Annotated in this window: 108 protein-coding genes and 6 pseudogenes (1 of these 114 running past the window's edge); 58 read left to right on the forward strand and 56 right to left on the reverse strand. The window is 49.6% G+C overall.

Features of this window, described 5'->3' with window-relative positions:
- Positions 1–416 carry the 5' portion of a YchO/YchP family invasin gene (locus BZK41_RS05175; RefSeq protein WP_079937411.1) on the reverse strand. Its footprint begins 970 nt before the window's first position, so 416 of the gene's 1,386 nt are visible here — the first part of the coding sequence; it begins with the start codon at positions 414–416; its stop codon lies off the left edge, out of view.
- Positions 417–635: 219 nt separating this feature from the next.
- On the opposite strand from BZK41_RS05175, the gene BZK41_RS05180 reads away from it, so the two are divergent.
- The gene (locus BZK41_RS05180) at positions 636–989 is read left to right on the forward strand and encodes a DsrE/DsrF/TusD sulfur relay family protein (RefSeq protein WP_047410733.1); all 354 of its coding nucleotides are present in this window, start codon (positions 636–638) and stop codon (positions 987–989) included.
- Positions 990–1,251: 262 nt separating this feature from the next.
- Complete coding sequence (locus tag BZK41_RS05185; protein WP_003020763.1) at positions 1,252–1,497, forward strand: DUF1883 domain-containing protein; 246 nt, start codon at positions 1,252–1,254, stop codon at positions 1,495–1,497.
- 54 nt (positions 1,498–1,551) lie between these two features.
- Here BZK41_RS05185 and BZK41_RS05190 read toward each other — a convergent pair whose 3' ends face one another.
- Both BZK41_RS05190 and chaB read right to left on the reverse strand, forming a co-directional pair.
- On the reverse strand, positions 1,552–2,247 hold the full coding sequence (locus BZK41_RS05190) for a gamma-glutamylcyclotransferase (protein WP_079937412.1): 696 nt from the start codon (positions 2,245–2,247) through the stop codon (positions 1,552–1,554).
- Positions 2,248–2,443: 196 nt separating this feature from the next.
- Positions 2,444–2,674 (reverse strand): putative cation transport regulator ChaB, encoded by a 231-nt coding sequence (gene chaB / locus BZK41_RS05195; protein ID WP_079937413.1) that lies wholly within the window; start codon positions 2,672–2,674, stop codon positions 2,444–2,446.
- Positions 2,675–2,950: 276 nt separating this feature from the next.
- On the opposite strand from chaB, the gene chaA reads away from it, so the two are divergent.
- A complete protein-coding gene (chaA, locus tag BZK41_RS05200) occupies positions 2,951–4,051 on the forward strand; it encodes a sodium-potassium/proton antiporter ChaA (RefSeq protein ID WP_079937414.1) in 1,101 nt (366 codons plus the stop codon).
- A gap of 200 nt (positions 4,052–4,251) precedes the next feature.
- Here the strand turns inward: chaA and BZK41_RS05205 are convergent, their stop codons facing one another.
- Positions 4,252–4,842 carry a TetR/AcrR family transcriptional regulator gene (locus BZK41_RS05205; RefSeq protein WP_079937415.1) on the reverse strand — a complete coding sequence of 197 codons (591 nt, stop codon included), beginning with the start codon at positions 4,840–4,842 and terminating at the stop codon, positions 4,252–4,254.
- 72 nt (positions 4,843–4,914) lie between these two features.
- On the opposite strand from BZK41_RS05205, the gene bdcA reads away from it, so the two are divergent.
- Positions 4,915–5,628, forward strand: coding sequence for an SDR family oxidoreductase (gene bdcA / locus BZK41_RS05210; protein ID WP_079937416.1), 714 nt, complete (start codon positions 4,915–4,917; stop codon positions 5,626–5,628).
- A gap of 66 nt (positions 5,629–5,694) precedes the next feature.
- Here the strand turns inward: bdcA and kdsA are convergent, their stop codons facing one another.
- The 6 genes from kdsA to hemA are packed head-to-tail and all read right to left on the reverse strand — an operon-like array spanning position 5,695 to position 10,998.
- Complete coding sequence (gene kdsA / locus BZK41_RS05215) at positions 5,695–6,549, reverse strand: 3-deoxy-8-phosphooctulonate synthase (protein ID WP_003020772.1); 855 nt, start codon at positions 6,547–6,549, stop codon at positions 5,695–5,697.
- Positions 6,550–6,584: 35 nt separating this feature from the next.
- Positions 6,585–7,394, reverse strand: coding sequence for an invasion regulator SirB1 (gene sirB1 / locus BZK41_RS05220; RefSeq protein ID WP_079937417.1), 810 nt, complete (start codon positions 7,392–7,394; stop codon positions 6,585–6,587).
- Positions 7,395–7,396: 2 nt separating this feature from the next.
- Positions 7,397–7,789, reverse strand: a complete 393-nt coding sequence (gene sirB2, locus BZK41_RS05225; protein WP_079937418.1) for an invasion regulator SirB2 — start codon at positions 7,787–7,789, stop codon at positions 7,397–7,399.
- The gene (prmC, locus tag BZK41_RS05230; protein WP_079937419.1) at positions 7,789–8,619 is read right to left on the reverse strand and encodes a peptide chain release factor N(5)-glutamine methyltransferase; all 831 of its coding nucleotides are present in this window, start codon (positions 8,617–8,619) and stop codon (positions 7,789–7,791) included. The genes sirB2 and prmC overlap by 1 nt, the downstream gene beginning before the upstream one ends.
- On the reverse strand, positions 8,619–9,701 hold the full coding sequence (gene prfA, locus BZK41_RS05235; protein WP_003020786.1) for a peptide chain release factor 1: 1,083 nt from the start codon (positions 9,699–9,701) through the stop codon (positions 8,619–8,621). The genes prmC and prfA overlap by 1 nt, the downstream gene beginning before the upstream one ends.
- Before the next feature lie 40 nt (positions 9,702–9,741).
- Positions 9,742–10,998, reverse strand: coding sequence for a glutamyl-tRNA reductase (gene hemA, locus BZK41_RS05240; RefSeq protein WP_003833420.1), 1,257 nt, complete (start codon positions 10,996–10,998; stop codon positions 9,742–9,744).
- A gap of 211 nt (positions 10,999–11,209) precedes the next feature.
- On the opposite strand from hemA, the gene lolB reads away from it, so the two are divergent.
- The 4 genes from lolB (at position 11,210) to dauA (ending at position 15,705) form a co-directional block, all read left to right on the forward strand.
- Complete coding sequence (gene lolB / locus BZK41_RS05245) at positions 11,210–11,833, forward strand: lipoprotein insertase outer membrane protein LolB (RefSeq protein ID WP_079937420.1); 624 nt, start codon at positions 11,210–11,212, stop codon at positions 11,831–11,833.
- Positions 11,830–12,681, forward strand: a complete 852-nt coding sequence (ispE, locus tag BZK41_RS05250) for a 4-(cytidine 5'-diphospho)-2-C-methyl-D-erythritol kinase (protein WP_079937421.1) — start codon at positions 11,830–11,832, stop codon at positions 12,679–12,681. The genes lolB and ispE overlap by 4 nt, the downstream gene beginning before the upstream one ends.
- A gap of 269 nt (positions 12,682–12,950) precedes the next feature.
- The gene (gene prs / locus BZK41_RS05255) at positions 12,951–13,898 is read left to right on the forward strand and encodes a ribose-phosphate diphosphokinase (RefSeq protein ID WP_001518537.1); all 948 of its coding nucleotides are present in this window, start codon (positions 12,951–12,953) and stop codon (positions 13,896–13,898) included.
- A 124-nt stretch (positions 13,899–14,022) separates the two neighbouring features.
- Positions 14,023–15,705 (forward strand): C4-dicarboxylic acid transporter DauA, encoded by a 1,683-nt coding sequence (gene dauA / locus BZK41_RS05260; protein WP_079937422.1) that lies wholly within the window; start codon positions 14,023–14,025, stop codon positions 15,703–15,705.
- A gap of 98 nt (positions 15,706–15,803) precedes the next feature.
- On the opposite strand, the gene BZK41_RS05265 is transcribed toward dauA, so the two are convergent.
- The gene (locus BZK41_RS05265) at positions 15,804–17,267 is read right to left on the reverse strand and encodes an aspartate aminotransferase family protein (RefSeq protein WP_079937423.1); all 1,464 of its coding nucleotides are present in this window, start codon (positions 17,265–17,267) and stop codon (positions 15,804–15,806) included.
- Positions 17,268–17,282: 15 nt separating this feature from the next.
- Positions 17,283–18,668 carry a diaminobutyrate--2-oxoglutarate transaminase gene (locus BZK41_RS05270; protein ID WP_079937424.1) on the reverse strand — a complete coding sequence of 462 codons (1,386 nt, stop codon included), beginning with the start codon at positions 18,666–18,668 and terminating at the stop codon, positions 17,283–17,285.
- A 607-nt stretch (positions 18,669–19,275) separates the two neighbouring features.
- Between BZK41_RS05270 and lysC the strand changes: the two genes are divergently transcribed.
- On the forward strand, positions 19,276–20,637 hold the full coding sequence (lysC, locus tag BZK41_RS05275; protein WP_079937425.1) for a lysine-sensitive aspartokinase 3: 1,362 nt from the start codon (positions 19,276–19,278) through the stop codon (positions 20,635–20,637).
- 123 nt (positions 20,638–20,760) lie between these two features.
- Here lysC and ychH read toward each other — a convergent pair whose 3' ends face one another.
- Positions 20,761–21,042: a stress-induced protein YchH gene (gene ychH / locus BZK41_RS05280; protein WP_079937426.1), complete on the reverse strand. Its 282-nt coding sequence runs from the start codon at positions 21,040–21,042 to the stop codon at positions 20,761–20,763.
- A gap of 274 nt (positions 21,043–21,316) precedes the next feature.
- Here ychH and pth point away from each other — a divergent pair, with 274 nt between their 5' ends.
- From pth to BZK41_RS05300, 4 genes are all read left to right on the forward strand, one after another.
- Complete coding sequence (gene pth, locus BZK41_RS05285) at positions 21,317–21,901, forward strand: aminoacyl-tRNA hydrolase (protein ID WP_003020814.1); 585 nt, start codon at positions 21,317–21,319, stop codon at positions 21,899–21,901.
- Positions 21,902–22,016: 115 nt separating this feature from the next.
- Positions 22,017–23,111 carry a redox-regulated ATPase YchF gene (gene ychF / locus BZK41_RS05290; RefSeq protein ID WP_003020818.1) on the forward strand — a complete coding sequence of 365 codons (1,095 nt, stop codon included), beginning with the start codon at positions 22,017–22,019 and terminating at the stop codon, positions 23,109–23,111.
- 214 nt (positions 23,112–23,325) lie between these two features.
- Positions 23,326–24,501 carry an integrase arm-type DNA-binding domain-containing protein gene (locus BZK41_RS05295; RefSeq protein ID WP_079937427.1) on the forward strand — a complete coding sequence of 392 codons (1,176 nt, stop codon included), beginning with the start codon at positions 23,326–23,328 and terminating at the stop codon, positions 24,499–24,501.
- Between the two features lie 208 nt (positions 24,502–24,709).
- Entirely contained in the window at positions 24,710–25,690 is a 981-nt protein-coding gene (locus BZK41_RS05300; protein ID WP_216350671.1) for a DUF559 domain-containing protein, read from the forward strand.
- Between the two features lie 850 nt (positions 25,691–26,540).
- On the opposite strand, the gene BZK41_RS05305 is transcribed toward BZK41_RS05300, so the two are convergent.
- From BZK41_RS05305 to BZK41_RS05335, 7 genes are all read right to left on the reverse strand, one after another.
- Positions 26,541–28,046, reverse strand: a complete 1,506-nt coding sequence (locus tag BZK41_RS05305; RefSeq protein WP_079937428.1) for a hypothetical protein — start codon at positions 28,044–28,046, stop codon at positions 26,541–26,543.
- A gap of 367 nt (positions 28,047–28,413) precedes the next feature.
- Positions 28,414–30,153 (reverse strand): ATP-binding protein, encoded by a 1,740-nt coding sequence (locus BZK41_RS05310; protein ID WP_079937429.1) that lies wholly within the window; start codon positions 30,151–30,153, stop codon positions 28,414–28,416.
- 1 nt (position 30,154) lies between these two features.
- Complete coding sequence (locus tag BZK41_RS05315) at positions 30,155–31,240, reverse strand: SIR2 family protein (protein ID WP_079937430.1); 1,086 nt, start codon at positions 31,238–31,240, stop codon at positions 30,155–30,157.
- A gap of 433 nt (positions 31,241–31,673) precedes the next feature.
- Positions 31,674–32,381, reverse strand: coding sequence for a hypothetical protein (locus BZK41_RS05320; RefSeq protein WP_079937431.1), 708 nt, complete (start codon positions 32,379–32,381; stop codon positions 31,674–31,676).
- 245 nt (positions 32,382–32,626) lie between these two features.
- A complete protein-coding gene (locus tag BZK41_RS05325) occupies positions 32,627–34,099 on the reverse strand; it encodes a hypothetical protein (protein ID WP_079937432.1) in 1,473 nt (490 codons plus the stop codon).
- A gap of 661 nt (positions 34,100–34,760) precedes the next feature.
- Positions 34,761–35,981, reverse strand: a complete 1,221-nt coding sequence (locus tag BZK41_RS05330) for a hypothetical protein (RefSeq protein WP_079937433.1) — start codon at positions 35,979–35,981, stop codon at positions 34,761–34,763.
- 178 nt (positions 35,982–36,159) lie between these two features.
- Complete coding sequence (locus BZK41_RS05335; RefSeq protein ID WP_032160635.1) at positions 36,160–36,345, reverse strand: AlpA family transcriptional regulator; 186 nt, start codon at positions 36,343–36,345, stop codon at positions 36,160–36,162.
- Between the two features lie 215 nt (positions 36,346–36,560).
- Between BZK41_RS05335 and BZK41_RS05340 the strand changes: the two genes are divergently transcribed.
- Positions 36,561–37,061, forward strand: coding sequence for a hypothetical protein (locus tag BZK41_RS05340; RefSeq protein ID WP_139762572.1), 501 nt, complete (start codon positions 36,561–36,563; stop codon positions 37,059–37,061).
- A 46-nt stretch (positions 37,062–37,107) separates the two neighbouring features.
- Here BZK41_RS05340 and BZK41_RS05345 read toward each other — a convergent pair whose 3' ends face one another.
- The 7 genes from BZK41_RS05345 to BZK41_RS27480 form a co-directional block, all read right to left on the reverse strand.
- Positions 37,108–38,037 (reverse strand): site-specific integrase, encoded by a 930-nt coding sequence (locus tag BZK41_RS05345; protein ID WP_079937435.1) that lies wholly within the window; start codon positions 38,035–38,037, stop codon positions 37,108–37,110.
- A 46-nt stretch (positions 38,038–38,083) separates the two neighbouring features.
- Positions 38,084–38,536, reverse strand: a complete 453-nt coding sequence (gene radC / locus BZK41_RS05350; RefSeq protein ID WP_079937436.1) for a DNA repair protein RadC — start codon at positions 38,534–38,536, stop codon at positions 38,084–38,086.
- A 1-nt stretch (position 38,537) separates the two neighbouring features.
- Positions 38,538–38,999 (reverse strand): hypothetical protein, encoded by a 462-nt coding sequence (locus BZK41_RS05355; RefSeq protein ID WP_079937527.1) that lies wholly within the window; start codon positions 38,997–38,999, stop codon positions 38,538–38,540.
- Between the two features lie 120 nt (positions 39,000–39,119).
- Positions 39,120–39,512: a DUF2787 family protein gene (locus BZK41_RS05360; RefSeq protein WP_079937528.1), complete on the reverse strand. Its 393-nt coding sequence runs from the start codon at positions 39,510–39,512 to the stop codon at positions 39,120–39,122.
- Positions 39,513–39,538: 26 nt separating this feature from the next.
- On the reverse strand, positions 39,539–39,787 hold the full coding sequence (locus BZK41_RS27720; protein ID WP_079937437.1) for a TA system toxin CbtA family protein: 249 nt from the start codon (positions 39,785–39,787) through the stop codon (positions 39,539–39,541).
- A gap of 330 nt (positions 39,788–40,117) precedes the next feature.
- Positions 40,118–40,606, reverse strand: a complete 489-nt coding sequence (locus BZK41_RS05370; protein ID WP_172313089.1) for a hypothetical protein — start codon at positions 40,604–40,606, stop codon at positions 40,118–40,120.
- 113 nt (positions 40,607–40,719) lie between these two features.
- Positions 40,720–40,872, reverse strand: coding sequence for a hypothetical protein (locus BZK41_RS27480; RefSeq protein ID WP_006324787.1), 153 nt, complete (start codon positions 40,870–40,872; stop codon positions 40,720–40,722).
- Between BZK41_RS27480 and BZK41_RS05375 the strand changes: the two genes are divergently transcribed.
- The 4 genes from BZK41_RS05375 to BZK41_RS05390 are packed head-to-tail and all read left to right on the forward strand — an operon-like array spanning position 40,800 to position 42,276.
- The gene (locus BZK41_RS05375; RefSeq protein WP_240034390.1) at positions 40,800–40,997 is read left to right on the forward strand and encodes a helix-turn-helix domain-containing protein; all 198 of its coding nucleotides are present in this window, start codon (positions 40,800–40,802) and stop codon (positions 40,995–40,997) included. The two genes, BZK41_RS27480 and BZK41_RS05375, sit on opposite strands and share 73 nt — an antisense overlap.
- 11 nt (positions 40,998–41,008) lie before the next feature.
- On the forward strand, positions 41,009–41,536 hold the full coding sequence (locus BZK41_RS05380; protein ID WP_079937439.1) for a hypothetical protein: 528 nt from the start codon (positions 41,009–41,011) through the stop codon (positions 41,534–41,536).
- 14 nt (positions 41,537–41,550) lie between these two features.
- Positions 41,551–41,910, forward strand: coding sequence for an acyl-CoA dehydrogenase (locus tag BZK41_RS05385; RefSeq protein ID WP_079937440.1), 360 nt, complete (start codon positions 41,551–41,553; stop codon positions 41,908–41,910).
- Between the two features lie 30 nt (positions 41,911–41,940).
- Complete coding sequence (locus BZK41_RS05390; RefSeq protein ID WP_079937441.1) at positions 41,941–42,276, forward strand: hypothetical protein; 336 nt, start codon at positions 41,941–41,943, stop codon at positions 42,274–42,276.
- Positions 42,277–42,744: 468 nt separating this feature from the next.
- Here the strand turns inward: BZK41_RS05390 and BZK41_RS05395 are convergent, their stop codons facing one another.
- The 3 genes and pseudogenes from BZK41_RS05395 to BZK41_RS05405 all read right to left on the reverse strand — a co-directional run.
- On the reverse strand, positions 42,745–44,493 hold the full coding sequence (locus BZK41_RS05395) for a patatin-like phospholipase family protein (protein ID WP_079937442.1): 1,749 nt from the start codon (positions 44,491–44,493) through the stop codon (positions 42,745–42,747).
- Positions 44,494–44,788: 295 nt separating this feature from the next.
- Positions 44,789–44,971: pseudogene (locus BZK41_RS05400) on the reverse strand (substrate-binding domain-containing protein); the annotation flags it as partial.
- Between the two features lie 7 nt (positions 44,972–44,978).
- Positions 44,979–45,384, reverse strand: a pseudogene (locus tag BZK41_RS05405) (transposase); the annotation flags it as partial.
- 442 nt (positions 45,385–45,826) lie between these two features.
- Between BZK41_RS05405 and BZK41_RS27725 the strand changes: the two are divergent.
- The 4 genes and pseudogenes from BZK41_RS27725 to BZK41_RS05420 all read left to right on the forward strand — a co-directional run.
- Positions 45,827–45,874, forward strand: a pseudogene (locus BZK41_RS27725) (hypothetical protein); the annotation flags it as partial.
- Between the two features lie 36 nt (positions 45,875–45,910).
- A pseudogene (locus BZK41_RS27485) lies at positions 45,911–46,160 on the forward strand (IS3 family transposase); the annotation flags it as partial.
- A 203-nt stretch (positions 46,161–46,363) separates the two neighbouring features.
- Entirely contained in the window at positions 46,364–47,278 is a 915-nt protein-coding gene (locus tag BZK41_RS05415; RefSeq protein WP_123915254.1) for a hypothetical protein, read from the forward strand.
- 80 nt (positions 47,279–47,358) lie between these two features.
- On the forward strand, positions 47,359–48,618 hold the full coding sequence (locus BZK41_RS05420; protein WP_192897715.1) for a hypothetical protein: 1,260 nt from the start codon (positions 47,359–47,361) through the stop codon (positions 48,616–48,618).
- Between the two features lie 539 nt (positions 48,619–49,157).
- Here BZK41_RS05420 and BZK41_RS05425 read toward each other — a convergent pair.
- The 5 genes and pseudogenes from BZK41_RS05425 to BZK41_RS05445 form a co-directional block, all read right to left on the reverse strand.
- Positions 49,158–50,216 (reverse strand): annotated as a pseudogene (locus BZK41_RS05425) (IS3 family transposase).
- A gap of 338 nt (positions 50,217–50,554) precedes the next feature.
- Positions 50,555–50,821 carry a YkgJ family cysteine cluster protein gene (locus BZK41_RS05430; RefSeq protein ID WP_079937447.1) on the reverse strand — a complete coding sequence of 89 codons (267 nt, stop codon included), beginning with the start codon at positions 50,819–50,821 and terminating at the stop codon, positions 50,555–50,557.
- Positions 50,818–52,389: a cobalamin adenosyltransferase gene (locus tag BZK41_RS05435; protein WP_079937448.1), complete on the reverse strand. Its 1,572-nt coding sequence runs from the start codon at positions 52,387–52,389 to the stop codon at positions 50,818–50,820. Before BZK41_RS05435 ends, BZK41_RS05430 begins: the two co-directional genes overlap by 4 nt.
- A 46-nt stretch (positions 52,390–52,435) precedes the next feature.
- Positions 52,436–53,533 carry a chemotaxis protein gene (locus BZK41_RS05440; protein WP_079937449.1) on the reverse strand — a complete coding sequence of 366 codons (1,098 nt, stop codon included), beginning with the start codon at positions 53,531–53,533 and terminating at the stop codon, positions 52,436–52,438.
- Between the two features lie 38 nt (positions 53,534–53,571).
- Positions 53,572–54,492 (reverse strand): WYL domain-containing protein, encoded by a 921-nt coding sequence (locus tag BZK41_RS05445; RefSeq protein ID WP_079937450.1) that lies wholly within the window; start codon positions 54,490–54,492, stop codon positions 53,572–53,574.
- Between the two features lie 556 nt (positions 54,493–55,048).
- Between BZK41_RS05445 and BZK41_RS05450 the strand changes: the two genes are divergently transcribed.
- On the forward strand, positions 55,049–55,660 hold the full coding sequence (locus tag BZK41_RS05450; protein WP_079937451.1) for a GntR family transcriptional regulator: 612 nt from the start codon (positions 55,049–55,051) through the stop codon (positions 55,658–55,660).
- Between the two features lie 53 nt (positions 55,661–55,713).
- On the opposite strand, the gene fucO is transcribed toward BZK41_RS05450, so the two are convergent.
- From fucO to BZK41_RS05480, 6 genes are all read right to left on the reverse strand, one after another.
- Complete coding sequence (gene fucO / locus BZK41_RS05455) at positions 55,714–56,865, reverse strand: lactaldehyde reductase (protein WP_079937452.1); 1,152 nt, start codon at positions 56,863–56,865, stop codon at positions 55,714–55,716.
- Positions 56,866–56,944: 79 nt separating this feature from the next.
- Positions 56,945–57,841: a dihydrodipicolinate synthase family protein gene (locus tag BZK41_RS05460; protein WP_079937453.1), complete on the reverse strand. Its 897-nt coding sequence runs from the start codon at positions 57,839–57,841 to the stop codon at positions 56,945–56,947.
- Positions 57,842–57,870: 29 nt separating this feature from the next.
- On the reverse strand, positions 57,871–58,971 hold the full coding sequence (locus BZK41_RS05465) for a mandelate racemase/muconate lactonizing enzyme family protein (RefSeq protein WP_079937454.1): 1,101 nt from the start codon (positions 58,969–58,971) through the stop codon (positions 57,871–57,873).
- 48 nt (positions 58,972–59,019) lie between these two features.
- Positions 59,020–60,015 (reverse strand): aldo/keto reductase, encoded by a 996-nt coding sequence (locus tag BZK41_RS05470; RefSeq protein ID WP_079937455.1) that lies wholly within the window; start codon positions 60,013–60,015, stop codon positions 59,020–59,022.
- A gap of 28 nt (positions 60,016–60,043) precedes the next feature.
- On the reverse strand, positions 60,044–61,423 hold the full coding sequence (locus tag BZK41_RS05475) for a PTS transporter subunit IIC (protein WP_079937456.1): 1,380 nt from the start codon (positions 61,421–61,423) through the stop codon (positions 60,044–60,046).
- A 13-nt stretch (positions 61,424–61,436) separates the two neighbouring features.
- A complete protein-coding gene (locus tag BZK41_RS05480) occupies positions 61,437–62,291 on the reverse strand; it encodes an amidohydrolase family protein (protein WP_079937457.1) in 855 nt (284 codons plus the stop codon).
- A 663-nt stretch (positions 62,292–62,954) separates the two neighbouring features.
- On the opposite strand from BZK41_RS05480, the gene BZK41_RS05485 reads away from it, so the two are divergent.
- The 4 genes from BZK41_RS05485 (at position 62,955) to BZK41_RS05500 (ending at position 67,286) form a co-directional block, all read left to right on the forward strand.
- Positions 62,955–63,998 carry a TRAP transporter substrate-binding protein gene (locus BZK41_RS05485; protein WP_079937458.1) on the forward strand — a complete coding sequence of 348 codons (1,044 nt, stop codon included), beginning with the start codon at positions 62,955–62,957 and terminating at the stop codon, positions 63,996–63,998.
- A 73-nt stretch (positions 63,999–64,071) separates the two neighbouring features.
- Positions 64,072–65,946: a TRAP transporter large permease subunit gene (locus BZK41_RS05490; protein ID WP_079937459.1), complete on the forward strand. Its 1,875-nt coding sequence runs from the start codon at positions 64,072–64,074 to the stop codon at positions 65,944–65,946.
- Between the two features lie 109 nt (positions 65,947–66,055).
- Positions 66,056–66,820, forward strand: coding sequence for an SDR family NAD(P)-dependent oxidoreductase (locus BZK41_RS05495; RefSeq protein ID WP_079937460.1), 765 nt, complete (start codon positions 66,056–66,058; stop codon positions 66,818–66,820).
- A 46-nt stretch (positions 66,821–66,866) separates the two neighbouring features.
- Positions 66,867–67,286, forward strand: a complete 420-nt coding sequence (locus tag BZK41_RS05500; protein ID WP_079937461.1) for an RbsD/FucU family protein — start codon at positions 66,867–66,869, stop codon at positions 67,284–67,286.
- 40 nt (positions 67,287–67,326) lie between these two features.
- Here BZK41_RS05500 and BZK41_RS05505 read toward each other — a convergent pair whose 3' ends face one another.
- Both BZK41_RS05505 and BZK41_RS05510 read right to left on the reverse strand, forming a co-directional pair.
- A complete protein-coding gene (locus BZK41_RS05505) occupies positions 67,327–68,376 on the reverse strand; it encodes a LacI family DNA-binding transcriptional regulator (protein ID WP_366557243.1) in 1,050 nt (349 codons plus the stop codon).
- Between the two features lie 185 nt (positions 68,377–68,561).
- The gene (locus BZK41_RS05510; protein WP_079937463.1) at positions 68,562–69,557 is read right to left on the reverse strand and encodes a LacI family DNA-binding transcriptional regulator; all 996 of its coding nucleotides are present in this window, start codon (positions 69,555–69,557) and stop codon (positions 68,562–68,564) included.
- 174 nt (positions 69,558–69,731) lie between these two features.
- Here BZK41_RS05510 and BZK41_RS05515 point away from each other — a divergent pair, with 174 nt between their 5' ends.
- The 3 genes from BZK41_RS05515 to BZK41_RS05525 all read left to right on the forward strand — a co-directional run bounded on the left by BZK41_RS05515 (position 69,732) and on the right by BZK41_RS05525 (position 73,471).
- Entirely contained in the window at positions 69,732–71,168 is a 1,437-nt protein-coding gene (locus BZK41_RS05515; RefSeq protein WP_079937464.1) for a glycoside hydrolase family 32 protein, read from the forward strand.
- A 30-nt stretch (positions 71,169–71,198) separates the two neighbouring features.
- Positions 71,199–72,146: an aminoimidazole riboside kinase gene (locus tag BZK41_RS05520; protein WP_079937465.1), complete on the forward strand. Its 948-nt coding sequence runs from the start codon at positions 71,199–71,201 to the stop codon at positions 72,144–72,146.
- A 65-nt stretch (positions 72,147–72,211) separates the two neighbouring features.
- Positions 72,212–73,471 (forward strand): MFS transporter, encoded by a 1,260-nt coding sequence (locus tag BZK41_RS05525; protein ID WP_079937466.1) that lies wholly within the window; start codon positions 72,212–72,214, stop codon positions 73,469–73,471.
- Positions 73,472–73,548: 77 nt separating this feature from the next.
- On the opposite strand, the gene BZK41_RS05530 is transcribed toward BZK41_RS05525, so the two are convergent.
- The 4 genes from BZK41_RS05530 to ycgZ form a co-directional block, all read right to left on the reverse strand.
- A complete protein-coding gene (locus BZK41_RS05530; RefSeq protein ID WP_079937467.1) occupies positions 73,549–74,100 on the reverse strand; it encodes a LuxR C-terminal-related transcriptional regulator in 552 nt (183 codons plus the stop codon).
- Positions 74,101–74,233: 133 nt separating this feature from the next.
- On the reverse strand, positions 74,234–74,500 hold the full coding sequence (locus tag BZK41_RS05535) for a biofilm development regulator YmgB/AriR family protein (RefSeq protein WP_008784990.1): 267 nt from the start codon (positions 74,498–74,500) through the stop codon (positions 74,234–74,236).
- Positions 74,501–74,534: 34 nt separating this feature from the next.
- Positions 74,535–74,807, reverse strand: coding sequence for a hypothetical protein (locus BZK41_RS05540; RefSeq protein ID WP_079937468.1), 273 nt, complete (start codon positions 74,805–74,807; stop codon positions 74,535–74,537).
- Positions 74,808–74,848: 41 nt separating this feature from the next.
- Complete coding sequence (ycgZ, locus tag BZK41_RS05545) at positions 74,849–75,085, reverse strand: regulatory protein YcgZ (RefSeq protein WP_003833500.1); 237 nt, start codon at positions 75,083–75,085, stop codon at positions 74,849–74,851.
- Positions 75,086–75,403: 318 nt separating this feature from the next.
- Here ycgZ and BZK41_RS05550 point away from each other — a divergent pair, with 318 nt between their 5' ends.
- The 17 genes and pseudogenes from BZK41_RS05550 to BZK41_RS05630 all read left to right on the forward strand — a co-directional run bounded on the left by BZK41_RS05550 (position 75,404) and on the right by BZK41_RS05630 (position 96,070).
- Entirely contained in the window at positions 75,404–76,630 is a 1,227-nt protein-coding gene (locus BZK41_RS05550; protein ID WP_079937469.1) for a diguanylate phosphodiesterase, read from the forward strand.
- A 204-nt stretch (positions 76,631–76,834) separates the two neighbouring features.
- The gene (locus tag BZK41_RS05555; RefSeq protein WP_079937470.1) at positions 76,835–77,566 is read left to right on the forward strand and encodes a MerR family transcriptional regulator; all 732 of its coding nucleotides are present in this window, start codon (positions 76,835–76,837) and stop codon (positions 77,564–77,566) included.
- Between the two features lie 308 nt (positions 77,567–77,874).
- Complete coding sequence (locus tag BZK41_RS05560) at positions 77,875–78,405, forward strand: spore coat protein U domain-containing protein (RefSeq protein ID WP_079937471.1); 531 nt, start codon at positions 77,875–77,877, stop codon at positions 78,403–78,405.
- A gap of 14 nt (positions 78,406–78,419) precedes the next feature.
- Complete coding sequence (locus BZK41_RS05565) at positions 78,420–79,142, forward strand: molecular chaperone (protein WP_079937472.1); 723 nt, start codon at positions 78,420–78,422, stop codon at positions 79,140–79,142.
- A 55-nt stretch (positions 79,143–79,197) separates the two neighbouring features.
- On the forward strand, positions 79,198–81,483 hold the full coding sequence (locus BZK41_RS05570; RefSeq protein ID WP_079937473.1) for a fimbria/pilus outer membrane usher protein: 2,286 nt from the start codon (positions 79,198–79,200) through the stop codon (positions 81,481–81,483).
- 13 nt (positions 81,484–81,496) lie between these two features.
- Positions 81,497–82,465 carry a spore coat protein U domain-containing protein gene (locus BZK41_RS05575; RefSeq protein ID WP_079937474.1) on the forward strand — a complete coding sequence of 323 codons (969 nt, stop codon included), beginning with the start codon at positions 81,497–81,499 and terminating at the stop codon, positions 82,463–82,465.
- A 322-nt stretch (positions 82,466–82,787) separates the two neighbouring features.
- Entirely contained in the window at positions 82,788–84,062 is a 1,275-nt protein-coding gene (locus BZK41_RS05580; protein WP_079937475.1) for a Glu/Leu/Phe/Val dehydrogenase, read from the forward strand.
- Positions 84,063–84,387: 325 nt separating this feature from the next.
- Positions 84,388–85,458, forward strand: a complete 1,071-nt coding sequence (dhaK, locus tag BZK41_RS05585; RefSeq protein ID WP_079937476.1) for a dihydroxyacetone kinase subunit DhaK — start codon at positions 84,388–84,390, stop codon at positions 85,456–85,458.
- Positions 85,459–85,469: 11 nt separating this feature from the next.
- Positions 85,470–86,102, forward strand: a complete 633-nt coding sequence (dhaL, locus tag BZK41_RS05590) for a dihydroxyacetone kinase subunit DhaL (RefSeq protein ID WP_079937477.1) — start codon at positions 85,470–85,472, stop codon at positions 86,100–86,102.
- 10 nt (positions 86,103–86,112) lie between these two features.
- Entirely contained in the window at positions 86,113–87,543 is a 1,431-nt protein-coding gene (gene dhaM, locus BZK41_RS05595; protein WP_079937478.1) for a dihydroxyacetone kinase phosphoryl donor subunit DhaM, read from the forward strand.
- A 170-nt stretch (positions 87,544–87,713) separates the two neighbouring features.
- Positions 87,714–89,426, forward strand: coding sequence for an alpha,alpha-trehalase (locus tag BZK41_RS05600; RefSeq protein WP_079937479.1), 1,713 nt, complete (start codon positions 87,714–87,716; stop codon positions 89,424–89,426).
- Positions 89,427–89,633: 207 nt separating this feature from the next.
- Positions 89,634–90,656, forward strand: coding sequence for an ABC transporter substrate-binding protein (locus BZK41_RS05605; RefSeq protein WP_079937480.1), 1,023 nt, complete (start codon positions 89,634–89,636; stop codon positions 90,654–90,656).
- Complete coding sequence (locus BZK41_RS05610; RefSeq protein WP_079937481.1) at positions 90,656–91,642, forward strand: iron ABC transporter permease; 987 nt, start codon at positions 90,656–90,658, stop codon at positions 91,640–91,642. Before BZK41_RS05605 ends, BZK41_RS05610 begins: the two co-directional genes overlap by 1 nt.
- Positions 91,639–92,400, forward strand: coding sequence for an ABC transporter ATP-binding protein (locus BZK41_RS05615; protein WP_079937482.1), 762 nt, complete (start codon positions 91,639–91,641; stop codon positions 92,398–92,400). The genes BZK41_RS05610 and BZK41_RS05615 overlap by 4 nt, the downstream gene beginning before the upstream one ends.
- A 9-nt stretch (positions 92,401–92,409) precedes the next feature.
- A complete protein-coding gene (locus BZK41_RS05620; RefSeq protein WP_079937483.1) occupies positions 92,410–93,222 on the forward strand; it encodes a class I SAM-dependent methyltransferase in 813 nt (270 codons plus the stop codon).
- Positions 93,219–94,076 carry a ModD protein gene (modD, locus tag BZK41_RS05625; RefSeq protein ID WP_079937484.1) on the forward strand — a complete coding sequence of 286 codons (858 nt, stop codon included), beginning with the start codon at positions 93,219–93,221 and terminating at the stop codon, positions 94,074–94,076. Before BZK41_RS05620 ends, modD begins: the two co-directional genes overlap by 4 nt.
- A 23-nt stretch (positions 94,077–94,099) precedes the next feature.
- A pseudogene (locus BZK41_RS05630) lies at positions 94,100–96,070 on the forward strand (TonB-dependent receptor).
- A gap of 772 nt (positions 96,071–96,842) precedes the next feature.
- Here BZK41_RS05630 and BZK41_RS05645 read toward each other — a convergent pair.
- Positions 96,843–97,097: a GlsB/YeaQ/YmgE family stress response membrane protein gene (locus BZK41_RS05645; RefSeq protein WP_003020908.1), complete on the reverse strand. Its 255-nt coding sequence runs from the start codon at positions 97,095–97,097 to the stop codon at positions 96,843–96,845.
- Between the two features lie 201 nt (positions 97,098–97,298).
- On the opposite strand from BZK41_RS05645, the gene BZK41_RS05650 reads away from it, so the two are divergent.
- A complete protein-coding gene (locus BZK41_RS05650) occupies positions 97,299–98,033 on the forward strand; it encodes a flagellar brake protein (RefSeq protein ID WP_003020911.1) in 735 nt (244 codons plus the stop codon).
- An 11-nt stretch (positions 98,034–98,044) separates the two neighbouring features.
- On the opposite strand, the gene emtA is transcribed toward BZK41_RS05650, so the two are convergent.
- Positions 98,045–98,656 (reverse strand): membrane-bound lytic murein transglycosylase EmtA, encoded by a 612-nt coding sequence (gene emtA / locus BZK41_RS05655; RefSeq protein WP_079937485.1) that lies wholly within the window; start codon positions 98,654–98,656, stop codon positions 98,045–98,047.
- Positions 98,657–98,754: 98 nt separating this feature from the next.
- On the opposite strand from emtA, the gene ldcA reads away from it, so the two are divergent.
- Together ldcA and BZK41_RS05665 are read left to right on the forward strand one after the other, a co-directional pair.
- Positions 98,755–99,666: a muramoyltetrapeptide carboxypeptidase gene (gene ldcA / locus BZK41_RS05660; protein ID WP_079937486.1), complete on the forward strand. Its 912-nt coding sequence runs from the start codon at positions 98,755–98,757 to the stop codon at positions 99,664–99,666.
- A 100-nt stretch (positions 99,667–99,766) separates the two neighbouring features.
- Positions 99,767–101,500, forward strand: a complete 1,734-nt coding sequence (locus BZK41_RS05665) for a potassium/proton antiporter (RefSeq protein ID WP_079937487.1) — start codon at positions 99,767–99,769, stop codon at positions 101,498–101,500.
- Between the two features lie 106 nt (positions 101,501–101,606).
- Here the strand turns inward: BZK41_RS05665 and dadX are convergent, their stop codons facing one another.
- Positions 101,607–102,677 carry a catabolic alanine racemase DadX gene (gene dadX, locus BZK41_RS05670; protein ID WP_079937488.1) on the reverse strand — a complete coding sequence of 357 codons (1,071 nt, stop codon included), beginning with the start codon at positions 102,675–102,677 and terminating at the stop codon, positions 101,607–101,609.
- A gap of 12 nt (positions 102,678–102,689) precedes the next feature.
- Positions 102,690–103,988 (reverse strand): D-amino acid dehydrogenase, encoded by a 1,299-nt coding sequence (locus BZK41_RS05675; protein ID WP_003833553.1) that lies wholly within the window; start codon positions 103,986–103,988, stop codon positions 102,690–102,692.
- Between the two features lie 322 nt (positions 103,989–104,310).
- Here BZK41_RS05675 and BZK41_RS05680 point away from each other — a divergent pair, with 322 nt between their 5' ends.
- Positions 104,311–105,843, forward strand: coding sequence for a SpoVR family protein (locus BZK41_RS05680; protein ID WP_079937489.1), 1,533 nt, complete (start codon positions 104,311–104,313; stop codon positions 105,841–105,843).
- A gap of 102 nt (positions 105,844–105,945) precedes the next feature.
- Here BZK41_RS05680 and fadR read toward each other — a convergent pair whose 3' ends face one another.
- Positions 105,946–106,665 carry a fatty acid metabolism transcriptional regulator FadR gene (fadR, locus tag BZK41_RS05685; protein ID WP_079937490.1) on the reverse strand — a complete coding sequence of 240 codons (720 nt, stop codon included), beginning with the start codon at positions 106,663–106,665 and terminating at the stop codon, positions 105,946–105,948.
- Between the two features lie 236 nt (positions 106,666–106,901).
- On the opposite strand from fadR, the gene nhaB reads away from it, so the two are divergent.
- The 3 genes from nhaB to BZK41_RS05700 all read left to right on the forward strand — a co-directional run bounded on the left by nhaB (position 106,902) and on the right by BZK41_RS05700 (position 109,570).
- Positions 106,902–108,446, forward strand: a complete 1,545-nt coding sequence (gene nhaB / locus BZK41_RS05690) for a Na(+)/H(+) antiporter NhaB (RefSeq protein ID WP_079937491.1) — start codon at positions 106,902–106,904, stop codon at positions 108,444–108,446.
- A 141-nt stretch (positions 108,447–108,587) separates the two neighbouring features.
- The gene (dsbB, locus tag BZK41_RS05695; protein WP_003844060.1) at positions 108,588–109,118 is read left to right on the forward strand and encodes a disulfide bond formation protein DsbB; all 531 of its coding nucleotides are present in this window, start codon (positions 108,588–108,590) and stop codon (positions 109,116–109,118) included.
- A 110-nt stretch (positions 109,119–109,228) separates the two neighbouring features.
- Complete coding sequence (locus BZK41_RS05700; protein WP_003020940.1) at positions 109,229–109,570, forward strand: DUF1971 domain-containing protein; 342 nt, start codon at positions 109,229–109,231, stop codon at positions 109,568–109,570.
- Positions 109,571–109,599: 29 nt separating this feature from the next.
- Here BZK41_RS05700 and BZK41_RS05705 read toward each other — a convergent pair whose 3' ends face one another.
- The 3 genes from BZK41_RS05705 to BZK41_RS05715 form a co-directional block, all read right to left on the reverse strand.
- Positions 109,600–110,046: a YcgN family cysteine cluster protein gene (locus BZK41_RS05705; protein ID WP_003020944.1), complete on the reverse strand. Its 447-nt coding sequence runs from the start codon at positions 110,044–110,046 to the stop codon at positions 109,600–109,602.
- Between the two features lie 92 nt (positions 110,047–110,138).
- Entirely contained in the window at positions 110,139–110,798 is a 660-nt protein-coding gene (locus tag BZK41_RS05710; RefSeq protein ID WP_079937492.1) for a fumarylacetoacetate hydrolase family protein, read from the reverse strand.
- Positions 110,799–110,867: 69 nt separating this feature from the next.
- A complete protein-coding gene (locus BZK41_RS05715; protein WP_079937493.1) occupies positions 110,868–111,161 on the reverse strand; it encodes a YcgL domain-containing protein in 294 nt (97 codons plus the stop codon).
- A 126-nt stretch (positions 111,162–111,287) separates the two neighbouring features.
- Between BZK41_RS05715 and minC the strand changes: the two genes are divergently transcribed.
- From minC to minE, 3 genes are read left to right on the forward strand one after another with little or no spacing between them, the layout of a single operon-like run.
- Positions 111,288–111,995, forward strand: a complete 708-nt coding sequence (gene minC / locus BZK41_RS05720; protein ID WP_003833736.1) for a septum site-determining protein MinC — start codon at positions 111,288–111,290, stop codon at positions 111,993–111,995.
- A 23-nt stretch (positions 111,996–112,018) separates the two neighbouring features.
- Positions 112,019–112,831, forward strand: coding sequence for a septum site-determining protein MinD (gene minD / locus BZK41_RS05725; protein ID WP_003020956.1), 813 nt, complete (start codon positions 112,019–112,021; stop codon positions 112,829–112,831).
- Positions 112,832–112,834: 3 nt separating this feature from the next.
- A complete protein-coding gene (minE, locus tag BZK41_RS05730) occupies positions 112,835–113,101 on the forward strand; it encodes a cell division topological specificity factor MinE (protein ID WP_003833739.1) in 267 nt (88 codons plus the stop codon).
- Positions 113,102–113,188: 87 nt separating this feature from the next.
- Here the strand turns inward: minE and BZK41_RS05735 are convergent, their stop codons facing one another.
- Entirely contained in the window at positions 113,189–114,106 is a 918-nt protein-coding gene (locus BZK41_RS05735) for a LysR substrate-binding domain-containing protein (protein WP_079937494.1), read from the reverse strand.
- Positions 114,107–114,209: 103 nt separating this feature from the next.
- Here BZK41_RS05735 and dmlA point away from each other — a divergent pair, with 103 nt between their 5' ends.
- Positions 114,210–115,292 carry a multifunctional D-malate/3-isopropylmalate/tartarate dehydrogenase gene (gene dmlA / locus BZK41_RS05740; RefSeq protein ID WP_079937495.1) on the forward strand — a complete coding sequence of 361 codons (1,083 nt, stop codon included), beginning with the start codon at positions 114,210–114,212 and terminating at the stop codon, positions 115,290–115,292.
- Positions 115,293–115,343 lie beyond the last annotated feature (51 nt).

A 115,343-nucleotide genomic window follows, 5' to 3' on the forward strand; every position in this document is an offset into this window, starting at 1 on the left:
TGATTGTCCTGCCACGGGATAAACCAGCTTCCCCGACTTCCAGTAAAGCTGCCTTCGTTATCCACCTGCAATCCAACGCTGGCGTTTCCCCAGGGAGAGAGCCAGGATTCCAGTTGCTGATTCACCTGTTCGCTGACCGTGTCACGCACCTGACCAAATGCGAACTGCTTCGCCTGTTCACCCGTATCAAGCCCGTTATCGGTCATGCTGGCTTCACCAAAGGCTTTGACCATTTCGGCAAAGTGCTTTTCGCCTGCCCGCGACTCCGGCGCCATGCCGAGATCGGGCAAGCCATCACTATTGTTATCAAAAGGGTTTTCAGCCTGGTACACAAAAGACGGCTGCGCGCTGGCAATACCGCCTGCCAGCGGCAAGAGTGAGAATACAGCGAGAGAAAAATAAATATTACGGCTCAAATCGTCAGTTGTTTCTTACATCAATTAATTAGGCATACCTAAGTTAAACCATAACGTCTTCGGCTGTTAATTACAGCCTTTATCCCCGTTTTCGGGATTTTCCGACCCGGATAATAAGAGGTACCCACTTCTGCAATCATGCTTTCTTTTCTACTTAAGCCAACAGGGAGTAACATACACACCAGGCATTATCCCTTCCATCTGATAACAGGAGTAAAAATGCAAAAGATAGTGATCGTCGCGAACGGTGCAGCCTATGGAAGCGAATCGTTATTTAACAGCCTGCGTCTGGCCATTGCACTACGCGAACAAGAAGCGGATCTCGACCTGCGTCTGTTTTTAATGTCGGACGCGGTAACGGCGGGGTTACGCGGTCAAAAACCTGCGGAAGGATATAATATTCAGCAAATGCTGGAGATCCTGACGGCGCAAAATGTGCCAGTCAAACTGTGCAAAACCTGCACCGATGGCCGTGGCATAACCGAACTGCCGTTAATTGACGGAGTAGCCGTCGGCACGCTGGTAGAACTGGCTCAATGGACGCTGGCTGCAGATAAAGTGCTGACCTTCTGATACACCGCTTTCAGGCAAGCACACTGAAAGTGTCGATAATTTCCGGATTTAATCGTAGATGGGCGCGGTTTCGTTGAACGTTAGCACGCCCTTTCAATCCTTTTGAGGAATTTTGTCACTTTTGTTTAATCGTTATGCCATTTTTTGATCAAAATCAGCATCCTGTTGCTCCCCCTTTGGTGTTATGCAATGAGTGAAATGTGAACAACATCACGCAGCACTTTCGACAGAAAGTACGTTGTTTTCAAGAACGGGGTGAAAAATGGCATTAGTGAAGGCGAGTTTAAAGTTATTTGGTGGCGATACGGTGGTTGTGCGCTGTTCCGAGCGCTGTCACATCCATCTGATGAGCGAGAAAAATCACGTCAAAGACACGCAGTCCGACATCTTAAGCGTGCAGGATCGTGATAACGCATGGTTGACCGTACCGTATACCGGCATCTGGAATGTGCTGATCGACAGCCACAGCCAGTCGCTGGAGCATTCGATAAGTTATATTGCAGCCTAAGTGTTAAATGCCCGAAAAGAGCCTGGCTTTCGGGCATTCAGTTCCAGGCTAGATTCAGGCAAACCCTGGGCGCATAACACCTTCCGGCAGGTTCTCTCCTAACAATCGTTTGACCGTGATCACCAGATCGTTAAGACAATCATCCTGCATCCCCAACTTGACCAGCTCTTGCTCCAGTGAGAACAGATACTGGGCGTTGGTGCCTAAAGGTCCGCTCGCTGCGGCGATAAGCGGCGCAATCACCTGCGCGCGCGTGTCTGATTCAAACAGCGGATGACGCGGATCCATAATAAAGACCAGTGCGTTCACCATCCGACCATCATCAAGCGCCAACTGACACCAGGTCGGCAGATAACAGCCGGTAATCATTTCTCGCTTCCACAGCAGAGAAAGCTCTTGTTCCAGGGACGCGTCTGGCAAGCGGTAGGCCACACCGGTGGTGCGTCCGCCCTCTTTCAGGGCCAGCATACGTCCTGGCTGACACGCCGTTCCTCGCCCCGCCGTCAGGCGCAGACAAAAGGCACGGTGCCAGCCGACTAACGTCCCGGTACAGGACTCTTCAAACTCTAAGGCCGGGTTCCACATCAACGATCCATAACCGAAGATCCACACCGGTCCATCATCTGGTCGGCAAGCGAGCGTGGCTGCCAGTGAGGCTGCACGTTGTTCCGCTGACCAGAGTAGTGATTCTTCAATAGCACCAAATGCCGTCTTACAGTCAGCATTCAATAAAAAATCACGCGTTAACACCTTACACCTCCGCCACTGCTGCTTCCCTGCGACAACTTTTTTGACGCCTTCCGGGCTTTTTTACTGCTCATTTTGAAACCAATAGCTGGACAATAGGCAATTCACCGCTCGCTTGCAAGGCAGCAACGGCGCGGCGTAGCACGATTCGCTAACGCCTGATGCCGGCTAGTTTATAAAGGCATTATAATTGATATTGTTACGCCTTCTTATGCCATTTATCATCATCACCTTTTTGATAATCATTTTTGACCGCAGCCCACGCCACTTTGTGTGCCGTCTCTTCACGTGTGGCATCGTCACGGCGATCGGACTTATCTTTATACTGCTCCCAGGCGCTGTTGAAAGCTTCTTTGTAAATATCCTGAGCATGGGCTGGCAGAACATGCTGCACGCTGTCAGGCAGATCGCTTTTGGATTTATACGGCATTGTAAACTCCCCTTTTTAGGCTAAACCTTAAGTGTGGTTAACAATGCGGCGATGCGCCAACAATAGACATTTTTAGAAACCTTCTTCATCTAACCTTCTGTTAATTAAACAGTCTATAAACAAGAAATTTGTTTTTGACCGCTTTGAGAGGAAAAATAAGTGATGTAGTAAAATTTCGTAAAATGTCACCTACAAAACCAGGTTTTCTGTTATTTTTTACATTCTTTAATACTTTTTATAATTATAAATACCTGCAGAGATGGAGAAATCAATTCAATGACACAAGTACAAGAGGCGGTCAAAACCCGCCACAAGGAGACCTCTCTCGTCTTCCCGATTTTAGCGCTGGTAGTACTGTTCTTTTGGGGGAGCAGTCAGTCACTACCAGTGGTCATCGGCATTAATGCGCTGGCCCTTATTGGTATATTAAGCAGCGCATTCAGCGTTGTCCGTCATGCGGACGTATTAGCGCATCGACTTGGCGAACCCTACGGGTCGCTGATCCTCAGCTTGTCCGTTGTTATACTTGAAGTTAGCTTAATCTCCGCATTAATGGCGACCGGCGATGCCGCGCCTACGCTCATGCGCGACACGCTCTATTCAATCATTATGATCGTAACCGGTGGTCTGGTCGGTTTTTCATTACTGTTAGGTGGCCGTAAATTTGCTACTCAGTATATGAATCTGTTTGGTATTAAACAGTATTTAATCGCCCTGTTCCCACTGGCCATTATTGTACTGGTGTTCCCGATGGCTTTACCGGGAGCAAATTTCACCACCGCGCAGGCGCTGTTAGTGGCATTGATTTCTGCGGCGATGTACGGCGTATTTTTGCTAATTCAAACTAAAACGCATCAGAGCCTGTTCATTTATGAGCATGAAGACGAGGGTGACGACGACGACCCGCATCACGGTAAACCGTCAGCCCACAGCAATTTGTGGCATGCCGCCTGGCTTATCATTCATCTGATCGCTGTTATTGCCGTTACCAAAATGAACGCCAGCCCGCTGGAAACATTGCTGACTGAACTGAATGCCCCAGTGGCATTTACCGGTTTCCTGGTCGCATTGCTGATCCTCTCTCCTGAAGGCCTCGGCGCGCTGAAAGCGGTTCTGAGTAATCAGGTACAGCGGGCGATGAATTTATTCTTCGGTTCGGTGTTAGCCACCATTTCACTGACCGTTCCGGTAGTGACCCTGATCGCATGGGCAACCGGGAATGATTTGGTCTTTGCGCTGGGCGCGCCAGAGATGATTGTGATGGTTTCATCACTGGTACTGTGCCACATCTCTTTCTCCACCGGGCGCACCAACGTGCTTAACGGTGCGGCGCATCTGGCGCTGTTTATCGCCTATCTGATGACGATATTTGCCTGATTAATCTTTCTGGTAGAACCTACGGCCCTTCTCAGGGCCGTTTTCTTTTACCGCTCACTGCTCCGGATAAACCTGTTGACCATCGACAAACGTTAATAACGACTCCGTTTGGTGCAATTTGTCTGCCGGAATAGCCATAATATCCTGGTTAAGTTCCCATTTTCCCCATCATATTTATCCACCTTTTCATGTGATGATCATCAGGAAAGCTGATGCAGCACCGCTACGCTGGCGATTCGTGCGCTGGCTAGCAGACGTTCGAACGTATGCCCGCATCGCGCTTTTCCCGACAGGCCAAGCATTGTGGTACTGACGTAATCAGTCAGGCTGTCAGCCTCTTGGGGGTAGCGCTGTGCGATAAAGTCGTGAATTTTATGTTCGGCAGCCGAGTAGAAGTTCCGCGCGACCTTCCGCGCCTGCGGATCGTTACTGTGCGTGCCCTCCAGGACCAAACATCCCGGCGCATGCGGATCTGCGGCATAACGTCGCGCCGCCTCTTCAAGCAGATCGGTAAGACATGCAGAAACGGGTTTATCGGGGCGCAGAATGTCATCAAAAGGGATCGCCTCGGTCTGTACGTAGCGATCAAGAACACGTTTATAAAGACCGATTTTGTTCCCAAAAGCAGCATAGAAACTGGGGGGCTTGATCGACAACGCCGCGGTGACATCCGCCACGCTAACGGCATCATATCCATGTGCGTGAAACAAGGGCTGTACTTTGGCAACCGCCATTTCTGGATCAAAATTACGTGGTCGACCTGGTGCGCGAGTACATTTTGTAGTGCTCATTACAAATCCATTGACAGAAAACTATGCACCCATTATATATCGATCACTACATAATTGTTCAAGGAGTATCTTATGCCCTCATTTAACGGCAAGTCAGTTCTGGTTCTTGGCGGCAGTCGTGGGATTGGCGCAGCTATCGTGCGCCGTTTTGCCGCGGATGGCGCATCGGTTACCTTTACCTATTCAGGATCCCCTGACGCTGCCAAAGCGCTTGCTGATGAGACGGGTACCCAGGCTGCGCAAACCGATAGCGCCGATCGCAACGCCGTCATTAACCGTGTACGCGAAAGCGGCCCACTGGACGTGCTGGTAGTTAATGCAGGCATTATTCTGTTTGGTGATGCGCTGGAGCAGGATCCTGATGACGTTGAGCGCCTGTTCCGGATTAACATTCACTCCCCATACTATGCGGCCGTGGAAGCGGCACGGCAGATGCCTGACGGCGGACGCATTATCATTATTGGTTCTGTGAATGGCGACCGAATGCCTCTTGCCGGCCTGGCTTCTTACGCAGTGAGTAAATCAGCGCTGCAAGGGCTGGCCCGGGGGCTGGCACGTGATTTTGGCCCGCGCGGTATTACGGTAAACGTGGTTCAACCAGGTCCTATTGATACCGATGCCAACCCGGAAGATGGCCCACTGAAAGAGGTGATGCACAGTTTTATGGCGCTAAAACGACATGGTCGACCAGAAGAAGTTGCGGGAATGGTTGCCTGGCTTGCAGGCCCTGAGGCTGGGTTTGTGACGGGGGCAATGCATACAATTGACGGTGCGTTTGGCGCCTGACGGCCACCCTTAACACCTTTTCAAAAAGCAGTCCGAAGAGATATCTCTCCGGACTGCAACACTTTCTTAGTTCTCGGTATCCAGCTCGTCGAAGCTTTTCACCAGGTCATCAATTGCTTTAATCTGGGTCAGGAATTGTTCCAGTTTCGCCAGCGGCAGCGCGGATGGGCCATCGCATTTCGCATTGGCTGGATCCGGATGCGCTTCAATAAACAGACCTGCCAGACCTACCGCCATACCGGCGCGTGCCAGTTCGGTAACCTGCGCACGACGACCGCCGCTTGCTGCGCCAAACGGGTCACGGCATTGCAGAGCATGGGTAACGTCAAAAATCACCGGTGAGTTGCCGGAGACTTTCTTCATCACGCTGAAGCCCAGCATGTCCACAACCAGGTTGTCGTAACCAAAGTTCGCGCCACGGTCGCACAGAATAACCTTATCGTTACCGCCTTCATGGAATTTATCCACGATATTGCCCATCTGGCCCGGGCTTACGAATTGCGGTTTTTTCACGTTGATAACGGCACCGGTTTTCGCCATCGCCTCCACCAGATCGGTCTGACGAGCGAGGAAGGCCGGCAGCTGAATCACATCCACCACGTCAGCAACAGGCTGAGCCTGGCTGGCTTCGTGAACGTCGGTGATCACTTTTACGCCAAAAGTCTGCTTCAGTTCCTGGAAGATTTTCATCCCTTCTTCAAGGCCCGGCCCACGGTAAGAGTGGATGGAAGAACGGTTGGCTTTATCAAAGGAGGCTTTGAACACGTAAGGGATACCCAGCTTTTGAGTAACGGTTACGTAGTGCTCACAAATGCGCATCGCCAGATCGCGGGATTCCAGCACGTTCATTCCGCCAAACAGCACGAACGGCAGGTCATTTGCCACGTTGATGTCGCCAATGCTAACCACTTTTTGTTTCATAGGATCGCCTTAAACGGTAGGTAAAGTGTCATTAATCAATGCAATACAATTTGCTTGTGCGAAATAGTATTAATCTGCGCACGAATCATTTCGCTGATCGGGTCTTCCGGACACTGCTCAACGAAATAACTTAAATCTGTCAGCGCAACATGTTCACACTCCAGCTGCGCGTATATTAATCCACGATCGCGTATTTCATACGGATCTTCAGGATTAAACTGTAATAGTGCTTCGCTGGCACGCAGCGCCAGCTCCATTTGCCGCTCTTCCATCAGCGATGATTTCAGCGTGTCGAGCAGCTTGCGGATTACTTCTGCATTATCCGCCTCATCCAGGTCTTCGTTAAACAGTTCCGCGACCGGGCTGATATTCCCCTTCAGCCACACTTCCAGCGTGTGCTCATTTAACGTTTCGCCATTGAACGGATTGATTAGCCACATTTCGCCATCGAGCGATTCAATACGCAGGATGAGTTGTGTCGGGAAAATCACTGGTACCAGCGGCAGTTCCAGTCGGTTGGCAATCCATAATAAGATCGCACCCAGCGACACGGCGCTGCCCTGGCGATTTTTCAGTACCTGGTCAAGCCAGAGTGCATCAGAAAGACGATAGACGCCGCGGGTATCCGTAAACCCCCACTCGCCGTAAAAAATTGCCAGCAGTTTTTCCAGTTGCTCATCCTGAGACAGGAGCTGGCTAATTTCTTCTTGCGCCAGACTGACCAGACGTTCCAGTTCGTCATAGACAGTTTGTGTTGGAAAATCCAGACGGATAGACTCCGACGCCAGGATCATCCCATCACACAATGGCGCTTTATTAAATTCGAAATCAGCTAACGACCTCATGCTTACCCCAGTAACGGTATTTTTGTGGTGGCGAGTTTAATGATGATGTACAGCACCACCAGCGCCAGCGGAAATGCGACTAATCGCGCCTGCTGGCTGCGCGCCCGACGATAATCGAGCGCAATAAAACCCAAAACGATGTAAATGATAACCCCAAACAGCTTTTCAGTCAGCCATGTCCCGTGCTCAGTGAATGGCAGGATGTGCGCTTTAACCATTAATGCCACGCCGCTGAGTAATAAAACGGTATCGACAACCGGCGGCACGATGCGCGTCCAGCGCGCACTGGCAAGGCGCGAGTCGGTGTAACGCCACCAAAAACGCAGCGTCAGCAGGCCAACGGAAAGCGCAATGCTGATGAGATGAACGTTGAGTAACACACTGAAGGTACTCATTACGAGAGGCGCCCAAGCGTAATTCTTTCGTTGCCGCCGTAATCACGGCAGGTTTCAACCGCCAGATAACCCGCGTGAGTAAAGGCATCGCGCACGGCCTCACCTTGCTGCCAGCCATGTTCCAGCAACAGATAGCCGCCAGGCATTAACACGTTCTGAGACTGGTCGATGATATGCACGATATCCGCCAGCCCCTGCTCGCCCGCCACCAGCGCCGACAGCGGTTCGAAGCGAACGTCGCCTTGCGCCAGGTGCGGATCCTGTTCGTCGATATACGGCGGATTGCTGACAATCATGTCAAACTGCTGCCCCTGCAAAGCGCTAAACCAGTCGCTTTGCAGCACACGAACATTGTCGATAGCCAGGTGCTGCGTATTGCGCATAGCCAGCGCTACGGCATCCGGCATACGGTCGACCGCCGTCACCGCGCAATCCGGACGTTCAGTCGCCAGTGCCAGCGCAATGGCACCCGTGCCGGTTCCCAAATCAAGAATACGACACGCAGAAGCCGGCAGGCGAGCCAGTGCCTGCTCCACCAGACACTCGGTATCCGGACGCGGAATAAGCGTGGCTGGAGACACAAACAGCGGCAACGACCAGAACTCGCGCACACCGGTTAAGTGTGCCACCGGTTCACCCCGCTGGCGTCGCTCCAGTAACGTATCAAGCTGTTGACGCTGCGCCTCGGTTAACTCCGTTTCGCCGAAAGCCAGAATAAAGGTGCGCCCTTTGCCAGTAACGAACTCGAGTAAAATCTCGGCGTCACGGCGCGGGCTTTCGCTTGCCTGTAATTGGCTAATCGCTTCACGCAGCCAGTGCTGATAATCCATTAATCCTGCTCGGACAACGCCGCCAGTTGGTCGGCCTGGTATTCCTGGACAATCGGCTCAATCAGCATATCCAGTTTGCCTTCCATCGCTTCATCCAGACGGTAGAGCGTCAGGTTAATGCGGTGATCGGTCACACGACCCTGCGGGAAGTTATAGGTACGGTTACGATCGCTGCGATCGCCGCTGCCCAACAGGTTACGACGCTCAGAGGCCTCCGCCTGTTGACGTCTTGCCACTTCGGCGGCACGAATTCGCGCCCCCAGCACCGACATCGCTTTCGCTTTGTTTTTATGCTGTGAACGTTCGTCCTGGCATTCCACCACGATACCGGTCGGTAAGTGGGTAATACGAATTGCGGAGTCGGTGGTGTTAACGTGCTGACCGCCCGCGCCTGATGAACGGAAGGTATCAATACGCAGATCGGCCGGGTTAATGTCCGGCAGTTCGGCATCCGGCAGTTCCGGCATAACCGCGACCGTACAGGCAGAGGTATGAATACGCCCCTGTGATTCAGTCGCAGGTACGCGCTGCACACGATGGCCGCCGGACTCAAACTTCAGTCGCCCGTAAACGCCTTCGCCGCTAATCTTGGCAATGACTTCTTTAAATCCGCCATGCTCGCCTTCGCTGGCGCTCATGATCTCAACCCGCCAGCGACGCGATTCAGCGTAACGGCTGTACATGCGGAACAGATCGCCGGCAAACAGCGCCGCTTCATCACCACCGGTTCCCGCGCGCACTTCGAGGAAGGCGTTACGTTCGTCATCGGGATCTTTAGGTAACAGCAGGACCTGCAGATGCTGTTCCAGTTGCTCGCATTTCTCTTTTGCTTCGCGCAGTTCATCCTGCGCCATTTCACGCATTTCAGGATCGTCGAGCATCATCTGAGCCGTCTCGATATCTTCCTGAACCTGTTGCCAGTCCGTAAAACAGCGAGATACATCGCTTAATTGCGCATATTCGCGCGACAGCGCACGAAAGCGATCCTGGTCTGCGATAGTACCCGCATCACCGAGCAGCGCCTGAACTTCTTCATGGCGTTCATGCAGGGCTTCCAGTTTGGCAACGATAGAAGGCTTCATAGGCGTAAATGCACCCTGTAAAAATAAGATTGGTGTGCTGCTACTCCAGCCCGAGGCTGTCGCGCAGAATATTCAGGCGTTCACTATCCCCGTCACGGGCGGCCTGTTGAAGTGATTTGGTTGGTGCATGAATCAGGCGATTGGTCAGTTTCCAGGCCAGATCCTGCATAATGGCTTGCGCATCACCGCCCTGTTGAAGAGCGGCCAACGCTTTGGCGGTCAGTTCATCACGGATCTGTTCTGACTGACTGCGATACTCGCGGATAGTGTCGCTTGCGCCCTGGGCGCGTAACCAGGCCATAAACTCGCTGGCTTCCTGCTCCACTATCGTCTCGGCTTCCACCGCCGCCGCTTTGCGCTGGGCCAGGTTATGCGAAATGATGCTTTGCAGGTCATCAACGCTATACAGATAGGCGTTAGACAATTTACCCACTTCCGGCTCGACATCGCGCGGTACGGCGATATCCACCAGCAACATAGGCTGATTGCGGCGGTTTTTAAGCGCACGTTCCACCATTCCTTTGCCGATAATCGGCAGCGGACTGGCGGTAGAACTAATAATGATATCGGCATCCTGTAAACGCGCGTCGATATCACTCAGTGAAATCACCTCAGCGCCGACTTCATCCGCCAGCACCTGCGCACGCTCACGCGTACGGTTGGCGATGATCATCTTCTTCACTTTGTGCTCGCGCAGATGTCGCGCGACCAGCTCGATGGTTTCGCCCGCACCGACCAACAGCACGGTTACCGTGGAGAGCGATTCAAATATCTGCCGCGCCAGGGTACAGGCGGCAAACGCCACCGACACGGCACTGGCACCGATGTCAGTTTCTGTACGTACACGTTTAGCGACAGAGAATGATTTCTGGAACATGCGTTCAAGCGCACTGGCGTTCAGGTGACCTTTTTGCGAATCCGCAAACGCTTTTTTCACCTGCCCCAGAATTTGCGGTTCACCGAGCACCAGTGAATCCAGACCGCTGGCAACACGCATCAAATGACTGACTGCGTCGTTGTCCTGGTGCCAGTACAAGCTGTTGCGCAGATCTTCTTCATTGAGGTTATGGTATTCACACAGCCAGCGAACCAGCGCTTCTTGCAGGTTATCCTGCTCTTCAACGCTGAGATACAGCTCCGTGCGGTTACACGTCGACAGCACTACCCCGCCCTGCACCATTGGCTGCGCGAGCAGGCTGTCCAGCGCCTGATCGAGCGTATCCGGCGAAAACGTTACGCGTTCTCGCAGCGATACAGGTGCCGTTTTATGGTTAATACCAAGCGCTAAAAGGGTCATGTGTGCGGGAATAGTACCAGCGTTGATAAGGTTAGACTGGGTGCATCATACAGGATGCGTGCGGTCAATAAAAGAGACTGACCCCTTTTGGAGTAATAGCTTAGTGCACAAATTTGAGCGATTTAAGATAACTTGAACGTAGACGACGTCTGATGGCGGCGCTAGCATTAAGAGTTATAACTGCAACGTATCTCAAGGATTTGTCATCACTATGACCCTGCCTGATTTTCGCCTGATTCGCCTGCTGCCGCTGGCGGCCCTGGTTCTTACTGCCTGTACGCTCAACGCGCCGAAAGGTCCCGGTAAAAGCCCCGATTCCCCACAATGGCGCCAGCACCAGCAGGAAGTTCGCGCCCTGAACCAGTATCAGACGCGTGGTGCGTTTGCGTATATTTCCGATCAACAGAAAGTGTATGCCCGCTTTTTCTGGCAGCAAACCGGTCAGGATCGCTATCGTCTCCTGCTGACCAACCCACTGGGCAGCACTGAACTGGAACTCAATGCGCAGCCGGGCAACGTCGAACTGGTCGATAACAAAGGCAAGCATTATAACGCCGACGACGCCGAAGAGATGATTGGTAAACTGACCGGCATGCCTATTCCTTTGAACAGCCTGCGCCAGTGGATCCTTGGTCTGCCGGGTGACGCCACCGATTACAAGCTCGACGACCAATATCGCCTCAGTGAAGTGAACTACAGCAAAGACGGTAAAAACTGGAAAGTCGTCTATAGCGCCTACGACAGCAAAACCCAGCCCGCGATGCCAGCAAACATGGAGCTATCCGACGGCTCACAGCGTATTAAGCTCAAAATGGACAACTGGATTGTGAAATGATGACCCATTGGCCCTCTCCGGCGAAACTGAATCTGTTTTTATACATTACTGGACAGCGTGCGGACGGTTACCACACGCTGCAGACCTTATTTCAGTTTCTTGATTATGGCGACACGATAGATATTGCACCACGTAGCGACGGCGAAATTCACCTGTTAACCCCGGTTGAAGGCGTTGCGCATGAAGATAATCTGATCGTCCGCGCGGCACGTTTGCTGATGAAAGCGGCATCTGAAAGCAATCGCCTTACCAAAGGGAGCGGTGCGAACATCAGTATCGACAAACGCCTGCCGATGGGCGGCGGCCTTGGCGGAGGCTCGTCTAATGCGGCGACCGTTCTGGTGGCGCTGAACCATCTCTGGCAGTGCGGACTTTCGGTTGATGAACTGGCGGCACTCGGCTTAACGCTGGGGGCCGACGTTCCCGTGTTCGTGCGCGGCCATGCGGCCTTTGCCGAAGGCGTAGGAGAAATTCTGACACCGGTCGAGCCAGAGGAAAAATGGTATCTGGTTGCACACCCGGGAGTCAGTATTCCGACGCCGGTGATTTTTAACGATCCCGACCTCCCGCGCAACACGCCAAAAAGGTCAATAAAAACGTTACTAAAATGTGAATTCGGCAATGATTGCGAGGTTATCGCAAGAAAACGTTTTCGCGAGGTTGATGCGGCGCTTTCCTGGCTGTTAGAATACGCGCCGTCGCGCCTGACTGGTACAGGGGCTTGTGTCTTTGCTGAATTTGACACTGAGTCTCGTGCTCGCCAGGTGCTTGAGCAAGCCCCGGAATGGCTCAAAGGCTTTGTGGCGAAAGGCGTCAACCTCTCCCCATTGCACAGAGCGTTACTCTAAATCCTTCGGGTTTCAGGAAAATGGCGAAATGACGAATCGCCAGATGCATACAACTTCAGTATGTAGCTGGTGTGAGGAATTGATGCCAGCACAAATGAAACGCGAAAGATAACGAGTAAGCCGGGCAAGCTGAGTTGCGGTGACAACGTCACCCTGTTCCAGACGTTGCATCGCGCTCTTTAATACACCGCATGGAGAGGATACTGCCTGGCCCGCACAGTTTTCGGCAGATTCTTTCCACCAATGGACGCATGCCTGAGGTTCTTCTCGTGCCTGATATGAAGCTTTTTGCTGGTAACGCCACCCCGGAACTAGCACAACGTATTGCCAACCGCCTGTACACTTCACTCGGCGACGCCGCTGTAGGTCGCTTTAGCGACGGCGAAGTCAGCGTACAAATTAATGAAAATGTACGCGGTGGTGATATTTTCATCATCCAGTCCACTTGTGCCCCTACTAACGACAACCTGATGGAATTGGTCGTTATGGTTGATGCGCTGCGCCGTGCTTCCGCAGGCCGTATCACCGCCGTTATTCCTTACTTCGGCTATGCACGTCAGGATCGTCGCGTACGTTCCGCTCGTGTACCGATTACCGCTAAAGTCGTCGCTGATTTCCTGTCCAGCGTTGGCGTTGACCGCGTCCTCACCGTTGACCTGCATGCTGAACAGATCCAGGGCTTCTTCGACGTACCGGTTGATAACGTATTCGGTAGCCCGATCCTGTTAGAAGACATGCTGCAGCTGAACCTGGACAACCCGATTGTGGTTTCTCCGGACATCGGTGGCGTCGTGCGTGCCCGCGCTATCGCTAAACTGCTGAACGATACCGACATGGCTATCATCGACAAACGTCGCCCGCGTGCGAACGTTTCTCAGGTGATGCACATTATTGGTGACGTTGCAGGTCGTGACTGTGTTCTGGTTGATGACATGATCGATACCGGCGGTACGCTGTGCAAAGCAGCAGAAGCACTGAAAGAACGTGGTGCAAAACGCGTATTTGCTTACGCCACTCACCCGATCTTCTCAGGCAATGCGGCAAACAACCTGCGTAACTCAGTGATTGATGAAGTCGTTGTCTGTGACACTATTCCACTGACTGACGAAATCAAAGCGCTGCCAAACGTGCGTACATTGACCCTGTCGGGTATGCTGGCCGAAGCGATTCGTCGTATCAGCAACGAAGAATCCATCTCTGCTATGTTCGAGCATTAATCGAGCCCGGCTCAAAAACCCGCTGCGGCGGGTTTTTTTATCTGTAATACTTATTTGTATGACTTATGCCTCCTTCACCTGCCATTTAGTTGACAGATGATGCGCTCATGGATGAAACATTATTGTGAACAGATTATTTTCCTCACATGTGATGCCTTTCCGCGCCCTCATCGACGCTTGTTGGAAAGAAAAATATACTGCCTCTCGCTTTACCCGTGACCTGATCGCCGGGATAACCGTTGGGATCATCGCCATTCCGCTGGCGATGGCCCTGGCAATAGGCAGTGGCGTTGCGCCGCAGTACGGCCTGTATACCTCAGCCGTCGCTGGGATTGTCATCGCCCTTACCGGGGGATCGCGCTTTAGCGTATCTGGCCCAACCGCCGCCTTCGTGGTGATTCTGTATCCGGTGTCGCAACAGTTTGGGCTGGCAGGCCTGCTGGTTGCCACGCTCATGTCCGGGATATTCCTGATCCTTTTCGGCCTCGCTCGTTTTGGTCGCCTGATCGAATATATCCCCGTGTCGGTAACGTTAGGTTTTACATCAGGTATTGGTATCACCATCGGTACCATGCAGATAAAAGATTTTCTCGGTCTGCAAATGGCCCATGTCCCGGAGCACTATCTGCAGAAGGTCGGCGCGCTGTTTATGGCCCTGCCAACCATCAACGTTGGCGATGCCGCCATTGGCGTAGTGACGCTGGGGATCCTGATTTTCTGGCCGCGCCTGGGGATCCGACTGCCGGGCCACCTTCCCGCACTGCTGGCAGGCTGTGCGGTAATGGGTATCGTGAACCTGACCGGCGGCCATGTCGCCACCATTGGTTCTCAGTTCCACTACATTCTGGCTGACGGCTCACAGGGTAATGGTATCCCACAACTGCTGCCGCAGCTGGTTCTGCCGTGGAATATGCCGGAGTCAAACTTTACCCTGAGCTGGAGCTCGTTACAGGCGCTATTACCGGCAGCTTTCTCGATGGCGATGCTGGGGGCAATTGAATCTCTGCTGTGCGCCGTCGTACTCGATGGGATGACCGGCACCAAGCATAAAGCTAACAGCGAGTTGATTGGCCAGGGGCTGGGTAACATCGTGGCACCGTTCTTTGGCGGTATCACCGCCACTGCGGCAATTGCCCGCTCCGCAGCAAACGTCCGCGCCGGGGCGACTTCGCCAGTCTCTGCGGTTATCCATGCGATTCTGGTGATCCTCGCCCTGCTGGTACTTGCACCGCTGCTTTCCTGGTTACCGCTTTCCGCCATGGCCGCCCTGCTGCTGATGGTGGCATGGAACATGAGTGAAGCGCATAAAGTGGTGGATTTGCTGCGTCATGCGCCGAAAGACGACATTATCGTCATGCTGATGTGTATGTCGCTAACGGTGTTGTTCGACATGGTTATTGCCATCAGCGTCGGTATCGTTCTCGCCTCTCTGCTGTTTATGCGTCGTATTGCGCGCATGACGCGTCTGGCACCGGTCAACGTAGACGTACCGGACGATGTGCTGGTGCTGCGCGTTATTGGTCCGCTATTCTTTGCCGCGGCGGAAGGACTATTTACCGATCTCGAGTCGCGTATTGAAGGTAAACGCATCGTAGTCCTGAAGTGGGATGCGGTCCCGGTACTGGATGCCGGTGGTCTGGACGCTTTCCAGCGCTTTGTAAAACGTCTGCCGGAAGGTTGTGAATTACGCATCAGTAATCTGGAATTCCAGCCGCTACGTACCATGGCGCGCGCGGGTATTCAGCCGATTGCCGGGCGCCTAACGTTTTTCCCGAATAAAGACGCCGCGCTGGCGGATATCCGCTAACGTGTAGCCCAGTCAGGCGAAACGCCGGCGGATGACAAATGACAGACAAAAAAAATGGCTCCCGTACGTGGGAGCCATTTTTATAACAAGCTTATTGCTTACGCGTTCAGCAGTTGCTCAGCCGTTGCCTTCACGCTTGCCAGCAGGACTTTGACATCCTCCAGGCACACGGTCGGATTGAGCAGCGTCAGCTTCAGGCAGGTGACACCATCAGCTTCGGTCACACCGACGTTGGCGCTACCAGAAGCCAGCAGAACGTCGCCAATACGCTGGTTCAGCAGCGCAACAAACGCCATGTCGTCATTTTGCGGGCGGAAGCGGAACAGCACGCTTGCCAGCTGCGGCTCCATCACCAGCTCAAGATGCGGCTGGGTTTTGACAAACTCAGCAACATCGCGCGCCAGCGTTACGCCATTATCAATGATTTCGGCATACTGCTTTTTGCCCAGCGCTTCGAGGCCCATCCACAGCTTCAGCGCATCAAAACGACGCGTGGTCTGCAGCGACTTCGATACCAGGTTTGGTACGCCAGCCTCTTCATCGAAATCAGAGTTCAGGTACGCCGCCTGGTAACGCATCAGCTCGTAGTGGCGCGCATCTTTTAACAGGAACGCACCGCAGCTGATGGTCTGGAAGAACTGCTTGTGGAAATCCAGCGTCACGGAATCTGCCAGCTCAAGGCCGTTCAGGAAGTCACGGTACTTATCAGAAAGCAGTAACGCCCCGCCCCATGCTGCATCTACGTGCATCCAGATCTGATGTTCTGCCGCCAGCGCTGCAATATCCGCTAACGGATCGATTGCGCCCGCATCGGTAGTACCGGCAGTGGCGACGATTGCCATCACCTGCTCGCCGTTGGCTTTCGCCTGGGCCAGCTTGTCTTTCAGGTCAGTCAGATCCATGCGTGAAAACGCATCGGTCTTCACTTGGGTGACAGAACGGTAGCCCAGCCCCATCAGCGCCATGTTCTTCTGCACGGAGAAGTGCGCGCTTTCAGAGCAGAACACTTTGATTTTACTCAGATCACCGGTCAGACCATCCTGCTGAATGGAATGCCCCTGACGAGCAAAGAAGGCGTCGCGCGCCAGCATCAGGCCCATCAGGTTGCTCTGGGTGCCGCCGCTGGTGAATACGCCCGCATCGCCTGCCGCATAGCCCACCTGCTCACGCAGCCATTCGATCAGCTTGATCTCAATGATGGTGGCCGACGGGCTCTGGTCCCAGGAGTCCATACTCTGGTTGGTGGCGTTGATCAGCACTTCCGCCGCCTGGCTTATTACCAGACTCGGGCAGTGCAGATGCGCCACGCACTGCGCATGGTGAACCAACAAGCTGTCTTTGAGAAAGTATTCAACCGCACGCTCAATAGCGGCCTGGTTGCCCAGGCCCTGAGACGTAAAATTCAGGTTGATACGTTCACGCAGTTGCTCAACGGTTTTACCCTGATACATCTCAGGCTGCTTCAACCATTCAACGACCGCTTGCGTACTCTGCTCGATAGCGTCCTGATAGGCGGCGATGCTTTGCGCCGAGCCGGACAGAATCGGGTTTACGTCTGACATTCGATCCAACTCCGTTTAAACCGGCTTCACGCCAGCGCCCAGCAGGGCGTTTTCGAATTTATCGAGGAAGATTTCCAGCTCAGCGTTGGTGATCAGCAGTGACGGCAGCAGGCGCAGTACGCAACCGTTGCGGCCACCGCGCTCCAGAATCAGCCCGTTTTCGAAGCATTTTTTCTGCAGCAACGCGGACAGCTCGCCATCGGCCGGGTAGCAGCCCATGTGATCCTGCGCTTCGTTCGGCTTCACGATTTCCAGGCCGATCATCAGACCCAGACCGCGCACCTGGCCGATAACCGGGTAGCGTTTCTGCAGGTCAGCCAGTTTGCCTTTCAGCCACTCGCCCTGGGCAGCAACTTTATCGGCAATCTTGTCGCCTTTGAGGATCTTCAGCGTTGTCAGACCGGTCGCCATCGCCAGTTGGTTGCCGCGGAAAGTACCCGTGTGGTGGCCCGGAGCCCACGCATCGAACTGCTTTTTAATGCCCAGTACCGCCAGTGGCAGACCGCCGCCAACCGCTTTGGACATCACGATGATATCTGGCTCAATACCGGCGTGCTCGAAGGCGAACAGTTTACCGGTACGTGCAAAGCCAGCCTGAACTTCATCGATGATCAACAGAATGCCGTGTTCCTGCGTCACTTTACGAATGCGTTGCAGCCACTCGACCGGAGCCGGATTCACGCCACCTTCTCCCTGCACCGCTTCGAGGATCACGGCAGCCGGTTTACGCACGCCGCTTTCAACGTCGTTGATCAGGTTTTCGAAGTAGTAAGTTAATGCTTTGACGCCAGCTTCGCCGCCGATACCCAACGGACAACGGTACTGATGCGGATACGGCATAAACTGCACTTCCGCCATCATGTTGCTGACCGCTTCTTTCGGCGACAGGTTCCCGGTCACGGACAGCGCGCCGTGGGTCATCCCGTGGTAGCCGCCGGAGAAACTGATGATGCTGGAACGGCCGGTGACTTTCTTCGCCAGCTTCAGCGCGGCTTCAACAGCATCTGCGCCGGACGGACCGGTGAACTGCAGGCAATATTCTTTGCCCTGGCCCGGTAATAAAGAAAGTAAATATGATGAGAATTCATCTTTTAACGGCGTGGTAAGGTCAAGCGTATGTAACGGTAAGCCGCTTGTGATGACACTTTGAATGCTCTGCAGCACTTCAGGATGGTTATGGCCAAGCGCCAGGGTTCCGGCACCTGCCAGGCAATCAAGATATTGATTATTTTCTACATCAGTAATCCAGACGCCCTGCGCTTTAGCGATCGCTAATGGCAGTTTACGTGGATAGCTGCGGACATTAGATTCAAACTCAGCCTGTCTTGCTAAAAAGGTATCATTGCTCTGTGGTAATGAATTAGCACTTAAAGTATCAATACGGACTTTATCCGTCATCATATCACTCCTACAACCAGGTGTAGATTAACGCCTGATTGAATAAATGGTTATAAGGATTACCTGTAAAAAAGCGCGGCTAATATATGTTGTTTTAGCTTAGGACTCAATCATTTATTTTTCGGCATCAAAAATAACAACTTTTCCCTTTAAATTCAAAGCATAAGAATTATTCGCTATTACTAAATCCTAAAGAAATATAGCTATTTAATTAACAATATTGTAGCTAGTTGCAACGCCGACAATGTAATAAAAACCATGAAATTTTCGTGTTTTTATTATTTTTTTACACGTTTTTACCATTAATGATGCTCGTGATATCTTGTGACGACATGATTTTTCACTTATTTGTCGATAAATCGAATAAAAAAGTCGATCCCTAAATATAAATCACTTAGTATGGCGCGCTTATTTACAGGCTATGTAGATAAATTAATGCGCAGCACCCGGTAACGCGTACAGGCGACACTCGTTATCGACAACAGGTATTCCCTGGGTTGTCAGCAGAAATGTTCGCGGGCGGACATTTCGTAAGGTGAACTTCGTTCCCTTATGCCGAGAATGAAAATTTTCTAGCCATACTTTTATGGCGCCCTGATATGAGATTGTTATGACTCGCATTTATCCACCATCCGTCGTTGCCAAATTTGGCGGCACCAGCGTCGCTGATTTTGATGCGATGAACCGAAGCGCCAGCATTGTCCTTGCTGATCAAGATGTCCGTTTAGTCGTTTTGTCTGCTTCAGCAGGCGTGACAAACTTACTGGTTGAGCTTTCTGAAGGTCTGGAAACACATCAACAATCAGATAAGATTGAGACTTTACGCGCCATCCAATACAACATTATTTCCCGCCTGAAGCAGCCGTCCGTTATCAGCACGGAAATCGATAATCTTCTCAACAATATCCGTCGTCTTGCACAAACGGCGATGGTTTCACCGTCTGATGCGTTAAGCGATGAATTAGTCAGCCATGGCGAGCTGATGTCCTCGCTACTGTTTACTGAAGTCTTACGTGAACGGCATGCCGAGGCCGGGTGGTTTGACGCCCGCAGCGTGATGCGTACTAACTCGAACTTCGGCTGTGCCGAACCCGAGCTTGGCACACTGCACCACCAGGTGGAGACTCACCTGCGTCATCGTCTTGAGCAAGCGATTATGGTGACTCAGGGATTTATCGGGCGTGATGCCGCAGGACACACCACAACGCTTGGACGCGGCGGTAGTGATTACACGGCAACACTTCTCGGTGAGGCGCTTCACGCTACACGCGTTGACATCTGGACCGACGTCGCAGGGATCTACACCACCGATCCACGCATTGCGCCACGGGCCAAACGAATCGACCACATCTCGTTTTCCGAGGCCAGCGATATGGCCGCCTACGGTGCGAAGGTCCTCCACCCGGCGACACTGCTCCCGGCAATGCGTAAAAGCATTCCGGTCTTTGTTGGCTCAAGTAAGGATACTGCCGCCGGAGGTACGCTGGTGCACAACACCACCGATAATCCACCTCGCTATCGCGCGCTCGCCGTGCGTCGTAAACAGACGCTGTTGCGGTTACACAGTCTGGAGACGCAACCTTCCTGTTCTTTCCTGGCGCAGTCTTTCGCCATTTTAGCTCGCCACGCGGTCGCAGTGGATTTGGTTACAACCTCAGAGAATAGTATTGCGCTGGCGCTGGACGCCACTCATGCAACCTCAGGTGAAGACCATGTGCTGACCACCGCATTGTTTACCGCCTTGTCCTCCCACTGTCGCGTGGAAGTGGAAACCGGACTGGCGCTGGTCACTTTGGTGGGGAATCAACTCACACAGGCTGCGGGAGTTTGCAAAGACGTTTTTGCCTGGCTTGAAGAGCATACGGTACGAATGATTTGCCATGGGGCATCAAACGACAACCTGAGCATCCTGTTGCCCGCTGACAATGCAGACAGCGCGATCAAAGCGTTACATTATCGGTTATTCGAATAACGCTTCTTTGCATACCACCATGAGTAGACGTCGTTTTATGCAGGAATGACGAACAAACAGAGCCCTGGTTTTTCAACCAGGACTTTGTGTTCAAACAACTGCATTCCGAGTTGGGAGAATTATTTAGTTATGCCGATGATTGGTATCACCGCGACGGCAGCGTTTGTCATAATGGCGCACCCACCAGTAACGATCGCTGATTTGTTCGTGCCCCCCCACTCTGGCACCTGCCAACCAGAGGACACCACCAACAAAAATACTGAGCACGGCACCATGTGCGAAAAACTGTGGCAGATTAAATTGCGGCAGTTGGTTTAAAATAGAGTAACCAACACCACCCACCATCACCACCAACCCTAAACCCATGAGCACGTTACCGAGTAACGAAGCGTTTTTGCGTTTCATGTGTCACCTCCGGAACTTTGGGTTGTTACAGGGAATACCCCTAATCCTTATGTGTAAAGTATAGACAACACTGCCGTTCGCAAGTGCGGGAGCGATCACAATTACAAACACTCATGCAACATAACTTTACAAATAAGCCACTGAACATACTCATTTTCTAATAGTCCATTTGTGCAATTATTCAGCTTTTGGCGATAAGCACGCAGTTTTTTGTCAACAGCATCGTCAGACAGTAAACTACACGTCGTTTATCGAAACACTCAGGACAAAACACGTGGCGATTAAATTGATTGTCGGCCTGGCGAACCCCGGCGCAGAGTATGCGGCAACGCGACACAATGCAGGCGCATGGTATGTCGATCTGCTGGCAGAAAGATTACGCGCACCCCTGCGCGATGAGCCGAAATTCTTCGGCTACACCTCCAGAGTTACGCTTGAAGGTGAAGACGTCCGTCTGCTGGTGCCAACCACATTTATGAATCTGAGCGGCAAGGCTGTCGGTGCGATGGCCAGTTTTTATCGTATTAACCCCGATGAAATTTTGGTCGCACACGACGAATTAGACCTGCCACCTGGCGTGGCCAAATTTAAGCTTGGCGGCGGTCATGGCGGACATAATGGCCTGAAAGACATCATTAGCAAGTTAGGTAATAACCCCAACTTTCATCGTTTACGCGTTGGAATTGGCCATCCGGGCGATAAAAACAAAGTTGTCGGATTTGTTTTAGGCAAACCGCCTGTTTCAGAACAGAAGTTAATTGATGAAGCGATTGACGAAGCGGCACGTTGTACCGAGATTTTGTTCAAAGATGGCCTGACCAAAGCGACGAGCCGGTTACACACCTTTAAAGCGCAATAAGCAGCGATGTGCGGCATTTTTCTCGCGTGCTGTGTATAATAGGCAAAGTTATTTACATTTCTACAATCTGTTTTCCATAACAGGTTGAATATCAAAAGATTAAGGTGATTTAAACATGGGATTCAAATGCGGTATCGTCGGTTTGCCAAACGTAGGCAAATCCACCCTGTTCAACGCGCTCACAAAAGCGGGTATTGAAGCGGCAAACTTCCCGTTCTGTACTATTGAGCCGAACACCGGTGTTGTCCCGATGCCCGATCCGCGTCTGGATCAGCTGGCTGAAATCGTCAAACCGCAGCGTATCCTGCCAACAACGATGGAATTCGTCGACATTGCCGGTCTGGTAAAAGGTGCGTCCAAAGGTGAAGGTCTGGGTAACCAATTCCTGACCAACATTCGTGAAACCGAAGCTATCGGCCACGTGGTGCGTTGCTTTGAAAACGACAACATCATCCACGTTAATAACAAAGTGGATCCGGCTGACGACATTGAAGTTATCAATACCGAGCTGGCGTTGTCCGACCTCGATACCTGCGAGCGCGCTATCCATCGCGTGCAGAAGAAGGCTAAAGGCGGCGACAAAGACGCTAAAGCAGAACTGGCTGCGCTGGAAAAATGCCTGCCACAGCTGGAAAACGCTGGCATGCTGCGCGCACTGAAAACGCTGACTGACGAAGACAAAGCGGCCATCAAATACCTGAGCTTCCTGACGCTGAAGCCAACAATGTATATCGCCAACGTCAACGAAGACGGTTTTGAAAATAACCCGTACCTCGATAAAGTACGCGAAATCGCGGCAGCTGAAGGTTCTGTTGTAGTTGCCGTTTGCGCTGCCGTTGAAGCTGATATCGCAGAACTCGATGATGCTGATCGTGAAGAATTCATGGCTGAAATGGGTCTGGAAGAGCCGGGCCTGAACCGCGTTATCCGTGCTGGCTACGAATTGCTGAACCTGCAGACCTACTTCACCGCTGGCGTGAAAGAAGTCCGTGCATGGACCATTCCTGTCGGTGCCACGGCTCCGCAGGCAGCCGGTAAAATCCATACCGACTTCGAGAAAGGCTTTATCCGCGCACAAACCATCGCGTTTGAAGATTTCATCACCTATAAAGGTGAGCAAGGTGCGAAAGAAGCTGGGAAAATGCGTGCCGAAGGTAAGGACTATATCGTCAAAGATGGCGATATCATGAACTTCCTGTTCAACGTCTAAATAAAATTTGTTGTTTCATGGGGTTTTACTGAATCTCGTGAGAATTGCAAAAAACTATAAAATCCACGCAGTTGCGTGGATTTTTCATTTCACAATGTCTCAATTCATCTCGTAACAACGCTGTAAAAAATGAGTACATGGATGAGTACAACATTCTTCCATCTTCATTTTAAGTGAGTACAATAACGGTATAATAAATAAACAAGGCTCCGTTATGCTCACTGATACGCAATGCCGCACTGCCAAGCCGAAAGAAAAACTCTATCGACTCAATGATTTCAACGGTCTCTACCTCGAAGTGAAACCCAATGGCAAAAAGGCATGGCGCTATCGGTTTAAACTCAACGGTAAATCCAGCATGTTTGCGCTAGGTGAGTACCCCGGAGTCAAACTTGCCGAAGCTCGCGAAAAATGCGAGCAAGCGCGAAAGCAGGTCGCGGATGGAGTTAGCCCAACACAAGCTCGCCAGTTAGATAAGATTCGCAAGGTCAATGATGCCTCCAACACCTTTGAGCTAATCGCCAAAGAGTGGTTGCAGATGAAAGACTGGGCCGAAATCACCAAAACTCGCCGCCTCGATATGCTTGAGCGTGTAGTTTTCCCCGCTATCGGTAAGCTCCCTGTCAGAGAGATCACTCCACACCATATCCTTAAAATTCTTCAGGAAACAGCCAAACGAGGAGCACCGACAGTTGCCGCTGAAGCCCGTCGCACCATTTCATCAGTTTTTGAGTTGGCAGTCGCGACGCTTAGAGCTGATAGCGATCCCGTATGGCCTGTGCGTAAGGCCCTTCCGGCTAATAAGACACAGCACAAACAGGCACTAAATCCTCAGCAAATCGGAAAGTTACTAAGCTGTTTTGATAATAGTCGTGGCTCTTATCAGGTTAACTATTGCATGTGGCTTATGTGGTGGACATTGGCGCGTCCTGCAGAAGCCACCGAAGCAGAATGGAGAGAATTCGATCTTGATAACGCCCTATGGACCATTCCGGCAGAGCGAATGAAAGCCCGCAGAGAACACGTTATTCCCCTACCCTTCCAAGCTGTCAAAATGCTCAGAACACTAAAGGGATTAACCGGGCATCGGCAGCACCTTTTCCCGGGCAGAGATAATCCGCTAGGTCCAATGACATCGCACTCCCTGCGCCAGCTACTTAAAAGCCTCGGATGGAGTGGCATTTATAGTCCCCATGCTACCCGAACTACAGGAAGTACGCGTTTAAACGAGATGGGCTATCGACCTGATGCTATTGAGGCCCAACTTGCGCACACTGATACCAACAATGTTCGTCGCACATACAACCATGCAACTTATCTTGATGAGCGTAAAGTGATGATGCAGGAATGGGCGGATATGTTGGACAATTGGGTAGCAGGATTCGAGTAGAACTTACTGCACTTAGTGAACCACGAGGATAGAACTTATTCCTCAAGGTCCACTTTGTGACAAAAGCGGACATTAATACTTGTTCCTAAATTAATTAGGATCCACTGGGTAAAACACAAATCCTGATGAAGTCCTGTTATCACAAATCTCTTTTAAATTCATTATTAGTAATATACATTTATCCTGACGAATAATTTTAGGAAACAGAATGCACATGGAACCTAACATAGGTAGACCGATATCAGGTGAAGGCCCATCTTGGTATAGAAATAGACCTCCTTCCTATATTGAAGATGAATTTACAAAAGAACTAGGCGATTTTGCTGATTTAATTGAAAGTGAAACATGGTTTGGTGATAAAAGTAAGCATTTTCGTTACCGTGTTGATTTTATTTTTATGGATGCACGCTTGATAATTGAATTGGATGGGCATGATTATCACTCTAGTCCAGAACAACTTGACAAAGATTCTAAAAGACAGAGATATCTTACAAGAGCTGGGTTCACTTTAATTAGGTTTACTGGACGCCAAATTGTTAATGATTGTAATGCATGTGTTTTAGAGGTTAGGGACACATACATGGAGATCATGCAAAGAAAACCAGCAAAGTATCGTGTCATGTATATCGACTATCCTTTTATTTGCAGAGAAACTAGTAGCTTTTTGAGGCTACGTAAGCAGTTAAAAGAAGATGGAGATGTTCCCAACAGGAATGTTTCGCCTGTTAGCCTTGATGAGTTACTCCCTCATGCCGTTGAATGGCTTCATGAAAAATCGCATATATCTGCATTGGTTTTTTATCCTCCAGAATATGAAGATGAGATTAAACACTTAGACAAAACGACTAAAGAATATGATAAAGGTGAAATCAGCATTAACCTGATTAAAGATGAATTTTACTCTTTAATATTAGGCGAGCATATGGTGAATTTTTCTCATCTATTCGATGAGTTTATGTTGGTTGGGGACGACACTGTTTATATCGAACCTTTTCGCTCTGTTCTTCCTTCAACACTTACACTTGATAAAATTGGGAACCATGAATTTAAAAGCCTAAAAAATGGTAAGTTACTGCGACGTGGAAATGAAGATACATCATATGTTGGTAGCGAGCTTGTATATGTTCGGTGGCAAGATCTCTATTACATCATAGGTGCGTCAATGGGGTTGTGTAATCACGAAATGTAATATAAATAAGGTCCGTGAAAGATTTTACAGCGGATCTTATTTAAAATCCCCAAAATAAATGATTGTTAATTTTCCAATCAGAATACAACAATATGTTATGTATATCAGTTGCAGAGCATTTTCGAACTTCCGCTCTCCGCTCACAACTAACCTTTAGCTCCGTTAGCTCGTCCGCTCCGTGACAAAAGCGGAAGTAACGATTTTTTCTTGAAAGCAGAACCTTCTTCACAAGTATTAACTTCTTGGTTCAAAGAGAAATCATTTAAGCCCACGGGTCTTGGTACCAAATTAAGTTCTTATTTTTTAAAAAATATATCGACTTTTCACCATGAACAAAAACCATGACTGCTAACGCCTTGGCATTGATTTATACGATTGATTTTAATAGATTTATTTTAATCCCCTAGATTGCACAAACATAAACCTACAAAATCCTCCTCAGACAGATGCCATCTCATATGGACTGTTCGGTAAATGATGCAGGGCATTTGAAATAAACAACTACGATTTACCTTTTGAAATCGAGATTTGAGTGTCAAAAATCGCCCTACAAATGTTTGCCTACTCATGGGGATGGGAAGCCCCGCAAATACTTCCTACGTCGCACTGATATGTATTTTGTACACCATTCTGAAATTGCTGTGACTCTGTACATGACGGCGTCGGTTGCTCAGGAAGAAAATCGTTGGAATGGGAAATAAAATGAAAGAATCTTGTAGGTTTGCTTGGCGTATGATAGTTGAGATTTCTTTAGTACTCCGTACAGGACTAGCGTTGCTAGACTATTTTGCTCGTCATCATCTTTGACCTAGAACCCGTCTGACACAATTCAGGCGGGTTCTATCACTTTTCATAACACCGTTCCTCCATTGGTGGACACAAAAAGCGAAAGTTTTTCGTCTAAAAGGGCGGTATCTTGTGTATCTAAGATGCGCATGATGCTATTATTTATGCATCGATTAAATTTCAAACTAGCCTCGTAGGTGCGAGCCTGACCAATTATCGCATAGGAGAAGTATTCTAAACGTCCAGTCCAATATCGCGCGGAGCCTTCAGGAGAATTTAGGTTAATATGGTTGAAGGATACATTGTTTAAGAACTCTACTAGCCCACCAGAAATATTATGTTGTCCATACCAGTAAGGTCTGTATGGAGTGCTCTTGTGAAGTTCTGCCAGAACAAGTGCCATAGCAGAAATGGCTATTGTAAACTTTATTTCTTTCTGAACATTGGCATGGCTGAAAACTTTAAGGAGTTTTTCAAAAAGCGGAATGGATTCAAAGTATGTGTTGGTGACTATCTCTCGATTAAAAAGGTTGCAATAGAAAGGAATGAATATTCCTGCATAAGAGGTGAAGTCGTTTTTAAGCTTTTCAATACTACGGTGTAAATATTGCTCAGACTCGTTTTCAAAGCCAATATCATGCATTAAATTACCAATGTCTCTCCATGACTCGACAAATGGTAGTGGTGTGGTAGTAACTGCGTCGAAAACTTGAACGTTAGCCTCCACATGATGGTAAAACTCGAGCTGCATTAAATATATAAAAAAGCTCTCATCCAATGGTAATTGAACAGTTTCTCGCCCTTCAAATTTCAAGATATTTTCTGCACAAGTGGACATGTAATCAACAATCGCCAAAAATTTAATTTGGCTATTATCACACATAGATACTGCTTGCTGAATAAGCATATCTTCAATTCCATCCAGAACGCTACGTAATTGCCCGTATGTAGAAGTTATCGATTGTAAACGTTCACTCGGTATCTCAAAACTAAGATGTGATTTTAAATCTGATATAATCTCTACTTCCTCACACGCAGCTTCTATACCATATGCATCTCGAATTTCATATGAAGGCTTATGACTCTTTTGTGGGGGCGTAAGTAACGTAAATAGGGTCTTATATTCTCTCTGGAATCTGTAAAGAGTCTTCAGAACCTTAAGTGACTTAGATTTATTTTCTTCAAAAAAAACACAAAATTCCTTTCCCAGCAATTCACCAGTACGTTTCTTGATAGTTCTTAAAATATCATGAGCATCAGTGCAACTCTCATTATATATCTCCTTTTCTAGCACTGCGTATTTACAAAGTTCGGTTCGGATCTCTCTGCAATTCCCAAGGTCGAATGTACCAGGGAAAACTTTAATCCGCTCTTCATCTGTAAGAAGTTGGTGAACGATTGCGTACAACTGAGTTTTTCCTTCAGGTCCCCCTCCTAAAACCCTTCCACCTACACGATGCCTCCTGTACTTTCGAAGATGCACGTATTCATAAGTAGCGAATGAAGCATTTTCGCCGAACTCTTTCTTGATCTGCATTTCAAACATACGCCGAAATAGTTTCTTATCCATAAATCAGTCCATTTTAAAAGCAAGTATAGATACTACAACCATTGCTTAAGTAATTAAATATTACTTCGCAATTGACTATATAATCTACCAACTTTGTAAGGTTTTATTTGATTAAAATACCTTGCCTTTTGGCTTCTGAGAAAGACGTTTAGTCATCATAGCTCATTAAATATTAATATACTTCTTCAACGTTATATTCGATTTTCACTGTGAGTTCAATGGGTCGATGCAACGCTATCCTTAATCATGGGAGGGCTTGCCATAGTTTGTTATTTTTCAAAACACACTGAGGGATACAACACCATCCGAAGATAGACTTGAACAAACCTAGCCTGCTAAAGCCCCTCGCCCGAGGGGCAGTTTCGGGTTATAACTTTGTTCTATTTTGTCGACGCATGTTTTCTACTGCCAATGCAAAGTCTGTATTGGTAACGTTTTCCTGCCAACGAGACCAAAAATCTATTGTTGCACTTAACGGCTTTTCAGTTGGAGGATCAATTTTAATTCTGCTTGGCAGGAGCACTGAATCACCCACAACCATAGCTTCTCCAACATCCATGATAGGGAGTGCCTCTAAGAGGCTCTCCAAGCTTTCGGGTAGTAATTTACGCACTGTCGCTTGGTCATCCGCATTCGTTAAACGCAGAGAAATGATGTTGTTACACTGGCTGAGAATGGTGGCACTTACATCTGAAGGTCTCTGGCTTACAATCATCAACGCAACGCCATATTTACGTCCTTCTTTAGCGATTTTTTCAAATGCTTCAACCGCTCTGCGTTCAACTGGGTTACCTTCTTTTCTTGGTAGGTATAGATGCGCCTCATCACAGACAAAGGCAACTGGTCTGCGACTCTTTGGATCAGTCCAGAATTGAACCTGATAGATGATACGGGCAACCAACCCAATGATTACTGGCAGTATATCTGCCGGAACCTCTGAAAAGTCGATTACTTTTATGCTTTGCTTTTGCTCACCAAATTCCATCAGTTTTTCAGCAATCATGCTCAACGAATCGTATTGGTTGTATTTATCAGGACTATTAAAGAGGAAACCATAGCGTCGGTCGTTTAAGCGGCTTGCCATGCGAACTAGCAGCCTGGAGAATTCGCCGTTGAAAGGACCGTTTTTAGGACCTCTTGAGCCATCGACCTTTTCTTCATTTAAATATTTTAGTTTTTCAATGACATTATTTAGAGAATATGGAATTGGACTGTCGAGTGTAAAAGACTGCAACAGATCAGTTCTACCATTCGCTTGCAGGAAATATTTCTTTTGCTCGGTAATTGCATCTTGAACAACCACAACTTGGTTATGCGCACTGAATTCACTTCGATCAACGAATAATGACTGAATCTCTTCTGAATTGAGCAACCAATAGGGTAGGAAGAGTAGTGAATCATCATCTACGTTAACCTCATCTGGCCCTGGTATTCTCAATTGTTTCGCATAGGAAAGTTCTTTATATTCACCGTGTAAATCGAATACCACTAGGTTTGAAGATGGTAGTCGCGAGCTTCTTTCAAGAATCGAAGCAACAGTCCACGATTTACCTGAACCTGTGCTACCAAGTAGAGCAGCATGTCGCTGAAATAACTTATTGCCATCAACATAAGCGCGTGCATTTTCATTGAGCTTATAAGAACCCAATTCAAGCGAGTCCTCTCCATTGCCACATTCAGAAATCACGCGCATGAATTCTTCTAGGTGGGCGTCTTTAAGTATGTAACAGGTTGAGTCGATTTCAGGAACGTGATCTAGAGATCTTGAAAACTTATACTTTTGAGCAATTGCATCCCATCGGGCCCCGCCCATTAACGTAATCTTGACTGTGTTGACTACGCTATCTTCAAAAGCGTCTATCTCGTCAGCATCATCTTCTTGCACTTCTAGGGTAAGAGATTGAGTGACTACTGCTTTGATTACTTTATCAATCATGCCAATGAGCCAACATTCTGTTGCTCCGCTGAGCTGCACTGTTACAAGCTGCCCAACTCTGGCCTTACGCAGATCCTTATCACTATTTACCAAAATGGTTACTTTTCTGGTGTCAACTTCACGAATATTGCCAAGTATGTAGCTATCATCATTAAAAGTAAAAAGAGCCATGTTATCCCCCTAAGAACTCGTTAGTGAAAGCGTCAAAACGCCATAATTCCTTGTCGTCTATATGCAACCAGTTTTCAAATTTTGAATTGTAGATTCTGCTTTTATCTGAATTTGTCTGTTTGCAGATAAGCCACATATTTGGGCATTTATCTATCCACTCCTCGATTCTTGGATTTGAATCCCGAGTAATCACTAGCGCACGACACTGATCTTGTTCAAGTTTTTTCCTAAATGCGTTATTTACAAGTTGGGAATCGTTAAAGCCAAACCCTAAAAAAAGAAAACAGGTATGGTTTCCGACAGCGTTATCGTATTCAGCCAACTGGGCCCTGTCTTTGTGCAATCGCTGATATTTTGCTGTGCCAGGAGTGATCATAGCCCGCACAACGCCTTCAGGTTTGTTGAGAATCCAGCTATTACACTCTATAAGGTGAGATTCCCATTCAAACGTATTTAACGAGCCATGCGGTTTGTGTAATCGAACATGTTTGCATTCAACGATTCTTGGTGGTTGCCTCGGCTTGCCTAAACCTTTATGAATAGATTGAACTGACTTTTTCGCTTCATTCCAATCATAACGTTGAAGAAAGCCCCCGTAAAACCCCGTAATATATGGAATCTTGTGTCGAATAAAGGCGTACTCAGCTAATAAATCGTAATTGGGCGTTGCGACGTGAAGTTGTTTATCGGCCTGGGGCAGTGTCTCTACGAGCTTTTTCAGTAATGAACCAGCGGGCCAATCACGTAATCCTGAAATAATTTGATGGGCGTGAACGTTATCGTGATACGCAACAAAGTTGGCAGTTAGTTCAACTATTCGAGTAGTCAGAGGCTCGTCCTTGATGAAGTCCATAGAGGATTCAAAATCATGGCTACCCACATCGAGTGCAGATACAACTTGCTGCCATTGTTGTGTCTGAGCATCTGTCATGCCACTGTTCAGCTCGTCTCGAAGGTGACGCTCTAGTGCTGGCATCCCAAAATTTAGATCAAGTGCACATGACGTTCCTGTGCCAAATAAAACAAACGGCTTTTCAGTAAAAAACTCTGCAATCGCTTGATATGCAGATTCCTTTGTCAACTCCATGCCTTTCCCCACTTAAATCATGAAATATCAGTGGCTACCACCTAAAATCTGCAGCATTAGTACTTTACTCCCTTGCTTTAAGGCTTCACGTTTTTATTGCGGAGCAATTATCCATAACACTCATTTGTAGAACTATATCAAGTTTCTGCCAATTGGAAGTTATTCCTCCGCGTAAAACAGCTCTTAGAACGCCATAGAAGCAAGTGGATATTATCGCAGCAATAATGTCCCTTGTATTCATTTTTGAACAGTTTCCCGCTATCTGACGCACCAGTGTCTGAAAGATCCGCTCTTCGCTCACAGCGGACCTTCTGCTCAGTGACTGAGGCCGCTTCGTACCAACAGCGGTGCCCTGCCCCTCGCTTCTAGCAGAGCTTCCGCCCACTACGCTTGATCAATGGGCCGATAGCAGACAAGACTGTAGCACTTCATTTCAGAATGATGCCAAAGGGATATACGGATATGTCGCTGACTTGTTGCGGGTATCGTCGATCTCCTGATTGAAATCATCAATAGGTATCTTCTTGAAAGTCACACCAAGAAGAATCTCGTAATGATCAACTAGTTGAGTGAATGTACGAGCACCACCATGACGACCATCCTTGAGCGCTTTGTACAGAGTGGTATTTACTGATCTGATGTTTGACGTGCTGGGGGCATCTTTTGACGCTTTTATGAGCTTCTGTAGGACAGTCAATGTGGTTGATTCGCCTTTAATTTTCCTTTTCTCATCGTCCGTCAGAGAAATGAACGTCTGGAGTACCCTGATAAGACGTTTCATTCTTGGATCTGATTCAGCTTTCAGCGGTTTAGTAATCCCGCAGCCACTCTTTTTACTACCACCGGAGAACTCGCCCGTAAGGGGATTGTACGATGGAATTTCCTCAGGTCGCTGTCCGTTCAACTCGAACCACCCCTTTGCTGCGTACAAGCCACAGGTAAAATATCCTGTAAGCTTCGGATTCTCCCTGCTGGTAAACAGGAAAAGGTAATAATCCGTCGTTAGTAGTCCATCGTGATAAGCGGTTTTCTCCTGTCCCGGTAGTAGAACCGACCGGGTGATTGCTTCAACATAGTAGTGTTTATACGCCGCATCTCTTACCGCTTGAGTCGTCTTGCTGTACTCCTTTGGCCAATCCATTTAGCTCTCCAACTTGATGTTTTCAACGGTAACAAAAGTAACAATGTAACATGCAGTCATTTCAACGATCTCAGTGTTACCACCCATTTTGAGCAATCATATCAAAGTAACAAAAGGGGAATATTTTGTGGTTCATCGCTGAAAGCAGGCTAAGATCACCTGCCGGCTATGCATATCATGAAAGTGCTAAATGTCCCGTCTTGTTTATCAACCGGGATAAGCTGTAATTGACTGAGTGGCTCCCCTTAATGCTTTTTCTCAATCAACAGATATGGATGGGACCAGTCAGTGACCTCTTTATATGAAACAAACCCATCGTGCTCCAGTGCGCAAACGCCCTTATGACTGGCAACGTAATCGTAAACAGCCCGGCTTTCCAGTCCCTGTAACATGTGCGAAAGCAGCTTTCGGCGCATCACATCTGACTTCCTGCGTTTACGCGTAGCCACATCTTTGTAGGTAATGTTGAATGGCTGCCCTACCGCGTTGGTAACGCATTTGCCGTAATGATTGGTTTTTGCTATGCCTTCGTAATGATCCAGTAGTAAAGCCAGATCTCGCCTCAGGGGTTTCAGAAAGTGCTTCCAGCGTTTCAGTACTCGCTTTGCTTCTACCTTACCTAACTCACGGTTCAATAAGCGTCTGGTACTGGATTTTAGCGATAGTGTAACGAACCCGGCGTTGAATACGCTGGAAAACCTGAATTGCTTCACCAGTTCTTCAGCAATACGCAATACCCGGCAGATATAGCCCGTTTCCAGCACCTCCAGCGACTTTGCCGAAATACCAATACTCAACAGCTCATGGCGCAGTATCTCAAGCTGGCATCCCTTGATGTCATAGTTCACACCACGTGCCAGACACGCCCACTTCATTTTAGACGGTAGAGTCTGGAAGCCAGTGCCAACCTCAAAGGATCTTCCGCCAATGTACGCAGTTTTATAAGATTGCCTGTAGGACACTATCAACGGCGATTCCTTCACCAGCTCCACGCCTGTTTCAGCCAGTCGCGACAAGAAGTTGAAAATGAATATTTTGTTCTTCTTCGTGGGATGTTTGCGATGATAAGCAAGCAGTGCATCCAGATTGATTTCAAGCGGCTCAAGATTATTCCAGACCCCCACTACCAACTCCCTGAAGGCAGCGTTAGGGATATCGCGTTTAGACTGCTTATGTTTAGCATGCTGCCCACGGTCGATCGCAACCCCAATCAGAGCATCAAATGAGTAACTTTTACGCTTGGTGAAAATATCCGTCAGATAATGGTAGCGATCCTTACGACTAAGGTATGCCTCGCGGTCGTTGCCAAACAACTTACGCAGAACACGTTGAGAAACAGCATATTCCCGGCATAAATGATTAGTATTTGAATACCCGGTTAGTTTGATAATTCCCGCGCTTGCCAGTGCCTCGATTGCACGTTCATGCGTCGGCCCACTTTTCTTAAATACTCCGGGAAGTTTCTCTCTACCCAGCTCAAATGGTACTGGCACAGAATAAGACCATTTTTTATTCGCCTTAATCTTTGCTTTCTTTTTGTTCTTACGACTACAGGTAGCGACACAAATAACATGCTGAAGGAATACTGCTATATTACGATAAAAGGGACGCCGCAGACTTGGCACACCATTATAAGGAATACTGATAACAACTTCTTTGAAATACTCCAGTGTTGAACCTGTCACAAGAATATTGTTATGTGTAATGTATGGTTTCATAATTCACCTGTATATTGAGATCAAAGCACCATGCCCTGACCCCATTTATTTACAACTGAATTACTCAAATCATATGTGAACCCAACAAGGTTCAGATGCTGGGATAATGATCATAATACTGGAGGCTGGAGCCTCATGATAGCTGATACTGGATAATGGCTATAGTATGTAATGACATATATATGGTAATATAGAGATAGAGTGTATATAGAGCATAATAGACATAGCTATATACCTTGTAGACGTAAATAGCGATTAAATATCAGCTCAGCCAGAATGGGATTAGCGGATACGTAAAACGTTACCGGTTATTAAGCGGCACAACTTCCCCCCGGTAATATTCAATAGCGGTTGTAGACACATGTTGTTTTCTTGATTTTGATCTTTTGAAACCTCGAATTTGCTCAAAACCGCCGATCCTTGCAACTGTCAGAGTCAGGAAAAACCATCGGCGGTTTTCCCCTGGCATTGTACGAGGTGCAGATCTGACACTAAACAGCTGCGGTAGTTAGCCGGTCTACCACGCAAAAACTCAGCAACGTTGGGCGGTATTGAGGGAAGAATTCAGCGACACAAGTGACATGAAGAACCTCCTCACCGAGTATAAAAGCCAAAGATATGGCGGCCAAAAGACCGCCATCAATCTTGATTAATGCTGGAACTAAGGTTTTGAATGCTCCTGTTCCTGACGTTTTTGATGCCGTGTTTTGCGCTTCCGCTTGCGAGTATCCTCAACAAACTGGCTGACAGCCATCTCTTCCCCGGTCGCAAACTCTGGCTTTAATGTACCAATAACCTGCCCCAGCTTAGCCATACAGATAGGCCAAAAAGACCAGACGTCATTCTTGTCGAACAGCTCTACCTCATTAAGGCTCAGGAGTTTGGCGAATTTACGGGCCAGACGCCCCCCTGAATCACCACGCCTCAAGACATCTACCCATGCTTTGATACCATTAGTTTTGGGCCGGTCATTGGTAAAGACAGCGTTTATTAGTTCCTCCTTCAGCTTGCGCTTATACACCAACAGACGCTCAAAGGGATGTTCGAGCTTTGAGAGGTCCGACAGCATCAGCGCTTTCTGCCTGAATCCTCGCCTACCAGGACCAGTAGACTCAGGTTGTATACGCATTTCAACACGTAGAAACTTCGGATGTTCTTCCTTGTCAATTTCAAGGAAATACTCCCGTTTACGCCTCCCTTTTTCATTCACATATCCTGCTTGCTCAGGGAATGTGATCCTCTTAAATAGCGTGGCATCGATCTTGCCATAGATTAACACTGATAGTTTCGAGTCAAACGCCCCAAGGGATAACCCCGGCAACCCTTTATCATTATCGTAGTCTTTATAAATCGATGACTTTTTTAGGCCCCAAAGATAGTCATTCAACTTGCACCCATAGATATCCAGAGCGATATCAAGCCGGGTGACCCATGCCCGCGCCAGCAGGTGAGCAAAAGTTTCACCGAGACGGTCACTCAACCACTTAAGCAGTAGATCCATCCGTTTACCCGTCATGTGTTGGGGATGAAACTGGATACTGAACCCGCCAGTTCCTGGTGCTTTTGGCCCCCACATGAGATATGCCAGCATTGGTGCATCAGGTTCATTACGTGAAATGCACAAACCATACTTGTAAGGGTGACATGTCCCCGTTGCGTTCCGGGGAGATTTCTTCTGCACAACATAGTTTTTCCACTCCCGTTCCGGTAAAGACTGCAACTTCTGAACAAACTCAGATTTCTCCTCCTCACTGTGGAAGCGGGATACGATTGAAAGCCAGTCGATGCGCAGCTTCATCTCATGCCCCTCAAGGCTGTCACAAATCTTATCTAATGGACTAAATTCAACATTCTTCTTGTTAAGCAACTTATTCTTTTTCATTGGTGTTCCGTATCAGGACTAACCCGATTAAGGAACAGAGAGCATCAGCAACCCATCAGAAATCAGTAGTAACTGTGATGAATCGATTGTTTAGTTAAACCAGCGTCAGCATTGACTGATATGTTCTCTGTTCATGGTTATACGTGCGTGAATAACGTGCTGTTAGACGTTCATGCACTTACTGAACACGCTGGCGGTCAGCCAGCCACTGGTTAACTTCATGTTCGTAGAAACCTACCGAACGGATACCTATGCGGACCTGCCGGGGGAATTCATTACGCTGGAGCATTCTGTAGAGTGAAGCCCTGCTCATGGCACAACGTTCAAGAACTTCCGGGACTTTGATGATACGAATTGTGGTCATAACGCACCTGTTTAAGTTACGCATCGGCTGATGCGAACAGGCTTTTACAACCATCATTTCCACCCCTATTTTGGTCAAAAATGCCAAAAGCAACTGTTGCATAATCGAAAAATCAAATTTGCAACAGTTGCTTTAGTGAATTAGTTCAGGCTTAATCCTCAATAAAGCAACTGTTGCTTTTTCATGTGATGGTTGAATACAACATTGGGGGCTTAATGAAAAATCAGAAAACAAGCGATGCCGTGATTCGGGTTTTTGCCAGTAGGGAAAACCTTGAAGAGGAGATTGGAAGTGCTTTCTCGATCAATATGAATAAACAGGTGAAGGCGAGGTTGCGTGAGTTATGTGTGTTCTATGGTCACGAGGACATGCTCACAAGGAAATCAGGAACAGGCCGGCGTTTTAGCGATGTACTTGCCAGACTGATTGATGCTCATTACATTGCTTATGTATTCAAACCTCAAACTGATCCAGCCAAGAAGTTGATTAAAGCTTTCAAGCATGTTCATCTTTTGAAAATGAGGGGCAAGGATAATGAAACTATCAAGGAGTCCATGATCGACAAAGGATTTGATAAGCCTGGAGCTATTGCAGATGTCCTGACAGACCCAAAAATGGACCCTAAAGCATGGTCAGAGAAGGACGTAGAAAAGATGCTAAACCCGGAGAAAGTACTAAAGCTTTTGATGAAAATCGAAAGTAAACAAAAGGGGTGAAATTGCTCCTAGCGACATACTTTCACAACACAGGTAAATGATACCGTCACCAGCATTTGAGACGTCTGCTGGCGTTCACTTTCATAGTCTCACCACGATAGTCATAGCGCGTCGTCGTGGATATGTCGCTGTGGCCTGCCAATTGGCGTACGGTGTTGATATCCACGCCCTGCTCCAGTAAACGGGTGATGAAGGTGCGCCGCATATCATGGGGGGTAAAACGCGCTATGCCTGACGTTTGCTGTAACTCAGCCAGGATACCCGTTAGCCCGGTTGTTGTCAGAGGCTGACTGGCAACCTTACCGTTGCGCTGAATTCGGCTGAACAGTACGTTTTCAGCTTCGTTTGCGCTGACTTTAACCCATGCGCGGATGGCCTTATCCACTGCATCCGCCACATGAATTTCACGGTATTTACGCCCCTTCCCCTGTTTCACAGTCAGGATGCCGTTGTCATAGTCCCGGCGCTCAAGTTTGACCAGTTCCCCGGCCCGCAGGCCCGTTCCGCAAAGTGTCAGCACAATAGCGGCATCACGACAGCGCCGTGCCTGTTGCGGATGTTGTTTTGCTGCCTGAATCAGTGCTCTGATTTCCTGCTTGTCCAGCGCCCTTCCCTTGCGCTGGATATCGCCACTCACGCGCTTAACTGACCGGATACGGGCCAGCGTTTCGGCATCCATGCAGTTGAGGTTAAAGGCCGTCAGCGCCACGCCCCGGAGCGCTGACAACGCCATGTTGACCGATGACACGGCGTAACCGTCATCCAGCAGTGCCGCACGTACTTTAGCGACAGCGGCGTAGTTAAGTTGTTCCCACGGATAACTAGTTACATCCGTACCGCATTTAAGTATGCCAGCACTGCGGTTTAACAGGCTGGTGATGCCCCGCCGTCCCGATGGTGCAAGACCGCTAATATACGCATCGAACACGGTGGTTTGTACCACCGGCACGACCTGAAGCAACGCAGCCTGGCTCATGCGCGTAACCCGCAATAACGTACATTAAACCAGGTAACTTTCAGCATCACACTAGTCCTCGCTCAGCCATCGACACCGTTTCAGTTCCTGCCACGATAAAGTGATCAAGTAACCGCACATCCAGCATTTCCAGCAGCTCCTGAAGCTTTTTGGTCAACTGGATGTCACAACGGCTGGGTTCAGGCTCGCCGCTGGGGTGGTTGTGGACAAGGATGACTGCGGCGGCGTTATGTTTCAGCACACGCTTAATAACTTCACGGGGGTGAACGCTGACCGAGTTTAACGTACCCCTGAACATGATTTCCTTGTGCAGCAGCTGATTCTGATTATCGAGCAGGATGATGCCAAACTCTTCATGTTCAAGCGGTGCCAGCTCAACCATTACGCACCGTCGAACGTCATCAGGGGAACAGAGCTGAACCCCACGCTGGTAATACCGGCTGATAATGTCACGCGCCTGGTCAAGGATACGGGTTTCACGTTGGGTAAATAGGGTCATTTCAGAACTCCCGTTCAATGAAGTAAATGGCGTCAGGAAACAGCTGGCGGCGGGTTACGCCAGTACGCAGGGAGAATGTTTTGCGGGGCATGGTGGTTCGCCCGTTGCTGTCAAAGAAGCAGAGCGTTTCTTCATCTATTTTGACCAGAAGGGACCAGTGAAACTGGTCGCTGAGCATAATCAGGCGGGAGTGGTCAGTGACGTCAAGAAACCGCTGCATTTCCCTGAAAAGTCGCCCGTCCGATAACCCTCGCTTCCCTGCAAAGGGTCTGGTAATTTGAACTGGGAACTGGCGGCTGTAATACCCTTTCTGCAATACCTGAGCTATCAGCCAGTCTAAACGGTCTTCTTCAATCCCTTCAGTCAGCCATTCATGCAAGGGCCAACGCTGTTGAAAAGCCTGAATAAGCCGGTTCATTAACGGGCGTCGTTTCACCCTGCCGTCATACAGCCAGCTCAGCATATTAACCATGCAATAAGCACCGCAAAGACAGTCCAGTTCGCCCTGTTGAGACGCACGTATCCCTCTGTTATCAGTCACAGATAATTCTCCATGTCAGTAGTGATGATTAGTAAAGAGGGATTAGCTTTCCCACAGGACGGTAATGGTGTAGACGTTCATGGCGTGATACTGAATAAAGTTGGATTGCCAGAGTTCAAATAACTCCCTACCGGCGTTAACAGGCAGATCACCAACATGGGCAAGGAAGACATATTGCTGACTCCAGCTAATATCAATTTCCTTTTCCAGTTCGGGGTATACCGTCCCCATATAACCTAAGTCGGTGATGTAATCAAAATACCATTCATCATTGCGTGAAATAAGTCGTATTTCGATAGGATGGTAACCGCCCTTTTCAGCGCTATAACTCAGGTCTTTAAATAAAAGACTGACAGCGACTATTCTAGCTTTATGCGGTGGGGGATTTACCATCTCTTTAAATATGACGTTAATTAATTCCTGACTGACGGGCATAGTCAGCCCTTCCTGATGTATTTTATTCATTTTAATTCCATGTATTGGTTGACGGATAGTTCATTAACTTCACTCAATGGAGTGTCAACTGAATCAAGTCTGTGCAGATCATACTTATATGCCCATTCATTGACTGCCTGATAAGGACGCACACAATCAGTCCAGTATCTTTTCATATAACTTGCCTCACAAAAGGCAGTGTCGTTAATGTCTATGCCATAATACTTAATGAAGAGTTTATTAACTAATTCCTGCCATTGTAATAATGAATACACAATATCCCCTGTCAGATATAGTCATAATGGTGTTCTTTAAATACAGTCAACCCTCCAGTGAAGGATTAACAAGAATGAACGTTTAAAGAATATGATGATTTAAATGGCTGGCTGCAATTAATAACACTACCCAGCAATGAAATTATACCAAAAATATACTTTCATTGCAAATAATAACAATAGGAAACCAGTTCGCAATTCAGTACGGAAATAACTGAAAACAGATTTTTATTCATTAATAAGTAATGGCATACTTTACATTCCGCCATGTCAGACAGGCCAGGGTTCGGGGTGGTTCCTTCTGTCTGACATGGCGGAAAACTGACGCTATCACACCTTCCCGTTCAGCTTTTCAAAGAGGCGCTTACGCTCATCTTCGGGCAGCTTCATGATTTGTACCGCCAGTTCAGAAACATTGGGCCCCTGAGACATCAGATCGTCCTTTACCAGCCTGAGGGCCTGCTCCATCAGTTGCGCGCGCGAAGCTGGCGACATATTGCGATACAGCTGCACCCAGAGGCTTAGCTGGCGATCACTGTCGTTGAGAGTAAACGCTTCGCCCTTAGCCCTGTTTCTCTCATCATCAAGCGACATTGTGGCTGCGCTAATATGGTAAACAACGCCTTTCCCGGCAGTCCTTTTGCGACGTATTTCCGGGTGCAGAGATGCCAGCTTTTCCAGGCGCATCCTGGCGCCACGCGCAGTGCCCGGCATCCCCTCAATATGAGTGAATTCCTCTGCTGTCAGCCAGTCTTTAGCCTCTTCAATAGAAGCTTCAGGATGAGTAGGTATAGCCGAAACTGTTCTCTTACTGCTCATATAAATTTCACCAGATATCAATGCGTTAATATGAAAACCAATAAATGGATACCAAAAGAACTTGAAAGGTATCTTTTATTCGCATTTAATATCCATGTACTGATTCCATGGAGTTAATACTGTGCGTAACTCAACAGCATCGCAGAAAAAGCAGAGCAAAGGAAGTTCAGGGAACTGGCATCGTGCCGATATTGTGGCAGCACTTCACAAGCGAGGGTTAACGCTGGCGTCACTGTCACGCAGTCACGGCCTTGCGCCACGTACATTAAATAACGCCTTAGAGCGTCATTACCCCAGAGCTGAGCGCATTATTGCCGTGGCTCTGGATACGACACCGGAAACATTATGGCCGGAAAGGTATGCCCTTAAAAATGGACCTAATAACAGGTAAAGGATGCAACCATGGCAACCACCATCATTGAAATAACGGAATGCTTTGAGTATTTTTTTAGTTCTCTTTATCGCAGGGAGTTCGTCAAAACACTGCGTCTGAACGAATGTAACGAGCGGGAATTACTGCCTCTGGTACGTTGCTATTTGCTGGGTTGGTTTGCAGATAATGTCTCACCGGAAGTGAAAAGCAAGCTGCCAGGAACTGTATCCGGGCACGGTTACATTGATTTTGTCATTGATGATGTAGCCGTTGAGTTTGCAGTACGTCAACCAACTGCGGCACGTTCCAATGTCTCCGCGACCGTCAACAGTACTGAAGTAAAGAAATTGATGAAGCACGATGGCAAAGCCTTGCTTGTGCTGTTTGACTTCTCTGACACGCCCTACTCAGAAGAACAGATCGAATCTTTCCGCAACTGGCCCTCTCTTGGTCGAGGGAATCATCGCAAGTCCGCATTCAACGTCGTTTATTTCTTTGTGGAAAAATGCAGACCGCTGGCACTGGGGAAAATAGTCAAAAACATCCGTATCACTTAACAGGGAATTAATTAATGAACAGAAAACTGTTGGCTTTATTGATGGCAGCCATAACGCTACCTGTCGCAGCAGCGCAGTACGTGAAACCTGGAGCGATTCTAACCCTGAATCCGGGAGAAGGTAAGGCTGAATTCAGCATTAATGCCTCAACGGGGGATGGCTCGGGCATATGCAATATGGATGGTACGGCACAACAAATAGCTGCCGGAGAACGCCAGAAGCGTCGCTGGATCTGGAATGACAATACCAGCCAGTGTGTTGCAGTAATTAGTGAACTGAAAAACGGTAAGGCCAGCGTGATGACTAGTGCTTGCGAAGGATACTGCGGGGCTTCTGCGGCAGGCGCAATGGATGGTCTATTTAATAAGAAGTAAAAAGTGCCTTAATTAACGAAGGAATCTTAGATGAAAAGAACAATGCTTCTGGTATTAATAGCTGCTGGTTTGCTGGCTGGCTGTGGTGAGAAAACGCCAAAATGCAATAGTAATGATGCTAAAAATCTGGTCGTGGATATTGCAAGAAAGACAATCGAGAAGGGCATGACACTGGATAAGGATGTGCAGATTTCAGTAGAAAATGTCAGAACAATTAGTCATGAATCAGGGCTTGATGTTTATCAGTGTGCCGCTGATTTAACGTTCACAAAACCTGATCTTCAAAATTCTCTACCAATCACCTACCGGATTCAGAAAACTGATGAGGGTAAAGGCCAGTTTTATATAAACGTATCTGGATTATAATCAACTTAGCTAACATCAAGGTTCCTTCTGACTGAAGGTTTTGCAGTGCTTCGACGCTATATATTTGAGAAATGATGCATTGCTTCAACATCTGCATCCAGATGAGAGTCCAGTTCAGCGGTCATTCAGTTAACTGATTGTTTAATAGCGTTCTTTCCTGTTAATGTCTGACCGCTTAGAAAGCCGTAAGCGCTTTGTCGAAATCGAAGGAATGAGGCATGTGTCTGTGTCATTCCTTTTTTGACGTATATTACGGGAATGACACAGAATTTCTAACGCTTTTTGGAATAAAACTTTATGCCTAAAGCTCGCCGATGCAGCCCCCCTCCCTCCTTTACGACTCCGTCAGAGTTGCAATGTCATCGCCCCGACATTTAGGGTTTACGACCTCCGGCTCACAGACCTGCAGCATAGACACCATTTTGCAGCGACAGTGGCACAGGCAGACGGTATAAGAGAACTCAGCATTTACTGCATGTACACACGACCGTTCCAGCCATAATAAAACAACGTTTCATTCCATAACGATTCTCGCTGTTCCAATGTCAGAGGTTCTTCGAGGCGTGATGCCTTCCATTTTTGATTACTACTGTCAAGGATCCTGTCACCGATTACGTCATTATATTCCCTTAGACGCAACATTTGTGTTTTAGTGACTGATGTCGTTTCATCACATGAGTTACTCGCATCCTTGTAAAAGACATTCGTGTGCTGAACACCTCTAACAAGCATGTCACGCATATGCATTAAACACCTATTCTCTGGCCAAAAAAGAAGTTTCGTAAAAGCGGTAATATCTGCGACATCATCTTGTGGCAGCCCAAAGGTAGTTGGAATCAGTTTCAACCGCCTTTGAAGCGCCTTTACTTCATTGTGATGTTTTGTCCAATCAATAGGTGGGTAGTCACATCCTGAAGACTGGCCATTTTTATCAATTGATTCACAGAAATAGATGGGCGGCGGTGGCCCGGCTATTTCCTCACTTTCAAATGAAAGATGGACGAAAAATAGTTTCTGCTTAAGCAGTGTATTTATCTCATCCCAGTTCGCGCGCACTCCACCTGCACAAATGCTGTCAGGTAGCCCATCTTTGCGGCACTGCTCGCTATCGGCGGGCGGTACAAAAATTCGCGATTTGAACTCCGCCAGTGCCCGGGTCCTGCTTACAGCCAGAAGTGAATCAAAAGCAGTGAGTAACGTATTGGTATCAATAACCAACCCCAGCGGTGAGCTCATATACGGGGTATCATCCTTATGGTTACCCTGAATACCAAAGGCATCCACTGTTAACACAATCACCTGATCGCATTGTGTTAGTATCCGGTGAGAATCTTCGATGAGCGCTCTTTTCACCGCCAGCAACCCCAAGTTATCCGAAGCGCCACCGTCAATCAGATGAACATACTTTGGTATGCCGGCTTCCGTCTCATCAGTGCCTCGTTGAAAACGATTTAATACGACCGGCGACATCATGCCTGGGAAGGCTGCAGAGGCGGCGACAGCCCGGGAAATGGGTATGCTTCGATAATCAACACCGATAGAACCAAGATTCGTCTCCGCAAAAGTAAAAAGGCTACCGAATGGACGGGGGCGAAATGCGTCAGAATCATCCCGGGTGGCAATTGTTGAGTTAATGATGATTTGGGGTCGCGTGGGATTCATATCGCCCAACGTGAGCGTACGGCGTTCTCCTGGCACACTGAAAACATCTGAATCCAGAACGTCGAACAGAGCATCCGTCCGGGTTTGGTAACCAAAAATATAGCTGCCAAGAAATGTCGGGTTGGCTAACTTTGCAGCGGCGCTCAACCTCAGGTTAGCGTCAAGTCGTTCGCGTATCAGATCATCACTCCAAACCGGACGCCACGCCTCACCCTGCCCCGCATCTTCAGAGATTCCATAAAGCGCCGCCGCCAGCGAACCACCAGAAACAGAAGAGATCACATTGATATGATGAGCCAGACCATCGCCGTCAACATGTTCAAGTTCCGATAAGACTCGCGCACCGAAGATTGCCGAACGAGAACCACCGCCAGAGATCGTCATAAAAAACGCCGTGCGCTTCCCCGACCCGTCGACGGAACAAATAGGCTGTTGTACTAGGGGTAAATCACCTGAAATACGGGCGGCTGGCTTACCGGATATTGTTGGTCCACATCCCGTAAGAAAAATTGCGGATGCAAACAAAAATGCGAATAATGAAATAGAGACTTTCATGACCTTCCCTGGGCTAAGGTACAACGCATGGTCGTACTGGCAGACTGTAGACATTCCCCTTCCACGTAAGAAAAAGGATTATTTACGCATTACGCATTACGCATTACGCATTACGCATTACGCATACATATCGAAAAAAGATTTTACGATCAATTAGCTAATCAACATATCGCGATTTAACTCTTTCTTACTCGCCAATTTCAGGACCGCATATCCCGCCTCATAGTTTTTCTACCAGCATATTTAGCTGCGTGATTAACTGAGTATTCATATCACACTCTGACTTGCCATAGGACCAGGAGGACTGACGAATGACCAACCGCGTCGGCAGCAGCTCGTGTATGCGCATCTGAAGCGCGCCCATATGCTGGATAATCAGCTCCACGGCACGCCTAGCGAGCTTGTTAAAATCCTGCACTACAGTTTTAAGAGGCGGCTGGAAATAGACGCTGTACGTCGTGCCGTCATAACCGGTGATTCATTGGAGATAACTTTGCGTCAGCAGTCGGACGATGGACCTCATAATGAAAGGTTGAAGGGACAAACCTGCCAGACTACAGGCACGACGTTGCGACAGACCAGTCGTATCACACATCAACACCACGGCTTCCCGATTCTGGTCTGTCGTCAGTACTTTCGCCCAAGAGCCACCTGAAGCGCCTCCTTATCCAACATGGCTTCGGCAAGCAGCTTCTTGAGTCGTGCGTTCTCCTCTTCAAGCGACTTAAGTCGCTTCACCTCAGGAACTTCCATGCCACCAAACTTCTTGCGCCAGGTGTAGAAAGTGGCATCGAAAATGGCGTGCTTGCGGCAGAGCTCACAGGCAGAAACCCCGGCTTCAGCTTCGCGGAGGATACTGATGATCTGTTCGTCGGAAAAACGCTTCTTCATGGGGATGTCCTCATGTGGCTTATGAAGACATTACTAACATCGGGGTGTATAAATCAACGGGGAGCTGGTCAGTTAGACAGCTTTTAACACCAGAGACGGGTACTTGCTACGTGGCTTGATATGACGTTGGTCGTAGTTGCTTTCAGAAGTAAGTCACGCTTGAAATATTAGGCTGTCGCTTGCCAGGAACGCAGTCAGGTGTTCGCATTTTATGCGGCAGTGTCGACTTCCATATAAGCCGTCAGAAATATCGTCCAACGTTCGTTCAAGTTGGTGGAGTTAATCGGCTTAACTGAATCGCCACGGTTTAACAGACACCATAGAGTCATTTATGGACTGACCTCGCCCCGGTAGACGATCCTGTCCTATAGTTTGAGCATAGGAGGAGCATATGGGCACACTACGATTTACCTCTGAATTCTAGGGATAAGCCGCCCATCAGATAACGGAACGCGATTATTCCGTTGCCGAAGTATCCGACCGTCTGGGCGTTTCTGCGCACAGCCTCTACAAGTGGCTGCAGGCTAGCCAGTATGGCAGTGACGACTGGCAGCGCTTCTGCTGGGCCAATAACCTGGCCCCGAGCATAAGCCGACGTGGCAACTGCTGGGATAATGCGGTGGCCGAATCGTTCTTCAGTTCACTAAAAAAAGAACGCATCAGGAAGAGAATATACAAAACCCGAGATCTGGCCCGGGTCGATATCTGCGATTACATTGAAGTGTTCTATAAGCGGACCCGGTGTCAGTCCGGAGGCCTTCGAGCAGGCCTCGTAGTGAGGACAGGAAATGTCTACTGTCGTGGGGGCAGTCTATTTGGAAAATGCGCATGCGCGTTTTTCCGAATGGTGTATTTTTTCGAAAGCTGATAAGTTATTTGCATACAAATAGTATACTTTGCGCGCTTTCACTGGCCTAACGAGGTAAACACGCATGCGCACTCATAAACTGTTAGCAATCATAGGTGGGAACGAATAGTTATGACATTGTTGCAAAGTTGTCTTATCGATGTATTGAAGCCTAGAGAAGGTATTTTCCCTTATTATGATTCATTTTTATCTAGGTACTCATTAATTACAGTTACTGCAATCGTGTCTCAATGTAGTTTGTTACCTGAAACTTATGAAGGCATGACAAAAGCAGACATGGATAGAGATATTGATGGGATGGTTCAAGGTCTTCCTGCTGGTTCTGAAGAAAAGCGAAAAGCGTATCGATTTTTTTGTTTAGGTGCCCAAATTGATCCAGGAGAATCAGTTCAAGAGAATGAAAACAGGACTTTTGCATCAGAGTTATTTACTCAAGATGCAAAAAAACACTCACTCTCTAATAGAGAAATGATTTTAAGAGGTTTGAATTCATCAACCTTTTTAAACTACTTCTTTTTAATCGAAGATAGTTTAAAAAATATCTATATAGATTTGTTAAATCCTCACAATAAGTTCATAAAAGGCTCGGAAACAATCGAAGTGTGCTTAGTAAAAAGCATATATAAGGCTGATATTGCTCAGGAATTTCAAAAAGAGTTGTATGGTAGGAGTAAGATATTTTTCGATATTAGATCCCTAGAAATTATGTGGAGCCTTTTGAATCTAATAAGGAATCAAATAGCTCATACAAATGGGTTTTATGATGACAAAGCCAAACGCTCACTAAATCGTAGAATTGAGAGCCTAGCGCAACACTATAACGGTAATGATGATTGTTTGCTGTCGATTAACATGATTCTCAATGTTTTTGAAAATCATGAAACACAAGTCAAGAAGACTGGATACTTAGTCATTGATGATTCTCTTGAGAATATAATCAGAAATATTTCCATTTTTATTATGGAGTCATTGTACGCTTGTAATCGCGACAAGATTGCTAACAAGGCCTTAAAGTCGGATTCGTAACAGTTGGCTCGGTTTCGCTTCACATTTTAGCCAAAAATTACTCACCGCTTAAGGCGGCGTTAGGTTTCAAGGAGAAAACATTGAGCAGTAGTCAGCCTTGGTTGAAATCAATGGAAAATGGCGGTCTTGGTGAAGCCAGAGCAAAGGCATTTTTGCTAGAACGATTTTGGGTTTTAGAGCGCTCTGTTGACATTCAGGGTGCAGATTACTTGATCCAGAGAAAGATCACCTCCCAAAACTTTATGGACAAAGAACCGCCAAAACTTGGTGTTGTTCAAGTCAAATACATACAAGATGGTAATACTTATATCAGCATCAATAAAGACTACGTCATTAATAACTCAGGTGAAACGTATGGAGAATTCTTTTTGCTTGTATTTTCCGGTCAAGAAGATGAAGCAAAAAGCTTTTTGATGACTTCACAAGATGTTTCAGATAATTTCGAAGAAAATGAAGTTAAAGGTAAGACAATTCTAAAGCTTAGGGGGGAAAAGATACTCGATAATAATAACTTTGAAATATTAAACAAGAGTTTAGCACTTAATAAAATCGATCATGCTCTTAAGCAATCAGACTTTAAACGTAATCGTATGTTTCTAGGAGCAACCAATTATATAAAACTTGACCCAGAGCAAATAGAGCATGACTTTTTATTACCATTAGATAATGGGTATGCAGACCTGCATGATGAGTTCTTCAAAAACAAGAAGCGCCTGCAATCTACACTGTTTGATATTGAAGAGGTTATTGATGGGATGAATAACATCCTAAAAACTTCCGATCCTGAAGAAGCCTTTAGCATCTATGCAGATGTTATTAGTCAACATGAAGGGTCTTCCATGGGAAAATGTATAAGCTTCAGTGTAGATTTTTTTGATGACGAAGACTTCTTAGAAGCAGTTAAAAATCATAAGTCAAGATTATCTGCAATTCGTGATCTGGGGCTGGAAAGCAGTTATTTTTTTCTTCTAAAAACATTTGTGAAATCAGTCTCAGAGCAATCTGCCAAGCTGAAACTAAGTAAAGAAGAAAAAGTGGAAGTAACTATTAAATATGATGCGAAAACATTAGAAAACCCTTCTATTATTGTTTCTAAAACATCTTACAAGGGTGAGTGTCCATTTATTGAGCTCAGCGAACTGGGTTATCAAAAGATATATTTTTACCCATGGAACTGGTTTTCATGGGAGATTAGAGCTGGTAAAGAAACCTCCCCTAAAGACCCCAATGATATCGAACAACAATATATTAATTCCAGTTTTCTTTTTCGTAGGCCATTCCAAGTGGCATTAGAGAAACTCTTGATTGGAGAGGAACTAATCTCACCTTGGATGGAGTAAACCTAACAAGCTCCACCGGAAAAATACTCGCTGCGCTCGCATTTTTCCGGTGAGCTAGGCGTTAACCCATGAAAATTATAATCCGAAACTGACGAGTTAGAGCAAAGGGTCTATCACTCTTTTGTCCAATTGTGAGTTACGATATCAGCAGGCCGACTATAGGATTTAGTCGCTACTAACCAGTGAATGTGTAAGCTCGAGTATGAGTTATTACACATAAGGTGGATTCTTATGTCGCGTTTCTGGCGTACTTATTCGGGTGGTTTGTTACTTTTTCCGGGTTATGTCAGAAACGCACCCAAGCGATTTTGCGGAACGTTCAATTATACTGTACTAATATAACACCTTAACATTCAGGCTCTGCCCGTAACCATTTCTTCGACGTAAGGTAAGGCTACGGTTATGTGTAACCTGTCTTCCGGCTCTAATTTATCCCTACATCGACATAAATCATTCATAATGCCCCGACAGTTGGGGGATAGATGTCCAGAAACTATTTTCATCGCATTCATAGTAAACAGATTGTAAGCGCACCCGTTTTAGTTCCACACATTTTGTGAGGTTTTCAGCCATCAGCCGATATTCTTCCGGCGTCAGGTTATTCAGGGATCTATGAGGCCGCTAGCTGTTACATTCCGTCAGCCAGCGCTCTGTAATTTCCCGTGCTTCATTCAGTGTTCTGAACAGATAAAAATCCAGTATTTCTCTCCTGTATGTCCGGTTGAACCGTTCGATAAAGGCATTCTGCGTAGGCTTGCCGGGCCTGATATTCCAGCATCTCGCCATGCTCTTCTGCCCATTGTGCCAGCGCCAGCGAGACCAGTTCCGGGCCGTTGTCCATCCGCATCATCAGCGGATATCCACGGTTTGCCACGATCCTGTCCAGCACTCTCACGACCCGCTGCGCCGGGATATTCAAGTCAATTTCGATCACCAGTGCTCGCGGTTAAAATCATCCACCACGTTGAAGGTCCGGAAGCGTCTGCCGCACACCAGCGCATCGTGCATAAAATCGATGGACCAGCTCTGGTTCATCACTTCCGGTGTCGTCAGCGGAACCGGGTTGCGCACCGGTAGGCGCGGCTTTCCCTTACGGCGAAAATTCAGTTTCAGCAGGCAGTAAATACGGTGAACTCTTTTATGGTTCCAGATATTGCCCTGCCTGCGAAGTACCTGAAAAAGCTTTTTAAATCCATATCGCGGTTAGCGTTCAGCTGCCACGGTCAGCGCCATAATCACCGGCTCATCACGTTGCGTATCCGGCTGATAACGAAATACCGTCCTGCTAAGCGACAACGTCCTGCATGCCTGGCGTAAGCTCATGGCAAACTGCGCGGTCAGATAGCTGACCAGCTCACGCTTTATCGCTGGTTTTAAAGCTTTTTTTCAATCACATCTTTCAGTGCGCGGCACTCGAGACTCAGGTCCGTAAAAATCTGTTTAAGCCTGCGGTTTTAATCCTCGAGGTCTTTCATCTTTTGATATCAGAGGATTCCATACCGCCGAACTTTGCTTTCCAGTTGTAGTACGAGGCCTCAGGCGCGGCAGAGGTCTTTAACGGTGCGTCCGGCTTCGACGGACTTCAGAACGGCGATGATCTGGTGTTTGAAATAGTACTGATAATAAGAGCCGAGCCCACGACCTTCGCATTACGAATGTGAGCCAACTAGAAAATGAGTATAAACATGAGTACAAATAAATTTAAAATAAAATAAAACAATAAAAATCAATACTATAAAAATAAAATCACGGTTCAACGTCTAAATTAAATTTGTTGTCTCATGAGATTTCGCTGAATCTCATGAGAATCACAAAAAACCATAAAATCCACGCAATTGCGTGGATTTTTGTTTTCATAGTTTCTCAAGCCATCTCGTAGCAACGCAGCCCATAATGCGCACATATTGACTCTGATTCATTCGTGAGGCACACCGCCCTACAGTTTCTCCAGAATTAAACACGCTTCACGATTAAGTGTAATGAACTCCTGCCAGCTATAATGCTGTTGGTAGTTAAGCTGATACTGCTTCTCTACCTGGCAAATAAGCGGACGTGTTTCATAAATCGCGCACAGCTTTGTCTCCATCTGATAGTGCCGACAAATGCCGTCACCGCGATCGAGAAATTGCGTTTCACTGGCGCGATCGACGTGGCGACAACAAGCGCCGCACTGGTTACAAGGAAACGCGGGCGTTAGCGTCATAGCTTACTTAACCAGCTACGCACAGAGCGGGTATTACCAGCTTCAAACGGTAGCGCAATATTACGGCGCTCAACCTCTGCACGCAGCAACAAACCGCGCTCAATTTCACTATTCACCGCGTTAAGATGCAGCGAGAAACGCGATAACGCAGACGTATCAATAGCAAACTCTAACGCCGAAAGCTCCAGTAGATAACGATCGAGTTCAGCATTCACCTGCTGATAATACTCTAGTGCTTTCTGATACTTATCTTTAAACGTATCCAGAAACGCCCAGACCTTTTTCATCAATGCGCTGTGTTCAAGGAAGTAGTTCATTACCAGCGTCAGAATACCTGTCGCCAGCGCACCGCAGAAAGCGGCCAGTTCAGGACCAAAAGGAAATACGAGCATCCTGGCTAAAGCTTCGTTAACCACCACACCCGCAGCCACGGCCACACCCGCAGCCACCAGCTTGCTCACCGCTTTAGCTAGCTGCCCCGGCGCTAACCCCTCAGGGTTAAAGACCATAACTTTAAAGGCCTGTACCAAATTGTTCCACATCTCACGAATCAGGCGCACCATCATCTTCTTAGTCGTAAAGAAGATATTGAAGAGCGTCGTCGTAATGCTGGAGAGCACACCACCGATGGCACCGTCTTTAAAGGACGTCAGGAAAGTGCTGAATTTACCCTGCACTCGCTGCCAGACTGCGCGTAATGCCTCCGCCGCATCTTGCAGGAAGTCTCCGGCATCGAATGAACGACGATGCTTCTCAAACATCACGGGAATACGTTCGCGGAACTCAAACCAGGTCTCTGCCAGAACCAGCCCCAACATCTGCCGCGTTCCCATGCGAAATGCATTGTTCATTGTGGCGGTGGCGACATTCTTCGCAAACTTGCTGCTGGTGTAATATTCCTGATTGATTGTACTGTTGTATTTTGCCCGCGCCTTTTTGTCGGCCTCTTTCATCCGTTCAAAATCGGCGGCGGCTTTATTCTCCAGCTTATTCAGTTGTTTTTGCTCTTGCTCGGAAAGCGTTGGCTGGCTGCGTAAACGGGCAATTTCCTGCGTGGTCACAGCATGCTGTTCTTGTAGCGTTTGCACGAAGGCATCCATCGTTTTCGCCTTCTTCGCCTTATTCAGCGACTCATTCGTGAAGGTCAGATTTGATGAATCATTAGCCAGATCGGCACCATCGCATTCGGCAAGGATACGCCCTGGATCGTTGTGAATTTCATGGGCGGCAATAATATGGTCGAGGTTCTTTTTATCATTAGCCGCAAATTTCTCACCGGTGTAGGTATCAGTCAACGTACCGGCCTCGTGCGCCTTTTTTCCCGCCCGGTTGGTGGCAATGTAGTTTTTGTGGCTATGGTAATGATGAGAATCATATCCTTCACGTTGCTCGTACCGTTGACGCTCGGCATCGGTGGCATACACTCCCTCGCGAGCGTTATGAATGGTATTCACATCGCCGCCGTGTTTATCCTCCAGCAAGAGAAAATCCAACCCAAAAGAGGTGGTCAGACTCTTGACCACCGTCTGATGTAACTCTTCACCCCAGTCAAACCTGGCTGTGTTCATTGTGCTCGCCCATAGCAATGCCGGGCAGATTCGCCCGGCGAGTCGATTAAATACGAGAAGAAAATGCGTCAAACTCTGAAGCAGAAGCCGCCAGTTTTTCGTCCAGAATCTCTTTGTTCAGCAGGTTCATACCGTTGCTGTCGGTCTGCAGTTGGATCACGCCATCTTCGATAACGGCTTCACCGTTTTCCTGCGTCACCGGCTTGAACAGCGGCGTGGTGATCACGTCGGTCATGATGGCGGCTAATTCATAACCATGGTCGATAATCGCCATGATCTCTTCCGACTCACTAATCTCGGTAGTGATATTCTTCTCATGACGTTCAACAATGATGGCATGCATCGCTTTCAGCGGCTCAAAGTAGTGCTGGATAAAGACGCTATGCATACGGGTGATTGATTCATAAATGCTATTTACATACTGCTGCACCTTCGTCAGCTGCGCTTCAGCCGCATTCATTTTTTCCACCGCCGCAGTCACTTCACGGGAGCTTTGATAAGCATTGTTAAGCGCTTTTTCGGCATGGCTATCGTAAGCCCAGCCCGCAATAGCAATCAGCGGAGCCACCACCGCACCGCCAAGCACCATCGCGCCGCCAGCCATCCCCCAACCGCCTGCCGCCAAAGAGCCGCCACCAATCGCCGCCATTGTGGCGTTATACGCCGCCGCACCAGACAGAGCTGCAATCGGCGTACCGGTAGAAGCTGCTGCAAACGCCATCACACCGCTGTATACGGCGAAACCAGCAGCAGCACCAGACACCCCGGCACCGACGACCGTCGTCAGGTATTCCGTGGCGGAAATAGCCAGGTTCTGAATTTTATTGATGTTATGCTGTGGTACCTTCAGACGAAGATCTTTATGCCCATCTTTCGCCATACGCGCCAGCAGATCGTCGGCAATCGTTTTAAACTCATTGAAATCTTTACCGATCTTCAGCTCTTTTTCACCCAGCTCGGCCAGTTTTTTCGACGTTGTTTCATTCGCCTGATCAAAGCTCTCTTTATGCTTATCAAAGCGACGCTGTGCGCGATCTAATACATCATCAGCTTCCGATTTTTTCTGGTAGCCATCATAAGCTTTTTTGCCGCCAAACGCCGTTGCCGCTGCCGCGACGCCCAGAATAATGAAGGGTAATGCCATAGATAATAATCTCCTGTGCAATAAGTCGTTGTTACCCGCTACGCATCACATTCCTGAACAGGAACTGAGTCGCGATCGCCAGTGATGTAGTTATGCAGTAAGTTGATGACCGTTTTTTTCAACCATTCTGGTTCCAGAATTTCAATATTCGGTAACCAGAATAGAATGAGTGGAATAATTTGATTCTGATGTGCTGCCTTGCAAAGTAAAGTCACGCCATCATTCTCTTCCCGAACCAATTCTTGCTGGGGCAGTAAATCTCGTCTTGCGAAGTAGCCAGCAATACTGTGTTTAATACGCACCCGAACCTCAAACGTCTCTTCACTCACCCAAGGATCGCGATGCTCATCAATTAATGACAGTGTGGGTGTATCGACCGCAAAATGCTCTTTCCGGAGATCCAGCCACCGAATTTTACTTAACGAAAAAGACTTTAGCTTTCCGTCCTCAGTCGCCTGCAGATACCAAATATTTTTCTGGTTAACTAATTTATAAGGATGAACGGTGCGCGTTTTGTCTTTATATAAAATATGACAGACGCTGTTTTTCTGAATCGCTTTTTCTAATAAGTTAAAATACTTTCGCAAATCATTTCTGACTGAATGTTCAGGGCGACCAAACTGAACTCTAACATGCTGTTCTGCAGCTCGTTTTTCCAAGCTAAGCCAAAAATCCTCATCTCTGTCAGGAAAAACCGCGTCGGCGTCCAGCAGCTTTGCCAGTGGGTCATGAAGGGCATAGGCGCTATTATTCTGTGCTCGAATCGGTATCAATCGATACTCTCCGCCACCACACCCCTCAATAAAGGAAGAAAGCATATTAAGATCACGATAGACCGTTCGTTCAGTGATATTAAATTTCTTCATCAACTGATAGCGATTCACAACGCCACAAGTTTGTAGCTCTAATAGGATATCGACTAAACGTTCTGCTGAGCAACTCCTTGCTGAATCAGCCATAAGCACCTACTTTTCTGTTTTCCTGACATGAATTATATATAAAACGCTGACATATCCTGTCAGTGTATCGGCACGCTGATCATTTTTTTTAGAGAAATCGGCAAGTTATTTGACCGTTAGTCGCATTGGGCAATCTTTAGGGGCAAAAAGCTCCCCTCATGAAGAGTAAATACCAGAGACATGACAGCCAAAATACCGCCTGCATACATCCTCAACAAACTGGCTAACGGCTATCTCTTCTAGTAAACCAAATTGAACGTTGAGTAAAAAAACATCATCCGTAGTAAGGATGTGGCTGCGCTGACAACAGAAGATCGAAATGGAGGATTTTACACTTCAACAACCACTAATCGGTTTGCGAAACAGTCGCTGTGACGGGCTGTTAGTCTGCAAACCCACCTTAGCCGTCCGGAGGACTGATTCAGACAGTGCTGGCAGAGGCGTTGAAACACAAGCTAATTCGTTGTACAACCAGGCTTACCCATTGATTTCATAGTGACAAGGGGCTAATTTGTATCTCATTAAACATGATTATGACCCTCATTGAAGCCAGACTATGAACATCAGCGAAAAAACATATCATCAATTGAAGGCCAAAATCATCGCCAATGAGTTGGTGGGGGCTATCTCAGAAAATGAGCTATGTCAGGAACTTAATGTCAGTCGAACGCCGTTGCGTGAGGCTTTGTTTCGTCTGATGACTGAAGGCTGGATTGAGCCTTCCAAAAATAAAACGAAAACCATTAAACCCATTACACTCAGTGAAATACGCGATATTTTTCAGATCCGAAAAGACATTGAAATCATGGTGTTGAATTTGTCATGGGAGAACCAGGACCCGCAACGCTACCAGACAATTAAAGATAAAATTGAAGCCGGTTTTCATGATTCGAATGTGTCTTTATTACTCGAAGCTGATAACGAACTACATGAACAAATGCTATCCGATTGCCACAACGCTATTGTGACTAAAACGCTGACCTTCATGTATGACCGGTTACGCATGCTGCGTTCAGACAAAATGAAAAATGATTCAATCATTGATTCATCCAAAGAACATTTGAAAATATGCGCCGGTATTATTGCCCGTGATATTGAACAAACCCGCGAAGCCATTGCCCACCACGTCAACAACTCCTACAACCGCCTGTTCTCCAGCTTTAAATAGGCTATACAAATAACACGGCCGGAATTTCTCCCGGTCGTGTGGAAAGTTAAACATTAGTAGAGCTGTCGGTACAACGCCTTAATCTCTTCAACACAGGTATCTCGAGGGTTTCCACCGGTACAGACGTCCGCCATTGCCGCAACGGCCAATGCATCGATATCTTCATATTTCATGCCGATATCGCGCAGTCGGGCAGGAATATTTACGTCTCGGTTAAGCTGTGCCACAGCTTCAACGGCCGCCTGACGCGCCTCTTCGATCGGCATCACCATGGCCTGAGTATTGCCCAAAGCCTTCGCAATCTGGCGATATTTGTCTCCTGTAAACTCAGCATTGTAAGCCATGATATGCGGCAGTAGCACCGCATTGGCGACGCCATGCGGTGTACCATAGAATGCCCCCAGAGGATGGGCCATCCCATGTACCAGACCCAATCCGACATTAGAGAAGCCCATCCCGGCAATATATTGCCCCACCGCCATGCCTTCAGCGTCCTGAGCTATTCCCTGTATCGAACCGCGTAGCGAACGCCCTATCATCTCAATCGCCTTTAAATGAAGCGTATCGGTTAATTCCCATGCCCCTTTCGTAATATATCCTTCGATGGCATGAGTCAATGCATCAACCCCGGTTGCCGCTTTTAAACTGGGCGGCATGCTGGCCATCATGTCAGCATCAATAATGGCAACGACCGGAATAGCATGAGGATCGTAGCAAACGAACTTACGTCGGTTCTCTACATCGGTAATCACATAGTTAATAGTCACCTCAGCTGCCGTACCCGCGGTCGTTGGAATAGCAATCATCGGTACAGCGGCATTTTTAGTGTCAGCCCCACCTTCGAGGCTGCGAACATCGGCAAATTCAGGGTTGTTAATAATTATCCCTACCGCTTTACACGTATCCTGCGGAGAACCACCGCCAATGGCGACCAGGTAATCCGCACCCGCCTGACGAAATGCCTCAACACCTTGTTGCACGACGTCAATCGTAGGGTTAGGTATGACCTTATCAAAAATTTGATAAGGCAACCCTGCGTTATCAAGAATATTAAGGACCTTGGTCGCCACATTAAACTGGATAAGATCGTGGTCAGTAACTACCAGCGATTTTTTAAAACCCCGCTTTTTAACTTCATCAACGATAGCGTTAATTGAACCCACGCCAAAATATGAGGTTTCATTTAATATCATTCTATAAGACATATTCTACACCTTATAACAGAGAGGTATAACAGCAATACCGTATTGCCGTAGTACAATGTATGCTGTTATTGATTTTTGATTATTTGACACTGAACATTATGTCGATCTGTTGCGATTCCTGACGGGTTAGTTCCCCCGCGAAGTTTCTTGATTTTTCCCCAGAATACTGAAACTTATGAGCCACCGCAGTTTTAATTGTGGTAACAAAATCATTACCAATATTATAAATAGCAGAAAGTCTGCTTATCTCACGCTGTATGCCAGTAAGTCGGGTAAGATCATTTTCATCCCATGCTTTAATTGCCTGCACAAAAAGTTCGGGACAAATATTATTTAATCCTGAAATAACTCCCGCACCACCCGCAAGAAGATTTGGGATGAGATATTCATCATAACCAGACAGAACAACAAAATCGTCTCTAACGGACGCGACTGACTGAATGATGGCGCGAGTATGAGAGAGGCAATCAACAGTATCTTTAATACCCACAAAATTGGGATATTCTGCCGCTAATTGCGCCACCAGAGCCGCGTCCAGATCGCATCCAGTTCGCGCAGGAAAGTTGTATGCGAACCATTTTCCATTCAGGCGCTGCCCCAGATCGCGGTAGTATGCCAATAGTTGGGCCGGCGTTTGTTGAAAATAGTAGTGAGGTAGAATCATCACTGCTTGATACCCGCAATGCCAGGCCTCTTCTGCCAGACGTATCATATCCGCCATACAGGTAGCTGAGATATTTGCCACCAGCGGCAGCGATGACATTTTCCGTGCCTCGCGGATAAGCATCAGTCGTTCATCCAGCGTTAATGCGGTGAACTCCCCAATACTTCCCATTAGCAATACGACATGAGTCCCAGCCTCTTCCAACCGTCGCAAATGCTGCTGCAGTGCCGATAAATCAATATTTCCTTGTTGATCAAAAGGCGTAATTGATGGGCACCATGCACCGTGAAATTGAGCATGATTTTCAGACATAATATATTCCTGAGAAAATAAGAATTGGTTTATTCAATGACATGATAAACAACAGTATCAGCCTGTATTTTCGGCCAGTCCCACTGAATACCCAAACCGGGTTCTTCTGGCGGAAAAGCGTATCCCTCGCGAATATTCACCTTATTCAGAGTAACACTATCAAGCTGTGGTATATATTCCAACCAACGGCTATTTGTAATGGCGCAACATAATGATATATGCAATTCCATCAAGAAATGTGGACAGACAATTTTGTTAAAACATTCCGCCATATGTGCAACTTTAAGCCATGGCGTAATACCACCAATACGAGCCACATCAACTTGAATAATATCTGCGGCATTATTCTGTAAATACTCTTTGAAGTGCTGGATGGAATAAATGGACTCACCCACCGCAACAGGAATGGTGGTTGACTCACACAATTTCTGGTGAGAATCAACATCATGCGCCAGAAACGGCTCTTCAATCCATGAAAGATTAATATGCTCCAACAATGCTGCTCGCTGTTTGGCTTCCGAGAATTTAAACGCCTGGTTGCAATCAGTCATGATCACGTACTCATCCCCTACCGCTTCACGTACAGCAGTCAAACGCTCGATATCACGCACCGGACTTTCAGAACCAATTTTGATTTTAGAACCGCAGAACCCCTGGGCCTTAACGGCCAGCGCATCATCAACTAATTCCTGAGTAGTTAAATGCAGCCAGCCCCCTTCGGTGGTGTATAACTTCATGCGCGACTTCGCGCCACCTGCGACTTTATACAGCGGCAAATTCATGCGCTTACACTTCAAATCCCATAATGCGGTATCAATGGCTGCTAGTGCCAGAGACGTAATGGCGCCAACCGAGGTCGCATGAGTTGAGAACAGCAATGACTCCCAGATGCCCTCAATCATCGTCGCATCCTGGCCAATCAATTTCGGTAACAGGTGATCTCGTAACAGCGCAACCACAGATGAGCCGCCGGTGCCAATGGTGTAGGTATAACCTTCACCAATTTCTCCACTCGATGTTGTTAAACGAATAATCGGTGTCTCTTGTGATACAAAAGACTGAATCGCATCGACACGTTTCACTTTAGGTTTTAAATCAACCATAAAGATTTCGGCTTTAACTATTTTCATTACATCCTCAATATCTGTTTATTTTTTTCGCAAAGTTACAAATGATGCTTACTGAATACCAATACTGGCCAGTTCATCCCACAATCCCTGCGGAATATCCCAGTTAGCCCAGGCAAAATTAGTCAACGCTTGCTCCACGGATTGAACGCCGCAGGTTACGGTGACCACATTTTGGTTTCTTAATGGGAATTGCAGCGCCGCGGCGCCAATCGGCACGGCATGTTTTACACATAACGCTTCTATCGCATTTACTTTTTCAATAACCTGCGCTGGCGCGGAACCGTATTCATACAACGCCTTAGATTTATCTTTCGCGACTAAAACTCCGGTAGCGAAAGGTGCGGCAACAGCCACCGAAACATTGTTGCTTTCACATTTAGCAAAGAACGCCTGGCGGTCTGTTTCCAGCAGGTTGTAGCGGTTGGCGAGCATTAAGATATCCGGGGCAGCGTTATCCATCACCTCCATCAGGATTGCCTCTTCATTCGCGCCTGCGCCCCAGGCTTTGATATCGCCATTGCGCTTTAGCTCTTCTAATGCCTTCTGCCCTGACTCGCAGAAGGTTTTAAAATGTTGGCGTTCCAGTTCCGTATTGCCGTAGGTATAAGTGCCGAGATCGTGTACATAGAGAATATCGATATAACGGGTTCCCAGTCGCTGGATGGAGTTTTCGTATGAGCGCATGATGCCCTCATAGGAGTAATCAGCCTGGCGGTTAAACGGGTTCTCGTCATAGAAGAACTCCCCCGCCTCAAGACCAGGCTCTTGTTTCCGGGATTGCAGCAAACGGCCAACCTTGGTGGACAAAACATATTCGCTACGCTCCAGTCCGCGTAATCCCAGACCTAAACGCAACTCTGAAAGTCCGCTGCCATAATGTGGTGCAGTATCAAAGTAGCGCCAGCCAACCTGAATGGCCTTATCAACAATATCCATAACTTCGTTATTGCTCAGCGTTCTGAATAAATTAGCCAGACTGGCCGCACCGAAGGTTAAAGAAGGTACACGAAGCCCTACACTTTTAATTGTATTCTGAGTAATCATAATATTCCCCTGATGTTTATCAGTATTCTTAGTCAACTTTTTTTGCAGTTAAGGAGGGCGCTGTCGTTGATTTATTATTAATATTGAAAATCAACTTCAGAACATAAATAATAATCCCGGTCACTACGATAGAAAAAAGACACAAGAGTGCAGGATTCATTCCTTTTAACAGTTCGAACATTTTGTAGAAAATATAGGATATAGCATGTGAACCACCATCAATTGATGAAGCCATCATCTCTTTTGGCACATTCAGTTGCGCCTTTTCGGCCAAAGCCTGCGACACAACAGCGAGATCCGAACCAAACCATAGGATCCCACACACGATGACAATGCCATTAATTAATCCACGGAACATGTTTCCGTTGCATGCAACCGTGCCAAAGACAACAAATATCGGCAGATAAGGGATATCGGCGAATGGCATCATGGTATTAAAAGGCAAAACAGTACTGATCAGGATAGTGAGCGGCACCATCAAAATACCTACAGACAATACCGCAGGATTTTTAAAAGCAATTTCGCCGCTGATACCAAAATAAAGTGATTTTGTTGGAAAACGTTTCTTTACCCATTCAGAGGCAATTTCTGTAATTGGTACCAGACCACTGACCAGCACCCCCGCCATCGTCGGCAATAACACCATTACCGCCGCAAAATTCATCCCGCTCTTAATAATATCGCTGAACGGTAGCGCGCCAAGCATACCGATAATCACCCCCAGAATGGCTCCCATGGCTAACGGACTACCAAAAAAACCTAGTTTGGCTTCAATTTTGCTGAGATTAAGGTCAATTTTGTTAATCAACGGAATACGATCAATTACACGATCCATCAAAAATGCCAGCGGAGCCCAGGCGACAATCTCCGCCTGAGTAATAGTCACATTCGGCGTGTCACAGAATTTCTGCACATGTGGGGCAATGTAATCGGCAATTTTTAGCGTAATAATAAATGTGATCCAACTGGCGAAAATCCCCATCCAAAATGAACCCGTCACCTGTTCAACAATGATTCCTGCAAATACAAAGTGCCAATAATTCCAAAAATCAACGTTAAGGGTTTTGGTGGTGTTGGTTGAAATCATCAACAGGTTGGTGACAAAACATAACGCATACACAATCGGCAGAGAGAGCGCAGCCAGACTGAAGGCGCTAATGAGCGGCCAACCCAGATCCAACACTTCATAGTGAAGATTGAGGTTTTTTACCATCGCTTCTGTCGAGCTGCTGAGTGATGTCACCATAAAACCAATCAGCAACGAAAGACCGAGAAAACCAATACCTACCGTCATTGCATTTTTCGCCGCATCGGCAAGTTTTGCGCCAAAGAGCACGGCAAATAAAAACATAATCATTGGAATGACCACTGCCGGGCCAAATCCGAGAATATATTGAACGACTTCCATAAGTGCCCCCCTGTTACTTTAATGAGTAAACCTTCTCTGCCACGCGATAAAAAAAGTTATCGCTGGAAAAAGACGGGTGAGATTGCAGGTAGTTCTGGTAAAGCTCTAAAGTGTCGGCGTACGGTAATGCCAGTAGAGAAACTGGCCAGTCGGATCCATACATCACTCGCTCATGGCCAAATGCGGCAAAAACTGCGCTAAAATAAGGTTCAAGCTCCTGGCTCGCCTGCTCAGGTCCCGCCCAGCGGGCGTAATCCGCTTCCGTGACAAGGCCTGATAGTTTGCAAAAAACATTGTTGTAAGCCTCACCAATCAACATTAATTGTTCACGCCAGCGGGTAATTTCCCCGTCGCGAACTGCGGGTTTTGCCGCATGCTCGATAACAAAGGTCACCTCTGGACAAGCAGAGATAAGCTGACTAGCCGCCTCCAGCTGTTGGTGCGTAACCAGTAGTTCATACACCAACCCCAGCTCCCCAACACACCGAACCCCCTGAATAAATTGCGGGGTCACTAAATGACACTCTGGCAAGCCTTGAGACATATAGCGGATCCCTTTCAGGTAGCTGGATTTTCTCAGCAGTCTCTGCAAATCCTCTGCAATCTCAGCCCCGTGGTTTATATCCACCCATCCAATAACGCCTTTTACTTCATCGTGCTGCTCAGCTATATCAAGCAGCCATTCGGTCTCCTCAATTGAAGGGATGGCTTGTACTAAAATGGCGCCTTCGATACTGTTTTCAGCCAATACAGCCTGCAAATCGTCAATAAGAAAATCACGACGAATTGCCGCCAGATCGTCTGTAATCCAGGAAAAATGTTCCCCCTGGCACTGCCAAACATGGTTATGGGTATCAATCACTCTCATACTCACCTCCTGTATTCTAATTGTATACAATGAGAATACAATAAAAGTATGTGGTTAAAAGGCAACCACGGAATGCACTATCTGAGTACGGGATCACAATTTTCACGGTTTATCTGTAGGCTAAAAAAGGGACGTAAATGCCCATAACCGCCGTAGAATCCGATGTCACTGAGCTGAACTATTGCATGTGGTTAATGTGCCGGACGCTTGTCCCCCCACTGAAGTTACAGAAGCAGAATGAGCAGATAAAAGCGATGGATGGGTAGGTACGAACTGAAATGTGAGCGTTTCGTAAGTGACGATGTATTGGTACGTTCGCGTTAATAAATAACGGTTATTTTTTTGAAACCCTAAATTTCGGCGAGAGTTTAATACACGACCCAACTTCGAGCCTTGCGTGCTAAACAGTGACTAAACAGCACCCCCACGTTTCAGTTTTGTAAAATCCACCAGCAAATTAGCGATATCCACCACATAATTCACACATCCCTCCAGTTGATGAAAGGAAGCATATTGCATTTACGTAGTGAGTCGGATAGCGTCTGTAACGTTACACTAAAACGTTACAGAAAACAGAATCAGCAATTTTTTCGTTAAACAAGCTGGCGAAGCCCCCTGCCAGATGGCGTTATCACGACCTCTATACTGTGAGAAAGGATAATCATGATGAAAACAACACCGTTTTGTTCAGCCAGACGTTTTCTGGCGCTCGCTTGCCTTAGTAGCGCCCTGATAGCAGGCAGTGTGCTGAGCGCTTCAGCCCAAGCGGCAATCAACTTTCGTGTTTACTCATCTCTTCCGGGAGATGAGTCTTCTGCGCACTATATCTGGTTCAACCGTTTCCAGGAAAATCTGAATAAAAACGAGAAGTTAAAAGGCCAGATTAAACTTAATTATTTCGCCAACGCAATGCTGGGAAAAGAAGCCGATGCCACTCAGCAGGTCCGTATCGGTGCAATTAACATGATGATTTCAGGTACTTCAATCTGGGCTACGCTAGTTCCTGAAGTGGGTGTACTGGATCTGGGATATCTGTTCAAAGACTACGACCAGGTCGGGAAAGCACTGGATGGTAAAGCGGGCGAGCAGCTTTCTAAGCTGATGATGGATAAAGCGAACGTGATGGTGCTGGGCTATGGCTATAACCTCGGCGCGCGCAACGTGTACACCAAAAAAGCAATTGAAAAACCGGAGGATTTAAAGAATCTGAAAATCCGCGTACTGCCGGTACCTAACTTTATCGCCACGCTGAATCACATGGGTGCTGTAGCCATTCCAATGCCGGGCGGGGAAGTCTATTCCAGCCTGCAAATGGGCGTGATCGATGGCGTAGAGCATGATGCACCTACCATCTACGCCAGCAAATACTATGAAATCATCAAGAATGGCACGCTGACCCGGCACAGCTTTAACCCGCTGATGATTGCCATGAATAAGAAGAGCTTTGAGCAGATCCCAGAGTCATTACGTGCCGACGTGCTGGCAGCTGCGAAAGAAGCGACGGAATATGAGCGTAAGCAAGCTAGTCAGAAAGAGCAGGAAGCGATTAAAAACCTCGAAGCCAAAGGCGTCACTTTCGGGGAAACCGATCGCGTGTTCTTCGCGCAGGCCGTACAACCTGTCTGGAAAACTTTCCTTGATAAATACCCGCTTCTGAAACCGATGGTGGACGAAATCAGCGCTGTCGCGCCGAGCGAGAATCCATAAGCCATACATCGTCGACCTGTGCAGTTCCGCCGGTCGGCGATGTTGCCCAAACAAACCATGAAAGGAATTCACCATGGCAGATATTTCAATAAAAACAAAGGATGAAAATACTTTGTTGACGCTGCTGGGGCGGCTGAGTCGGTTTTTGACAACCTTAACGTCCTGGGCTGGGGCGCTGGTGCTGTTTATCAACGTGCTGGTGGTATTCGCTTCGGTGATCTGGCGCTACGCTCTGCACTCACCGATCCACTGGGCGGAAGAAGTGGCGCGTGCGCTGATGATAGCGCTGGTCTTTTTTGGCGTCGCTACCTCGACCGGCAGAGGCGGACACATTGGCGTCGATCTGTTCTTACGCTTCCTGCCTGAAAACGTTCGTCCTTACGTTGTCCATGCCAGCCGCTGGATCTTGTTCCTGGTCTCCGTCGGGCTGGTCGTTTCCAGTTATGATCTGGTGCAAGCTGCGCGATTACAAACCACCGAGACTGGTCTGCCACAGACCATCTATGTCATTCCGGTATTAATCGGCTCTGTGGTGATGATGGTGGCCGCACTGGAGCATGCCCTGCATGAACGCGCCAGAGTGGTGTTGCTTAGCGGTGTTGGCATCATCGTTCTGGCGGCACTAGGTTATCTAAAACTTTCGCTGATGGCCGATCCTGCCAGCGCGGCGGCAGGCCTGATGCTGATTTGCTTCGTACTCGGCATTCTGGCCGGCGTACCGATCGCCTTCACCCTTGGCATGTCCGCAATGGTCTTTTTTATCTGCGACCCTTCCCTGCCCTTTGTCTTTTTCTCTCAGCAGGTGGCTGCGGGCGTAGACCACTTTGTTCTGTTGGCGATTCCATTCTTCTTGCTCGCTGGTGCAGCAATGGAAATCAACGGCATGTCCACGCGTCTGGTCGAACTGATTGTACGTGGTATGGGACGCTTTCGCGGTGGTCTGAACATGACAACCGTGCTATCGATGGCCTTTTTCTCCGGTATCTCCGGCTCCAAACTGGCTGATGTGGCAGCCGTCGGCGGAGTATTAATGCCTGCGGTACGCCGCGCGAAGCAGGACAGCGAAGAAGCCGCCGGTGTATTTGCCGCATCCGCGGTGATGGCGGAGACTATTCCTCCCTGCGTGAATCTGATCGTGATGGGCTTTGTCGCCAACATCTCAATCGGAGCGTTGTTTATCGCTGGCCTGATCCCAGCAGCCTGTCTGCTGGTACTGTTAATGGTCGCCGCCAACCGTTTCGGCGGGAAAATTAACGTCAACGAAGCCTACCCCGTATTACGCCCACGAACTCAGCTTTATCTTGGCGCTGCCGTCGGTCTGGTCATGATCTTCATGATTGGCCGCGGAGTCATGATGGGTATCGCCACCTCCACGGAAATTTCTGCTTTTGCGGTGATCTACGCCATTGTGGTAGGCCGCCTGGCATTTGGTGAACTGACGCTGAAAGCAACGGTGAAAATGTTCGTAGATATCGCGGCAATGTCCGGCGTCCTGTTGTTCATCGTGGCCTGTGCGACCAGCCTCTCTTATGCCCTGACCATTCAAATGATCCCACAACAGATCGCTGAACTTCTGGTCGGGATTGGTATGGAGCAAGGTGCCTGGCTTTTCCTGATGTTAACCATTGTCATTCTGATCATCTTTGGAGCGGTTCTCGAAGGCGCACCTGCGCTGATCATTTTCGCCCCAATTCTGGTGCCGATTGCGATTCAGCTAGGCTTCAACCCACTGCACTTTGGCATTGTGATGATCATGGCAATGGGTTTTGGCCTGTTTTCACCTCCGATCGGCCTTGGTCTTTACACTACCTGCGCCATTTGCGGCGTGGAAATGAAACACGTTATTAAACCTATGACGAAATATTTGGCGGTGGTTTTTGTCGGCATCATTATTGTCGCTATGGCCCCTCCCTTAACCACCTGGCTGCCTGGACTGGCTGGTTACTGATAATTAAATCCTGCATTTGCCACCCTCGGGTGGCAGGGATATCCACGCACAAAAAGCGGTAAAACGTCATAGTCTGATGCCGTTTAAATATGAATAACGGGAGTATAAAATGGGATTATTAAAGGGTAAGAAAACGTTTATTACGGGTGCGGAACAAGGTATTGGTAAAGAGAGTGCGAAAAAACTGATTGAGGCAGGATGCGATATCTATATTCATTATTTCAGTGGTGATGAAGGCCCACGAGAATTAATGGCTCTCGCCGAACAACAGGGCTGTCGGGCGGCCTGTGGTTTCGCCGATTTAACCAATGAAGAAGATGCAGCCCACTGTGTGGCGCAGGCAGCGGAATTTCTTGGTGGTATTGATATTCTGGTTAATAACGTTGGCGGCATTATTTCCCGCAAATGGCTTGGTGAGATTGAGCCACATTTCTGGCGCACGGTCATCGACGTCAATATGACGACGATGCTGAATGTCACTCAGCAAGCATTACCCTGGCTGAAAGACGCGCCGGACGGAGCCAGTATCGTCAACCTGGCCTCTCTGGCCGGACGCTCTGGCGGTCATGCAGGTTCTCTGGTTTATTCCACCACCAAAGGCGCAGTACTAACCTGGACACGTTCGCTTGCTGCAGAACTCGGTGAACACGGCATCCGCGTCAATGCGGTTGCTCCGGGACTGATTCTGGGTACGCGTTTTCATAATCAGCACACCACGCAAGCCTCAGCAGATCAGACAATACAAGCCATTCCTCTGGGAAGAGCTGGCACACCGGAAGATGTGGCAAGGGCTATCTGTTTTCTCGCTTCAGAATATGATGGTTTCATTTCCGGCGCAACTATCGACATTAATGGCGGTATTTACCGGGCATAAATATGTGGCGGGCAATAATGCCCGCCAGCGTTAACAGGTATGACATATGATCAAGTCAGATATTATTCATCCCGATTTATTACAAGCGCTGGCACAGTGCGGACATAAGGCCAATATTTTAATCACCGATGCAAATTACTCTTTTTTAACCAATACCTCTACGCAGGCGAAGATCATCTGGCTTAATTTTTCTCCGGGGATGATCAGTAGCGTCATTATTCTGGAAAAAATTCTCGCCTATATTAATGTGGAAAAAGCCACATTAATGGCAAGCCCGGTGGATTTTAATAATACGATCGAATGCGAATACCGCGGCATGCTGTCGGAGGCGATCGAGATCGAGCATGTCGAGCGTAACGCGTTTTATTCGCAAGCCAAATCGTCCGACACAATCCTGGTCATCGCGTCCGGTGAAACCCGCCGCTTCGCCAATATCCTGCTGACTGTGGCACCAACGCTGATATGACAAAACGAGAAGAATGCGCAATTCTTCTCCTGTCACGTCGCTAGCGTACCGATTGTCGGCAAACCAACGACGGAGAAAACAAAAACTCCTCGGGTGGAATTGAGGGGTTTTCTGTCCGTTCAATCAACCGGTCTACCATCACCGCTGCCATTTCCCGGAGCGGTGGCATGATTGAAGTCAGGCCAGGGAAAACCAGCCCGGACAGTGGGATATTATCGATACCTACAATCGAAATTTGTTGCGGCACATGTATCCCGGCCTGGTGCAGACCGGCCATCAGCCCAATACCCAGCGCATCGTTGATCGCCACAATACCATCCGGGAGCACCGGCTGTTGGCTGATTTTCAACGCTAGCGCTCGTCCAAGTTCGGTCATTTCCGTGTCGCCATAGGCCGCCATGGCCTGACCTTCAATGATCATCCCTTCCCGATATAGCTCGTTATCTTGCACCGCGCGGAGAAAACCGTCGATTTTGTGTGCACGGCTGGGCGTCATCCCTTCTACCGTGGCAAACGCGAGACGACGACATCCCTGGGCGATCAGGTGTTCTGCCGCCATTCGCCCGGCATCAATATTGTCCATGGATACGCTGTCGAGCGCAAAATGGTCGGACTGTGCGCGCGCAGGCATACGGCCATCATAGTTCACCATCACCATGCCCTGCTCTGCCGCTCGTGCAAAATGCGCTTTTTCAATATCGCAGGCGGCAACGATAATCCCGCGGACGCCATGGGAAAACATATCGTCCAGAAAAGCTTCTTCTTCTTCAATCTGCCGGTAGGTATTACCAATCAGCACCCGGTACTGATACTTTTTGGCGGCCAGATCGACTTCACGGGCCAGCGCGGCAAAACTGGGATTCACAATGGACGGCACCAGCAGGCCAATCATTTTCGCCTGTCCGGTCTTGAGTTGTTGCGCCACCCGATTTGGACAATAATTCAGCGTCTGCATGCTTTGCTGGATACGCACCAACGTTTCAGCCCGCATTTGATCGGTACGACCGTTGAGCACATTGGATACCGTACTGACGGAAACGCCAGCATGCTTTGCGACATCACGAATATTCGCCATACATCTCCTTTGCAGCAATCGATGAATGGCGGAAGACTCTCATTCCCGGCATCGCCATCTTCTTAGAAATTATGAACTACAACGGTTTAGTGTAACGTTACAGATTGCGCTGTCAATGCAATGTTTCTGGCAAAATAAACTATGCGTGTAATAACGAGGCGTGTTGCAAAGCTTGAAATAGAATAGCCACGTTAGGTTAATCATATTGAGGCGCGCGGAAGCCAGGGGCTGTCTACCCGTACAGTATCCCGGTGATCGAGCCCCTGGATAAGGTGCAGTGCACTGAGACGGCCAATTTCATAGTGCGGTAGCTGTACCGTTGATAGCGGCGGTAAAAACAGCTCACCAGTGCCCACCATATTGTCATAACCCAGCACGGCGACGTCCTGCGGAATGCGCAGCCCTCGCCCCAGCAAGACCTGGTAAATAACAAAAGCTACGCGGTCGTTACCGCACACCACCGCATCAAACATCGGGCGCGCGCCGCTCAGGTAATGCCCGGCAATCTCCGCCGCATCAATATGGTGGCTCTCGCCCGGCGGAAGATAGTGGTGGAACATTGCATCAGGGTCGACACCCGCTTCACGACAGGCCCTCTCCATTCCCGCCCGACGGCGATCGGTCGCCACAATTCCTTTCGGCAGGTGGATGCACAGCAGTCGACGATAGCCTGCGGCCAACAGCGCTTTCACGCCAAGATATTGCCCTTGTTCATCATCGGGAATATAGGTGGGAAAAGGGCCGCTTGTGCTTTCACAGTTCGCCAGCACGCAGCGATACTTATGCAGCTTTTCCGGTACCGGTACCTGGCGCAGCCCCATCGCGGTGTAGATAATACCGTCCGGACGATGCGCCAGCAGCAGATCAACCATTTTCTCTGGCTTGTCATTGCTGAACATATTCACCACAAAGCTATTCCAACCGTGCGCCCGCGCGGTCTCTTCGATAGAGAGCGTTATCTCCACGGAAAATGGCGTAGTCATGGTGTCCAGCGCCAGCACCCCAATCGTGTTAGCCGTGGTTTTCGCGCCACGAATTTTCTTAGCGGAGAGATCGGAGACATACCCCAGCGCATCTACCGCTTCCATTACCTTTTTATAGGTTTCAGGCCGTAGTCGTTCGGGCTCGTTAATTGCCCGCGATACGGTCATTAACGAGACGTTAGCCCGCTGCGCCACATCCTTTAAAGATGCCATACCCTCTCCTTCGCCGGTGTTCACTTTGCTGGGATCTGAAAATGCGATCTCGATAACACCTGCAAAATGTTAACGTTAACTTTTGTGATTAACATCGATATTACCACCAAATTTGCGAGAAAACCGAGAATGTTAACGTTATCTTTTGATCAATTCACTTACAGGGACAAGCAAATGACCTCACTACTTTCCAAAGCCAACGAAGCCTTAAGTCAGCAGAAAGACCTTGTAAACCCGCGCTGGTATCCACACTACCACGTGGCACCACCGGCGGGTTGGATGAACGATCCCAACGGTCTGTCCTGGTTCGATGGTTACTACCATGCGTTCTATCAGCACTATCCGTGGCAGCCGGTCTGGGGACCAATGCACTGGGGCCATGCGCGCAGCCGCGATATGGTGAACTGGGAGCACTTACCCATCGCACTGGCACCAGAAGGGCCGGAAGATAAAGACGGCTGTTTTTCAGGTTCAGCGGTGGTTGAAGGCAATAAGCTGGCCCTGATCTACACCGGACACAAGTTTGACGGCGAGGCGAAAGAGGAAAACCTGTATCAGGTACAGTGCCTGGCCACCAGCACCGACGGGATCCACTTTGAACGCCAGGGCATGATTCTGGATACCCCGCGAGACGTACACCATTTTCGCGATCCGAAAGTCTGGCAAGAGGGAGACAGCTGGTACATGGTGGTGGGTGCCCGGGTCGATGACGTGGGCGAAGTGCAGCTCTATCGCTCGCAGGATCTACAGCGCTGGCAGTTTGCCAGCACGCTCGGCAGGGCCGATGACGGCATGGGTTATATGTGGGAGTGCCCGGACCTCTTCCCACTGAACGATAAGCACGTCTTCATGTTCTCGCCGCAGGGCATCTCCGCAAACGGATACGCTTACCGTAACCTGTTCCAGAGCGGCTATATGGTCGGCGAATGGCAGGATAATCTCCATTTTCACGTCACCCACACCTTCCAGGAGATGGATCACGGGCATGATTTTTACGCCCCCCAGTCATTTGTCACCCCGGATGGGCGCCGCATTGTGATTGGCTGGCTGTCGATGTGGGAATCGCCAATGCCAGAGCAGGCCGACGGCTGGGCGGGCATGCTTACCCTCCCCCGCGAGGTGACGCTCGATACCAATCAGCGGCTGCGTATGAACCCAATTAAAGAACTGGAATCATTGCGCGGTCCGCTCCATGTCTGGCCAGTTAGCGACTTGTACAATCGAACCTTAATAGTCGAAGAACAGGCGCTCGCCATCGAACTCAAACTGAGCCTCGATATTACCCGCAGCAGTGCTGAAGAATATGGTATCGCGCTGGGTGACGGACTACGGGTCTACGTCGATGCTCAGGCACAGCGTCTGGTGCTGGATCGTCGCTACCCGCAGCATGGTCTCTCTGGTTATCGCAGCGTGCCGCTGCCGGTTGGTGACCTGCTGGATCTGCGCTTATTTATCGACAGCTCCTCGGTAGAGGTATTTGTCAATGACGGTGAATATACCCTTAGCAGTCGTATTTATCCTGAACCGGACGATCGCCAACTGACCTTATTCAGCCAGAACGGACACGCCATTTTTAATCAAGGGCATGCCTGGCCGCTCAGCGCCAAATAAACACCCGTCTTACTGCTTTGGGGAAAAATAATGACTATCTGGACGCTCGGAGACGCCGTGGTGGATTTACTGCCGCGCGACAATATGCAGTTTGAAGCCTGCGCGGGAGGCGCTCCCTTCAATGTGGCAATCGGCGTCGCTCGCCTTGGCCACGCCAGCGGTTTTATTGGCCGTGTGGGCAATGACACTTTTGGTCGCATTCTGCATCAGACGCTGGTTACAGCCCAGGTGGATACTGGAAGTCTGGAGTTTGATGCACATCAGCACACCAGTACCGTACTGGTTTCACTGGCTCCCAACGGCGAGCGGCAGTTTGAGTTTTTGGTCAATCCGTCTGCCGATCAATTTCTCAGCCCGGCGAGCCTGCCCGACTTTGGTGCCGATATTCTGCACTTCTGCTCGCTGGCGCTGGTTGCCCCTGACTGCCGCGCCACCCTCGCCCGGGCAATGGCCGCATTGCGACAGACCGGCGGTACGCTGAGCTTTGACATCAATCTGCGTCCGCAGATGTGGAGCAACGAGATGCAGATGTTTGACCTTGTCAGCGAGTTTGCCCGGCAGAGCGACATTCTGAAGATGTCGGAAGAAGAACTGCTGTGGCTAACACAATCCGACTGTCTCAGTAGCGCCTGCGAACGCCTGGTAGATTTTCCTGCACGCCTGAAAATCGTCACCCGCGGTGCCGACGGCGCTATCGCTTTCTGGCAAAACAGCAGGCTAACTTTAAGTGGCTATAGCGTCGAAAGCATTGATACCACCGGCGCCGGTGACGCCTTTATGGCCGGCCTGCTGGCGGCACTCGCCGGAGAAGGCTGGCCCACATCGACGTCAACGCTACTTCCGCTTATCGAGCAGGCCAGCGCTTGTGGTGCTCTGGCGACCACCCGACGCGGCGCGCTAAGCGCGTTTCCCGACAGCCAACACCTGAGCAGCTTTATGCAGTCACAACCGTCGCTACGGAGAACGATTACCCCATAATACGGCGCACTCGTTATGTCGTATCAAAAAGACCTTACAATGACCTGATCTGGATTGGAAAAATCATGAAGATAAATATGCCGTTCAGTAATGACAAATATCGGTACTCATCCGGGTATCTGCTCTTTTTCTTTGCCGCCTGGTCGTTGTGGTGGTCTTTTTATGCCATATGGCTAAAAAATAAACTCGGCCTGTCCGGAACGGAGCTGGGAATGCTGTATGCTGTAAACCAGTTCTTTAGCATGCTGTTTATGCTGGTCTACGGTTTTCTGCAGGATAAGCTCGGCACCCGTAAACACCTTATCTGGCTGATGGGGATAGTCATCACGCTCAGCGGCCCGTTCCTGATCTATGTTTACGAACCGCTGCTGACCTCCAACTTCAAGCTTGGTATGGCGCTGGGAGCCATTTTCTTTGGTCTTGGCTATCTCGCGGGTTGTGGTCTGGTAGAAAGCTTCGTCGAAAAAGTGAGCCGCAAATTCGACTTTGAATTCGGCACCGCCCGCTTGTGGGGATCGCTTGGCTACGCCGCAGGGACTTTTGTTGGCGGTATTTTCTTCAGCATCAACCCACACATTAACTTCTGGTGCGTATCGATAATGGGGGTGTTATTCCTGTTGATTAACGTGTTGTTCAAAACCAACTCACCTGCCCCATCTTCTGTAAAAACGCGTTCTCCTGAACCCGACGCGCTGACCCGAAAGGATTTTCTCACTATCTTTCAAGATACGCAGTTCTGGTTTTTCGTCATTTTTGTCGTCGGTACCTGGTCGTTCTATAGCATCTACGATCAGCAGATGTTCCCGGTGTTTTACGCCAGCTTATTTGACGATCCCGAACTGGCACCACGCGTATACGGCTACCTCAACTCGGTACAGGTATTTATGGAGGCCGTCGGTATGGCGCTGGTTCCGTTCCTGATTAACCGCATCGGGCCTAAATCCGCATTGCTGCTGGGTGGCACAATCATGACCTGTCGAATCCTGGGTTCAGCACTGTTCACCGATATCTATATTATCTCCTTGATTAAAATGCTCCATGCGCTGGAAGTCCCACTGTTTGTTATTTCAGTGTTTAAATTCAGCGTAGCGAATTTTGATAAGCGCCTGTCGTCAACGATATACCTTATTGGCTTCAATATCGCCAGTTCCATTGGCATCATCGTGCTGTCTCTACCTGTCGGTAAGTTGTTTGATAAAGTGGGCTATCAGGAAATCTTCCTGATTATGGCCAGCATCGTGGTAATAACGCTAATATTTGGCTACTTCTCGTTGAGCAAAAAGCATCATCAGCAGAAGGTGGAAAATGAACTGGTGACAGAGTAGCGAAGTTTTAATTATATCGGACAGGGCCATTGGCCCTGTCGCCCCCCCTCAACAGGAAGTACGAACTGTCGATTTACTCAGGCATGTTCCAGCCAGTTGCGGAATATTTTCGCTCGCAGTATTCCCTGAAAATCAATCAGCCCGGAACAACCAAGCTTCTTGATCAAATTCTGCCTGGCCTGGTAAATCGTTTTTAAGTGTAGATTTAACAAGGCAGATATCTCAACAATAGTTCGACCTTCTCCTAACTGCGTTAAAATATATTTATCTCGCGCAGTCAGCGAAATATTTAGTTCCGACTGCCCCTCGTGTATACCGCCAGAACGAGTAATATCAATAATAAATTGTTTGAATGTGGCAACGCTAACGTCTATTGGCAGCCTGTAAAGTGATAACTCATTGAGATACTGGTACAGATGACCGTCAATCAGCAGCACCAGACGATGCGTATTCAGATCATAATTTTGCCTTTTTACCGCCTCAAAGTGATTCGCGGTAAAGAACACCAGTCGCGCCTGATCATCTTCAAAATCGATATCTGCAAGGATATTCTTCAATCCTTGCCTGATAAAGATATCATTAATCCATAATTCTGCGTTTCCAGTGTATTCCTGAACGATGTTCATCATTATGGCCTCAATGAAAAATCACAATTGTTCCAGAGAAGGTGCTATGTATAGTCTTAATCAAAAAAATGCTCAGCATGAGTGCTTTCAGCATATAACAAAGGTACTGTACATATTATATTAATATGAAGACTTTTTAGACGTCGTCAGCTGTGTAGCGCAACACTATTTCCAGGGTTTTTCTGATAACATCTGCCTGGACAACGTCAACTGTTGACTCCAGAGAACTAATCAGGCTTAAAATGATGTTTTTATTATTAACATTATCACCTGCCAGAATTACATTTGTTACCGCCTGCCCCAATACCACAGACTCATCTGCTAATAGCTCACCTGCATTATGGAAGTAACTTGATAAAGCTTTATCCGTCATTACACTGTGGACATTAATTTCATGAAGCATGGTAACCTCGCTTGTATAGTCTGGAAGATTATCTTTAATGTAATTTAGGGTTTTTGCTGGCACTGAAAGCACTCTCATTTCTGGTTTTATCCGGTTTTCTGCTTATCTTCCCCGGATTAATGTTTGTAAAATCATTGATAACACTGTCAATTAATTGCTTACGTGTACCATCTATTTCACTGGCCTGCATAAGTCGCAATTGCTTAATCACTGCAGCTAACGAAACGTCTGTATGCATTCGCAAAATTTCTAGCACAGCCAAACCTGTAATTTCATGTTTCAGGCGTTCACTATCAGTTTTCTTCATAACTCCTTCACTACTTCCCCCTATCATACAAGGGGTTTATTTTATTCAAAAAGCAGGCCGATTAACGCATTGTAATGTTTCTGTTCTTTCTCCCCTGATGCTTTTTCAAGACGACACAGAAGCTTGGTGCAAAGTGATTTGCGGTTCAGATTGCGTCCATCTTTGAGTATCTCAGTGACGATTTCTCCCAATGTTTCCTGTTGAGTAGGCAGATGCGCCTTCGCAAAGTAACGAGAAATCGCGCTTGCAGTATCAGTGCGAACGGTATGCTGCTGCATGTCATGCTCCTGTAACAAAATGCTGGTGAATATTAAGTTTTATAACAGTAGCAAAGTTGTACAAAAAATGCGTACAACATGAATCATAAATTTTTGTCAAAAAGTGCTAAATCAATATAATCATATGGTTACATAAATACCAAACCACATGAAATCAAGTTCATTTGTACAATTCACTTCGTTTAACGAATGAATATGTTCTGTTTAAAGGCCTTTTATTGTAAAAATAAAGTTAGAATAATGTATTAAAATCAGGACATAAGCTGGTTTGTTTGATACTGCCCATACATCTTCCCCTCCCTTGATCCCGGACTGTCCATGCTCACGACCATTATTTACCGTAGCCATCTCCGTGATGACGCCCCCCTCAGAGCGCTTGAGGATATGGTGACAGCCGCAAATATCAAAAACAGGCGATCTGATGTTACGGGGATCTTACTCTTTAACGGTCACCACTTTTTCCAACTACTTGAAGGCCCAGAGGAGCAGGTAAAAGAGATTTATCGTTGTATTTGTAACGATCCACGGCACCACAATATCGTTGAGCTGATGTGTGATTACGCTCCTGCGAGAAGATTCGGAAAAGTGGGAATGGAATTATTTGATCTACAAAAACATGAACGCAATGACGTTCTGCAAGCGGTGCTGAATAAGGGGACATCAAAATTTCAGCTCACCTATGATGACCGGGCATTACAATTTTTTCGCACATTTGTCCTCGCGACGGAAAAATCGAGCTATTTTGAAATACCTGCACCTGATTACTGGAGTTTTATTGCCGACAACTCTTGTACTCTCCTTGATGAAAGCACACTCCCGTCCAATATCGATTTCAGCTTTGCTTTTCAACCAATTATCGATCCTATGTCGCAACGCATCATTGCCCTGGAAGCGCTTATTCGTGGTAGAGACGGTGAAACGCCCGCAACTTATTTTGGCAACTTAAATCCTGAGGAACTGTATACCGCGGATCTGCAGAGCAAAAAGACTGCTTTTGCAATGGCAAGCGCGCTGGGACTTAACGACAAAATGCTGTCAGTCAATCTGCTTCCCATGACCCTGGTAAACAAACCCGATGCAGTCAGCTTTCTGATAAACGAAATCGCGGCGAACGGACTGGTGCCTGAACAAATCATTGTAGAGTTTACCGAAAGCGAAGTTATTTCGCGCTTTGATACGTTCGCGCAGGCTGTAAAGTCACTCAAGGCTGCGGGGATCTGTGTGGCAATAGATCATTTTGGGGCAGGTTTTGCCGGGCTTCAGCTTCTGTCTCGTTTTCAACCCGACCGAATTAAGATAAGCCGCGAGCTGATCACGGATGTGCATAAAAGTGGACCTGGACAGGCCATCATTCAGGCAATTATCAAATGCTGCACTTCACTGGAAATCACGATTTCCGCGGTTGGCGTTGAAAAACCTGAAGAGTGGATGTGGCTTGAGTCCGCAGGTATTGAAATCTTCCAGGGTAACCTTTTTGCACAAGCCTGCCTGAATGGTATTCCCTCTGTTGCATGGCCAGAGAAAAATGATTTCTCAGCGCAATGAAAACTAATACATTGTTAATAAACAACAATTCCTGCCACCCCTCATGCTGAGCATAAAAATTCAGCATTTACTCCCTGCGTGATAGTAAAGTAAATCTTATTTTTGCTAGAATCCTCTGTATGTTTTGTACAATTTAATGCATGTTGTACAAAGTAACAGGAACCGCATATCGGTGACGGAGAATCAGGAGTGTCCGGGGGAACTATGGCTTATTACAGCATTGGGGATGTCGCAGAACGTTGCGGGATAAATCCTGTCACCCTTCGGGCATGGCAACGACGTTACGGTTTACTCAAACCTCAACGCAGTGAAGGTGGCCACCGACTCTTTGATGAAGAAGATATTCAGCGTATTGAAGAAATAAAACGTTGGATTAGCAATGGCATACCTGTCGGCAAAGTTAAGGCATTGCTGGAAACCAGTACTCGTCAATCTGACGACGACTGGAATCAGTTACAAGAAGAGATGATGAGCATTCTTCGCATGGCGCATCCGCCGAAGCTGCGAGCCAAAATTACCGCACTCGGTCGCGTTCACCCCGTAGATGCGCTGATTGATCACGTTTATCTTCCCGTACGTCAACGGCTGATACTTGACCATAATACATCCCGCATAATGAACAGCATGCTTGATGGCGCATTGATTGAATATGTTGCCACACTGCTGTCTGAAACGCGGCGCAAGTCAGGAAAGGATGCCCTCCTGATGGCCTGGGATGTTGAAGACAGAACCCGTCTGTGGCTCGAAGCCTGGCGTTTATCACAATCTGGTTGGCATATTGCCGTTCTGGCTGAACCCATTGAATCGCCAAGACCAGAACTTTTCCCTGGGCAAACCCTTTTTGTCTGGACCGGTATTACGCCAACCCGCAGACAAAATGAACTGCTACAACACTGGAATGAGCAAGGTTATAAGGTCATTTTCCACAGCCCGTAATCAACACATAATACGTGTAAGATAAATCATGCGACTCTCATTTTTTGGGTGGTTATTTGAGTACCATCCAAGGAATATGTTGCCCCCTATCCTCCTGACTTAACCCCGGTAGTAGCATAAAAACAAAACAACATACTCACCCATTGGTATTATTTTTTTGTAGACGACATCACCTTTTTCCTAAGTAAAATTTATTAGATCAACTGGCGTACGTCTAATACTTATTCTAGGGTTAAATTATGTCTTCTTGTGCCGCATTATTGTTTTTCTAAAGTAATAAATGTGGTTATTTGAAAAAGGTAAAGGATATGGCTCTAGTCTTAGACAAACGCTTAATTCTTTGTTGCTGCGCCTTTTCCATTATTTCTGTGGCAAATGCAGCAACCGTTAACGGAACATTTCAGGTGTTGATGACGATTCAAAAGGCCTGTACCGTGACTGCGGGTTCGGCTTCAAATATCACACTTGGTCCGGTGAATACCACGGCGACAAATACCAGTGCAAGCAACACTATTTCAATTAATTGCTCTAAAACCACGCCCTATTTTATCGGCCTGGCACCGTCGGCTGCCAATGGAGGGACGACAACGGGCTCTGGAGCCATGTCCTCCGTAGCTAACGCAGCCACCAATACCGATAAAGTGCCCTATCAGCTAAATCGTACGTCAGCAACAGGTCCGGTGTGGGGGAATACCGCCACAGACACTGCGCCTGGAAATGGCGTAGCGGCGACGGGGACTGGTCTGGCGCAGACGTACACTGTTTATGCCACGGCACCAAGCGCCAACTTCACTCCTGACGACTATTCCGACACGGTAACGGTTAACGTTAACTACTAACTTCAGGAAACCACATGAGAGTAAAACTGCCTGTTAAGCAGTGTGCCTGCGCATGCCTGCCAGGGATAGTTGCGAGCATCAACCTTGCCACCGCCAGTGGGCTGCAAATAGCCCCGGTCACGTTAACGTTGCAAGCGACGCAAAATGCCGATGGTATCTGGCTGAGTAACGCGGGTGAAAATGTGCTCAATGCCCAGGTTCGGGTTTTTCGCTGGAGTCAAAGCGCTTATGACGACAAACTTTCCCCCTCTCAGGGGCTGGTGATTAGCCCGCCGATGTTGGCATTGGCCCCTGGAGAACGTCAGTTGATCCGAGTTATTCGCACAACCCCTCCCTCGGCACATGCCGAAGACGCTTATCGTTTATCGATAGATGAGTTACCGCCTGCAAAAGTCGAAAAAAACAAGCTTCAGTTTGTGCTGCATTATTCTGTTCCTGTTTTCATTCAACCAACATCAGCGGCGCAAACGCAGGCAAAACTGCAATGGAAATTACAACAACTGGATGGCAAAAAATTTATTGAAGTCAGTAATCAGGGAAATGGGCATGCACAGTTATCTGCTGCAACATTTATAAGCCCTGATGGTACTAAAAAAGTCATTACACCCGGACTATTAGGCTACGTTTTACCCGGCTCAACAATGCGCTGGATAGTCTCCCCGTCGGCCAGTAATAATCATTATGGCGGGAAAGTTGAAGTCACAATCAATGGCCAAAAAACAGTACAAGATCTGTAACAGATCCTGGCTTCTGGTGAAATATTGCTTTCTCAATGGAGTATTAATATCGGGAATGGTTTGCGCACAAACGCTGAATAATAACCAGAGCGAAGGTGGTGTTATTAATAGCACCTCGCAGATTACGGGAGTCGATTTGTATCTCGACGTCACCTTAAATGGAAATCCCGTTGGGCTGGTACATTTTGGCTACGATAATGGAAAGCTTTATGCGGGAGCAGATACCCTGCGTAAAATGGGCTTTCGCTTTGCTTCAGACGCCACTAACGCCGTCTGCCTTAACGATATCCCGCAGCTAACCATTGACTACAACGTTCAGTTGCAAACGCTCTCGCTTACCGCGCCACTCAGTTCACTCGATCTTGCGACCACGCAGCTTAACTCGCCCACCGAAACAGCGCCAACGGCAACAACATCACGCGGGGCGCTGCTCAATTATGATATCTATACCCAACAGGGGGATGAAAGCGCAATCAATACCTTCAGCGAAATTCGCGCCTTCAATGCGGCCGGCGTGCTCAGCACCACCCAGTTGACGCAGTACTCCACCGAGGAATATGCCGATAACAGCTTTGAGCGCCTTGATACCAGCTGGCGTACGTCATTTCCTGATACGATGTTGGCGCTAACCGTAGGCGATACCCTGACAAGTTCACTCATCTGGTCCCGACCGACGCGAATCGGCGGCATTCAGATAGGCACCGATTTTGGGTTGCAGCCCTATATGCCAACCACCCCGCTCCCTGCATATCTGGGATCCGCGACGTTACCATCAAACGTTGAGCTGTACGTCGACGGCGTCAGGTACTACAACGGAAAAGTCCCCGCAGGTAGCTTTCAGATCAACACAATGCCTAACATCAGCGGCGCGGGAACGGGTCAGGTAATGATGACAGATGCGCTGGGCAGAACGAGCGTACAAAATTTCTCGTTCTACAACGATCAGCAACTCCTGCGGGAAGGATTAACCGCCTGGTCGGCAGAATTAGGCACGGTACGCGAAAATTATGGTTACTCCTCTTTTGATTATGCCAGCGCACCAGTATTGAGCGCTACGTGGCGTCGCGGGTTTAGCAATACGTTCACCGCCGGGACTCATGCGGAAACCAGCGATGGACTGATTAACGCGGGCTTCAGTAACGACTGGATCCCGGGAACCCGTAGCGGCACGTTTTCGACCTCACTTGCCGCAAGTACCGACTCAGGAAAGAACGGTTTTTTGTACAGTTTTGGTTACCGTTGGTCCGGTGAACGGTTTAATTTCAGTACCAGTACCACGGCAACTTCCGGCGATTATCGCGATGTCGCCACCCATTACGGCGAGCCTCCTCCCACGCTTAACAGCAACACAGTCATTGGCTATTCGTTGGAAGCTGCCGGTAATGTCAGCCTGAGCTATTTGCAGTTTCGTTATCCACACGAAAATGCGGTGCGCTACGCCAACGCCAGCTGGTTTAAGTCTGTTACAGACAACATCTCACTGAATGCCGGATTCAACCAGAACATTGACGATAACCGCGATCGCAGTCTCTATTTGATGGTGACGATCGCTACCGACAACAATCTGAGCGCCAGCAGCACCCTACAACGTACCAACGACGAAACCGGCTACCAGCTCAACGCTAGCCTGACGCCCCCTGCCGACGGCGGCTGGGGCTGGAATCTGGCCGCCAGTCAGCAGGCTTCCCGGCAAAGTGGCCAGGGAGAAGTGGGATATCTGGGGCGTTATGGTAAAGCGTACGCGGGATTCAGCCGTTTACCGGATAACCATTACGGCTATGCAGGCGCAACCGGATCGCTGGTAACCATGGGAGGTGGCCTGTTTGCAGCAAGAGAAATCAACAATGGTTTTGCCGTCGTCTCAACTGACGGCGTGCCTGATGTTCCGGTCAAATTGCAAAATAACCTGATTGGTCGCAGCGATGACCAGGGACTACTGCTGGTCACGCCGCTCAACAGTTATCAAAAAAATCTAATCAGTATTGACCCGATGGATCTCCCCACCAATATGCGGATCGCACGCGTTGAGGCGAATGCCACGCCTGCCGATCGTTCCGGTACTTTGGTTAGCTTTGGCATCACTCCCGTCCGCGCTGCGCAGGTTATCCTCGTCGACAATCAGGGTAAGCTAATTCCTGAAGGCAGCATGGCTTACGCCATCAACGGAAAAGGACAGTCGTCTATCGTTGGCTTTGATGGGATGACCTGGTTCGACACCCTGGAGCAGCACAACACGCTGCGCGTTGATACGGACACCGGTAGTTGCCGTGTGCAATTTGACTATCCCGCGTCAGCAAAGGGGATTGTGCATATAGGCCCACTGGTTTGTCGCCCACATTAACAGGAGTGCGCTCATGAGGTTAAGACACCTGCTACTCATCGCTACCGTACTTTTTTGTCCGGCGATTAGCCATGCGGTAACTTGTTCGGTGAGCAATGTGCAACCCATAAATTTAGGTTCGGTCAATCCACTGTCTGCGACAGGCGCTACGTCATCAATGACGTTCAGTTACACCTGCACCAAGGAGCTTGGTGACGCGCTGGCTGGGATCAATCTCTGTTTTAATATTGGCGCCTCGGCCGTCAGTGGCCAGGTGACACCGCGAAATATGTCATTAAGCGGCACGCCTGCCAGAACGCTGGCATACCAGCTTTACCAGGATAGCGGGCACACCAAAGTCTGGGGAAGCCAGTATCAGTCGGGAACCACTTTTCCCATGGTACAGCTTAACCTGCTGAATCTGACGCCAGTGACAGGTTCACTCACGGTATCGGCGCAGATCGTCACGCCACAAACCGCAGCCGTCCCCGGAAATTATCAGGATAGCTATACAACGGCAACAGCCCTTGTCACTCTCAATCCCGGATTACTTTTCCCGCCAACAACCTGTGGCGATACCGTCGCCGCCAGGCTGCCTTTCACCGTATCGGCGACCGTCAGCAAACAGTGCAATATCACCTCAGCAACCGATATTAGCTTTGCGCCAGCCAGGGCGACCGGGCGTAATCTCACGGCTTCAAATACCGTAGGCGTAGCCTGTTCCAATAACACGCCTTACACCATCGGGCTTCAGCCCTCCAACGGCAATACGGCAGGCAGCGGCGTGATGGCAGGCACGGGGTCAAATACGGATAAAGTCCCCTACCAGCTTAGTTCGACGCCAGGTCCTTCCGGGATGGTCTGGGGCAATACATCGCTCAATACCGTTGCGGGCAACGGTACGGGGACAACGACAACCTACCCGGTTTACGCCACCGTTCCCAGCGCGAACTACACGCCAGACAACTATGCCGATACTGTCACCATCGCCGTGACCTACTGACGCCCAGCTTAACAGCAATAAAGCAAATACATTTTATTATCATATTATTTACTTTTAGAGGTGCGTCATAAATATGACAAATTGCGATTTTTACAATTTATGCATATTAAATTAAATAAATCGCAAAACAACCGCAATACCAGCAAATACAAAGAATAACTATTCACTACCAAACCAAAGCCCACACTATTTATGCAGATAATCCGTGCTGACCAGGCAGGCCGTTCTATGAAAAAAATGTTAAATTTAGGTTTATATGGTGAGATTCACTGTATACCACGGCCAAATTAAGAACATATTACTTTTATAACTAAGGTTTATCATGGATAAGTTATCTTACGCTTCAGATAGCAGCACATCTGCCTGGAATACCTACCTGCAACAAATCGAGCGTGTGGCCCCTTACCTGGGCGAACTTTCCCATTGGGTGGATACCCTGCGCCACCCAAAACGCGCGCTGATTGTCGATATCCCGGTGCAGATGGATGACGGCACTATCCGTCATTTTGAAGGGTATCGCGTGCAACATAACCTCTCCCGCGGTCCGGGCAAAGGCGGTGTGCGTTATCATCCTGATGTTGATCTTAATGAAGTGATGGCTCTGTCCGCATGGATGACCATCAAATGCGCGGCGTTGAACCTGCCGTACGGCGGCGCTAAAGGCGGTGTGCGCGTCGATCCATTCTCACTGTCTGAAGGTGAACTGGAGCGTTTAACCCGCCGTTATACCAGCGAAATCGGCATTATCATTGGGCCGCAGAAAGACATTCCTGCGCCGGATGTAGGTACTAACGGAAAAGTCATGGCCTGGATGATGGATACCTACTCCATGAACCACGGCACCACCGTGACCAGCGTGGTCACCGGCAAACCGATTCACCTTGGCGGTTCATTAGGTCGTGATAAAGCCACCGGTCGCGGCGTTTTCGTCAGCGGTCTGGAGGTGGCACGCCGTGCCAACATTGAAGTTGAAGGTGCTCGCGTGGCAGTGCAAGGTTTTGGTAACGTTGGCAGCGAAGCCGCCCGCCTGTTCGCCGCTGCGGGTGCGCGTGTAGTCGCGATTCAGGATCATACCGCTACGCTGTTTAACTCCACGGGTATCGACATGGCCGCGTTGTCTGCCTGGCAGTTAGAGCACAAACAGATTGCAGGTTTCCCGGGCGCTGAAACCATTGCCAGCGAAGCCTTCTGGAGCCTGGAGATGGATATTCTTATTCCGGCCGCGCTCGAAGGTCAGATCACCCGTCACCGTGCGGAAACCTTGACCTGTAAACTGGTACTTGAAGGTGCCAACGGCCCAACCTATCCGGATGCCGACGATGTACTGGCAAGCCGTGGTATCGTGGTTGTGCCTGACGTGGTCTGTAACGCCGGCGGCGTAACCGTCAGCTACTTCGAATGGGTTCAGGACATGGCAAGCTTCTTCTGGAGTGAAGAAGAGATCAACAATCGCATGGACAAAATCATGACCGATGCGATGGTGCATGTATGGGAAAAAGCAGCTGAGAAATCCTGCTCCCTGCGTACCGCAGCCTACATTGTTGCCTGCGAACGCATTCTGCTGGCACGAAAAGATCGCGGAATTTATCCGGGCTAATACCGATAATTTCCCCTCGCATAAACCACCTGCCCGGCAGGTGGTTTTTTTTAGCAAAATCCTGCACGTAGTCTTTCCCCATAAAATACTGCCCGATCTCTCATTTTCGCTGTTTTATGCACCATCACGTTTCAATATGGAACGTTATAAAATGATGTTGTTCCGTAATGAAACGCTCCGCTCAGCAATTTTCTTTTGCAAACCCGTGTGCAAAATTACCTTATCGGCAGCGAGCGGTCGCCGTGACGTTGAACCAACCGATACCCTACATCAGATGTCTGCCCGAATTTGGCAGCCATCCAGGACTGTCTGCGGAGCATAAATAATGAAAAAATTGATCAACCGTGTTGAAGACGTACTGAATGAACAACTCGCCGGACTGGCGAAAGCGTATGCTTCCCTGGCACTGCATCAGGATCCGGTATATGTCACCCGCGCAGATGCGCCGGTGATGGGCAAAGTGGCGCTGCTTTCCGGCGGCGGCAGCGGACACGAACCTATGCACTGCGGCTACATTGGTCAGGGCATGCTCTCTGGCGCCTGCCCGGGTGAGATTTTTACCTCACCCACGCCGGATAAAATGTTCGAATGCGCCATGCAAATTGACGGTGGCGAAGGCGTGCTGCTGATAATCAAAAATTACACCGGCGACATTCTAAATTTCGAAACCGCTACCGAGCTGCTGCATGAAAGCGGCGTTAAAGTCACCACCATGGTGGTGGATGACGACGTGGCGGTGAAAGACAGTTTGTATACCGCCGGTCGTCGTGGCGTGGCGAATACCGTATTGATCGAAAAACTGGTCGGCGCGGCCGCCGAACGCGGTGACTCGCTGGAAGCCTGTGCGGCGCTGGGTCGTAAGCTGAATAACCAGGGCCACTCCATTGGCATAGCCATTGGCGCCTGTACCGTTCCGGCAGCCGGACAACCTTCGTTCACGTTGCAGGATAACGAGATGGAGTTTGGCGTAGGTATCCACGGGGAACCCGGCATTGACCGTCGCCCCTTCACCTCTCTCGATCAGACCGTTGATGAAATGTTCGATACCCTACTGGAAAACGGTAACTACAGCCGTACGCTCCGCCACTGGGACAACGTCCAGGGCGCATGGCAGGAAGGTAAAGAAAGCAAGCGCGCGTTACAAAGTGGCGATCGCGTTATTGCGCTGGTCAATAATCTCGGTGCGACGCCGTTGTCTGAACTCTTCGGCGTGTATAACCGCCTCGAAAGCCGTTGCCAGGATGCAGGCATCGTCATTGAGCGCAACCTGATCGGTTCTTACTGTACCTCTCTGGATATGACCGGCTTCTCAATCACTCTGTTACAGGTAGATGACGAAACGCTGAGCTTATGGGATGCACCGGTTCACACCCCTGCTCTCAACTGGGGTAAATAAGGAGATTCATGATGTCCCTCAACAGAACGCAAATTGTTAACTGGCTCTTTCGCTGCGGTGAAATATTCACCACCGAAAGTGATTTTCTCACCGGACTTGATCGGGAGATCGGCGATGCCGACCACGGTCTGAACATGCATCGTGGTTTCAGCAAAGTCGTTGAAAAGCTGCCGTCCATCGCAGATAAAGACATCGGCTTTATTTTGAAAAACACCGGTATGGTGCTGCTCTCAAGCGTCGGTGGGGCCAGTGGACCGCTGTTTGGCACCTTTTTTATTCGCGCCGCCCAGGTGACTCAGGCTCATCAAAGCCTGACGCTTGAAGAGCTGTATCAAATGATGCGTGATGGCGCAGAAGGTGTGATTAGCCGCGGTAAGGCTGAACCTGGCGACAAAACTATGTGCGACGTCTGGCTGCCAGTAGTCGAGTCTTTACGTCAATCCTGTGAACAAAAGTTGAGTGTACAGGCGGCGCTGGAAGCGGCAAGCCAGCAAGCGGAAGCCGCGGCGCAAAGCACCATCACCATGCAGGCTCGCAAAGGCCGTGCCAGCTATCTTGGTGAGCGCAGTATTGGGCATCAGGATCCCGGCGCAACGTCGGTTATGTTTATGATGCAAATGCTGGCTCAGGCGTCCAGAGAGTAAGGATAAAGCGATGGTAAACCTGGTTATTGTTTCTCACAGCGCCCAACTGGGCGAAGGCGTCGGTGCGCTGGCCCGGCAGATGTTAATGGGCGGTGATTGCAAAATCGCCATTGCCGCTGGCATTGACGATCCTGAGAATCCGATTGGCACCGATCCGATTAAGGTGATGGAAGCCATCGAGTCCGTGGCCGATACGGACCACGTGCTGGTGATGATGGATATCGGTAGTGCATTACTGAGTGCGGAAACCGCGCTGGAACTGCTCGACCCAAACATTGCCGCCAAAGTGCGTTTGTGCGCAGCACCACTGGTTGAAGGCACACTGGCTGCGACGGTTAGCGCCGCCGCGGGTGCTGATATCGAGCGGGTCATCCGTGATGCCATGAACGCCCTCGACGCCAAATGTGAGCAACTGGGCTTACCTTCGCCATCCGCAGTGAAACCCGCATCCGCAGCACTTTCTCCCGATGCAGATGCACGTTCTGTTGCCATTGTGGTGAAAAACCCTAACGGCATCCACGTTCGCCCGGCTTCCCGGCTGGTTTCTGCGTTGTCTGGTTTTAACGCCGACATGTGGCTGGAGAAAAACGGCAAGTGTGTGGTCCCTGATAGCCTGAATCAGATAGCTCTGCTGCAGGTACGCTGTAATGACACGCTACGCCTGATTGCCAAAGGCGAACAGGCAGAGGATGCGCTGGCCGCATTCAAACAGCTGGCAGCAGAGAATTTTGGTGAATCGCTCGAGTCCGCTAATGCTGATAACAAGGCAACTCAGGCACCCTCAAAAGTCACGGGGACGGCATTCTGTTACACGCCGTTCTCGCCCGAGGTAAACCCGCAACCCACCGCATCACTCCAGGCTGAGCAGCAACGATTACAAGCTGCCATCCAAAGCACGCTGAACGATCTGAGCGAACTCACTGCCCTTGCAGAAGAGCGATATTCCGCTGATATCGCAGCCATCTTCTCCGGTCACCACGCGCTGTTGGACGATCCTGAACTATTTGAGATGGCCTGCGATGTAATGCGAGAAAAGCAGTGCAGCGCCGCCTGGGCCTGGCAAAACGTGCTGAGCGATCTCAGCCAGCAGTATTTACAGCTCGATGATCCTTATCTGCAGGCGCGATACATTGATATTGAAGATTTGCTGTCTCGTTCACTGCAACATTTGACGGGAGAGAGCGCACAAATTCCCGCGTTCTTGCGCCCCACTATCCTGGTAGCTGATGTCATTTTTCCGTCTACGGTACTGCAACTCGATCCGAAGACCATCAAAGGTATCTGCCTGCGGGACGGCAGCGAAGCCTCCCACCCTGCGATTATCGCTCGTGAAATGGGTCTGTGCTGGATGTGTCAGCAAGGCGTGGCTCTCGATAGCATCAAGATGGGCGATACTCTGACCATTGACTGTGTCACACAGCGGATAACCCGCGCAAACTGATACCGAAGCACACCCTTTCCGATTAAGGGTGTGCTACTTCTCTATTCGCGTCGGGAAATGTCTGTTTATTCGCAAAATGGGGAGCCGATCACGCGCAACGGTCGATCCTGAACTAAGGTTTTCTCATGGTAAATGCCGCTACTTCGGCACGCCGCTAAGGAGATTAACCGATGATAACGCCAGCAACTCGCCATCCTGGCCTGCTTTCTGTTGCGATAAAACTGACGCTCGCAAGCACCTTTTTTGCTTTTTCCTCTTTTGCCGCCAACGCCGAGGACGCGCCAGCCACTACGCCTGCGCCGCCTGATATTCTGCTTGGCCCCCTGTTTAACGATGTACAAACAGCCAAACTGTTTCCTGACCAGAAAACCTTTGCGGACGCGGTGCCTAACAGCGATCCATTAATGATCCTTGCCGATTACCGGATGCAGAAAAATCAGTCCGGATTCGACCTACGCCATTTTGTGCAAGTGAATTTCACCTTGCCGAAAGAAGGCGAGAAATACATCCCCCCGGCAGGGCAATCACTGCGCGAACATATTGACGGACTGTGGCCGGTACTCACTCGTTCGACCACCGACGCTGAAAAATGGGATTCGCTGCTGCCGCTCCCGGAACCGTATGTAGTACCTGGCGGGCGTTTTCGCGAAATATATTATTGGGACAGCTATTTCACCATGCTAGGGCTTGCCGAGAGCAATCACTGGGATAAAGTCTCGGACATGGTGGCAAACTTCGCTTACGAGATTGATTCCTGGGGACACATTCCTAACGGCAACCGCACCTACTACCTGAGCCGTTCGCAACCGCCGTTCTTTGCCTTTATGGTCGAACTACTGGCGCAACACGACGGAAATGATGCGCTGAAAAAATACCTCCCGCAGATGCAAAAAGAATACAGCTACTGGATGGAAGGCGTCGAAACACTCCAGCCCGGCCAGCAAAATAAGCGCGTGATTAAACTGGATGACGGCACCATTTTGAACCGCTACTGGGATGACCGCGATACGCCGAGGCCAGAGTCCTGGGTAGAAGATATCGCCACCGCTAAAAGCAACCCAAACCGCCCAGCCACAGAAATCTACCGCGACCTGCGTTCAGCTGCTGCATCCGGCTGGGATTTTAGTTCCCGCTGGATGGACAATCCTAATCAGCTGGGCACTCTGCGCACCACCAGCATCGTTCCGGTCGATCTCAATGCGTTGATGTACAAAATGGAAAAAATGATCGCCCTTGCCAGCAAGGCTGCCGGTGATGATGCCAAAGCGGCGCAGTACGATGGCTTCGCTAATGCCCGACAAAAAGGGATCGAAAAATATCTGTGGAACGACAAAGAAGGCTGGTATGCCGACTACGATCTGAAGAGTCACAAAGTACGCAACCAGCTCACTGCTGCTGCCCTGTTCCCACTGTATGTCAATGCGGCGGCAAAAGATCGCGCCAGTAAAGTGGCCACGGCAACTCAAGCGCATCTGTTGCAGCCCGGCGGCCTTGCGACCACATCGGTGAAAAGCGGCCAGCAGTGGGATGCTCCCAACGGCTGGGCCCCGCTCCAGTGGGTCGCGGCATCCGGGTTACAGAATTATGGTCAGGATAACGTCGCCATGGACGTCACCTGGCGATTCCTCACCAATGTTCAACACACCTACGATCGCGAGAAAAAGCTGGTTGAGAAGTATGACGTGAGCTCCACTGGAACCGGCGGTGGCGGCGGTGAGTATCCGTTGCAGGATGGTTTTGGCTGGACCAACGGCGTAACGCTAAAAATGCTCGACCTGATTTGCGCCAAAGACAAACCCTGCGACAACGTCCCCGCATCACGACCTACCCCGGCAAGCGCAACACCAGCCGAGCCTAAAAAACAGACTCAACCGACGCCATAACATCATAGCCTGAGCCGTTTTACTTCCTGAATCCGCGCTTCGTCGCGGATTTTTTTGTCTGATATTGCCTCCGTCCGGCTGTCTCTATGACCTCTAGCCCTTATGGGGTATCCGCGGTTTTCATCCATGAGAAATTGATTCTGAACATGTTTTTATTCGTTGTATATGTAAATATATAGCGATTTTGTAACCTTCAGGATACCAATAATGCCGCTGACAAGACGGATGTTTGCCCAGCTTCTGGCATCTGCACTGCTGCTGCGCCATCTACCCGCGTTTGCTCAAACGTCGCTGACCGTGGCCATTGGAGACTCTCCGAAGCCAGAAACGACCCAACGCGTGGTCAGTGCTGGCGCGCCTGCTGACATGCTGTTGCTGGCCGTCGCACCGGAAAAACTGGTGGGGCTTTCCTCCTTTGATTTTTCTCGCCAGACCGCCATCCCGTTTCACGATGATATTCGGAGCTTGCCGAAGCTCGGCAGGCTGGCGGGGCGCGCCAGCACGCTCTCGCTTGAAGCACTCCTGGCGCTTAAACCCGACCTGGTTATTGACTGCGGTAATGCCGATGAAACCTGGCTTTCTCAGGCCAGACAAGTGAACGCACAAACACACATTCCCTGGCTGCTGATTAACGGCGAACTGCGCCATACCCCAGAACAGTTGCGCGCAGCCGGTGAAGTATTGGGCGTCGTCTCGCGAACCACAATGCAGGCCGCGCTGGCCCGTCGATTTATCGATGATGCAATGGCTTTCTCGCACACACCCGCGGCGAACCTGCGTTTTTATGCCGCGCGCGGTGCCAGAGGACTTGAGACAGGTTTACAAGGTTCTCTGCATACCGAAGCGGCAGAACTACTGGGGCTACACAATGTGGCGCACATCCCCGGGCGACAGGGACTCACACAGGTTTCAATGGAAAATCTGCTCAGCTGGCAGCCGGATATTATTCTGGTGCAGGATGCGGTGACAGCGCAGTTCCTACGAGAAGATCCGGTCTGGCAAGGGGTCAAAGCGGTTGCTGACCGGCGCATTCTGTTTCTCAGCGGTCTGCCGTTTGGCTGGCTGGATGCACCTCCTGGCATCAACCGTTTACTGGGGTTACGCCGCCTGCATGCCTGGCTTGATCCGCAGGTTGAAGCGAGCTTTAACACCGATATGCAGCGCTACAGTGAATTGTTCTGGCACAGCACGCTAAGCGACGTACAGTATCAAAGGTTGGTGACCGCCTGATGAGAACATCTACCCTCGGTTTTCTGATGATCGCGGCGGTGTTGCTTTGCGCGAGCGTCGCTGCGGTATCGGGCGCGTACCGCCTGGATGCACAACAGGTTCTGAATCTCGTGGCCGGTACTGATGACGTTCCGATGCAGGACAAAATCGTCTTCTGGCAAATCCGCCTGCCACGCATACTGGCTGCATTGCTACTCGGCGCGGCGCTGGCGGGTGCAGGAACCACCTATCAGGGCATGTTCCGCAACCCGCTGGTCTCGCCAGACATTCTCGGCGTGGCGGCGGGTGCAGGTTTAGGTGCCTGTTTAGCAATCCTGTTAGGTTTACCGATCCTGTTCATTCAGCTGTATGCGTTCATGGGCGGTTTATTCGTGGTCGCCGGTGTCTGGTTAATTACCCTGCGAGTTAAGCGACACGATCCGGTGTTAACGCTGGTTCTGGTCGGGATTGCGCTGGGTACGGTATGTGGCGCGGGCATTTCGCTCATCAAAACGCTGGCCGACCCGTACACCCAACTCCCGTCTATCACCTTCTGGCTGCTTGGCGGTTTATCGACGATTACACTGCACGATCTGTGGTTCTCGGCACCGCTGATCATCGCAGGAATGGTCCCGCTATTGCTACTGCGCTGGCGCATGAACCTGCTCACCCTGTCGGGTGATGAAGCACGATCGCTTGGGATCAACGTCTCGCGATTGCGACTGGGACTGATCGTCTGCGCAACGTTAATCACCGCCTGTACCGTCGCCATCGCGGGCATTATCGGCTGGATTGGGCTGGTTGTGCCGCACATCGGCAGACTCCTCAGTGGCAATAACCATCAGCAGTTGCTGCCGGTTTCCATGGGGGTCGGTGCCATTTTGCTGCTGCTCACCGATACCCTCGCCCGTACGCTGAGCAGCACGGAAATTCCGCTGGGGATCCTGACTGCATTTATTGGCGCACCGTTCTTTTTGTTGCTTTTGCTACGGGGAAATCGCCCATGACGCTACTGACCCTCTGCCATGCGTCGTTGGGATACCACAGTCACCAGCCCGTGTTACGCGATGTCTCATTTCAGGTTTCGCCCGGCTCCATCTGTTGTCTGATTGGGGCCAACGGCAGTGGAAAAACCACTCTGATGCGCACCATTCTCGGCGTTCTTTCGCCGCTTCACGGTGACATTCTGCTTGATGGCATCGCCATACATCATCTCAACGATCGGCAACGCGCCGCCGCTATCGCCTGGGTCCCTCAGGCGCATGACGGTGCGTTTGCCTTCACTGCGCTGGACATGGTGATGATGGGGCTGGCCCCGCAACTGCAGGCATTTGCGGTTCCCGGCGCTAAAGAGCGCGAAATTGCTCATCAACAGCTGGCGATGCTGGGAATCTCTCACCTGGCGCCCCGGCGCTGGAACACGCTGAGTGGCGGAGAGCGGCAACTGGTGTTAATTGCCCGCGCGCTGGCGCAACGCCCGCGCCTTTTGTTGCTGGATGAACCCGCTTCCAGCCTGGATTTTGGGCATCAGATCCGTCTGCTCGACACACTGGTGACGCTGAAAAATTCAGGTATGGCCCTGCTAATGTCGACCCATCATCCGTTGCACGCCCGGGCAATCGCCGACAGTGTTGTTCGCGTTGAACCGAACGGTGAAGTGTCGCAGGGGGTTCCTGAACAGCAGCTCGCCACCGATCGTCTGGCTGCGCTGTATCGCGTTACACCGTCACAAATCGCTCATCATCTCTTTGGTTCACACAATTAAGGAATAAGAATGCTCATTGACGACATTGATTTTGCCGATCTTTACCGTAAACAGTTACAGCTGGCGAACAGAACCGAGAAAAAGCCGGAGCACTGGGATAAGCGTGCGGAAAAAATGGCGGAAAATTGTGCCTCATTAACCGACAGCTATCTGCTGCAACTATTGGGAAAAATCGACCTGAAAGGGGCGGAGTCGCTGTTTGACATGGGATGTGGTCCCGGTACGGTCTCGCTGGCGCTGGCTAAAAAGATGCCAATAATTTACGGCGTAGATTACAGCCAGGGAATGCTTGGCGTAGCTGCCCGTCGCGCTGCGCAAATGAACGCCCGTCACGTACAGTGGGTGCAACGGGCCTGGGAGGAACACTGGGATGATTTACCTCAGTGCGATATCGCCGTCGCCTCGCGCTCTACGCTGGTTGCCGATATGCGTCAGGCAATGACTAAACTGAATAATCAGGCCCGGCTGCGGGTTTACACCACTCATCTCGTCAGTTCATCTTTCGTTTCCCCCACCATTCAACGTGCGCTGGGCCGCGAAGTGATTGAGCTTCCAAACTATATCTACGCGCTTAATGTCCTGTATCAGATGGGGATCCACGCGCATGTTGATTTTATCCGCGGGCCCAACTGTCAGCAGGACAACAGCACCTGGACGCGTTTTCTGGAAAACGTGCGCTGGAGTATGGGGGAGCTGAGCGCCGACGAGGTCGAACGTCTGGAAACCTGGTATCAGCAGCAGGATCCACGCGCGATTGCCCCCGCCAGCCGTGACTGGGCGCTTATCTGGTGGGACAGCGTGCCGCCGGAGGTGCTGCGATGATCTACTTTTCGCAGGCGCAAACCGATACGTTGCTGCTGGAAGATATTCAGGGCGGCGATCTGACTACCCGCGCGTTGGGAATCGGCGCACAGCCAGGCGTTATGGAGTTTTATCATCGCCAGGGCGGATGCGTTAGCGGCACCGCCGTTGCCGGACAAATGCTCACCTCATTAGGGCTGACCGTCAGCGACAGGGTAGCCGATGGTGAACAGGTAAGTGCAGGACAGCGTTTGATTCGCGCACATGGGAATGCGGCGGCGCTGCACCAGGGCTGGAAAGCGGTACAAAATGTGCTGGAATGGAGCTGCGGCGTATCGCGCTATCTCGACGAGATGCTGAGCATGCTGCGCCAACGCTATCCCGACGGGCAGATTGCCTGTACCCGCAAGGCCATTCCCGGCACGCGTTTGTTGGCGACTCAGGCAATACTCGCCGCAGGAGGCATTATCCATCGCGGAGGATGCGCCGAAACGGTGCTGCTGTTTGCTAATCACCGCCATTTTCTTCCCAACCCAAACGACTGGGCCGGCGCGATTGCGCGCTTACGCAGCCACGCACCAGAAAAAAAGATAGTGGTTGAAGCAGATACGCCAGATGAGGCATTAGCCGCGCTACGCGCCGCACCCGATGTCCTGCAACTCGACAAATTTAGCCCTGAGCAAGCAACAGAAATTGTCCGCCAGGCCCCTTCTCTGGCCCCCCATTGCACGCTGGCGCTGACTGGCGGCATTACCCTCGCCTCACTGGCGAGTTATCTCGACTGTGGCATCAGACTTTTCATCACTTCCGCGCCTTACTACGCTCCGCCTGCGGATATCAAAGTAAGCCTGAGCCCGGACGCACGTGGCATATAACATTTATAAATGGACTAAAAATAATGAATTTCAACAAAAGTTATCTTTACACAGCCCTGTCGTTTGCTTTCGCGCACAGTGCTTTTGCTGGGCAGGAAAGCGAAACCATGACCGTCTGGTCAAGCCCGGCCTCCGCGGCAACCACTACGGTTCTCGGCCAGGAAACGATGCAGCAACTGGATAAGCAAAACGTGGCGCAGGCGCTGAGCGTTGTCCCCGGCGTCGTGCTGCAAAAGTCAGGCAACCGCAATGAGCAGCAGGTGAAAGTCCGCGGTTTTGACAGCCGTCAGGTTCCCGTCTATTTTGACGGCGTGCCGGTATACATCCCCTATGACGGCAACCTCGATTTAGGCCGTTTTCTGACCTCCGATATCGCTTCGGTTGAAGTATCCAAAGGCTACTCGTCTCTGCTACAAGGGCCGAACCAGATGGGCGGCGCCATCAATATCACCACTAAAAGACCAACCAAACTGATTGAAGGCAGCATTGGCTATCGCCAGGGCTGAAGTCGTAGCAAAGACAATGCCCACGATATGCACGCTTCATTTGGCGCCAGCAACGATCTCGGCTACATCCAGCTCAGTGGCAGTCAGTTGAAGCAGGATTTTCTTGGCCTACCGCACGGCGTGGACAACCCTATTGCGGGCAGCAACGGCAAGATGATCAACTCCTCTGCCGATGACAAACGCGGCATCGTAAAGCTGGGCTTTACCCCACGTGGTGATGACGAATATGTGCTGACCTATATTAATCAGGACGGTGAAAAAGATAACCCGCCGTACGCTGGAACCAGCAGTCAGAAATCACGCTACTGGCAATGGCCACAGTACGATAAAGAGAGCTATTACTATCAGGGCACTACCCATCTGGGCGACCGTTTTACCCTGAAAAGCCGTCTCTATCGCGACACATTTGAAAATACGTTGATGATGTACAACTCGCTTGCCGATCTGAAAAACAAGAAAGGCAGCTACAGTCATTATTCAGACTATAGCGATGGAGCTGGTCTGCAGCTCGCTGCGGATATGCGTGAAAACGACCAGCTCTCTTTCGCGGTGAACTGGAAGGATGATGTTCACCGCGAGAAAGGCGCACCGAATGCGGCTTACGACCGTTACGAAGACCGCACCTGGTCTGTTGCCAGTGAATATCAGTGGGCAGCGGCAGATAATGTCGATGTAGTGGCGGGAATAAGCTATGACTGGCGCGACAGTCTGGAAGGTATGAAGCACGAGAAAAATGGCAGCGTCACCCACTATGATGACAACAATCAGTCAGCTTTCAACTGGCAGATGATGACCAAATATCACTTCGATAATGCTGACACATTAGCGCTGTCCTACTCTGACAGAACGCGTTTCCCTACGCTTAAAGAGCGCTACACCACCTCGAAACCGGCCTATAACCAGGTGGCACTGGTCAATCCGCAGCTTAAACCGGAACGCGCCCGCAGCGTGGATCTGACCTGGAATGGTTCACTTGGCAAAGACTGGGGATTCGAAGCCAGCGTCTATTACAACCGCATCAGCGATGCCATTCTTTCACACAACATTGATGCCGATACCATCCAGAATCAGAACAGCGGCCGGGTGGATTACACCGGTCTGGATGCAGGTGTTAAAGGTAAAGTCTTTGATATGCTGGATGTTGGGCTGAGCTATGGCCTGATTCATGCGGACGTTAAACGCAGCGATATCGGCAAAATAACCGATTTGCCGACGCAAACCCTCACCGCCTGGATGACGCTGAAACCGTGGGATCCGCTGAGCATTACGTTGTCAGAAGAGGCCCGTTCGTCGAGCTATAGCAATAGCGACGGCTCGCAGAAAGCCGCTGGTTTCGCCATTACCCATTTACGCGCTGACTACGCCATCGGTCACGGGTTTAGCGTTAACGCTTCGGTCAATAACCTGTTCGATACACAATACGTGTACAGCGAAGGATTTATCGAAGAAGGTCGCAACTACTGGGCAGGAATTGAGTACCAGTTCTGATTTAACGATGCAAAGAAACGGCCCCACTCGGAGTAATGCTCTTCAGTTAACGCCTTAGTTTCAGAAAGTATCGCCGGTGTGGGTAGAAGTTTTGAATATGCACTCTCAGAAAAAGGGTTCCGTTCACCTCATGTTCATAGTTTCTCTGAAACAAGGACTCCTGTGAACGTGTAAAGGGCGTTCTCCGTCACGCCCTTTACAATCCCGGCTCCCGGCGGGAAAATTGCCACTTCGTGGTTCTCTCCGCTTATTCCTTCAGGCTACCGGGCCGGGCGCGAGGTAGCATCCATGCAAAGCGCGCCCTGAACCCGCATCCATGCGGGTTCTCCCGGCCTTACGGAAACACGTCGGCAATTTTCAGCCGGACCAACTCACACCTCACCTTCTGCGTTTTTTGTTAAAACAGCAAAACAGATTTAACTGGAAGTCAGAGCGTTGAAGCGATACCCCCGGTCCGGCTGAAAATCGATGAGGCGTTGACGGCTGACCGGGGCTGTCCGCAGGGATGCGGACAGAGGGGACGGCCTGCATGGACGCAGGCTCGCCCCCGACCCGACAGGCAGACGGCATAAGACGAATAACTCGCGCAGCGACGATTTTCCCGCCGGGAGCCTGGGATGCAAGGGAGGCGGCGGCGAGCCTCCCTTGCACGTTCACGGGTATCTGCGCTTTAGAGAAATGACACCGTTGAGGTGAACGGAACCCTGAACAAGAATCACATGTTCACCTTACATGATTAACTGAACGGCATTACCACTCGGAGGCCGTTCGATTAATCTCGTCGAACAAGCCGGAAGACTCCCAGCACAACAATTGCGCCGACCACGGCCACCAGGAAGCTGTGGAGATTAAACCCGCTGACATCGCCGCCAATACCAAACATCGTTGCCAGCCATCCACCGACCACAGCACCGACGACACCCAGAATACAGGTCAGGATAAATCCACCGCCATCGCGCCCCGGCATAATCAGTTTGGCGATAACCCCCGCAATCAGACCAAAAATAATCCAGGCAATAATTCCCATTTTCAGGCCCTCTTTCCAGTGAACGCACGCGCAAGACATTCCTGCGCCAGCACTTAAAGTATAGGCAAGCCGTCACGACATGCTTTTATCACGCAGACTTAATTCATTGGGTTTGGTAAAAAATTTCATCCATTTGTATTAAGTTCTGTCAGTTAATGCCGATAACCCAACGACAAACCAGGCATCCAGGAGTCATTAGGTGTGAGTAACTACAATGAGCAGTTCCTGAAGCAAAATCCGTTAGCGGTGTTAGGTGTACTTCGGGACTTAAAGTCGCAGCAGGTTCCACTGCGTATCTCCTGGTCAGGCGGCCAGTTCATCAGCAAAGTTCTGGCCGTAAGCCCGGACGAACTGGTCATGGATTTTGGCAGCCAGGAATATGAAAACCAGGCCGTACAGCGGGCCAGCCAGATCTCGATTATCGCCGAAACACAGGGAGCCAAAGTAGAATTCACCCTGCCACAACTTAAAAAAGGCGAGTATCAGCAACTGCCGGCGTTTATTTCATCCTTGCCGCCTTCCCTGTGGTTTGTTCAGCGTCGGGAATATTTCCGCATCGGCGCTCCGCTGCACCCTCCCTATCGCTGCACGGCAAAAATGCCGGACAACAGCACGCTGTGTTTTCGCTTATTCGATTTGTCGCTTGGCGGTATGGGCGGGCTGTTAGAAACGGCAAAACCAGAAGGGCTGGTAGAAGGTATACGCTTCGCGCAGGTTGAACTGAACATGGAACAATGGGGGGTGTATCACGTTGACGCCCAGCTTATTTCCATTAGCGAACGCAAAGTTATCGACAGTAAAAACGAAACCATTACCACTCCCCGCCTGAGCTTTCGTTTTCTCAACGTCGGCCCGGCGGTGGAGCGGAACTTACAGCGGATTATTTTTTCCCTTGAACGCGAGGCCCGGGAAAAGTCAAACAAGGTGCGCGATTAGCATCACCTGAATTACATCGCATCCAGCGCTTGTTGAAGCTTCCAGATATAGCGCGGAGCCTGCGGCGCCGGATGATTATCAGCCACATAATCAATAAATTCATCCGGACTGAGATCGTTGATCTTATTGATCGCTTTTTTCCTGTCGGAGGAGAACGTTCGCAGTAGCGCGCCCGCCCCGTTGGCGTACGACACCACCACCGCATATTGCATCACCTGCGGATCTTCAATTCCGGCCAGCGGTCCGGTTTCCAGAATACTCAGGTATGCTGCCCCCATTGAGATATTGCGCTCAGGATTTTTCAACTCGCTGGTCGACGGCTCTCCGCTCCATCCCATGCGGCGATAAACATCGCGTCCTGAAGTTGAGGCTTTCAACTGCATCAGACCAATCGCATTGGACTTACTGACCGCATTCGGATTTCCGCCTGATTCAATGGCGATAATAGCGGTAATCAATTGTGGACTGACACCCCAGGCCGCACCGGCTTTTTCACTGATCGGCATCCATTGCATTGCGCGTTTAACCGGGACTTCAGCATTCCACGGCGGGTTTTTGTAATCATGTTTTGAACTACAGCCCGCAAGTAATACAACCAAAAAAGCAAACCATCTCAATTTCACGTCATCTATCCTTATAGCCGGAACCTGTCGCTGAGGTGACAACGACATACCTACGCGGCATGATATACATTTGGTTTTAGTTGTAGCAAGGAAATGCCATGTCCCGGTTTCACTTAATTGCCCCGTCGGGCTACTGTATCAATCAGCAGGCTGCCTTACGTGGGCTTGCGCGTCTTACTGAGGCCGGTCATCAGGTCGACAATTCAGCAGTCATTGCGCGCCGCTGCCAGCGTTTTGCGGGTACAGAGGCAGAAAGGCTTGCTGATGTGAACTCGCTCGTTAATCTGAAAACCCCCGATACTATTGTGATGGCGGTACGCGGCGGCTATGGCGCGAGCCGTTTACTGGCAGAGATCGACTGGCAGGGGCTGGCTGCTCGCCAGCAACAAGATCCACTGCTGCTGTGCGGACACAGCGATTTTACGGCGATCCAGTGTGGTCTGCTGTCTCAAGGGAATGTGATTAGCTTCAGCGGCCCGATGCTGGCGGCGAACTTCGGTGCCGAGGAGATGAACGCCTTCACCGAGCACCATTTCTGGCAGGCTTTGCGTAATGCCCAATTTACCCTCGAATGGCAGGGTGACGGTCCTCAGTGCGCAACTGAAGGTACGCTGTGGGGCGGAAATCTGGCGATGATCATTTCGCTGATGGGTACGCCGTGGATGCCGGCTATCAAAAACGGCATTTTGGTGCTGGAAGACATTAACGAGCATCCATTCCGTATCGAGCGCATGCTGCTGCAGCTGTACCACGCCGGAATACTGGCCCAGCAAAACGCCATTATCCTCGGCAGTTTTAGCGGCAGTGCGCCGAATGATTACGACGCAGGTTACAATCTTGATTCGGTTTGTGATTTTCTGCGCGCCAGACTGTCCGTTCCGTTGATCGGCGGCCTCGATTTTGGCCATGAGCAACGTACTGTCACCCTGCCGTTGGGAGCCGATGCGGTGCTGAAAAATGATAAAAACGGCACTCAGCTCACCTTAAGTGGGCATCCGGTACTAAAATAGTAAAAAAAGCGGCTAATAGGGCTAAGTAAAACGCTGTTTCTGTCGTTATTATGGTAGGGTTTATTAATACGAAACAGCGTAATTCAGGAGTAACCGAACGTTGGATGCCGCAGCAATTATTAGCCTTTTTATTTTGGGTTCCGTTCTCGTCACCTGCAGTATCTTACTCAGTTCATTCTCATCACGTCTCGGTATCCCAATTCTGGTGATATTTCTCGCTATCGGTATGTTGGCGGGCGTGGATGGTATAGGCGGCATACCTTTCGATAACTATCCATTCGCCTACATGGTGAGTAACCTGGCACTGGCGGTTATTCTGCTCGACGGCGGGATGCGCACCCAGGCCAGCTCTTTTCGCGTTGCGTTAGGCCCGGCGCTATCGTTGGCGACGGTCGGTGTGCTGATTACTTCCGGACTCACCGGCATGATGGCCGCGTGGCTGTTTCATCTGGATCTTATCGAAGGACTCCTGATTGGCGCGATTGTTGGTTCAACCGACGCCGCGGCGGTCTTTTCCCTGCTTGGCGGTAAGGGGCTTAACGAACGCGTTGGCTCTACGCTGGAAATTGAATCCGGTAGTAATGACCCGATGGCCGTGTTTTTGACCATCACGCTCATCGCCATGATCCAAAACCACGAGACCGGTTTAAGCTGGATGTTCGCGGTGCACATTATCCAGCAGTTTGGCTTAGGCATCGCTATCGGTCTGGGCGGTGGATATATGCTCCAGCAGATGATTAACCGCATTTCTCTGCCTGCCGGACTTTATCCGCTATTGGCGTTAAGCGGTGGGATCCTGATTTTTGCCCTGACCACTGCGCTGGAAGGCAGCGGTATTCTGGCGGTTTATCTGTGTGGTTTCCTGCTGGGTAATCGCCCCATCCGCAACCGATTTGGTATTCTGCAAAACTTCGACGGTCTGGCCTGGCTGGCGCAAATCGCCATGTTCCTGGTGCTCGGACTGCTGGTTACGCCGTCCGACCTGCTGCCTATCGCAATCCCTGCGCTGATTTTGTCTGCGTGGATGATATTCATTGCCCGCCCGCTTTCGGTTTTCGCCGGACTGCTGCCGTTTCGTGGCTTTAACCTGCGCGAGCGCATTTTCATCAGTTGGGTGGGTCTGCGAGGTGCGGTACCCATCATCCTCGCCGTCTTCCCGATGATGGCGGGTCTGGAGAACGCGCGCCTGTTCTTTAACGTCGCCTTCTTCGTGGTACTTATCTCGTTGCTGTTTCAGGGAACGTCGCTTTCATGGGCCGCAAAAAAAGCCAAAGTGGTGGTCCCTCCCGTCGGCTGGCCCGTGTCGCGCATTGGTCTTGATATTCACCCGGATAACCCGTGGGAGCAGTTTGTTTATCAGCTCAGCGCGGATAAGTGGTGTGTGGGCGCCGCACTGCGCGACCTGCATATGCCGGAAGAAACACGAATTGCCGCCCTGTTTCGCGACAACGTGCTGTTTCACCCCTCCGGCAGTACGCGCCTGCGTGAAGGTGACGTTCTGTGCGTCATTGGCCGCGAGCGCGATCTCCCGGCTCTCGGCAAGCTGTTCAGCCAGTCGCCGCCGGTGTCGTTAGACCAGCGATTCTTCGGTGATTTTATTCTTGAAGCCAGCGCAAAATATGCCGATGTGGCGCTGATTTATGGCCTGGAAGATGGCACAGAGTATCGTGATAAGCAGCAAACGCTGGGTGAAATTGTCCAGCATCTGCTTGGTGCCGCGCCCGTCGTCGGTGACCAGGTGGAATTCGCGGGTATGATCTGGACTGTGGCCGAGAAGGAAGATAATGCCGTGCTGAAGGTCGGTGTTCGCGTTGCTGAAGATGAGGATGAGTAAAGCGGATATTTTTTGCCGGGTGGCGGCTGCGCCTTACCCGGCCTACAAAATGCACTGACTCTGAAGGCCTGATAAACGCAGTTGCATCAGGCAATTCCATATAAAGTTACACCGTCACAACTGGCACGCGCAGCGCCAGAGAACACATTAGCTCGTACCCTACCGTACCTGCGGCGGTGGCCACATCATCAATTTTAACCTCTTTGCCCCACAGTTCTACCGGCGTCCCGATCCCTGCCTGCGGGCACGGCGTCAGGTCCACAGCCAGCATATCCATTGAGACCGTCCCCACCGTCCCGGTACGTACACCGTCCACCAGCACAGGCGTTCCGCTTGGCGCATGGCGCGGATAACCATCTGCATAGCCGGTCGCTACAATACCAATACGCTGTTCGCCGCTGGCAGTGTAACGGCCACCGTAACCCACCCGATCGCCAGCTTTCAGCGTTTGTATGCCGATTATCTCGCTGCTCAGAGTCATCACTGGCTTCAGGCCGGTGTTAGCGATGTCTCGCCATTGTCCCGAAGGCGATGCGCCATACAAAATAATGCCCGGACGAACCCAGTCATAATGCGCTTCAGGGTGCCACAGCGTGGCGGCCGAATTCGACAGCGATCGTCTGCACTCCAGCCCTTCAGTCGCCTGCGCAATACGCGCCATAGCTTCCTGGATACCATCCGGGTGCTCCGCATCGGCGAAATGGGACATCAGCGTCATTTCGCCGACGTTGGGCATCGCCCGCAGCTGTTGCCAGACCGAGGGAACTCTTTCCGGTAAAAAACCAAGCCGGTTCATACCGCTGTTCACCTTCAGGTAAACATCGAGCGGTGCCTTCAGGCGCGCATTCTGCAATGCTTTTAGCTGCCAGTTACTGTGTACACAGGTGGTCAGTCGATAATTGTCATATACCGTCAGGTCTTCGGCGTGGAAAAAACCCTCCAGCATGAGTATCGGGCCTTTCCATCCGCGCTCGCGCAGGGTTATCGCCTCTTCAAGATTGAGCATGGCAAAACCATCGGTTGTGCCCAACGCATTCCAGACGCGTTCAATGCCGTGTCCATACGCATTGGCTTTCACCACCGACCAGACGCGAGCGTCCGGTGCGGCCTGGCGGGTAATGGTCAGATTCTGTTTCAACGCCTGCAGGTCAATGCTGGCCAGTATCGGGCGGGTCATCTCACGTCCTTATCAGTTATGTGCGCCATGTAAATGCCGTGGACGAGAGGGGGTAAACCCCGGACTGTAACGCGCCACGCTCAGATCGTCATAAGGTATAGCTGGCGTGCGGCCAGAAAGGATATCGCTCAGCAGCTGACCGGAGCCGCAGGCCATGGTCCAGCCCAGCGTGCCGTGGCCGGTATTGAGCAGCAGATTCTTAAAGCGGGTGCGCCCCACCACCGGCGTACCGTCCGGCGTCATCGGACGCAGTCCGGTCCAGAAGGTTGCCTGCTCTACATGACCGCCGCGCGGGAAGAGATCGCGTACGACCATTTCCAGCGTTTCACGACGAGGTTGTAACAGTTCTGTATTAAAGCCGACAATCTCCGCCATGCCTCCAACGCGAATACGATTGTCAAAGCGGGTAATAGCGATTTTGTAGGTTTCATCAAGGATAGTAGAAACCGGTGCACCGTCGTCTTGCGCCACCGGAATGGTCAACGAATAGCCTTTGAGCGGATAGACCGGGATATCAACGATCCCTTTCAGCATCGCCGTGGAGTACGAACCAAACGCCATCACATAGGCATCGGCTTTAACTATCTCTTCGCCGCACTGGACGCCATAAATCTGCTCACCATCGCTCAGCAGCTTATCGACCGGGGTGTTAAAGCGAAACTTAACGCCCGCCTGCTCCGCCATCTGCGCCAGACGCTGGGTAAACAGCTGGCAGTCACCGGTTTCGTCATTCGGTAAACGCAGACCGCCGGTCAGTTTGTGCGCCACTTCTGCCAGTGCCGGTTCGACTTCCGCCAGACGGTTTGCTTCCAGCAGCTGATATGGCACGCCAGCGTCTTCGAGCACGGCGATGTCGCGGGTGGCGTTCTCATACTGTTGAGCGGTACGGAAAAGTTGCAGGGTTCCGCCCTGGCGCCCTTCGTACTCAATACCAGTAGAGGCGCGCAGCGCTTTCAGGCAATCTCGGCTGTATTCCGCCAGGCGCACCATCCGCCCTTTATTTTCCATGTAGTGGCTGGTGTCGCAGTTGCGCAGCATCTGCCACATCCATTTCAACTGGAACTGGGTTCCGTCAAGACGAACGGCCAGCGGAGCGTGGCGCTGAAACATCCACTTAATTGCTTTTAGCGGTACGCCTGGTGCCGCCCATGGTGCTGCATAACCTGGAGAGATTTGCCCCGCGTTCGCCGCACTGGTTTCCAGCGCCGGACCGGGCTCACGATCAATGACGGTGACATCGTGTCCAGCCTGACTTAAGTACCAGGCGCTGGTCACGCCAACGACACCACTTCCCAGTATGACAACTCGCATAGCCACTCCGTTAACAGTAAAAGAACAATCATCTAATTACATCTTGATAACTCAGTTGAAAATATTATTCAACATATGGCTTTTTTATGGTGACTTACTTCACATATAGCGGTAGCGGCGGGGAACTCTCCGCTTTGGCATCTCCTGCTGTGCGTTATTTTTATCCAGCATAAAATTTTGTGACCATGCCGTTTTTCAACGCCTCGCCAACGAGAAATCGCAAAGAAAAAATTTCTGCCGCAGCACGTTTTTTAACACCATGATCTATGCTTGAAATGAGGTACTCCAGACAGAGAGTGCCGCCAACAATGAGGGTGCGCGAATGGCTACGATTGATTCCATGAACAAGGACAGCACACGGTTAAGCGATGGACCCGACTGGACGTTTGATCTGCTGGATGTCTATCTGGCAGAGATAGACCGCGTGGCGAAACTCTACAGACTGGATACCTACCCGCACCAAATCGAGGTGATCACCTCCGAACAGATGATGGACGCTTACTCCAGCGTCGGGATGCCGATCAACTATCCTCACTGGTCGTTTGGTAAAAAGTTTATTGAAACCGAGCGCTTGTATAAGCATGGTCAGCAGGGGCTGGCCTATGAGATCGTTATCAACTCCAATCCGTGTATCGCTTATCTGATGGAGGAGAACACTATCACCATGCAGGCACTGGTGATGGCGCATGCCTGCTACGGACACAACTCCTTCTTCAAAAACAACTACCTGTTCCGTAGCTGGACGGATGCCAGTTCCATTGTCGATTACCTGATCTTCGCGCGAAACTATATTACCCAGTGTGAAGAGCGTTACGGCGTGGATGAAGTCGAAAAGCTCCTCGACTCCTGTCATGCGCTGATGAACTACGGTGTGGACCGTTACAAACGCCCGCAAAAAATCTCCCTACAGGAAGAGAAAGCCCGTCAGAAAAATCGTGAAGAGTATCTGCAAAGTCAGGTGAATATGCTGTGGCGCACGCTGCCGAAGAAAGAGGAAGAGAAAACCGTGGCAGAAGCCCGGCGTTATCCCTCTGAGCCACAGGAGAACCTGCTGTACTTCATGGAGAAGAACGCCCCGCTGCTGGAGTCCTGGCAACGCGAAGTGCTGCGCATTGTACGCAAGGTCAGCCAGTATTTTTATCCGCAGAAACAGACGCAGGTGATGAACGAAGGCTGGGCCACTTTCTGGCATTACACCATCCTGAACCACCTTTATGATGAAGGTAAAGTCACCGAACGGTTTATGCTGGAGTTTCTGCATAGCCATACCAATGTGGTATTTCAGCCCCCCTACAACAGTCCGTGGTATAGCGGGATAAACCCGTATGCCCTGGGATTTGCCATGTTTCAGGATATCAAACGTATTTGTCAGTCGCCGACTGAGGAGGACAAATACTGGTTCCCGGATATAGCGGGTTCCGACTGGCTGGAAACCCTGCATTTCGCGATGCGCGACTTCAAAGATGAGAGCTTTATCAGTCAGTTCCTGTCACCAAAGGTGATGCGTGATTTCCGCCTGTTCACCGTGCTGGATGACGATCGTCACAACTACCTGGAGATTTCTGCGATTCATAATGAGGAAGGATATCGTGAGATCCGCAACAGGTTGTCGTCGCAATACAACCTCAGCAACCTGGAACCGAATATTCAAATCTGGAATGTCGATCTGCGTGGCGACCGTTCGCTCACCTTACGCTATATTCCGCATAACCGCGCACCGCTGGATAAAGGACGCAAAGAAGTGCTCAAGCACGTACACAGGCTATGGGGTTTTGACGTGATGCTGGAGCAGCAAAATGAAGATGGCAGCGTGGAGTTGTTGGAGCGTTGCCCGCCAAGGATGAACGGTCTGTAAATCTTATTGCCGGAGGCGGTGTAAACACCTTATCCGGCCTACGAAGTGCACGCATTGTAGGCCGGATAACACGCTTTGGCGTCGCCATCCGGCATGGAGCGATTAACGTCCCTGAATAGCTAAGTCGCCCGGCAGGTTCTTCTGCATGCGATGCCAAATCTCGCCACTGTCGTGACCATAGCGGCGCACCGTTTCATACACCTGCTCATGAGCGCCCTGCTCGCAGAGTTCTGACAGCTTACGGTAGAAGCTCAGCGCCAGCGCGCGCGCTTCCGGATTGGCAAAATAATGACGTCCAATGCGGGTATATAATCCTTTCATACCATTGAGGATTAAACCGTAAATCGGATTGCCGGAGGCAAATGCCAGACCGCGGAAAATGTTATAATCCAGATCGGCAAATGCGTCAGCGTGGTCGGCCACCTGATTTGCCGTCGCCAGAACCTCCTGCGCTTTATCAGGATGCTGGCGAAACGCGGTACGAACAAAGATCGTCGAAATATTGGTACGCACAGACAGCAGATTATCAATCAACTGCGGGACACTCTCGTGATCGAGACGCGCCAGCGTTTCAAGAATATTCAGCCCGGAGGTTTCCCAGAAGTTATTCACCTTCGTCGGTTTGCCGTGTTGAATGGTCAACCAGCCATCTCGCGCCAGCCGCTGCAATACTTCGCGTAGCGTGGTACGTGTCACCCCAATAAGTTCGGAGAGTTCACGTTCAGCAGGCAAAATAGTGCCAGGTGGGAAGCGGTTATTCCAGATACTTTCAATGATGTACTCTTCCGCGAACCCAGCCGGGCTTTGCGCCTTAATGACCATAGTAAAAATTCCATTACACAGCAAAACATAGTTACACACATCATACCAGATGGGTATCTTAGCTGATAGCTGACGCAATGAAGAAAAAGTGGATCAAGGCTTCATTTTCCAAATAACGCTACAGTACAGCCAACCTTGCCAGTCTCGTGAATAGCTTGCCTGTACTCCCTCCTCCCGCTAAGCTTTGCGGTCAAACATAAAAACATGATTTCATTTTTAAAGGTAGGGAAATCACCATGGAGCTATCATGGGGCCGCGCGATGTGGCGCAATTTTTTAGGTCAATCACCAGACTGGTACAAACTTGCACTGCTTGTCTTCTTAGTCGTTAACCCGATTATTTTTTTCATCAACCCTTTTATCGCCGGTTGGTTGCTTGTGGCCGAGTTCATTTTCACGCTGGCGATGGCGTTAAAATGCTACCCACTACTGCCTGGTGGGCTGTTGGCTATCGAAGCTGTCATTATTGGTATGACCAGCGCCACGCATGTTCGTGAAGAGGTTGCCGCAAACCTTGAGGTGCTATTGCTGCTGATGTTTATGGTGGCAGGCATCTACTTTATGAAGCAGTTGCTACTATTTATTTTCACGCGTCTGTTGCTCACTATTCGCTCCAAGACGCTGCTGTCGCTGGCATTTTGTGTTGCGGCCGCTTTCCTCTCGGCGTTCCTTGATGCGCTGACCGTCGTGGCCGTGGTCATCAGCGTTGCGGTCGGTTTTTATGGCATCTATCATCGCGTTGCCTCTTCCCGCGCGGAAGACAACAACATGCTCGATGACAGCCATATCGATCAGCACAATAAGGTCGTTCTTGAGCAGTTCCGGGGTTTTCTGCGTAGCCTGATGATGCACGCGGGGGTCGGTACGGCGTTAGGCGGCGTGATGACCATGGTGGGCGAACCACAAAACTTGATTATCGCCAAAGCGGCTGGCTGGCATTTTGGCGACTTCTTCCTGCGCATGTCGCCGGTTACCGTCCCGGTACTGATTTGCGGCCTGTTAACCTGCGTGCTGGTCGAGAAATTGCGCTGGTTTGGCTATGGCGAAACGCTGCCGGAGACCGTCCGTGATGTCCTGCAACAGTTTGACGATCAGAGCCGCCAACAACGTACCCGCCAGGACAAAATCAAACTGATTATCCAGGCGATTATTGGCGTCTGGCTGGTAGTTGCATTGGCCCTGCATCTGGCAGAAGTCGGATTGATCGGTTTGTCGGTCATCATTCTGGCAACCTCGTTGACGGGCGTCACCGACGAACATGCGATAGGAAAAGCCTTTACCGAGTCGCTGCCCTTCACCGCGCTGCTGACCGTGTTCTTCTCTATTGTCGCGGTGATTATCGATCAACAGCTCTTTTCGCCGATAATTCAGTTTGTTTTGCAGTCTTCTGAGCATGCTCAACTGACGCTGTTTTATCTCTTCAACGGCCTGCTGTCTTCGATTTCTGATAACGTGTTTGTCGGCACTATTTACATTAACGAAGCCAAAGCCGCGCTGGAACAAGGGACTATCAGTCTCAACCAGTATGAGCTGTTGGCGGTGGCAATCAATACCGGGACCAACCTGCCTTCCGTGGCCACACCAAACGGCCAGGCCGCATTCCTGTTCCTGCTGACCTCTGCACTGGCACCATTGATTCGCCTCTCTTATGGTCGCATGGTGTGGATGGCCCTTCCTTATACTCTCGTCCTGACACTCGTCGGTCTGCTTTGCGTCGAGTTCACGCTTGTCCCGGTGACCGAATGGATGACCCAAACGGGCTGGTTAGCTACACTTTCATAACAATTAACCGGGCAAATCACTGCCCGGTTTGACTTTTTGCATGATAAATATCCGATTACGCAAATTTTCAATTCCCGCTAGTGGCGCATAAAGTGAATTGGTTTAAACTGCGGTCTCTACGCATGTTGCAGGGAAATGATTATGTTGCGATTTTTAAACCAGTGCTCCCGAGGTCGTGGAGCATGGTTATTGTTGGCGTTAACCGCCTTTGCGCTGGAGCTCGTCGCGCTGTGGTTCCAGCACGTCATGCTGCTAAAACCTTGCGTGTTGTGTATTTACGAGCGTAGCGCATTATTTGGCGTGATGGGTGCAGGGCTGGTGGGTGCTATCGCACCAAAAACACCGCTGCGCTATGTGGCGATGATAATCTGGATTTACAGTGCCTGGCGCGGACTTCAGTTAGCGTATGAGCACACCATGATTCAGCTGCACCCATCACCGTTTATGACCTGTGATTTTGCCGCACGCTTCCCAAGCTGGCTGCCACTGGACAAATGGCTGCCGCAGGTGTTTTTAGCGTCCGGTGACTGTGCTGAGCGCCAGTGGTCTTTTTTAACCCTGGAAATGCCGCAGTGGCTGTTGGGTATCTTCGCCGCCTACCTGGTGGTCGCCGTGCTGGTGGTGATAGCACAGCCATTCAAGCCGAAAAAACGTGACCTCTTCGGTCGCTAACACAGACGCTCCTTCGGGAGCGTTTTTTTTGCCTTAAATTCATTGCCTGCTGGCATCTATAAGATGTATATTAAATACATCTTATAGATGCCAAACCAAGGAGATGTCTTATGTCCCATTTACGCATCCCGGCAAACTGGAAAGTTAAACGCTCTACTCCCTTCTTTACCAAAGACAATGTCCCCGCAGCACTTCTTTCTCACCATAACACCGCGGCAGGCGTTTTTGGCCAGCTTTGCGTGATGGAAGGTACAGTAACGTATTACGGCTTTGCCAATGAAGACGCAAAAGAACCTGAAGTGAAAGTGGTGATTAATGCCGGTCAGTTCGCGACCAGCCCGCCGCAGTACTGGCATCGCGTTGAATTAAGCGACGACGCGCAATTCAACATCAATTTCTGGGTTGAAGATGACAACCATGGAGATGAGATGTATCAGGCGAAAAAGTCTTAAGCCTTCACGCCTGCTAACTGATGGGCGGCTTAGTCCGCCCATGAAGGTTTGTTCAGAATATGGTCCTGCCAGTCACGCACTTCCGATTCTTTCACCGCAATATGACGTACTGAAATACGTTCACCGTGCATCGCCGCTTTGGATCCCGTCAGCAACGGATGCCACTCCGGCAGCCCTTTACCTTCCGCTAACAGACGATACGCACAGGTCATCGGCAGCCATTCAAAGGTAGGCAGATTGTCGCGCGTCAGTTTGATACAGTCAGGCTCGTACTCGAATCGGCGCTCGTAATTACGACACTGACAGGTTTTGATATTGAGCTGCTTACACGCGACGTTGGTAAAATAGATTTCGTCGGTGTCTTCATCCATCAGCTTATGCAGGCAGCATTGACCACACCCGTCACATAATGACTCCCACTCGGCATCGGTCATTTCATCCAGGGTTTTACTTTGCCAGAAAGGTATGTCGCTCATCAGGGTATCCGCTATTGCAATAAAGCTGCACCTTATAACCAGTCTGGCACGCTGATGCAAGTTTTGCCGCCCGAAAAGGCGGCAAGAAGAGATTACAGCACGCGTGTCGTCAGCGTTTGACCATGAAAACTGATGGCCAGCTCATCGCCGCTGTTTAACGGCCCAACGCCCGCTGGCGTCCCCGTCAACACAACATCGCCTGCTTTGAGGGTAAAGAAACGACTCATATAGGCAATCAAAGGAACGATTTGATGGATCATATCCGCCGTGGAGCCGTGCTGGCGTGTTTCACCGTTGACCGTTAATCCCAGTATCGTATTCTGGGGATCACCATTAAATTCCGCCACCGGAATAAACCCTGAAAGCGGGCAAGAGTTATCAAAGCCTTTCGCTTTTTCCCACGGTTGCCCCGCCTTCTTCATTTTGCCCTGAATATCACGCAGGGTCAGATCCAACGCGACGCCATAGCCCGCGATGGCTTTACGCACATGTTCTTCCGTCGCCTGACGTAGGGTCGCGCCAATCAGCACCGCCAGCTCAACCTCATGGTGAACCGAACCCATATCAGATGGGATCACCAGCGGCTGACGCAAATCGCACAGCGCGGTTTCCGGTTTGATAAATAACACCGGTTCTTCCGGAGGCATTCCGCCCATCTCTTTAATATGGTTGGCATAGTTACTCCCTACGCAAACCACCTTACTCACCGGATAATCCAGCAGAGCACCATGCCAGTTATGATGTTGATACATTATTTTCCCCTAACGTAGTTATCAATTTCAGGTACTGCATCGATGGGGCGTGCTGCTGCCGGATGCAGTTTAACGTTTAGCGTCTGGTGTATTTTGTTTCGCCGCGGCCAAGTGCTGTTTAAGTAAATCTTCTGGCGGCGCTGGTATTTGTAAATAATAGCCCTGCTCGGTGAGTGCCTGTTTTACTTTTTCCAGATCGGCATTAACCAGCTTTTTACGGCCATCAAGCGGCAACATCATTGCCAGCGTCGGCTGACCAAATCCTTTCATCAGTTCTTCAGGAACTCGCGAGAAATCGTCTTTTTTTTCGACATATAAATAGGTCTGGTCACGTTTACTGCTTCGGTAGATCACACAAAACATATCTTTTACTCTGAATTCACGGAATGGTGGCTTGCCTCAATATAATACTGACTATAACATGCCTTATAGTCTTCGGAATATCACCCCGCGCTGGGGATGATAAATAGCAAATTGAGTAAGGCCAGGATGTCAAACACGCCAATCGAGCTTAAAGGCAGTAGCTTCACCTTGTCAGTGGTTCATTTACATGAAGCAGAACCCGAGGTTATTCGTCAGGCGTTGGAAGACAAAATCGCGCAGGCACCTGCTTTTTTAAAACATGCTCCCGTCGTGGTTAACGTGAGTGGTCTTGAAAGCCCGGTAAACTGGTCAGCGCTGCAGAAAGTTGTCGCGTCTACCGGATTGCGCATTATCGGCGTTAGCGGATGCAAAGACGCCAGACTCAAGGCTGAAATCGACGAAATGGGTCTTCCTTTACTGACTGAGGGTAAAGAAAAAGCGATTCGTCCTGCGCCCGTTGAGGCCCCGGCTCCCGTCGCTCCGCCGCAAAACGTTACTCCCATCACAAAAACACGATTAATTAATGTGCCGGTTCGTTCCGGTCAGCGCATTTATGCACCACAATGTGATCTGATTGTTACAAGCCACGTCAGTGCAGGCGCAGAGCTTATCGCTGATGGCAATATTCATGTTTATGGAATGATGAGAGGCCGTGCGTTGGCAGGGGCAAGCGGTGACCGGGAAGCGCAAATTTTTTGTACCCATCTGACGGCAGAACTGGTGTCTATCGCAGGTGTTTATTGGCTGAGTGATAAAATCCCAGCAGAATTTTATGGCAAAGCGGCACGTCTGCAATTAGCAGAGAACGCTTTGACAGTTCAACCGTTGAATTGATCCCTTTTTAACAAGGAATTTCTATGGCACGCATTATTGTTGTTACTTCGGGTAAAGGGGGCGTTGGCAAAACCACCTCCAGCGCGGCCATCGCTACAGGTTTGGCCCAGAAGGGAAAGAAAACTGTCGTTATTGATTTTGATATCGGCCTGCGTAACCTCGATCTGATTATGGGTTGTGAGCGCCGCGTCGTTTACGACTTCGTCAACGTTATTCAGGGCGATGCGTCGTTAAATCAGGCGTTAATCAAAGATAAGCGCACCGAAAATCTCTTTATTCTTCCGGCCTCACAGACTCGCGATAAAGACGCGCTGACGCGTGAAGGCGTCGCGAAAGTTCTGGACGATCTAAAAACGATGGAATTCGACTTCATCGTCTGCGACTCTCCGGCGGGTATTGAAACCGGTGCGCTGATGGCCCTGTATTTTGCCGATGAAGCGATTATTACTACTAACCCGGAAGTCTCCTCTGTACGTGACTCTGACCGTATTCTGGGTATTCTGGCGTCGAAATCTCGTCGCGCGGAAAACGGTGAAGATCCAATTAAAGAGCATTTGCTGCTTACGCGCTACAACCCTGGCCGCGTAAATAAAGGTGACATGCTGAGCATGGAAGACGTACTGGAAATTCTGCGAATCAAGCTGGTTGGCGTGATTCCTGAAGATCAGTCAGTCCTGCGCGCGTCTAACCAGGGTGAGCCGGTTATTCTCGACATCAATGCTGATGCCGGTAAAGCCTATGCTGATACCGTAGACCGTCTGTTGGGAGAAGAACGTCCTTTCCGCTTCATTGAAGAAGAGAAGAAAGGTTTCCTCAAACGCCTGTTCGGAGGATAAGTTATGGCATTACTGGATTTTTTTCTCTCGCGGAAAAAGAGCACAGCGAACATCGCTAAAGAGCGACTGCAGATTATTGTTGCGGAACGTCGTCGTAGTGACGCCGAGCCACATTATTTACCGCAGCTGCGCAAGGATATTCTCGACGTTATCTGCAAGTATGTACAAATTGATCCTGAAATGGTCACCGTACAACTTGAACAAAAAGACGGCGATATCTCGATCCTCGAACTTAACGTGACATTACCTGAAGCAGAAGAGTCTAAATAAACTCTTTTGCCGCTAAATTATGGTTACGAAAAAGGCAGATTATTCTGCCTTTTATATTTTCTGTCTCTTGCCAACCTATAGCTCCTTTTATTCCAAAGTAAACTTCGGGTAGTTTTCGGCAAAATAGCGGCGCAAATACTCAACCGTAATACGGATTTTTGCCGACGTCGCCAGCCGAGAAACATATACTGCCCAAATATTCGCTGGTTGATAATACTCGGGAAGTATGTGTAACAAATGTCCACTGGCAATGTTGTCACAAACGTCCCACCACGACCGCAGGGCTATTCCCTGCCCATCAAGGCACCACTGATGCACCACTTCACCATGATTAGACGACAAAGGACCCGTAACTTTTATTGAGTGTGCGCCCTCTTTATTGCGCATTTGCCAGATACCAAACGGATGGTCGCGCTCTTTAATGACCAGACAAGGAAAAGTGGCAAGATCGTTTAGTTGTTTCGGCGCCCCATACTGCGCCACAAACTCCGGCGAGGCGCACAGAATACGGTAGTTAGTCGCCAGCTTGCGGGCAATCAGGTTCGGCGCGATATCATCCCCGATACGAATATCGAGATCGACGCCCTCATTGACCATATCTACCAGACGGTCTTCAACATCGAACCTCAGTTCTAACTGCGGGTACTCTTTTGCCAGCGCAGACAGCGCCGGAGCGACCACCCGGCGGCCAAAACCAAAGCTACTGATAATTCGTAGCATCCCCTGCGGGATCTGCCTGGCATCGGACAGCTCGTCCATCATCTGATCGACATCTTGCAGGATCCGCTGTGCCCATTCGTAAATCCGTTCCCCTTCTTCCGTGATGGTTACGCGCCGCGTTGTTCGGTGCAGCAGCACCACATTCAGCGTTTGCTCCAGCAGGGCAACTCGCTTACTGATAAAAGCCGGTGATACGCCCAGCTCTTCGGCAACGGCGGCAAATCCCGCACGACGTGCAACCAGCATAAAGACGCGTAAATCATTTAGCAGCGGCAGATTATTCATGATCTGTGTTTTATGTTTCACCAGTTAGGGGGATTAACTATTAATCAGTCAATTATAGGATACGGGGAAAGTCAATTTTGATGGCGTACAAGTGAGAGCTGCTATGAAGAAAACCTGTCGTATTGCCGCTATCCCCGGAGATGGCATTGGTAAAGAAGTCCTGCCTGAAGGCATTCAGGTATTGCAGGCAGCCGCCGAGCGTTGGGGGTTGTCACTCAGCTTTGAGCAAATGGAATGGGCCAGCTGCGAGTACTACGCCCATCATGGCAAGATGATGCCGGATGACTGGCATGAGCAGTTGCAATCCTTCGATGCTATCTATTTTGGTGCCGTTGGCTGGCCGGACACCGTACCGGACCACATCTCACTATGGGGTTCACTGCTTAAGTTTCGCCGCGAATTCGACCAGTACGTCAACCTGCGCCCGGTACGCCTGTTTCCGGGCGTCCCTTGCCCGCTGGCGGGCAAGCAGCCTGGTGACATTGATTTCTATGTGGTGCGCGAGAACACCGAGGGGGAATATTCTTCACTCGGCGGACGCGTGAACGAAGGTACCGAACACGAAGTGGTTATCCAGGAGTCGGTCTTCACCCGTCGCGGCGTGGATCGTATATTGCGTTACGCTTTCGAGCTGGCACAACATCGCCCGCGCAAAACCCTGACCTCGGCGACCAAATCCAACGGTCTGGCCATCAGCATGCCGTACTGGGACGAGCGCGTTGAAGCAATGGCGGCTAACTATCCCGAGATCCGTTGGGATAAACAACATATCGATATACTTTGCGCCCGCTTTGTGATGCAGCCGGAGCGTTTTGACGTCGTGGTTGCCTCCAACCTGTTTGGCGACATCCTCTCCGATCTCGGCCCGGCCTGTACCGGAACGATTGGTATTGCACCTTCTGCCAACCTGAACCCGGAACGCACCTTCCCGTCCCTGTTCGAGCCAGTACACGGTTCGGCCCCTGATATCTACGGCAAGAACATCGCCAACCCTATTGCCACTATCTGGGCTGGCGCCATGATGCTCGACTTCCTTGGCAACGGTGATGCCAACTATAAAGCAGCCCACGACGGTATTCTGGCGGCAATTGAACAGGTTATTGCCAGCGGCCCGAAAACGCCGGATATGAAAGGCAATGCAACCACGCAACAGGTGGGTGAAGCCATCTCTCTGGCACTACGTTAGAGGTCAAACCACGAAATATGAGCCGCGTCACTGACGCGGCTTTTTTATTTG

The organism is Citrobacter sp. A316, assembly GCF_002042945.1.
GTDB classification, from domain to species: Bacteria; Pseudomonadota; Gammaproteobacteria; order Enterobacterales; family Enterobacteriaceae; genus Citrobacter; species Citrobacter portucalensis.

What these genes read in the sequence shown, in the direction of transcription:
- BZK41_RS05435 (WP_079937448.1), bottom strand. Translation starts at nt 52,389, where the DNA reads ATGAACACAGCCAGGTTTGACTGGGGTGAAGAGTTACATCAGACGGTG.
- BZK41_RS05355 (WP_079937527.1), bottom strand. Translation starts at nt 38,999, where the DNA reads ATGCTGAGCTGGCTGTATGACGGCAGGGTGAAACGACGCCCGTTAATG.
- BZK41_RS05380 (WP_079937439.1), top strand. Translation starts at nt 41,009, where the DNA reads ATGGCAACCACCATCATTGAAATAACGGAATGCTTTGAGTATTTTTTT.
- prfA (WP_003020786.1), bottom strand. Translation starts at nt 9,701, where the DNA reads ATGAAGCCTTCTATCGTTGCCAAACTGGAAGCCCTGCATGAACGCCAT.
- BZK41_RS05560 (WP_079937471.1), top strand. Translation starts at nt 77,875, where the DNA reads ATGGCTCTAGTCTTAGACAAACGCTTAATTCTTTGTTGCTGCGCCTTT.
- BZK41_RS05345 (WP_079937435.1), bottom strand. Translation starts at nt 38,037, where the DNA reads ATGAGCCAGGCTGCGTTGCTTCAGGTCGTGCCGGTGGTACAAACCACC.
- BZK41_RS05520 (WP_079937465.1), top strand. Translation starts at nt 71,199, where the DNA reads ATGACTATCTGGACGCTCGGAGACGCCGTGGTGGATTTACTGCCGCGC.
- modD (WP_079937484.1), top strand. Translation starts at nt 93,219, where the DNA reads ATGATCTACTTTTCGCAGGCGCAAACCGATACGTTGCTGCTGGAAGAT.
- prmC (WP_079937419.1), bottom strand. Translation starts at nt 8,619, where the DNA reads ATGGATTATCAGCACTGGCTGCGTGAAGCGATTAGCCAATTACAGGCA.
- ychF (WP_003020818.1), top strand. Translation starts at nt 22,017, where the DNA reads ATGGGATTCAAATGCGGTATCGTCGGTTTGCCAAACGTAGGCAAATCC.
- dhaK (WP_079937476.1), top strand. Translation starts at nt 84,388, where the DNA reads ATGAAAAAATTGATCAACCGTGTTGAAGACGTACTGAATGAACAACTC.
- BZK41_RS05430 (WP_079937447.1), bottom strand. Translation starts at nt 50,821, where the DNA reads ATGACGCTAACGCCCGCGTTTCCTTGTAACCAGTGCGGCGCTTGTTGT.
- BZK41_RS05360 (WP_079937528.1), bottom strand. Translation starts at nt 39,512, where the DNA reads ATGCCCGTCAGTCAGGAATTAATTAACGTCATATTTAAAGAGATGGTA.
- sirB2 (WP_079937418.1), bottom strand. Translation starts at nt 7,789, where the DNA reads ATGAGTACCTTCAGTGTGTTACTCAACGTTCATCTCATCAGCATTGCG.
- BZK41_RS05335 (WP_032160635.1), bottom strand. Translation starts at nt 36,345, where the DNA reads ATGACCACAATTCGTATCATCAAAGTCCCGGAAGTTCTTGAACGTTGT.
- BZK41_RS05565 (WP_079937472.1), top strand. Translation starts at nt 78,420, where the DNA reads ATGAGAGTAAAACTGCCTGTTAAGCAGTGTGCCTGCGCATGCCTGCCA.
- lysC (WP_079937425.1), top strand. Translation starts at nt 19,276, where the DNA reads ATGACTCGCATTTATCCACCATCCGTCGTTGCCAAATTTGGCGGCACC.
- BZK41_RS05680 (WP_079937489.1), top strand. Translation starts at nt 104,311, where the DNA reads ATGGCTACGATTGATTCCATGAACAAGGACAGCACACGGTTAAGCGAT.
- minE (WP_003833739.1), top strand. Translation starts at nt 112,835, where the DNA reads ATGGCATTACTGGATTTTTTTCTCTCGCGGAAAAAGAGCACAGCGAAC.
- BZK41_RS05570 (WP_079937473.1), top strand. Translation starts at nt 79,198, where the DNA reads ATGGTTTGCGCACAAACGCTGAATAATAACCAGAGCGAAGGTGGTGTT.
- dadX (WP_079937488.1), bottom strand. Translation starts at nt 102,677, where the DNA reads ATGACCCGCCCGATACTGGCCAGCATTGACCTGCAGGCGTTGAAACAG.
- fadR (WP_079937490.1), bottom strand. Translation starts at nt 106,665, where the DNA reads ATGGTCATTAAGGCGCAAAGCCCGGCTGGGTTCGCGGAAGAGTACATC.
- ispE (WP_079937421.1), top strand. Translation starts at nt 11,830, where the DNA reads ATGATGACCCATTGGCCCTCTCCGGCGAAACTGAATCTGTTTTTATAC.
- BZK41_RS05395 (WP_079937442.1), bottom strand. Translation starts at nt 44,493, where the DNA reads ATGAAAGTCTCTATTTCATTATTCGCATTTTTGTTTGCATCCGCAATT.
- BZK41_RS05450 (WP_079937451.1), top strand. Translation starts at nt 55,049, where the DNA reads ATGAACATCAGCGAAAAAACATATCATCAATTGAAGGCCAAAATCATC.
- dmlA (WP_079937495.1), top strand. Translation starts at nt 114,210, where the DNA reads ATGAAGAAAACCTGTCGTATTGCCGCTATCCCCGGAGATGGCATTGGT.
- BZK41_RS05530 (WP_079937467.1), bottom strand. Translation starts at nt 74,100, where the DNA reads ATGATGAACATCGTTCAGGAATACACTGGAAACGCAGAATTATGGATT.
- BZK41_RS05540 (WP_079937468.1), bottom strand. Translation starts at nt 74,807, where the DNA reads ATGAAGAAAACTGATAGTGAACGCCTGAAACATGAAATTACAGGTTTG.
- BZK41_RS05535 (WP_008784990.1), bottom strand. Translation starts at nt 74,500, where the DNA reads ATGCTTCATGAAATTAATGTCCACAGTGTAATGACGGATAAAGCTTTA.
- BZK41_RS05605 (WP_079937480.1), top strand. Translation starts at nt 89,634, where the DNA reads ATGCCGCTGACAAGACGGATGTTTGCCCAGCTTCTGGCATCTGCACTG.
- BZK41_RS05460 (WP_079937453.1), bottom strand. Translation starts at nt 57,841, where the DNA reads ATGTCTGAAAATCATGCTCAATTTCACGGTGCATGGTGCCCATCAATT.
- BZK41_RS05710 (WP_079937492.1), bottom strand. Translation starts at nt 110,798, where the DNA reads ATGTATCAACATCATAACTGGCATGGTGCTCTGCTGGATTATCCGGTG.
- BZK41_RS05715 (WP_079937493.1), bottom strand. Translation starts at nt 111,161, where the DNA reads ATGTTTTGTGTGATCTACCGAAGCAGTAAACGTGACCAGACCTATTTA.
- BZK41_RS05580 (WP_079937475.1), top strand. Translation starts at nt 82,788, where the DNA reads ATGGATAAGTTATCTTACGCTTCAGATAGCAGCACATCTGCCTGGAAT.
- BZK41_RS05490 (WP_079937459.1), top strand. Translation starts at nt 64,072, where the DNA reads ATGGCAGATATTTCAATAAAAACAAAGGATGAAAATACTTTGTTGACG.
- BZK41_RS27480 (WP_006324787.1), bottom strand. Translation starts at nt 40,872, where the DNA reads ATGTACGTGGCGCAAGGCCGTGACTGCGTGACAGTGACGCCAGCGTTA.
- dhaM (WP_079937478.1), top strand. Translation starts at nt 86,113, where the DNA reads ATGGTAAACCTGGTTATTGTTTCTCACAGCGCCCAACTGGGCGAAGGC.
- sirB1 (WP_079937417.1), bottom strand. Translation starts at nt 7,394, where the DNA reads ATGAGGTCGTTAGCTGATTTCGAATTTAATAAAGCGCCATTGTGTGAT.
- BZK41_RS05415 (WP_123915254.1), top strand. Translation starts at nt 46,364, where the DNA reads ATGACATTGTTGCAAAGTTGTCTTATCGATGTATTGAAGCCTAGAGAA.
- dsbB (WP_003844060.1), top strand. Translation starts at nt 108,588, where the DNA reads ATGTTGCGATTTTTAAACCAGTGCTCCCGAGGTCGTGGAGCATGGTTA.
- BZK41_RS05340 (WP_139762572.1), top strand. Translation starts at nt 36,561, where the DNA reads ATGAAAAATCAGAAAACAAGCGATGCCGTGATTCGGGTTTTTGCCAGT.
- BZK41_RS05265 (WP_079937423.1), bottom strand. Translation starts at nt 17,267, where the DNA reads ATGTCAGACGTAAACCCGATTCTGTCCGGCTCGGCGCAAAGCATCGCC.
- BZK41_RS05500 (WP_079937461.1), top strand. Translation starts at nt 66,867, where the DNA reads ATGATCAAGTCAGATATTATTCATCCCGATTTATTACAAGCGCTGGCA.
- BZK41_RS05495 (WP_079937460.1), top strand. Translation starts at nt 66,056, where the DNA reads ATGGGATTATTAAAGGGTAAGAAAACGTTTATTACGGGTGCGGAACAA.
- BZK41_RS05300 (WP_216350671.1), top strand. Translation starts at nt 24,710, where the DNA reads ATGCACATGGAACCTAACATAGGTAGACCGATATCAGGTGAAGGCCCA.
- BZK41_RS05705 (WP_003020944.1), bottom strand. Translation starts at nt 110,046, where the DNA reads ATGAGCGACATACCTTTCTGGCAAAGTAAAACCCTGGATGAAATGACC.
- chaA (WP_079937414.1), top strand. Translation starts at nt 2,951, where the DNA reads ATGACACAAGTACAAGAGGCGGTCAAAACCCGCCACAAGGAGACCTCT.
- ldcA (WP_079937486.1), top strand. Translation starts at nt 98,755, where the DNA reads ATGTCCCGGTTTCACTTAATTGCCCCGTCGGGCTACTGTATCAATCAG.
- BZK41_RS05445 (WP_079937450.1), bottom strand. Translation starts at nt 54,492, where the DNA reads ATGGCTGATTCAGCAAGGAGTTGCTCAGCAGAACGTTTAGTCGATATC.
- BZK41_RS05610 (WP_079937481.1), top strand. Translation starts at nt 90,656, where the DNA reads ATGAGAACATCTACCCTCGGTTTTCTGATGATCGCGGCGGTGTTGCTT.
- BZK41_RS05510 (WP_079937463.1), bottom strand. Translation starts at nt 69,557, where the DNA reads ATGGCATCTTTAAAGGATGTGGCGCAGCGGGCTAACGTCTCGTTAATG.
- BZK41_RS05185 (WP_003020763.1), top strand. Translation starts at nt 1,252, where the DNA reads ATGGCATTAGTGAAGGCGAGTTTAAAGTTATTTGGTGGCGATACGGTG.
- bdcA (WP_079937416.1), top strand. Translation starts at nt 4,915, where the DNA reads ATGCCCTCATTTAACGGCAAGTCAGTTCTGGTTCTTGGCGGCAGTCGT.
- fucO (WP_079937452.1), bottom strand. Translation starts at nt 56,865, where the DNA reads ATGTCTTATAGAATGATATTAAATGAAACCTCATATTTTGGCGTGGGT.
- BZK41_RS05270 (WP_079937424.1), bottom strand. Translation starts at nt 18,668, where the DNA reads ATGATGACGGATAAAGTCCGTATTGATACTTTAAGTGCTAATTCATTA.
- BZK41_RS05310 (WP_079937429.1), bottom strand. Translation starts at nt 30,153, where the DNA reads ATGGCTCTTTTTACTTTTAATGATGATAGCTACATACTTGGCAATATT.
- hemA (WP_003833420.1), bottom strand. Translation starts at nt 10,998, where the DNA reads ATGACCCTTTTAGCGCTTGGTATTAACCATAAAACGGCACCTGTATCG.
- lolB (WP_079937420.1), top strand. Translation starts at nt 11,210, where the DNA reads ATGACCCTGCCTGATTTTCGCCTGATTCGCCTGCTGCCGCTGGCGGCC.
- BZK41_RS05305 (WP_079937428.1), bottom strand. Translation starts at nt 28,046, where the DNA reads ATGGATAAGAAACTATTTCGGCGTATGTTTGAAATGCAGATCAAGAAA.
- BZK41_RS05615 (WP_079937482.1), top strand. Translation starts at nt 91,639, where the DNA reads ATGACGCTACTGACCCTCTGCCATGCGTCGTTGGGATACCACAGTCAC.
- BZK41_RS05480 (WP_079937457.1), bottom strand. Translation starts at nt 62,291, where the DNA reads ATGAGAGTGATTGATACCCATAACCATGTTTGGCAGTGCCAGGGGGAA.
- BZK41_RS05555 (WP_079937470.1), top strand. Translation starts at nt 76,835, where the DNA reads ATGGCTTATTACAGCATTGGGGATGTCGCAGAACGTTGCGGGATAAAT.
- BZK41_RS05470 (WP_079937455.1), bottom strand. Translation starts at nt 60,015, where the DNA reads ATGATTACTCAGAATACAATTAAAAGTGTAGGGCTTCGTGTACCTTCT.
- BZK41_RS05205 (WP_079937415.1), bottom strand. Translation starts at nt 4,842, where the DNA reads ATGAGCACTACAAAATGTACTCGCGCACCAGGTCGACCACGTAATTTT.
- ychH (WP_079937426.1), bottom strand. Translation starts at nt 21,042, where the DNA reads ATGAAACGCAAAAACGCTTCGTTACTCGGTAACGTGCTCATGGGTTTA.
- BZK41_RS05485 (WP_079937458.1), top strand. Translation starts at nt 62,955, where the DNA reads ATGATGAAAACAACACCGTTTTGTTCAGCCAGACGTTTTCTGGCGCTC.
- BZK41_RS05315 (WP_079937430.1), bottom strand. Translation starts at nt 31,240, where the DNA reads ATGGAGTTGACAAAGGAATCTGCATATCAAGCGATTGCAGAGTTTTTT.
- BZK41_RS05180 (WP_047410733.1), top strand. Translation starts at nt 636, where the DNA reads ATGCAAAAGATAGTGATCGTCGCGAACGGTGCAGCCTATGGAAGCGAA.
- BZK41_RS05645 (WP_003020908.1), bottom strand. Translation starts at nt 97,097, where the DNA reads ATGGGAATTATTGCCTGGATTATTTTTGGTCTGATTGCGGGGGTTATC.
- BZK41_RS05620 (WP_079937483.1), top strand. Translation starts at nt 92,410, where the DNA reads ATGCTCATTGACGACATTGATTTTGCCGATCTTTACCGTAAACAGTTA.
- BZK41_RS05675 (WP_003833553.1), bottom strand. Translation starts at nt 103,988, where the DNA reads ATGCGAGTTGTCATACTGGGAAGTGGTGTCGTTGGCGTGACCAGCGCC.
- BZK41_RS05385 (WP_079937440.1), top strand. Translation starts at nt 41,551, where the DNA reads ATGAACAGAAAACTGTTGGCTTTATTGATGGCAGCCATAACGCTACCT.
- BZK41_RS05390 (WP_079937441.1), top strand. Translation starts at nt 41,941, where the DNA reads ATGAAAAGAACAATGCTTCTGGTATTAATAGCTGCTGGTTTGCTGGCT.
- BZK41_RS05320 (WP_079937431.1), bottom strand. Translation starts at nt 32,381, where the DNA reads ATGGATTGGCCAAAGGAGTACAGCAAGACGACTCAAGCGGTAAGAGAT.
- BZK41_RS05370 (WP_172313089.1), bottom strand. Translation starts at nt 40,606, where the DNA reads ATGAGCAGTAAGAGAACAGTTTCGGCTATACCTACTCATCCTGAAGCT.
- nhaB (WP_079937491.1), top strand. Translation starts at nt 106,902, where the DNA reads ATGGAGCTATCATGGGGCCGCGCGATGTGGCGCAATTTTTTAGGTCAA.
- minC (WP_003833736.1), top strand. Translation starts at nt 111,288, where the DNA reads ATGTCAAACACGCCAATCGAGCTTAAAGGCAGTAGCTTCACCTTGTCA.
- kdsA (WP_003020772.1), bottom strand. Translation starts at nt 6,549, where the DNA reads ATGAAACAAAAAGTGGTTAGCATTGGCGACATCAACGTGGCAAATGAC.
- ycgZ (WP_003833500.1), bottom strand. Translation starts at nt 75,085, where the DNA reads ATGCAGCAGCATACCGTTCGCACTGATACTGCAAGCGCGATTTCTCGT.
- BZK41_RS05600 (WP_079937479.1), top strand. Translation starts at nt 87,714, where the DNA reads ATGATAACGCCAGCAACTCGCCATCCTGGCCTGCTTTCTGTTGCGATA.
- BZK41_RS05525 (WP_079937466.1), top strand. Translation starts at nt 72,212, where the DNA reads ATGAAGATAAATATGCCGTTCAGTAATGACAAATATCGGTACTCATCC.
- BZK41_RS05550 (WP_079937469.1), top strand. Translation starts at nt 75,404, where the DNA reads ATGCTCACGACCATTATTTACCGTAGCCATCTCCGTGATGACGCCCCC.
- BZK41_RS05295 (WP_079937427.1), top strand. Translation starts at nt 23,326, where the DNA reads ATGCTCACTGATACGCAATGCCGCACTGCCAAGCCGAAAGAAAAACTC.
- BZK41_RS05440 (WP_079937449.1), bottom strand. Translation starts at nt 53,533, where the DNA reads ATGGCATTACCCTTCATTATTCTGGGCGTCGCGGCAGCGGCAACGGCG.
- BZK41_RS05325 (WP_079937432.1), bottom strand. Translation starts at nt 34,099, where the DNA reads ATGAAACCATACATTACACATAACAATATTCTTGTGACAGGTTCAACA.
- BZK41_RS05575 (WP_079937474.1), top strand. Translation starts at nt 81,497, where the DNA reads ATGAGGTTAAGACACCTGCTACTCATCGCTACCGTACTTTTTTGTCCG.
- radC (WP_079937436.1), bottom strand. Translation starts at nt 38,536, where the DNA reads ATGACCCTATTTACCCAACGTGAAACCCGTATCCTTGACCAGGCGCGT.
- BZK41_RS05735 (WP_079937494.1), bottom strand. Translation starts at nt 114,106, where the DNA reads ATGAATAATCTGCCGCTGCTAAATGATTTACGCGTCTTTATGCTGGTT.
- dhaL (WP_079937477.1), top strand. Translation starts at nt 85,470, where the DNA reads ATGTCCCTCAACAGAACGCAAATTGTTAACTGGCTCTTTCGCTGCGGT.
- BZK41_RS05465 (WP_079937454.1), bottom strand. Translation starts at nt 58,971, where the DNA reads ATGAAAATAGTTAAAGCCGAAATCTTTATGGTTGATTTAAAACCTAAA.
- chaB (WP_079937413.1), bottom strand. Translation starts at nt 2,674, where the DNA reads ATGCCGTATAAATCCAAAAGCGATCTGCCTGACAGCGTGCAGCATGTT.
- BZK41_RS05515 (WP_079937464.1), top strand. Translation starts at nt 69,732, where the DNA reads ATGACCTCACTACTTTCCAAAGCCAACGAAGCCTTAAGTCAGCAGAAA.
- BZK41_RS05330 (WP_079937433.1), bottom strand. Translation starts at nt 35,981, where the DNA reads ATGAAAAAGAATAAGTTGCTTAACAAGAAGAATGTTGAATTTAGTCCA.
- BZK41_RS05475 (WP_079937456.1), bottom strand. Translation starts at nt 61,423, where the DNA reads ATGGAAGTCGTTCAATATATTCTCGGATTTGGCCCGGCAGTGGTCATT.
- minD (WP_003020956.1), top strand. Translation starts at nt 112,019, where the DNA reads ATGGCACGCATTATTGTTGTTACTTCGGGTAAAGGGGGCGTTGGCAAA.
- BZK41_RS05700 (WP_003020940.1), top strand. Translation starts at nt 109,229, where the DNA reads ATGTCCCATTTACGCATCCCGGCAAACTGGAAAGTTAAACGCTCTACT.